A 114776-nucleotide genomic window follows, 5' to 3' on the forward strand; every position below is an offset into this window, starting at 1 on the left:
GGCACGGTGCGGCTCCAGCACCCTCTTGCGATGTCCACCCATCTTGCCAGGCGCTATCGAGCCGGTCGCCTGATGGCGCTGCAATAACTTCACCGCCGTTGAATTCGCAATACCGAACCGCTTGGCAGCTGACCGGCGGCTCTCGCCGCTCAAAACAGCCGCCACAACCCGCTCGCGCAGATCGTCGGAAAGAGGTCGAACCATCTGATGCTGGCCTCCAATCCAGCCAGCATCTTGAATCACAAATCCAACCGAGCGGGAATCCCTTCCGATTCAATCAAGCGGTGAAACGCTCTAGTCCGCCATGGTCTCCAGGCTCGCGAACCCTTGCGGCGCGTCGCCCTCGTCGAAGGGTGTCGTCACCTCGACGAATGTATCTGGGAAGAAGCCGTTGAAGCGTGTCCTGAGCGACAGCGAGTAGGCCCCTATATGGCCGATCTCGATCCAGTCGCCGGTGTCGACCGTTTCCGGCAGCCAGAATGGCCTGGACAGGATGTCGACGGAATCGCAGGTCGCGCCGCAGACCTTGAACGGCACGATGGTGTTTTCGTCGCCGTTGCGCGTGCGGATTGCGGGATCGGGGATGAAGCGCGCCGGCAACGTGATCTTGCCGGTCCACGAATCCGACAGCGACGCCCAGATGCCGTCATTGATGTAGAGCCGCTTTCCCTTGCGCAGCAGCACCCGCACGATCAGCGACAGGCAACGCGCTACGATCACGCGGCCGGGTTCCGCCACCAGCGGTATCTGGTCGAACTGATACTCTTTCAGGTCGCCGGCAAGCCGCGACATCAGCTGGCCGAGCGACGGCATCTCGACCAGCTTGCGGTTGGGATCGTGGCCGTATTCGGCCGGAAAGCCGCCGCCGACATCGAGCCCGGCGATATCGAAGGTCAGCCGGTTGCGCACCCAGTCGGCCGAGGCCAGCGCCCGTTCATAGGTGTCGGGATCCTCGATCTGGCTGCCGACGTGGAAGCAAAGACCTACCTTGTAGCCGGTGCGGTTGAGCCGCTCGGCAAGCTCGACCGCGTTGGCCGGGCCGGCGCCGAATTTCTTCGACAGTTCGTAAGCCGCGTGGCCCTTGGTCTGGATGCGCACGAAGACGGTGATGGCGCCCGGGTCGATATCGAGCGCCCGCACGACGCGCGTCAGCTTGGTGATCTCGTCCTCATGGTCGAGCGAGATCACCCGGATGCCGTATTTCTCGAGCGCCAGCTTGATGTCCGACTGCGCCTTGACCGGATGCATGTAGAGCATCTCGGCATCCGCCGAGACAGCACGCACGGCCGCGAACTCGCCCGGCGAAGCGACGTCGAATGTGCCGACGCCGGCTTCAACCAATGTCCTCAGCACAATCTGCTCGCCATTGGTCTTCACCGCATAAGCGGTCTTGCCGGGAAACATGCCCATGAACTGCAAGGCATCCGCCTTCAGCACCTGCGGGCGAAAGCAGTAGACCGGATCGTCCGGACGAAGCGCCAGTGCCGCCTCGCGGGCATTTTCGAATCGCTGCATTGACGAATCCTCAAGTCTGGAGCGCGCACAATTAATCCTAGCTAGCCGCCAAAGAAAACAGTTCTGTGTCTGGCCATCGCGCGCGGCCGGCGCAAGTCTTTGCCGACGCTAAACCAGCGGTCAGGATTCGGGTGGCTCTTGCTGTCGAACCCGATATCGGTTGGTGTTTGACGGGCTGAGATTGCGGTCAGCCCCCGGGAGGAACAAGACATGTCCACCATAGCCGGCGCCGCGCCGACGCGCGGACCGATGGCGCTCAGGGATTGGGCGCAGCTTCTCTTGCTCGGCGCAATCTGGGGCGGTTCGTTCTTCTTTGCCCGCATTGCCGTATCCGAGATCCATCCGCTGGCGCTGGTGCTGTTCCGCGTCGCCATCGCCGCGATCGCGCTTCAGCTCTATCTGGCGATTCGCGGTCCTTCCTTCCGTCTCGCCTTCCCGCATGCCGGCCTGTTCTTCCTGCTGGCGCTCACCAACAACGTCGTCCCCTTCTCGCTGATCTTCGCCGGCCAGACGCAACTCGGCGCCGGCGTCGCCTCGGTGCTCAACGCCACGACGCCGTTCTGGACACTGATCCTGGCCAACGCGCTCACCACCGACGAAAAGCTGTCCTGGAACAAGCTGGCCGGTATCGCGCTCGGTGTTGCCGGAACGGCGGTGATGATCGGCCCCGGCCTGCTTGCTGGGCTTGGCGGCCCGGTCTGGGCCAAGTTCGCGCTGATCGGCGCCTCGCTTTCCTACGCCGTCGCCCTGATGATCGCGCGCCGCTTCAAGGGCGTGCCCTCGCCGGTGATCGCCACCGGACAGCTGACCGCATCGACCATCATCATGATCCCTGTCGTGCTGATCGCTTACGGCCCGGCTGGGCTACTTGCCGCTTCTCCGTCGGTCTGGGCGGCCACGCTGGCGCTGGCGCTGCTTTCCACCGCCTTCGCCTACATCCTCTATTTCAATCTCGTCGCCTCGGCCGGCGCCACCAATGCCTCGCTGGTCACTTTGGTCGTGCCGGTCAGCGCGGTGCTGCTCGGCTTCCTCTTCCTCGGCGAGCGGCTGGCGGTGTTCGAGATCGGCGGCATGACGCTGATCGGACTCGGCCTCATCACCATCGACGGACGGCTCTTCGGCAAATGGTAGCGGTGTCATGCCACACCGCCGCCACAATTTATTCACAACCGCGGAGGCGGTTTTTGCCGAAGAGTTTCAACGGCTAACGGTAAATTCGAAGTCGCAAATTCCACAATCATGTCGCAATGCAGCACGTTTTCCGCTTGCCTGTGGCACAAATGACCCTAGACTCCTGTCATAGCTCTGAAAAGGAGGCTATGGCATGGGACTGACGAGGCCAATCAACGCTTTGATGATTTGTGCCGCATTCGCATTCATCGGTGCCCTTATCATAGGCGTTCTTCCCTGACCCGCCAAAGCCGGGAAGACCAAGCACCGAGGATAGTCCAAACAGTTCGAGAAGGCCGGGTTCGACCCGGCCTTTTCCTTTACAACTGACTCCCGTCGCCGCTCGCCTCAAGCCGCTGCCGAACCGGCCGCCTCTGCTTCATGCGAGCGGATGCCGATCATGTGGCAGACGGCGAAGACGAGGTCGGCGCGGTTCATCGTGTAGAAATGGAAGTCGCCGACGCCACGCTCGACCAAGTCGAGCACCTGCTCCGCCGCCACGGCCGAGGCCACGAGCGCATGTGTCTGCGGATCGTTCTCCAGCCCCTCGAAACGCTCGGCCAGCCATGCCGGCACCAGCGCGCCGCAGCGCGACGAGAAATTCGCGACCTGGGTGAAATTGTGCACCGGCAGGATGCCCGGCACGATCGGGATGTAGATGCCGGCGCGCCGCGCGCGCTCGACATAGCGTTCATAGAGATCGTTGTCGAAGAAGAACTGGGTGATCGCCCGCGTCGCGCCATTGTCGACCTTGCGCTTCAGCATGTCGATGTCGGTGGCGAAATCCGGACTTTCCGGATGCTTTTCCGGATAGGCCGAGACCGAGATATCGAAATCGCCGGCGCTCTTCAGCGCGCCGACCAGTTCGGCGCCGTTGGCGTAACCGTCCGGATGCGGGCGATAGATGGTCCCCACACCGGCCGCCGGATCGCCGCGCAGCGCCACGAAGCGCTTGACGCCCATGTCGGCGAATTCCTTGATGACGGCGTCGACCTGGTCTCGCGCCGCGTCGACGCAGGTCATATGCGCCGCTGGCGTCAGCGTCGTCTCGTTGAGGATGCGCTTGACCGTGCGCGCCGTGCGCTCGCGCGTCGAGCCGCCGGCGCCATAGGTCACCGAGACGAATTTCGGCTTGAGCGGCTCCAGCCGGGTGACCGTGTCCCACAGCCTTGCTTCCATCTCGTCGGTCTTCGGCGGGAAGAACTCGAACGACACCCTGACCTTGTCGCCGATGTCGGGGCGGCGGGAAAAGCGGAATTGGTTCATCAGGCTGTTTCCCTTACTGGCAAAGAATCGTTGGACGGGTCGGCGATCAGCAGGCGGCGGTCACGGCCGAGCCAGAGTTTGACGGTGAGCCTTGCTTCGTTGCCGCCGCGCGGCTCGAATTCCTGGCTGTCCTCGAGGTCGAGCCCGGCCTCCGCGAACCACTCCGAAATCTGGCGGTCGGAGAAACCAAGCCGCATATGCGCATGCTGGTCGCGCAGAAATTCGAGCGCGTGCGGCGCGAAGTCGACGACGATCAGCCGGCCGGACGGGCGCAGCAGCCGCGCCGCCTCGGCGATGGCGCGGGCCGGATCGTCGAGATAGTGCAGCACCTGGTGGATGGTGACGAGGTCGAAGGCGTTGCGCTCGACCGGCGGCGAGAAGATGTCGCCCTGGCGCACCTGCGCATTGGCGACGCCGGCCTTGTCGAGATTGGCGCGCGCGACCGTCAGCATCTCGCGCGACATGTCGATGCCGACGCCGCGCCGGTAGAGCGGCGCGAAGATTTCGAGCAGCCTGCCCGTGCCGGTGCCGAGGTCGAGCATCGACTGGAACGGCCGCTTGCCGACCAGCTTGAGCAGCGCCGCTTCCACCGCGCGGTCCGGGACGTGCAGCGAGCGGATGTGATCCCAGCTCGCGGCGTTCTCGGAGAAATACTCGGCGGCGCGGTCCTGCCGCTTGCGCTTGACCGATGCCAACCTTTCCAGATCGCGCACCACCTGCGGATCGGTTTCGCTGATGCCGGAAACCAGACGCTGCACGAAGTCGCGCGAATTGTCCGTATCGGTCAGCCTGAAAAAGGCCCAGGATCCTTCCTGGTAGCGACCGATCAGCCCGGCATCGAGCAGCAGCTTCAGATGGCGCGAGACGCGCGGCTGCGACTGCCCGAGGATCTCGGTGAGGTCGGAGACGGTAAGATCGCCGCGCGACAGCAGCACCAGAATGCGCAGCCGGCTGGATTCGGCGGCCGCCTTCAATGTATCTACCATTGTGTCGAGCGAGACATGCATGAGCGGGTTCTCGTTGAAAGATATAAAGATATGTTTATGTCGATTTTGAAACTCTGGCAAGCACCTATGTCGCTTCCGGACAAGAAAATGGCGCAGCCGTGATCCGCGCCGGGCGGGCGGCGCTCCAGAGGATGAAGAGGATGTTTGAGACGCGCGAAGGTGAAACGCTTCTTGCAACCGATCCGGCGCAACTGCGGCCGGACGGCCATGTCGTCTTTGTCGGCCGCATTGTTTCGCCCTGGGCGAGCCGCGAGGAGTGCCCCAGGAACATGCGTGCCGCCCGCGAATCCGGACGGGCCGCGACCGTCCTGATCGACGAGCCGTATCGCCCGGGGCTGCGCAACCTCGACCGCGCCAGCCACGTCGTCATCCTGTCCTGGCTCCAGCACGCGCCGCGGAATCTGATCGTGCAGAAACCGCGCCATGCGGCTGAACCGAAAGGCGTTTTCTCGCTGCGCTCCCCTGCCCGGCCGAACCCTGTCGGCCTGCATGTGGCAAAGCTCGTCGCGCTCGACATCGAGGCCGGCCGGGTCGAGATCGACGCCATCGACGTGCTGGACGGCACGCCGGTCATCGACATCAAGCCCTATTATGCTTCGACCGATGCCTTCCCCGAAGCGACTATTGCCGGACGCGACGAGAAATGAGCGCCCCCACCGGCCGCCGCCGCGCCATTGCCAAGGCGCTGACCGCGCTTTTGCCGCTCGCGCCCTATGCCGACATGGAAAAGATCCGCACAGAGGCCGGTTCCGTGCACATGAAGACCTTGCCTCCGACGATCGCGGTGTGGCTGGCAACCATCGCCCATATCCGCCATGCCCATACCGATTACGAAAAGCTGCTCGCCGAAGGCTACGATCGGGATTCGGCGCGTTTCTTCGTCATCGAGCAGACTAATGTGGTGCTCACCCGCTGGAGGGCGACGCGGCTGCTCGAGGAGGACGACGAGGACGAATGAGGCCAAGCAGCGCTGCCTGCGTGGCTCTACTGCATCCGCGACCGGACGCTAGCCTGCCTCGCCGGAACACTCGAGGAGGAATGAAATGAGCCAGGCCGCCGCCACGCCAGCCAAGCCGTTTCCCTTTCTCTCCGGACGCCATCTCGACCCGCATGCCTATCCCGACGGCGTTGCCTTCCTCGACGGGCAATATTTGCCGATGTCGCAGGCCAAGGTCTCGGTGCTGGACTGGGGCTTTCTGCATTCCGACGCCACCTACGACACGGTCCATGTCTGGGACGGCCGCTTCTTCCGCCTCGACCTGCATCTCGACCGCTTCTTCGGCGGGCTGGAGAAGCTGCGCATGACGACCCCGTTCGATCGCGACGGCGTTGCCGAAATCCTTCACAATTGCGTCGCGCTGTCGGGCCACCGCGCGGCTTACGTCGAGATGCTGTGCACACGCGGCGCCTCGCCGACCTTCAGCCGCGATCCGCGCCAGGCAATCAACCGCTTCATGGCTTTCGCCGTCCCGTTCGGCTCGGTTGCCAATGCCGGGCAATTGCGCAATGGCCTGCATGTCGCGATCAGCGACAAGGTGCGCATTCCGCCCGCCTCGATCGATCCCTCGATCAAGAACTACCATTGGCTCGATCTCGTCCGTGGCCTTTACGATGCCTATGACCGCGGCGCCGACACCGCGCTGATCCTCGACTTCAACGGCAATGTCGCCGAAGGCCCGGGCTTCAACGTCTTCTGTGTCAAGGATGGCAAGCTGTCGACGCCCGCGGTCGGCGTGCTGCCCGGCATCACGCGCCGCACCGTGTTCGACCTGTGCGCCGAGGCCGGCCTTTCGGCTTTGGCCGCCGATGTCAGCGTCGCCGCGCTCAAGGCGGCTGACGAGGTCTTCATCACCTCGACTGCTGGCGGCGTCATGCCGGTCACGACGATCGACGGCGCGCCTGTCGCCGACGGCAAGGTCGGTCCAATCACCGAGCGGCTGATGGCGCTCTATTGGAAAAGGCATGAGGATCCGGCCTGGTCGAGCGCGGTGCGCTATCCCTGATCTGCCCGGAACACTCGGCCATGCCGCCCTGCACGGCGTGGCCTCCCCCTCACCGATAGATCCACTGCTCCGGCACGCGCACGGAAATCTCTTCGCCGGCTCTTATGACGCCCGGCTTTTCGACCCAGGCGACAAGGCCGCGCTGCCGTTTCGCCTCCTTCGGGAAGAGCAGCGCGGTGGCGTCATGATCCGCGGCGCCGACATGCTCGGCGATCGATTTTCCTGCGAACCGACACGGCTTGTTCTGGCCGTCGACCTTGAGCGTCACCCCGCCCTTGAAGAACATCAGCGAGCCGGCCGGCAGCATCGAAAGATGCAGCACGCCTTCGACCAGAAGATTGGCCCCGATCCATTCCGGCCTGATCTGCTCGAGCCCCATGCGTTGCGCGACGATGGCGAGCTCGTCGGCGGCGACAAGCGACAATTGCCGCTCGTTGCGCATCTCGGTGCCGCGCGGATACCAGGGCTCGCGCCCGCCGGAACGCCGCGTCGTTCCGCCATGGAAGTCGCCGGCGATGCCATCGAAGCCGAGCTGCAGCTCCTCGACCGGCCTCGTCTCGAAATGATCGTGCGGAGCGGCATAGAGCGCCGCTGCCTTTGCGGCCAGCTTGCGGCCGGGCACGATGTCAGCGGCGGATTCGGCGGTGGGAAACAGTTCCGGCATCGGTTTCATTCCGTGGGTCGAACCGCCTTTTGCACTTCGATCGCCCATGCGGCAAGAGCGGTCTCGGCCATGGCGCGCAGGTCATCGGCCGGAGCGCCGTCACGAGCCTGGATCGACATTCCGTTCATGACGCCAGTCAGATATTTGGCCAGCCGTTCGACCGGCAGACCCGCAGGCAGCTCGCCGGCCTGACGCGCTTTGGCCAGCCGCGCCGCGATCGCAGCTTCGGCCGCCTTGCGATAGGCCTTGAGCTCATCTGCCACGCCCTGCGCCTGCGGCGATGTCGCCAGCGCGCCGCTGATGAACAGGCAACCGCCGGGCTTGTTCGGCCGCGTATAAGCTTGTGCCGCCCCCATCAGCAATAACCGGATCGCCTCCTCGGCAGTCACCGGCGCGCCTAGCGCATCCAGCGCAAAGCCGATCTCCCTCTCGTGGTATCGCGCCAGCGCGCGGCGGAACAGAGTCTCCTTGTCGGTGAAGGCGTTGTAGATCTGCGGCGGCGTCAGGCCCATGGCCTCGCGCAGCATGGCAAGCGAGGTCGCCTCATAGCCGTGTTCCCAGAACAAGAGCATCGCCGCGTCGAGCGCTGCCTCCGGGTCGAACGCGCGCGGCCTGCCGCCGCGTGATTTTTCAAGGTCTTCCATAGTGATCGATACGAAACCGGTTGACTCATCGCCTCCTGGTAACGTAACAATCAATACGTAACCTGACAAGCGAACCATCCGCAGCACGAAGGAGAACCAACATGCCGATCACCGTGACCGCGCCCGAGGGCGTGCTGACCGCAACCGGGGAACGCGAAATCCTGCCTCGCCTCAGTGCCGCCCTCATCGAAGCCTCCGGGGCCACCGGGAATTCATTCTTCACCGCAATCGTCGGCGGAACGGTTCATATCCTGCCGATTGATCGCATCTATGCCGACGGCGCCAACCGACCCGTCGTCATGGTGGAATTGAAGCTGCCGAATATCGGCCTGCCTACCAACGAGGCACGCGGGGCCTTCATCGCGGCCGCCACCAGGATCGTTGCCCAATATTGCGTGCCGGGCCACCAGCCGGAGAACACCTGGATCAACATCCTCAACGCCCCTGACGGCGGTTGGGGAATCGGTGGCCGGCAATATTCGGGCGAAGCGCTTGTCGCGGCGGCAATGGCCGCAGCGTAACGGCACCGGTTTGATCACGACATTCTTACCGGCTTTGACTTTCCTTCGTCTGCCGCGCCGTCTTAAACGCGAGGCAGACGAGAGGTTCGATCATGCAGGTAGGACAAGCTGTCGCCGCGCTGTGGCTGTTCTGGCTGGTTTCCTGGCTCCTTGCCGCATCCTGGGCCGATCCGGCGCAAAAGCGGGCGGATCTCAAGGCGGAGGTGAGATACCGGATACTTTGGGTGGCCGGTACGGCGCTGCTGTTCGTGCCGGCGCATGGCTATGTCGGCCGGATGCGGCTCTGGATGCCGACGCTCGTCGAGGCCTGGAGCTGCGTTGCCCTGATCGCTATCGGCATTGCCTTCGCCTGGTGGGCGCGGCTGCATCTCGGCCGCCTGTGGTCGGCCAACGTCACCGCCAAGGCTGATCACCGCGTCGTCGATACCGGCCCCTACGGCCTCGTCCGCCACCCGATCTATACCGGCCTGCTGCTGTCGATCCTCGCCACCATGGCGGTCAAGGGTACGCTCTGGGGCGTCGCCGGCGCCGCCCTGCTGCTCGTCGGCGTGGTCGTCAAGGCGAGGCTGGAAGAGAGCTTCCTGCGCAGCGAGCTCGGCCCGGCCTATGACGACTACGCCAGGCGCGTGCCGATGCTGGTGCCCTTCGCGCCGGCTTGAAGGATGCGTTGAAATTCAAAGCATGCGCAGCAGCGCGCCGCCGATCGAATAGCCGGCGCCGAAGGCACAGATCAGGCCGAAATCGCCGGCCTTCATGTCGGCATGGTTCTCCGACAGCGCCACGATTGCGCCGGCGCCCGCCGTGTTGCCGAGCCGCTCCAGCACCATCGGCGCGCGGTCGTGATCGACGTCGTGGCCGAACGACAATTTCAGGATCATCGCATTCATGCGCGCATTAGCCTGGTGCAGCCAGAAGCGGCGGATGCCCTGCGGTGTCAGCCCGTGCTCGGCCAGGAACTCGACGATGAACTTTTGGCCGGCGACGGTCACTTCCTTGAACACCTTGTTGCCGACCTGCTTGATGAGGTTGCCCTCCAGGTTGATCATGTAAGGATCGTCCTGGGCGGTGCGGGTGTGGTAGCCGAGATTGGTGCGAATGTTGTTCGACATCTGCGTCCAGGTGCGGGTGTCGAGCACCTCGAAACGGCCCGGTCGCTTCTCGCCCTGCGCCAGCCCCTCGACGACCATGGCCACCGAGGCGTCGCCGAAGATGAAATGCGTCTGCCGGTCGCGGAAGTTGAGATGGCCGGTGATGATTTCGGGCGTCGACACCAGGATGCGGTTGTGCGCTCCGGCCCTGACCAGGTTGACGGCGACATGCAGCGCGGCGGCCGCGGAAGAGCAGCCCAGCCCCATGTCGAAGCCGGCGCCCTTGGTGCCGAGCGCATCCTGCATCTCGATGGCGATGGCCGGATAGGGCCGCTGATGATGCGAGGCCGAGCAGATCACCAGATCGATGTCCGATCCATCGACCCCGGCATGGGCAAGCGCTTTCCTGGCCGAGGCGATGCCGAACTCCGCCTCCAGCGACAGCGCGTCGTCCGGCCGCGCCGCAATGCGCGGCGTCATGCGGGCTGGATCGAGAATGCCTTCGCGCTCGATGACATGGCGGCTCTTCACGCCCGAGGCATGCACGATGAAGTCGCTGTCCGATTTCTGCAGCAGCGCTTCGCCGGTTGCTGCGCGGCGCACATTCTCGGTGTCGACCCAGCTGTTGAAGCTGGCGACCAGCTCTTCATTGGTGATGACGGGTTCAGGGATTTCGGCGCCGATGCCGCTGATGATGACGCGATGCATGTCCAATCCGTCTAGAGCAATTCCAGGAAAGGTGGGAACCGGCTTTCCGTCCGGAATTGCGTTGAAGCAAATAGATAGAGCGTTTCAGCGTTTTCCTGAAACGCTCTAGGCCCGGCCGTAACGGGCTCTGATGTGGGCGCGGAAATGGCCCGGCGCAACCCTTGTCGCATTTGGCCGGTTTATGCCAGCTTAAATCGGCAACCCTTGCTGGCATCGCGGCGAAACGCTTTGTCGGAATAGCTCAGGCTCGCTTGGCGACGATGAAGATGCGCGGGAAGCGTAAGAGCACCTTGCCGTTCGCCGTCCTCGGATAGGCCTTGGCGATCCTGGCCGTGTAGCTGTCGAGAAACAGCTTCTTCTCATCCGCGTCGAGCGGATCGAGAAAGGGCTTCAGGCCCGTCGCCTTGACCCACTCGACGATCGCCTCGGCATCGGCCAGCGGATGGTTGTAGGCCGTGTGCCAGATGTCGAGCCGGTCGGCGAGCGGCGACAACAGATCGTAATAGAAGGACACCGGCGGCAGCGGCCCGCGCGCGGCGCCCTCGAGCTTGGCCGCGAATGGCACTTCCGCCGCGGTCTCGCGCATCAGCTGGTGCGAAGGCTCGCCAAGATTGTCGGGCATCTGCACGGCCAAGGCGCCGCCCGGCGCCAGCAGCCCCATCAATCGCTGAAACACCGCCGGATGCTCCGGCAGCCACTGGAAGACGGCGTTGGCGAAGATGACGTCGACCGGATGCTCGGGCTGCCATTTGGCGGCGTCCGCCAGCTCGAAATTGACGTTTGGCAGCCGCGCCCTCGCCTTCTCGATCATGTCGGGCGAAGTGTCGAAACCGCTGACCTGGGCATCCGGCCAGCGCTCGACCAGAAGCTCCGTCGAGTTGCCCGGACCGCAGCCGATATCGACGACGCGGCGCGGAAAACCGACTGGAACTTGCGCCACGAGATCACGCGCGGGCCGCGTGCGCTCGTCCTCGAACTTCAGATACTGGGCGGCGGACCAGTCGGCCATTTGAGAACCTCGCTCCTGTTCGCCGCCCTTTTGGACTGATGTTACCGCGTCAGCCGCTTGTGCGTCATGCGGTGCGGGGCTGCCGCTTCGGCGCCGAGGCGGCGCAGCTTGTCCTTCTCATATTCCTCGAAATTGCCTTCGAACCATTCGACATGCGCGTCGCCCTCGAAGGCGAGCATATGGGTGGCCATGCGGTCCAGGAACATGCGGTCGTGGCTGATGATGACGGCGCAGCCGGCATAGGCTTCGAGCGCGTCTTCCAGCGCGGCCAGCGTTTCGGTGTCGAGGTCGTTGGTCGGTTCGTCCAGCAGCAGCACATTGCCGCCGTTCTTCAGCATCTTGGCCAGATGCACGCGGTTGCGCTGGCCGCCGGACAGGTTGCCGACCTTCTGCTGCTGGTCGCCGCCGCGGAAGTTGAAGGACGAGCAATAGGCGCGGCTGTTGACTTCGTGCTTGCCGAGCTTGATGACCTCGGCGCCGCCGGAGATCTCTTCCCACACCGTCTTGTTCGGATCGAGCGCGTCGCGGCTCTGGTCGACATAGCCGAGCTTGACCGTCTCGCCGATGCGGATCGAACCGGCATCCGGCTTTTCCGCGCCAGTGAAGGTCTTGAACAGCGTCGTCTTGCCGGCGCCGTTCGGGCCGATGACGCCGACGATGCCGCCCGGCGGCAGCCTGAAGGACAGGTTCTCGATCAGGAGCTCGTCGCCGAAGCCCTTGTTGAGGCCCTCGACCTCGATGACGACATTGCCGAGGCGCTCGCTCGACGGGATGACGATCTGCGTGTCGGTCGGCTTGCGGTTCTGCGACTGCTCGACCAGTTCCTCATAGGCCTTGATGCGCGCCTTGGACTTGGTCTGGCGCGCCTTCGGCGAGGACTGGATCCATTCGCGCTCGCGCCAGATCGACTTCTGGCGCGCGTCGTCCTCGCGGCCTTCCTGGATCAGGCGCTTGGCCTTGGCGTCGAGATACTTCGTGTAGTTGCCCTCGTAGGGGATGCCGCGGCCGCGGTCGAGCTCGAGGATCCAGCCGGTGACGTTGTCGAGGAAGTAGCGGTCGTGGGTGATGATCAGCACCGAGCCCGGATAGTCGCGCAGGTGCTTTTCCAGCCACTGCGTGGTCTCGGCGTCGAGATGGTTGGTCGGTTCGTCGAGCAGCAGAAGGTCGGGCTGTTCGAGCAGGAGGCGGCACAGTGCCACGCGGCGGCGCTCGCCGCCTGACAGGTTCGTCACCTCGGAATCGGCCGGTGGGCACTGCAGCGCGTCCATCGCCATCTCGACCTGCTGTTCGAGGTCCCACAGGTTGAGGCGGTCCATCTCGTCCTGGAGCTTGGCGGACTCGTCCGCCGTCTCGTCGGAATAGTTCATCATCAGCTCGTTGTAGCGCTCGATGATGGCGGTCTTCCTGGCGACGCCGTCCATGACGTTTTCGCGCACGGTCTTGGAGTTGTCGAGCTGCGGCTCCTGCGCCAGGTAGCCGACGGTCGCGCCCTCGGCCAGCCACGCCTCGCCCTGGAACTCCTTGTCGAGCCCGGCCATGATGCGCAGGATCGTCGACTTGCCCGAGCCATTGGGGCCGAGAATGCCGATCTTGGCGTCCGGATAGAAGGACAGGTGAACGTTATCGAGCACCTTCTTGGTGCCATAGGCCTTCGACAGGCCGGACATGTGATAGATGAACTGGCGAGCCACGCGCGCTTTCCCTGGAAACTAGTGTCAAGGTGGATGGGGGTTGCGCGCTATGTAGGCGATGAAGCGCCGAACGGCAATCGCTTTCGGCGCCGCAGCCGTCAAACGCTTCGCATTCGCCGGTTTTGCGCCCTGACTCCGTCCACGGCTTTTCGCCGCGGCCGGCGATGGCATGAAATCAGTGGTTAACCATTCGTCTGCAAAACGCTAAATAGGTTGGGAAATCGTGGCCATGCCGCGGTTTCGGGAAAGATCGGATCGACGACGTGCTGAACGGTGTCCTGCTCCTTGCCGAAGCGGTTCTTTATTTCGGCGCCATGGTCACGCTTTTCCGCTTCCGGCGCCGCATCGGCCTTGGCGTGTTCATCTGCGCGCTCGGCGTCATGCACTTCCTCGAAACCTATCTGGCCAGCGTCTTCTATGTCGCGCTGCCGTTCGGGCTGGTGTCGCCGGGCTCCGCCGTGCTGTTCTCCGGCAAGCTCGTCATGCTGCTGCTGCTTTATATGAAGGAGGACGCGGCGACCGTCCGCCAGCCGATCTACGGCCTGCTGCTCGGCAACGCCCTGATGATCGGCCTGGTGCTGATCCTGCGCCTGCATGCGATAGCGCCGCTCCCGGATGGCCGTGTTCCCGATATTGCTTTCATCGACGAGATGGGCTGGCTGATGGTCTGGGGCACTTCGCTGCTCTTCATCGACGCCATCCTGATCATCCTGCTCTACGAGAAGCTCGGCGCTTATCTGCGCTCGAGGCCATTTGTCCGTATCCTCGCATCGGTCGCCTGCGTTCTCACCTTCGATCAGGCCGGTTTCTTCACCGCCTTGCATTTCGTCGCCGGCGCGCCGATCGAGGTCTTCTTCGGCGGCTGGTTCGCCAAGATGGGCGCGGCGCTCGCCTACAGCGGCATGCTCGTCGCCTATCTTAGATGGGTCGAGGACAACGATATCGCCGTGCCGCGCGGCCTCTCCGATATTTTCGATACCCTCACCTATCGCGAGCGCTATGAGGCACTGATCAAATATGTCGGCCGCGACGGCCTCACCGGACTCTTGCACCGCGGCAGCTTCGATGCCGACGGCGAGTCCGCCGTCTCCGCCGCCATCAGGATCGGCAAGCCGCTCAGCCTGCTCATCGTCGACGTCGACCATTTCAAGTCGATCAATGACCGCTTCGGCCACGCCGAGGGCGACAAGGTGCTGAAATCGGTGGCCGCTCTGCTGGCCGAGACGGTTGGCGGCAACGACCAGGTATTCCGCATCGGTGGCGAGGAATTCGCCGTTCTGACGCAACAGTCGCATGCGCCGGCCAGGCTTCTCGGCGAGACCATCAGGAACGCGACCAAGACCTCGGCGCATACCAGCCGCTTCAACATCACGGTGAGCGCCGGCGTCTCCACCGTCAGCGAGACGACGCAGTCTCTGGCCGACATCTTCGCGCTAGCCGACCAGCGCCTCTACAAGGCCAAATTGAGCGGCCGCGACCGCGTGGTCGGCGAACCCGGCAGCGAGGCGATCATCCTGCAGGCGGCCCCGAGAACCGCCTGACCAAATAACAACTGCCGCCTACTGGAACCCGATCGCGTCGACCGTGCCCTTCGGGCAACCGGCCTTGCCCGTCGGCGCCGACGCCATCAACAGATCGGCGAGCTTGCTGTCGGGCCCGATCGGCCCGGACAGGCCAAGCGTCAATTCGCCGATCAGACGCCTGCCGCTCGACGGATCGATCAGGCACGAGACGCGCACGCGGTCGCCGGCGCCGGCGCCGAAGGCCGCGTTGAAGGCGCCGCGGATCTGATCCGAGGTCAGCTGCTTGCCGATGTTTTTCGTGAAGAGGTCGCGCACCGCCGAGGCGTTCACCGCCCGCATCAGGTTGAGCGCGTCGGAGAAATACTCCTGCTGGCTCTTGCCGTAGCAGGTGCCGTGCTTGATCCATTCGTGCCGCTCCAGCTTGGAGGCCGTGCCCGGCATCACCTGGTCGAGCTCGGTGCGCGTGTTGGTGTCGAGGTCGACAGGCGGCAGGTCTCCCCAATGCGCCGGATTGTCGTTGGCCTTGTCGCTTGCCGACACCTGGCAATAGAAATTGCCGTTCGGCTGCGGCCACAGCCCGTGCAGCGTGAAGTGCGAAGCATCGAACTCGCTGGGGCTCTGGGCCTTGCATTCGGGCTTGCTTGCCTTGGTCTCGCAGAAAGACGGCTGCCAGCTCAGCGCAAAGACATATTCGGGTTTTCCGGAAGCCGACGGCTTGGTCTGGCCGGACGGCGCCGGCGTGGTCGCCGCATTGCCGCCGGTAACATGGCCGCAGCTGATCTTCACCCAGCGCCGCTCGGGATCAGCGCCTGGCACCTGGATGAGATAATGGGTGGGCTCGTCCTTGTTGCCGGCAAGAACCTCGTAGCTCTTGCCTGCCTCGGTCGAGATGTTGCCGGGGTTCTTGCCGTTCTTGATGGCCTGCGTCGCCGGACAGGCGCTGTCGGCCACGAACGTGCCGCTCAGCTTTACGTCGGCCTGCGCCGCGCCGGCGGCGGCCAGAACCAGCACCATCGATCCCCACAATGCCCAAACCCGCATTCCGCTCTCCCGGCGATCATTGATCCGTATTGGATTCGTCACACTAGAACAGGCGACGTGTCAGAATTGCGATCTTTTTCACGACGCGAAGAAAACAATCCCCAAATCTCACCGCTGCCAATCCGCGAAATCGCACGCTCCCCTCGCGGTCTCCGCGAGACGACGGGATTTCCAGCCTAGCATATCGTCAAACGCCTCATCCACTTGACGCCGGCAAAAGCCTCGCCCAACAGTCGCCGAGGGAGCGAGATATGCCATTCGACAAGCAGACCAGGCTGGCCTCTCCGACAGGGGCCGAGCTCAACCTCTATGTGAAAGAAGCCTCAGGAAAACCGCGCGCCGTGGTCCAGATCAACCACGGACTGGCCGAGCACGCGGCGCGCTATGCGCGCTTCGCCGATTTCCTGAGCGGGCACGGTTTCCATGTCTACGCCCATGACCATCGCGGCCATGGCACGACCAAGGCGCCAGAAGCGCCGCTCGGCAAGTTCGCGGATGTTGACGGCGTCGCCAAGGTGGTCGCCGATGTCGACGCCGTGCACGACCTGATCGCAAGAGAGCATCCGGGACTGCCGGTGATCGCTTTTGGACATTCGCTCGGCGCTTCGATCGCGCTGAACTTCGTGCTGCGCCACTCGCAACGCGTCCATGCCGCCGCGATCTGGAACGGCAATTTCTCGCAAGGGCTGCTCGGCCAGCTGGCGCTGCTGATCCTGGGATGGGAGCGGATGCGGCTGGGCTCCGATGTGCCGTCGCGCCTTCTGCCCAAGCTCACTTTCCAGGCCTGGGGCAAGGCGGTGCCCAACCACCGGACGTTGTTCGACTGGTTGTCGCGCGATCCGGTCGAGGTCGACAAATATGTCGCCGACCCGCTCTGCGGTTGGGACGCCTCGGTGTCGATGTGGCGCGACGTGGTCAACATGGCGCAGCACGCCGGCAAGGATTCCAGCTTCGCCGATGTGCGCCGCGATCTCCACTTCAACCTGATCGGTGGCGAGAAGGACCCGGCCTCGGACTACGGCAAGGCGGTCCACCATCTCGCCAAGCGTATGCGGGCGATGAGTTTTTCGAATCTGGTTTCAAAGGTTTACGCCGAGACCCGCCATGAAAGCCTGAACGAGATCAACCGCGACGCCGTCATGAACGATTTTGCCGCGTGGGCGGACAGCGTGCTGAAGTCGTGACCGGCTTGGCCTACAGCATGGGTCGTGACACGGCGGGTGCGTGTTGCTAGAGGCAGCGTTTCGTTAGAACACGGTGATCCATGGCCGAACCTCCGCTGAAAGGCATCCGCGTTATCGAACTTGCCCGCATCCTGGCCGGCCCCTGGGCCGGACAGCTGCTCGCCGATCTCGGCGCCGATGTCATCAAGGTCGAGAGCCCGGACGGCGGCGATGACACCCGCAAATGGGGTCCACCCTTCGTCATGGGCCATGACGGTGAGAACCTGTCCGCCGCCTATTACCATTCGTGCAATCGCGGCAAGCGCTCCATCGCCGTGGACTTCTCCAAGCCGGAGGGCGCCGACACGCTGCGCAAGCTTGTCGCCACCGCCGACGTGCTGATCGAGAACTTCAAGCTCGGCGGTTTGAAGAAATACGGCCTCGACTACGAAAGCCTGAAGGCGATCAATCCGCGCCTCGTCTACTGCTCGATCACAGGGTTTGGCCAGGACGGCCCTTACGCGCCACGCGCGGGCTATGACTTCATCATCCAGGCCATGGCCGGCATGATGTCGATCACCGGCGAGCCGGGCCGCGAGCCGCAGAAAGCCGGCGTCGCCATCTCGGACCTTTTCACCGGCCTCTATTCGGTGATCGCCATCCAGGCCGCACTTCGCCACGTCGAAAAGACCGGCGAAGGCCAGCACATCGACATGGCGCTGTTCGACAGCCAGATCTCGGCGCTCGGTAACCAGAACCTCAACTATCTGGTCTCCGGCAAGTCGCCGGTGCAGATGGGCAATGCGCATATGAACATCGCGCCCTACGAGGTGCTGCCGGTGCGCGACGGCCACATCATCCTGGCGGTCGGCAATGACGGCCAGTTCGGCAAGTTCTGCGCCGCGGTCGGCCTAGCCGACTTGCCGTCAAACCCCGACTTTGCCACAAACCCGGCGCGCGTCACCAACCGCGTAAAACTGCGCGAACGGATCATCGAGACGCTGGCGACGCTGGACCGCGACCCGCTGCTGGCGAAGCTGGAAGCGGCCAGCGTGCCCGCAAGTCCGATCAACACGATTGGCCAGATGTTCGCCGACCCGCAGACGATCGCGCGCGGCATGCGGCTCGACCTCGACGACGGCCATGGCAACCGCCTGCCTTCCGTGCGCGCGCCGATGGTCATGTCGGGCACGCCGCTGGTCTATGAGCGCCCCTCGCCGCGTCTCGGCGAGCACACGGACGAAATCCTTGCCGAACTGGAGAGAGCAAAATGAAGACCGGCGGACAACTGATCGTCGAGGCGCTCGAAGCGAACGGCACCGACCGCATCTTCTGCGTTCCGGGCGAATCCTATCTCGCGGTGCTCGACGCGCTGCATGACTCCTCGATTCGCACCATCGTCTGCCGCCAGGAAGGCGGCGCCGCGATGATGGCCGACTGCCAGGGCCGGCTGACCGGCAAACCCGGCATCTGCTTCGTCACCCGCGGCCCCGGCGCCACCAACGCCTCGGCCGGCGTTCATATCGCGATGCAGGATTCCGTGCCGATGATCCTGTTCATCGGCCAGGTCGCCAGCCATGCCAAGGAACGCGAGGCCTTTCAGGAGGTCGACTACAAGCGCTTCTTCGGCGATATCACCAAATGGGTGGTCGAGATCGACGATGCCGCGCGCATCCCTGAATTCGTCACCCGCGCCTTCGCCGTCGCGACCTCCGGCCGCCCTGGCCCGGTCGTCATCTCGCTGCCCGAGGACATGCTGACCAGCGAGGTCGAGGCGCCGCAAGCGCTGCCGCACACGCCGGTCGAAACTCGCCCAGGCGAAGCGGAGCTCGATGCGCTGCAAATGCTGCTCGCCAACGCCAGGCGGCCGTTCGTCATTCTGGGCGGCACGCGCTGGAACGAGGAGGCGGTGGCGCATATGCGCTCGATCGCCGAGACGTGGTCGCTGCCCGTCGGCTGCTCCTTCCGCCGCCAGATGCTGTTCGATCATCTGCATGCGAACTATGCCGGCGATGTCGGCATCGGCATCAACCCGAAGCTGGCGGAGCGGATCAAGCAGGCCGACGTCGTGCTTTTGCTCGGCGGCCGCCTGGGCGAGATGCCGTCTTCAGACTACACGCTGCTGAAAAGCCCCTACCCCGACCAGGCGCTGGTGCATGTCCATGCCGATGCCGGCGAGCTCGGCCGCGTCTATCGGCCAACGATTGCGATCAATGCTTCACCCGCCGCCTTCGTCGAGGCTTTCGCCAGGCGTAAGCCGGCCGCCAAGCCTTCCTGGGCGGCTGAGACGGAAAAGGCGCATGCCGCCTATCTGGAATGGTCGACGCCGCCGCAGACCGGCCCGGGCTCCGTCCAGATGGGTCCGATCATGGACTATCTAGGAAAGGTTCTGCCGGAGGATGCCATCCTCACCAACGGCGCCGGCAACTACGCCACCTGGGTGCATCGCTTCTACCGCACCCGCCGCTTCGGCACGCAGGCGGCACCCACTTCCGGCTCGATGGGCTACGGCACGCCCGCCGCGGTTGCCGCCAAGTCGCTATTCCCCGATCGCACGGTGGTCGCCTTCGCCGGCGACGGCTGCTTCCTGATGAACGGCCAGGAGTTCGCGACCGCTGTCCAGTACGATTTGCCGATCATCGTCATCGTCGTCAACAACGGCATCTACGGCACGATCCGCATGCATCAGGAGCGCGAATATCCGAGCCGCGTCGTCGCCACCACGCTCAAGAACCCGGACTTTGCAGCACTTGCCCGTTCCTATGGCGGCCATGGCGAGACGGTCGAGAAGACAGCCGACTTCGCGCCGGCCTTCGAGCGCGCGCGCGCCAGCGGCAAACCGGCGATCATCGAGATCAGGCTCGATCCCGAAGCGATCACGCCGACCCGCACGCTGACCCAGATCCGCGACAAGGCATAAGGCGAAAGGCAGTCTCCCGCCTTTCTACCTGCACGACAAAAGAGGCGGTGAACCGCCCCTTTTGCGTTTTTACATCGCCTTCTCGATCTGCCCGCGAATCTCGCCGTCCTTGTTCGCGGCGGTGTGGACGTTGACGTAGTACTTGCCGGCCTCGAGATCGGCCGCCTGTGCGTCGGTCAGCGTCGCCGACCCCTTCATCGGGCTCTTCAACTTCTTGAACGGGATCACGGGATCCGCATTCGCGCCCATATCCGCCGGGCCGTGGATATGAGCGGCCACGGCCGGTCCGCTGAGACCGGAATATTTGACGTTCCAGGTGAGCTTCTTCTTGGTTGTGTCATAGGTGAGTGTCGCGGTGCCCTTGCCCTTGGTCGTCACGGGCGGGCTCTGCTGGCTGCCGTCGAGTGTCGCCTTGAACTTCATCGTCTCGGCCATGGCTGGCGAAGCGAGAAGGAAGGCGGTCGAGACGGCTAAGGCCGAAAGCATCGGCACGGACAGGATGCGCATGAACAACCTCCGTTGATGACAGCATCCCGCGCGGCTCCCCGGCGCGCGGATGCGTCACTGAAACGGTTGGGCGGCACTTTGTATCCCGGCACACGGTTATTTTACCGCAGGCAACGAAAAAGGGGCGGTCGCCCGCCCCTTTCAATGTCAGCTGTGCAAGCTCGACGTTACTTGATCGCCTTGTCGGTGATCGCGGTCGTGTAGGCGCCGCTCGCCTCCTTGCTGATGATCTTCTGGTCGAGCAGCGCCTTGGCGGTGCGCTCATAGGCGGCCGGGATCAGCTTGCCGTCGGCATTGTCGACCAGCTTGGCCACTTCCTTCATCATGAACTTCTGATGGTTCTCGTCCTGGCCGCCGGCGTCCACGACGATGCCGGCCGCTTCGTCGGTGTTCTCGGTGGCGTATTTCCAGCCCTTCATCGAGGCGCGCACGAAGCGCACCATCTTGTCCTCGAAGGCCGGGTCCTTCAGCTTGTCCTCAAGCGTGTAGAGCCCATCCTCCAGAAGGTCGTTGCCCATGGCCGAGTAGTTGAACACGACCAGGTCTTCGGGCTTGTAGCCGGCGTCCAGCACCTGGCCGTATTCGTTGTAGGTCATCACCGAGATGCAGTCGGCCTGTTTCTGGATCAGCGGCTGCACGTCGAAGCTCTGCTTGAGCACGGTGACGCCGTCCGGGCCGCCTTCGGTCTTGAGACCGATCTTGTTCATCCAGGCGTAGAACGGATACTCGTTGCCGAAGAACCAGACGCCGAGCGTGTGGCCCTTGAAGTCGGCTTCCGTCTTGATCGGGCCGCCCTTCGGGCAGACCAGTTCCATGCCTGCCTTCTTGAACGGCTGGGCAATGTTGACGAGCATCACGCCCTTGTCGCGGGCCGCGAGCGCGCCGCCCATCCAGTCGACGATGACGTCGGCGCCGCCGCCGGCAATCACCTGCTCGGGCGCGATATCCGGGCCGCCCGGCTTGATGTCGACATCGAGGCCTTCGGCGTCATAGAAGCCCTTGGCCTTGGCGACATAGTAGCCGGCAAACTGGGCCTGCGTGACCCATTTCAATTGCAGTGTCAGCTTGTCGGCGGCCATCGCCTGGAAGGCGGCCAGCGACATCGCGCCGGCCAGAGCAGAAATCAGCAGTCTTTTCATCTTATTACCCTCTGAAGTTAGTACCCAAACCCACCACCCCTATCCACCTCGGACAGAGGGGTGCCAAAACGTGACGGCTCTCTCGATGAGAGCGACCACGCCATAAAAGACCGAACCCGCAAGTGCTGCAACTGCGATTTCGGCCCACACCATGTCGATGTTCATCCGCCCGACTTCCGTCGAGATGCGGAATCCCATGCCCACGACAGGGGTGCCGAAGAACTCCGCGACGATGGCGCCGATCAGCGCCAGCGTCGAGTTGATCTTCAGCGCATTGAAGATGAACGGCATTGCCGCCGGCAGCCTGAGCTTTAGCAAGGTCGGCCAATAGCCCGATGCGTAGGTGCGCATCAGGTCGCGCTCCATATGCCCGGAGGCGGCGAGCCCCGCGACCGTGTTCACCAGCATCGGGAAGAAGGTCATGATGATGACCACCGCGGCCTTGGACGGCCAGTCGAAGCCGAACCACATGACCATGATGGGTGCTACGCCGATGATCGGCAGCGCCGACACCATGTTACCGATCGGTAAGAGCCCGCGCCGCAGGAACGGCACGCGGTCGGCAAGGATGGCGACGGCGAAGCCGGCGAGATTGCCGACGATATAGCCGATGAGCACCGCCTTGAAGATCGTCTGCCGCACATCCGACCCCAGGATCGGCAGCGAGTTGGCGATGCGCGCGCCGATGGCGCTCGGCGGCGGCAGAAGGATGAAGGGAATGCCGGCGCCGCGCGTCACCGCTTCCCAGATGATCAGGATCCAGGCGCCGAAGATCGCCGGGATGATCAGGCGCAGCGCCGTCTTGGCCCAGCCCTGCGCCGGGCGCAGCGACGCGAGCAAGGCGACGCAACGCCAGGCAAGCAGCCAGGCCGCGGCAAGCAGCAGGAAATAGGGCGCCAGCGCCGTGCCCTCGAAGCCGGCTATGCCCTTGATCAAGAGCCAGGCCGCGGCATGGGCGCCGAGGAACAGCAGCACGGCTTCGGCGATCGGCGTGAGCCTCACCATCGAGACCAGTGCCGCGAGCAGCAGCAATCCGACGATCAGGTCTTTTGCGCCCATATAGGGATAGGCAACGGCGGCGGCGGGGTCTGCCAAAGCCGCGGCTTCCGGTTTCGACATCACGCCGAGGGCGAGGGCGACCAGGCAAAGAAGGATGGCGAGCAAAGCCTGCCACGAGGGCTTCAACCAGGTCATGCCGGCCTCCCGCCCATGGCGCGGTCGACCAGGCGTCCGGCAATTCCCACCACCATCACCAGCAGCGCCGCGACGATCGAGCCTGCGACCAAAGCCGACCAGATATCGATGGTCTGGCTGTAATAGGCGCCGGCGAGCAATTTCGCGCCGATGCCGGCGACGGCGCCCGTTGGCAGCTCGCCGACGATGGCGCCGACAAGGCTCGCCGCCACCGCCACCTTCATCGACGTGAACAGGAACGGCACCGACGCCGGCACGCGCAGCTTCCAGAAAGTCTGCGAGGGGCTGGCATTGTAGGTATGCATGAGATCGAGATGCATGAGCTCCGGCGAGCGCAGGCCCTTCACCATGCCGACGGCGACGGGGAAGAACGACAGATAGGTCGAGATCAGCGCCTTGGGGATCAGGCCGGTGATGCCGATCGCCGCCAGCACCACGATGATCATCGGCGCCACAGCCAGGATCGGAATGGTCTGCGACGCGATGATCCACGGCATCAGGCTGCGGTCGAGCGTCGCCACATGCACGATGCCGACGGCGATGACGATGCCGAGCGCGGTGCCGAAGGCAAAGCCGAGTAGCGTCGAGGACAGCGTTACCCAGGCGTTGTAGACCAGGCTGCGGTTCGAGGTGACGGATCGCAGGAAGGTGTTTTCGAAGAAATTCACCGCCACCTGGTGCGGCGCCGGCAGCGTCGGCTTCGGCTGCGACAGCGTCTTGCCAATGAACTCGACCGCGCCGGGTGTTTCGTTGGCCCGGCTGTCAATATCGCGCTGGAACGGCGCGTTGAGGATAACGGCGAAGATATACCAGAGCACGACCACACCGGCGAGGATCGTGGTGACCGGGATGATCTTGGAGCGGAAGCTATCCATGGGCGCCCCCTCCTCTCCCCACCGGGGAGAGGGTGGCCGGAGCGAAGCGAAGGCCGGGTGATTGCGCCGCGGCGATCGTTTCCTTCGTCATCCTGGGGCGGAGCAAGGAGCGAAGCGACGCGGCGCAGACCCCAGGATCCATGCCGTTACGTCGACGCTCCGCAGCGTTCCAGAATGGAGCTCTCTGCGTCTGGCGGTATCTAGCGGGCATTCTGCACCGCTTTGCCCCCTCGGCCGAGGTCGCGGCATGGATCCTAGGGTCTGCGCTCCGCTTCGCGTCGCTCCGCCCTAGGATGACGAAGGCGTGGCGGCCTAGTCCGCACTCATTCGCCATCCCCTCAATCATCATAGCTGTGCCCAGCCCTTAAGCCGTCGCGCACGCGCGCGGCGATCGCCAGAAATTCCGGCGTCTCGCGGATGTCGAGCGGCCGTTTTCTCGGCAGCGTTGATTCGATGATGTCGGTGACGCGGCCCGGTCGCGGCGACATCACCACGATGCGCGTCGACAGATAGACAGCCTCCGGGATCGAATGGGTGACGAAGCAGATCGTCTTGTTGGTTCTGTCCCACAGATCGAGCAGTTGTTCGTTCAGATGGTCGCGCACGATCTCGTCGAGTGCGCCGAACGGCTCGTCCATCAACAGCAGGTCCGCATCGAAGGCGAGCGCGCGCGCGATCGAGGCGCGCTGCTGCATGCCGCCGGAAAGCTGCCAGGGATACTTCTTCTCGAAGCCTGAGAGGTTGACCAGCGCCAGCGTGCGCTTGATGCGCTCCGCCTGCTCGGCCTGGCTCAGCCCTATGATCTCCAGCGGCAAGCCCACATTGCGCTCGATGGTGCGCCACGGGAACAAGGCCGCCGCCTGGAAGACATAGCCATAGGCGCGTTTCTCGCGCGCCTGCTCCGGCGACATGCCGTTGACGGAGATCGCCCCGGATGTCGCCTTCTCCAGATCGGCGATGACGCGCAGCAAGGTCGTCTTGCCACAGCCGGACGGGCCGATGAAGGAAACGAATTCGCCCTTGCCGATGGTCAGATCGACATTGGACAGCGCCTGCACCGGACCGTCATTGGTCTGGAAGGTGAGGCCGAGCTTGCTAGCCGAAACGACGGCTGGCGGCTGTTCGGTCATTGGCTGCAGCCTGCCTGTCGCGACCGCTGCCGCGACGTCCGCAATCCGGTTGATTTTTTGATAGCGTTGCTTTCCACTCGTCCTGTCCCACCCGATCGACGCTGCCCGGAGCCTTGCCGATGTCGCCTAAACCCACATGTCGTCTCGTTCGCCCCGAAAGCACCTATCAGGGCAAGCAGGGGCTGAGCTATTTCGCCGGCATCGCCGCCGAGACGGTCGGCTCCTCCGGCATCTGCATGCATCTTCTCACCATGCCGCCCGGCGCCCGCGCCAAGGCGCATAAGCATGAAAGCCACGAGACGGCCATCTATGTGCTCTCGGGCGAAGTCCACACCTGGTACGGCGACCGGCTCGAGCACCACATCGTCGTCAAAGCCGGCGACCTCTTCTACATTCCGGCCGGCGTTCCGCATCTGCCCGCCAATCTGAGCGGGGCGCCGTCCTCGGCGGTCATCGCCCGCACCGATCCCAACGAGCAGGAAAGCGTCGTTCTGCTGCCGGAACTGGATGCGCTGGTTGCCTAGGGCATTTTGCAGCCAAGCGGCATCGCTTGGCGTCGCACAAATGCGGCCGGAACGAACACCTCTCCCAGGAACCGACGGGATCGCCGTCATTTGCATCGCGCGACTTCGCCCATCACATTGCCGTCCCCGTCGGCCACCACCAGCTTCTTGGCATTCTTTGCGCTGCGCTTGATGGTGAACTTGGCCGGCGCCTGTCCATCTTCGCCCTCCGCCTCGCATTTTGCGGTCACCACCAGCGAGCCGTCGGCCTGCACCTGCTTGTCGCTGAAGGTGCAGGCGCTGGCGGCCGTGATCAGTTCCTTGCCGGTCACAAGCAGCATCTTGTCGGCGGCCACTTGCTGGCCGTTCCGGTTGATGCAGCCATATTTGTCGCCGTAAGGCTTGCTGAGGTCGATGCCCGCGGCAAGAGCCTGGCCGGCGGCCAGCATCGCGGCCGCCGCGATCGCAAGATGAAGAGCCCGCATGGTCAGACCCCGGTGGCCGGAATGCCGGTGCGCTCCACCTTGCGCGGCGCGGAGATCTCCTTCCAGGTCGACAGCGCCCGGTTGACCGCGGCGTTCGGCTCACGCGCGACGAACTCGCCATGGCCAACCTTGGCCTTCACCTCCGCTTCCTCGATCGAGCGCTCGCCGCGCGAGAAGACGAAGCGCGGCAGGCCGGTCACCTCGACGCCCTCGAAGACGTTGTAGTCGATCACCGACTGCTGCTTCTTGGCCGAGATGGTCTTCTTGCGCTTCGGATCCCAGACGACGATGTCGGCGTCGGCGCCTTCGACGATCGCTCCCTTCTTCGGGTACATGTTGAGGATCTTGGCGATGTTGGTCGAGGTCACGGCGACGAACTCGTTCATCGTCAGCCGGCCGGTGTTGACGCCTCTCGTCCACAGCACCGGCAAGCGATCCTCGAGCCCGCCGGTGCCGTTCGGGATCTTGGTGAAGTCGCCGACACCGTTGCGCTTCTGCTTGGTGGTGAAGGAGCAGTGGTCGGTCGCCACGACCTGCAGCGAGCCGGCCTGCAGGCCCGCCCACAGCGAATCCTGGTGCCACTTGCTGCGGAAGGGCGGGCTCATCACGCGGCGCGCGGCGTGGTCCCAGTCCTTGTTGAAATATTCCGTCTCGTCGAGCGTGAGGTGCTGGATCAACGGCTCGCCGAACACCCGCATGCCCTTCTGGCGGGCGCGGCGGATCGCTTCATGGCTCTGCTCGCAGGAGACATGCACGACATAAAGCGGCACGCCGGCCATGTCGGCGATCATGATGGCGCGGTTGGTCGCCTCGCCTTCGACTTCCGGCGGACGCGAATAGGCATGGCCTTCGGGGCCATTGTTGCCGGCGGCGCGCAGTTTTTGCGAAAGTGCCGCGACGACGTCGCCATTCTCGGCATGGACCAGCGGCAACGCGCCGAGATCGGCGCAGCGCTGGAACGACGAATACATCTCGTCGTCGTCGACCATCAGCGCGCCCTTATAGGCCATGAAATGCTTGAACGAGGTGATGCCCCGGTCGACGACCGTCGCCATCTCGTCGAACACCTGCTTGCCCCACCAGGTGATCGCCATGTGGAAGGAATAGTCGCAGGCCGCCTTCGAGGTCTTGTTGTCCCACATCTGCAGCGCTTCCAGCAGCGACTGCTGCGGCGCCGGCAGGCAGAAATCGACCACCATCGTCGTGCCGCCGGAAAGGGCGGCGCGCGTGCCGGATTCGAAATCGTCCGCCGAATAGGTGCCCATGAAAGGCATTTCGAGATGCGTGTGCGGATCGATGCCGCCCGGCATGACATAGCAGCCCGTGGCGTCGAACTCGTGGTCGCCATGCAGGTTCGAGCCGATGGCGACGATCTTGCCGTGCTGCATCAGCACGTCGGCCTTCCACGTGCGGTCGGCGGTGACGACGGTGCCGTTCCGGATGACTTTGGTCATTTTTCTTGTTCCCTTATGCCGTCGCGCTTCTTGTGAGCGCGCTTGTAGCCAAATTTTTCGATTTGCTGCTCGATGGCAGCAGCCTCACCATCAGTTCATTCCACGTTCTTCAACCCACGATATTTCGAGACTTACGAAAGAAGGCAAGCTGCAGGAGAGAAAACAAAATTATCGATATCAAAAAGAAATACAGAATAAAAAGCGGCATGGACGGATACGAAAATTCAAAATCTTGGTACAATATGTTCCAGTACACCAAATAAATGACCATACTCAGCACGGCGTTGGCAACAGCCGCGTAGACAAAATTAAATCTTCGAACGATATAGGCAAAGATGACACATCCTGGCACGCAATAGGGCGTCAACAGGATTAGTCCGGCAGTTTGCATACCAACGGCGTGCGGGCCAACGATTGAGCCCACAAAAAAGGACAGGATCAACAACAACGCCATCGTGGGTGCGATGATCCGGCTATTGGTCATTCGACGATTCCCGCCGTTTCGACCACCGCGTGGAACAAGACGTCAGCGCCCGCCCCTGCCCATTCCCTGGTGATTTCCTCGGCCTCGTTGTGGCTGAGCCCGTCGACGCAGGGGCACATCACCATGGCGGTCGGGGCGACGCGGTTGATCCAGCAGGCGTCATGGCCGGCGCCGGAGACGATGTTGCGGTGGGAATAACCCAGGCGGTCAGCCGCATCCCGCACAGCCTTGACGCAGTTCTTGTCGAAGGTGACCGGATCGAAATGGCCTACCTGCTCGATCTCGTATTTGATGTCGAGCGCGTCGCAGATCGTGTCGATGCCTTCGCGGATGCGGCCATCCATGGCGTCGAGCACTTCCTTTTCCGGCGAGCGGATGTCGATGGTGAAGACCGTGCGCCCGGCGATGATGTTGCGCGAGTTCGGATAGGCCTGCATATGGCCGACGGCGCCGACGGCGTCGGGCTGGTAGTCCATGGCGATCTCATGCACCAGCTCGATCACCCGCGCCATGCCGAGCCCGGCATTGCGGCGCTTCGGCATCGGCGTCGAACCGGTATGCGCCTCCTTGCCGGTCAGCGTCACCTGCAGCCATTTCAGGCCCTGTCCGTGGGTGACGACGCCGATGTCGATACCCTCGTCCTCCAGGATCGGCCCCTGCTCGATATGCAGCTCGAAGAACGCATGGATCTTGCGATCGCCGACCTTCTCGGTGCCCTTCCAGCCGATGCGCTCCAACTCCTCTCCGAACTTTTTACCGTCCTTGTCGACGTGCTGGTAGACATCAGCCTGGTCGAGCACGCCGGCGAACACACCGGACGCCATCATCGCCGGGGCGAAACGCGCGCCCTCTTCGTTGGTCCAGTTGGTGACAACGATCGGGTGCCTGGTCTTGATGCCGAGATCGTTGAGCGAGCGCACGACCTCGAGGCCGCCAAGCACGCCGAGCACGCCGTCATACTTGCCGCCGGTCGGCTGCGTGTCGAGATGGCTGCCGACATAGACGGGCGGCAGGCTGGGATCGGTGCCTTCGCGGCGGGCAAACATCGTGCCCATCTCGTCGAGGCCCATTTCGAGCCCCGCCGCCTCGCACCAGCGCTTGAACAGATGGCGGCCTTCGCCATCCTCGTCCGTCACGGTCTGGCGATTGTTGCCGCCGGCAATACCGGGGCCGATCTTCGCCATCTCCATGATGGAATCCCACAAGCGGTCTGAATTGATTCGCAGATTCTCGCCGGGTGCGGCCATTTTCGGTTCCCATTCACACCAGAGGTCTTGTCGCCTCTTGAGTGGTTTGCATCCTGACCGTATGGTCAGCTTTCAGACTACACAACCTGACCAAGCGGTCAACTAGAATCTTGGAGAACACATGAGCGAAACCACCCGTCCCATGCGTCGACAGGATATAAGGCGGGAGAATGAAAAAGCCATTCTGCTCGCCGCCGAAAAGGTGTTCGCGGAGGCAGGGTTCGGCGGCGCCACGATGCAGCTGATTGCCGACCTGGCGGGACTGCCGAAGGCAAATCTCCACTATTATTTCGCCACCAAGGAAGAACTCTACCGGTCCGTCGTCCAGAACATTTTCGAAATCTGGCTGCAGGCGGCCAATTGCTTCGACGCGGCGCGCGGCCCGGTGGACGGCATCAGCTCCTATATCGACGCCAAGATGGAGATATCGCGCCGCCATCCGGACGGCTCGAAAGTCTGGGCCTCGGAAGTGATGCACGGCGCGCCGGTGCTTCAGGACTATATGGAATCGACTTTGCGCGAATGGACCGACGGCCGCGTCGAGATCATCAGGCGCTGGATCGAGGAAGGCAAGATGGATCCGGTGGACCCGCGCCATCTGCTCTACATGCTCTGGGCCACGACCCAGCACTACGCCGATTTCGGCCACCAGATCGAGACGCTGAACGGCGGCAAGTCGCTCTCCGACCGGCAATGGCGGGAGGCCAAGGAAAACATCAAGCGGGTGATCCTGACGGGCATCGGCGCACAGCCTGCCTGATTGGGACCATTCTTGAGGTCGGCGCATGTCCGCCGACCTCGCCGCCCAGCCGCTTCACGGACACCCTCCCCTCGACGGAGAGGGATATCCGTGACCCGCTAGTCAGTCGATCGACCTCAGAACATCGCGAACATGGTCGATCAGTTCGTTGATCTGGCCCTTGGTGATGATCAGCGGCGGCGACAGCGCGATGATGTCGCCGGTGGTGCGGATCAGCGCGCCGCGCTCGAAGGCCTTGACGAAGGCCGAGAACGCCCGCTTGGTCGGGCTGCCGGCGATCGGCGCCAGCTCGATCGCGCCGATCAGGCCGATGTTGCGGATGTCGATGACGTGCGGCTCGCCCTTCAGCGAATGCAGCGCGTCTTCCCAGTAAGGCGCCAGCTCCTCGCCACGCGTCAGCAGGCCTTCTTCCTTGTAGGTGTCGAGCGTGCCGAGCGCCGCGGCGCAGGCGATCGGATTGCCCGAATAGGTGTAGCCGTGGAAGAACTCGATCATGTGCTCGGGGCCGGTCATGAAGGCGTCGTGGATCTCCTTCTTGACGAACACCGCGCCCATCGGGATGACGCCGTTGGACACGCCCTTGGCGGTGGTCATGATATCCGGCGTGACGCCGAAATAGTCGGCCGCGAACGGCGCGCCGAGGCGGCCGAAGCCGGTGATCACTTCATCGAAAATCAACAATATGCCGTGCTTCGTGCAGATTTCCCGAAGCTTCTGCAGATAGCCCTTCGGCGGCAGGATGACGCCGGTGGAGCCGGCGACCGGCTCGACGATGACGGCGGCGATGGTCGAGGCGTCATGCAGGGTAACGAGGCGCTCGAGCTCGTTGGCGAGCTCCGCGCCATGCTCCGGCACGCCCTTCGAGAAGGCGTTCTTCTCCGGCAGATGCGTGTGCGGCAGATGGTCGACGCCGCCGAGCAGCGTGCCGAACATCTTGCGGTTGGTGACGATGCCGCCAACCGAGATGCCGCCGAAATTGACGCCGTGATAGCCGCGCTCGCGGCCGATAAGGCGCGTGCGCGCGCCCTCGCCCCTGGCGCGGTGATAGGCGATCGCCATCTTCAGCGCCGTGTCGACCGATTCCGAACCCGAATTGGTGAAGAAGACGTGGTCCATGCCCTTCGGCGCGATGTCGACCAGGCGGTTCGCCAGCTCGAACACGATCGGGTGGCCCATCTGGAAGGCCGGCGCGTAGTCGAGCTCGGCGGCCTGATGCTGGATCGCCTCGGTGATCTTCGGCCGGCAGTGACCGGCGTTGACGCACCAGAGGCCGGCGGTCCCGTCGAGCACCTTGCGACCGTCGCTGGTGGTATAATGCATGTCCTTGGCGGACACGAACATGCGTGGCGCCTGCTTGAACTGCCGGTTTGCCGTGAACGGCATCCAGAATGCGCTGAGATCGTTCGGCGTGACTTTCAGCCGGTTGGACATGACCAAGACTTCCCCTTGTAACCTGTTTCGGTGCGGCCAACGCTTGGTCTTCGCTGCGTTTTCGTGCTACGCAAAATTTTGACCGGTTGGACAAACGTTAGCACCGCCTGTCGGCGGTCAGGGGATTACTAGCGGAAATGCCGCATAAAAAGCGCGCTCCACAGCCTGACGAAAAACTGGTCCAGAGAATTGGTCCAGACAGACCGTGCGAAGACGGCCGGCAAGGATGACCACCGCGATGGAAGGCTCAGCTCCCCGCCGCACCCGCATCCAGCAGGAAAAGCGCGAGCTCATCCTGGAAGCCGCGCTCGAAGTCTTCTCCGCCAACGGCTTTCGCGGCTCGACCATCGACCAGATCGCCGAAGCGGCCGGCATGTCGAAGCCCAACCTTCTCTATTACTTCCGCCGCAAGGAAGACATTCATGAGACGTTGATGCAGCGCCTGCTCGACACCTGGCTGGCGCCGCTGCGCGAGCTGGACGATATTGGCGATCCTCTGACCGAGCTTAGAAGCTATATCCGCAGAAAGCTCGAAATGGCGCGCGATTTCCCGCGCGAAAGCCGGCTGTTCGCCAACGAGATCCTGCAGGGCGCGCCACGCATCAAGCCGCTGCTGGAGGGCGAGCTCAAGTCGCTGGTCGACGAGAAGGCCGCCGTCATCAAGAGCTGGATGCGCGCCGGCAAGATCGCCCGCACAGATCCCTGGCATCTGATCTTCTCGATCTGGGCGACGACGCAGCATTACGCCGATTTCGACGTCCAGGTGCGCGCCGTGCTCGGCGCCGACCGCGGCGGCGACGGCCGCTTCGAGGACGCGGCGCGTTTTCTGGAGCAGTTGTTCCTGGATGGGTTGAAGCCGAAGGGCTGACCCTGCCCTGACCGCTCAGGCGCTGCGCCGCTCGGTTGGAAGGTCGTCGAGCAGCTTGCGCAATTTCGCGACCGAGTTCTGCTCGGCGAGCGGTGTGTAGACGATCAATCTCATGTCCGAGCCGTCGTCGATCGACAGGCTCATATGCTCGAACGTCATTCCGCCTGCGATTGGATGGCGCAGATGCTTCAGGCCGGACAGCCGGTGCACGACGTCGCGCTGCGGCCACCATTCGCGGAACTCCGGACTCGAGCGCATCATCAGCGCGATCAGCCGCTCGAAGTCCGGATCACCGGTATATTTCGCGCTCTCGGCGCGGAACGCGGCAAGGGTTGCGCGTGCCAACTGCTCCCAATCCACCAAAAGGTGCCGCCGGTGCGGATCGGTGAACACGCCATGGATGATGTTGCGGGCATCGCCGTCCAACAGGCCGTAATCGCCGAAAATCGCGACGGCCGCGTCATTCCAGGCCAGCACGTCCCAGCGCGGGCCAACGACATAGGCGGGCTGCAGGACCAGGCTCTGCAGCATGTGCAGCAAGGGTCCCTCGACCTTGCCCGCGACGATGCGCCGCCGCTCTGGCTGCTGGCGGCCGGCGAGCGTGAACAGATGCCGCTGCTCTGCGCCGTCGAGCCGCAACGCCTGGCAGAGCGCAGACAGCACCTCGACCGAAGGCCGCACATCCCTGCCCTGTTCCAGCCAAGTGTACCAGGTCGTGCCGACGCCGGCGATCATCGCCACTTCCTCGCGCCTTAAGCCCGGCGTGCGCCGCCGCGCGCCGCACGCGATGCCCGCGGCATCAGGCGAAAGCCTCTCGCGGCGCGAACGCAGGAAGGCGCCGAGTTCGCGCCGGCGGTGATCTTCGGGGGAATGGCTGACGGCATCCATGCGCCTATTATAGCAGTACCGATACCAGGATAAAGTTTGAACTGTTTGGGGCGTGCGCCGTGTCCCATCTTGGCGTTCAGAGCAGCGCAAGGAGGCTCTGAACATGGAACTCAAGGACAAAACCATTCTCGTCACCGGCTCGACCGACGGCGTCGGCCGCGTGGTCGCGGAAAGGCTCGGCGCCGCCGGCGCCCGCGTGCTGGTGCATGGTCGCGACGCAAGCCGCGGCAAGACGACGGTCGCTGCCATCGAGGCCAAGGGCGGCAAGGCGGAGTTTCTCGCCGCCGACCTCGCTTCGCTTGCTGAAGTGCATCGTCTCGCCGAAGCCGTGCGCGCGCGGACCAATCGGCTCGACGTCTTGATCAACAATGCCGGTGTCGGCACCGGCGGCCAGCGCGCCAAACGGCAGGTCAGCGCCGATGGCTACGAGCTGCGTTTCGCCGTCAACTATCTCGCCGGCTTCCTGCTGACGTCGGAACTCTTACCGCTGCTCAAGGCAGGCGCGCCGGCGCGTATCGTCAATGTCGCCTCGGCCGGCCAGCAGGCGATCGATTTCAACGACGTCATGCTGACGCATGGCTAGAGCGGCGTGCGCGCCTACTGCCAGAGCAAGCTGGCGCAGATCCTGTTCACCATCGATCTGGCGAATCAGCTTGGCGGCACCGGCGTCACAGTGAATGCGTTGCACCCGGCAAGCTATATGGACACCACCATGGTGCGGCAGGCCGGCGTCACGCCATGGAGCTCTGTCGAAACCGGCGCCGACGCCATCCTCAACCTGGCGACGTCGCCGGCGCTCGAAGGGCGCAGCGGCCTTTATTTCGACGGCCAGCGGGAATCGCGCGCCGACGCGCAGGCCTACAACGAAAAGGCCCGTCGCCAATTGCGGGCCTTGAGCCTCGAACTGACCGGCCATCCATCATCGACATCCAGGGAACAGCATTCATGACCATCGAACATTGCGTCATCATCGGCGGCTCTTCGGGCATCGGCCTCGCCACGGCCAGGCGCCTGGTCAGCCCCGCCATGAAAGTGACGATCACCGGCCGCAACGAAGAGAAGCTGAAGAGCGCCTGGAAGAGCCTCGACGGCACCGTCGACAAGGCCGCCTTCGACGCCACCAGGCCGGATGAAGTGCGGCAGTTTTTCGCCGAGCTCGGGCCGTTCGATCACCTGGTTCTGGCCGCCAGCGGCGGCAAGGGTCTGGGGCCGTTCGCGACGCTTGACCTTGCCGATATCGGCAGCGGCGTCGAGGAAAAGATCCGGCCGCAATTGTCCTGCCTGCAGGCCGCCCTGCCGACCTTGAACAAAGCCGGGTCGGTAACCTTCATCTCTGCAGTGTCGGCGCAGATCACGGCGCCCGGAGTCGCCGGCATCGGCGCCATCAACGGCATGCTCTTGACCGTTGCGCCGATCCTGGCGGTCGAGCTGAAGCCGCTGCGCGTCAACGTCGTGGCGCCCGGCGTCATCGACACGCCCTGGTGGGATTTCCTGCCGCACGAGCAGCGCCAGGCGGTGTTTGCCGAATATGCCGGCAAGACGCCGGTCGGCCGTATCGGCCGCGCCGAGGACGTCGCCGAGGCGATCGCCTTCCTGGTTTCCAACGGCTTCATGACCGGCCAGGTGCTGACCTGCGACGGCGGTCTGCGCTTTGCAGCCTGAGCCTCAACGAATCAACTGGCGATAAGGCCGGGCAGGAAGGCGAGCAGCATCAGCCCGGCAACGACCGCATACCAGACGACCAGGTGGATTGCCTTCGTCAGCCGGCGACCCACCTCGCGTGCCCGCTTTGGGTGAAGCGGATCGTAGATCACATCGACCGGCGCGCCGACATTCCTGGTCATTTTGTTGACCGGCAGCGGCGACTCGAAACGCCAGGTGCGACCGGAGCTGTCAGCGAATTCGATGATGGGATTGTCCGAATATTCGCCGGACTTGGCGATATCGACCACCTTGCCGGTGGCAAAGGCGCCGCGTCGCCCAAGTACGATGCCGCCATAGGTCTGTATGGCGACGAGCACCAGGAAGAAGAGGCTGCAGAGAAAACACCAGATCTGGATGTCGCTCGGATGCCCGCCAAGGGCTTCGGCAATCGCCCGGAACGGAGAAAGCGCCTGGTGGAAGGCTTCCGAAACGCGTGCCCAGAAACTTGTCCAGCTCTGCTCCATAGCCGCCCTACCCGCGCCAACCCGCTGATTTCATACAGGACAATCGCGACGGAGCGATTAACGCCGGGCTATCAATTGCCTCGAACCCGGCTGCCGGCAGTCAAAGATACTGCGCGATCAGCGCCAGGAAGCCTCCACCTAGCGCGACATTGCTGACGACGCCATTGATGCGAGACGTGCGATCCGCACCCTGGTGATCCCAGAAATTGTGGAACATCGGCGTCGCGACGATGAGGAACAGGATCAGGACCGCTGCTGCAGGCGCGGTCCACAGGCCGGTAATCACCAGCGCACCGGCGACGACCTGCAGCACGATGCCCAGCCATAGGGCAAGCGCGGCCTGCGGCACACCGCGCGCGGCCATCAACGAGGTCACCAGCTTTCGGTTCTGAATGTTGCGCAGGCCGGCGAAGACGAAAGCACCGCCCAGCAGCAGTCGAGCGACGACCAGAATCTCGTTCTGAAAATTCTCAAACATGTCATTGATCCCAAATGAAAAAGCGTGGGCCTCCGAGAGGCCCTCGCTTTCGCTGGTTAGATCAGGCGGCCCTGGCTGCCGGCATCGGATGAATGGCGTGGAACGGAATGCACAGCCGGTTCCAGGTGTTGATCATGCCGAGCGCGACCGAGAGCTTGACGAGTTCCTCTTCCGAGAAGTGCTCGAGCGCGCTGGCATAGAGTTCGTCCGATACGCCATTATCGGCGATCAGCGTCACGGCTTCGGTCCAGGCAAAGGCGGCGCGCTCCCGCTCGGAAAACAGCGGCGATTCCTTCCAGGCGGCGACGAGATAGAGCCGGGTTTCGGTCTCGCCGTCGCGCTTCGCCTCGCGGCTGTGCATCTCTACACAGTACGAGCATCCGTTGATCTGCGACGCCCTGAGCTTGATCAGATGCAGCAGTCTCACTTCCAGCCCACATTCGTCGACGGCTTTGTTGAGGGCCGACACCGCCTTCATGATCTCGGGCGCCTTGGCAAAAAACTGCAATCTCGGTTTCATCGTCTTGTCCTTCCAGGTTTTGGGTGGGTTGGAGGTGGGGTTCAGAACTGTTTGGGCGGAGCGGATTTTTGCGGCCGCTGGTGGCGCTCGACGAAGGCGCAGCTCGCGGCAAACGAGCGGGGATCGCCTTCCGCCGCGAACTCCGCCACGAGGTCGGACAGCTTGGTTTCAGCGAGCGCGGCCCGGTAGGCGCGCTCGGCCTTGAGCATCGCAGCATTGATGCCGCAGGGTTTGACATAGGCCGAGGCGTCGATCTTGACCGGGCCACGCTGGCGGATTTCGCCGCAACGAAACGCAGGCTCCCGTCCCTCGACGGCCAGCACGATATCGAGCAGTGTGATTTGTTCCGCGGCCCGCGCCAGCCGGTAGCCGCCCGCCGGCCCCGGCACCGATTCCAGGATGCGCGCCGCGGTGAGCTGGTTGAGATGTTTCAGCAGATAGCTCGGCGACAGCCCGAAGCACTCCGCGAGCGCCGCGCCCGGCATCGTGCTGTTGCCGTCGACGCTGGCCAGCGTCGCCGCGCAGTGAATGGCCGCCTCAACGCCCTCGCCCAGCTTCATCGTGCCGATCTCCAATTCATGGATATTTTTTATCATGGATACTTTTTATCTGCAATAGGAAAAGCGAAGGTCGCCGCTAATTCGCAACGGCCAGGAGTGTCAGGGGAAAGATCCAATGCTTTTCGACAGATGGGGCTTCGCAGGACTTGGGTTCCTCGCACCCCGCAAAGCGGGGGAGAGGTGGCCCGGCGAAGCCGGGACGGAGAGGGGGACACCCTCTGCGAAGTCAAGGCCGGTCAAGGACGAGGCTCAAGAAAGGTAAAGGTATCAGGGGCCTTGGCGCGATGTTCCGCCGCCGCGAAGGCCCCTCTCCGTCCCGGCTTCGCCGGGCCACCTCTCCCCACTCCGTGGGGCGAGGAACCCAAGCCTACTCCGCAGCCACCTTGGCCATCGGATTGTTGGGATGCGTCGTCCAGTTGGCGTAGATCGGCGACACCGGCTTGCCGGTTCGCTCGTCCATCGCGCCGGCCGCCAGCGGCTCCATCGTGATGCAGCCCTCGACCGGGCAGACATTGACGCAGAGATTGCAGCCGACGCATTCGGCCTCGATCACTTCGAAATGCCGGGCGCCGTTGACCATGCTGGTGATCGCCTGGTGCGAAGTGTCCTCGCAGGCGATGTGGCAGCGGCCGCATTTGATGCAGGCGTCCTGGTCGATACGCGCCTTGGCGACATAGTTGAGGTTGAGATACTGCCAGTCGGTGACGTTGGGCGTCGCGCGGCCGATGACGTCGGAGAGCGAGGCGTGGCCTTTCTCGTCCATCCAGTTTTCCAGCCCCGCGATCATCTCCTGCACGATCTTGAAACCGTAGGTCATGGCCGCCGTGCAGACCTGCACGTTGCCGGCGCCGAGCGCCATGAATTCGGCCGCGTCACGCCAGGTGGTGATGCCGCCGATGCCGGAGATCGGTAGGCCATGCGTTTCGGGATCGCGCGCGATCTCGGCCACCATGTTCATGGCGATCGGCTTCACCGCCGGGCCGCAATAGCCGCCATGCGAGCCCTTGCCGTCGATGGTCGGCTGCGGCGCGAAGCTGTCGAGGTCGACGCCGGTGATCGAGTTGATCGTGTTGATCAGCGACACCGCGTCCGTGCCGCCGGCCAGCGCCGCGCGCGCCGGCTTGCGCACGTCGGTGATGTTGGGCGTCAGCTTGGTGATGACCGGCATGCGGGTGTTCTGCTTGCACCAGCGCACCACCATCTCGATGTATTCGGGCACCTGGCCGACGGCCGCGCCCATGCCGCGTTCCGACATCCCATGCGGGCAGCCGAAATTCAGCTCGATGCCGTCGGCTTCCGTGTCCTCGACCACCGGCAGGATCGCCTTCCAGGCATCCTCGACGCAAGGAACCATCAGCGACACGACGATGGCGCGGTCGGGCCAGTCCTTCTTGACCTGCTTGATCTCGCGCAGATTGACCTGCAGGTCGCGGTCGGTGATCAACTCGATGTTGTTGAGGCCGAGCAGGCGGCGGTCGGCGCCCCAGATCGCGCCGTAGCGCGGGCCGTTGACGTTGACGACCGGCGGACCCTCTTCGCCCAGCGTCTTCCACACCACGCCGCCCCAGCCGGCCTTGAAGGCGCGGATGACGTTGTAGGCCTTGTCGGTCGGCGGCGCCGAGGCCAGCCAGAACGGGTTTGGCGATTTGATGCCGATGAAATTGTTGCGGATGTCTGCCATGCTCATGCCCTCCCGTTAGAGGTCAATGCCCGGTGGATGCTCTCGGCGGCGTCGCGCCCTTGCGCCACCGCCGAGACGGTGAGGTCGTCGCCGCCGAAAATGCAGTCGCCGCCGGCCCAGACTTTGGCCAGCGAGGTGCGGCCCTCGGCATCGACCTTGATGCGGCCGCCTTCGAGCTCGATCTGTTCCTCGCTGCCGTTGAGATGCGCCGGCACGAAGCTCTGGCCGATCGCCTTGAACACCTGGTCGGCGACGAGCGTGAGCCGTTCGCCGGTGCCGGCGAGCTTGTCGCCACTCATGGCGGTGTATTCGAGCTCGATTGCCGAAACCTTGCCGTTCTCGGCAATGACGCGCTTCGGCTGCAGCCAGTGGCGGATGGTGACGCCGTTGGCGGCGGCCAGATCCTGCTCGAAGCCGGAGGCGTTCATATGCTCCTGGCCACGGCGATAGCAGATCGTCACCTCTTCGGCGCCGAGCAGCTTCGACTGCACCGCGGCATCGACCGCCGTCATGCCACCGCCGATGACGACGACGCGCCGGCCGACCGGCAGGCTGGAAAGGTCGCTTGCCTGGCGAAGCTCCGCAATGAACTCGACCGCGTTGCTGACGCCATCCGCGTCCTCGCCGTCGGCGCGCAGGGCATTGACGCCGCCAAGCCCCATGCCGAGGAACACCGCGTCGTAGTTGCGCATCAGGTCGGCCAGTTGGAAGTCGCGGCCGAGCGCCTTGCCGTTCTGGATGTCGATGCCGCCGATCGCGGTGACATAGTCGACCTCGGCCTGGGCGAAATCGTCGACGCTCTTATAGGCGGCGATGCCATATTCGTTGAGGCCGCCGGCCTTCGGCCGCGCCTCCAGGATCGTGACCTCATGGCCATGGCGGGCAAGGCGATGCGCCGCCGCGAGCCCCGACGGCCCGGCGCCGACTACCGCGATGCTCTTCCCGGTCGCTTCGGCGCGCTTGTAGAACTGCTTGTCCTCGCTCATCGCGACATCGGTGGCGTAGCGCTGCAGCCGGCCGATCTGCACCGGCTTGCCCTCGGCCACCTCGCGCACGCAGACCTCTTCGCACAGCGTCTCGGTCGGGCAGACGCGGGCGCACATGCCGCCGAGGATGTTCTGGTCGAAGATCGTCTTGGCCGAGCCCAGCGGATTGCCGGTCGCGATCTGCCGGATGAACAGCGGGATGTCGATCGAGGTCGGGCACGCGTTCATGCACGGCGCGTCGTAGCAGAAATAGCAGCGATCGGATTCGACCAGCGCCTCATGATGGTCGAGCGGCGGGTGCAGGTCGGAAAAATTGCCGGCATATTGCTCGGAAGACAGCCGGCCGCCGGCAATGCCTTCGATGAAATGACCAGTCGCCATTCCAGTTCCCCTTGTTGTCGTTTTGGGGAAGGCTAGCACGTTTTATTTTTTTATCAATTGGTCAATTTTCTGCCAAGTCGCTGTAATGGCTGGATAAAACATGATCGGTTAAGTCATGTTATAACCACCGCAGCAGCACCAGAGGGCTCCACGCTTTCAGTCCTGGCAGGATGGATCGACCGGATCTCGTCCGCCACCAGGTCCTGCAGCCGCCACAGATTGCGGTCATGAATGCCGAATGTCTCGAGGTGGCTGACGGTGTTGTAGAGATATTCGGCGCCGGAGCCGACATGGCCGCACGCGCGTGCCAGTATCTGCGCTACCCTTTCCAGCGGCTGCCCGAGCGACGTGCCCTTGCCGGTCACGCCTACCCAGAAGCCCAACGCTCGCAACCGGCCCTGCGCCGCGTGCACCGGAACCCATCGCACCGAACTGACGCTTTCATGATCGTCGATTTCACGTCGCAGCAGTCTTTCGATCTGCGCCGGCTTTTCGCCATCGGGCAAACGGTAGATGACGCCGTCGCAGCGCCCGCCGCGTTCCAGCGCCATCATCAGCCCCGGCTGCGCGGCGCTGCCTCGCCAGCGCACCATGTCGAGGCAGAAGGAGCGATGCCAGCCAAAGGCCGAGGCGCGCCGTTGTTCGACCGATTCGAAGGCCGGCTTCCAGATCAGCGAGCCATAGGCGAACACCCAGAGCGGACCCTCGTCGGCTTCGCCGGCGAGACGCGCGGCGAGCCCGCTGAAATCGTCGTCGCCGAGCTGTGTCCACTCCCCGCTCGGACCTGGATCGATCTCCTCGCGATGGCAGAGCGCGACAAGCTCAGGCGTGAGCGACATTCGGCGCATGGAAAACAAGCCCCTCTTTGACGGCAGCAAAGTCGAAAAGCGCGGGCTGCGCAAGATCAGGGGTGGAGTGCCTTGCCGTCCAAGATTTTTGGCCCAGATGTCGGATTTCTGTCGCCGAGATCGTCCTAGGATGGATCGAACCGCGATCGCTGCCTGAACCGGTGAGGAGACCGACCATGCCGAATGCCCCAACGCCCTTCTTCTGGTACGAACTGATGACCACCGACCTCGACGCCGCCGAGGCCTTCTACACCGCCGTTGTCGGCTGGCGAGCCGAGCCCTTCGACAAAGCGCCGGGCATGCCCCGCTACATCGTCGTGAATTCCGCCATGCGCGGCGTCGGCGGGCTGATGACGATGCCGGAAGAGCCCGCCAAGATGGGCATGCCGCCAGCCTGGATCGGCTATATCTACACCAAGGATATCGACGCCTCGACGCAAGCGCTCAAGGACGCAGGCGGTGCGGTGCACCGTGCGCCCGACGATATTCCAGGCGTCGGCCGCTTCGCCGTCGTCGCCGACCCGCAAGGCGCGACCTTCATGTTCCTGCAGCCGAACCAGCCTGAACAGCCGCCGGTGCCGGCGACCACGCTCGGCCATGTCGGGTGGCATGAACTCTACACCACGGACTGGAAAGCGGCCTTCGATTTCTATTCCAGCCAGTTCGGCTGGGAGAGCGCTGGCGAGTTCGATATGGGCGAGATGGGTATCTACAAAACCTTCGGCGCCGGTCCCGAATCCGGCGGCGGCATTATGAACAAACCGCCGCAGATACCGGTACCGGTCTGGCAGTTCTATTTCAACGTCGACGCCATCGACGCCGCCGCCAAGCGCGTCACCGACAATGGCGGCAAGGTCATCATGGGTCCGATGGATGTGCCGAGCGGCCAGTGGATCATCCAGTGCCAGGACCCGCAAGGAGCGCATTTCGCCTTGCTGGCGCCGGTGCGCTAGAGCAATTCCAGGAAAAGTGCGTAGCGGTTTCCCGTCCGGAATTGCGTCAAAACAAAGAGATAGTGCGGTTCGGCGTTTCCGTGAAACGGTGAAACGCTCTAGCAGCGCTTACTGAATGGGCTGGCGTCGGATCACTCCGGCGTCAGCACCGCCACTTTGAGGTCGGCCTTCTTCGCGCCGCTGAACTGAACGGTGGCCGGACCGGCTGTCAGCTTGAAGCGCACGCTCTTGCGGATGCCCGGACAGGTCTTCACGCCGCTGAAAGCCGCCGATTTTACGGTCTTGCCATCCTGCACGACATCGATCCAGGCCTCGTCGGACAGGCTGAATTGAAGCTCGCCTTCAGGCGGCACGGTGACGCTGGCCGTCGCGCCGAACGTGCCGGCTGCGGGCGCGCGCCCCGGCGGCACCTCGAAGCTGATCGTGTCGACCGCCGCGAGCGAGAAATCCGCCGCTTGCCCGACCGTCAGATCAGCGCCGGACTGCGCGGCGGGCGCCGCCGGAAACAGGGCCTGCTCGCGTTCGACCGGCCATTTGAAGGCATCGCAACCGGTATCGGCGGCCATGGCGAAGCCGGTGCCTGCAAGGATTGCGAACAGGGTTATGACGATCTTTTTCATGGCAAAGGGGACTCGCGCGGTTTGATGTGTCCGCATACAGATACAACCATAAGGATAAATATGCAACCATCACGAGAAAAAATATGGCGAGTGAAACCGTTTTCGCTCACCGATTGTTGATGTCGGGCTATGGGAAGTGAATGGTCCATTGCCGGGCGATAATTTATGGCCTCAGGGCGGGAGTAAAATGGAGTTTTAGATGAAGCTTTTTGAAAGCCTTGCTCAGTATCGGCCGCAGGTGCTGGGCGTATTGCGCATCATGACCGCCCTGCAGTTCATCGAACATGGCTCGCAGAAGCTGTTCAACTTCCCGGTCAGCGCCGAGCCGCATGCCCTCACCGGGCTGACGACGGCTGCCGGCATTCTCGAATTCGCCGGCGGCATCCTTCTAGCGCTTGGCCTCTTCACCCGCCCGGTCGCCTTCCTTCTCGCCGGCGAAATGGCGATCGCCTATTTCATGGCGCACTTTCCGCGCGACTTCTTCCCGGCCAACAACGGCGGCGACGCAGCCATCCTGTTCTGCTTTGTCTTCCTCTATCTGTTCTTTGCCGGTTCGGGCGCCTTCGCGCTGGACAATCGCGAGAACGCCAGGGCCTGAAGGCAGGATGCGCGCCGCCGTCAGGCACGCATCCGCTCGAAATTGGCGTCGAAAAGCGGCGCCGCCTGGATACGCGCCGCATGACGCTTGCCGAGGATCTCGATCTCGAACCCGTGCGGCCTGTCGGCGATCTCCTTCGGCACGTAGCCCATCGCGACCGACGTCTTCGAATTGTGCGCAAAGCCGCCCGACGTGACCCAGCCGCGCACGACGCCGTCATGCCAGATCGCCTCGTCGCCGATCACGTCGGCATCGGTGGCATCGACGATGAAGCTGCGCAGTCGAAGCTTGCCGCCCTCTCTGCGCTCGGCAAGCGCTGCCTGCTTGCCGATGAAGTCCGCGTCCTTGCCATAGGCGACGAAACGGTCGAGCCCAGCCTCGACCGGCCCATAGATCGGCCGGTACTCGCGCGCCCATGAGCCGTAATTCTTTTCCAGCCTCAGCGCGTTGAGCGCGCGCGAGCCGAACAGGCCGATGCCGAATTCCTCGCCCGCGGTGACCAGCGCCTGGTAGGCGGCGCGCTGATATTCGGGCGCCACCCAGATCTCGTAGCCGAGGTCGCCGGTGTAGCTGACGCGGCCGACTAGGCACGGCGCCATACCGATATCCATCCTGGCCACAGCCATGAAGGGGAATGCGGCGTTGGAAACGTCGGCGCGGGTGAACTTGGCCAGAACTGCCCGCGCCCTCGGCCCGGCAATGGCAAGGCCTGTGAGCTTCTGACCCAGCGCCTCGATATGCACCGAGCCGTCGTTGGGCAGATGCGTCTCGAACCAGCGCATATGGTACTGCTCGGCGATGCCGGAGCCGGCGATGAACCACTCGCCGTCGTCGATATTGGCCAGCGTGAAATCGCCGATCAGTCTGCCGTCGTCCTTCAGCATCGGCGTCAGCGTCATACGCCCGCGCCTGGGCAGCTTGCAGGCAAGCATGCGGTCGAGCCAGGCGGCCGCCCCCTCGCCCGTCACCCTGTATTTGGCGAAGTTGGAAATCTCCGACAGGCCGACGCCGTTGCGCACGGTCGCCACTTCCTTGCCGACATGGTCGAAGTCTGTCGAGCGTCGCCAGGAGAACTCATCCTTGACGCCTTCCGGCGCGTACCACAGCGGCACCTCGAGCCCGTAGGAGACACCCCATTGCGCGCCCTTGGCCACAAGCGTGTCGTAGACCGGCGTCGTCTTGAGCTGACGCCCGGCCGGCAGTTCCTCGTTCGGGAAGCGGATCGAGAAGCGGCGCGAATAATTCTCGCGCACCTTGGCATTGGTGTAGGCCATCGTCGCCCAATCGCCGTAGCGCGCCACGTCCATCGCCCAGATGTCGGCGCCGGGATCGCCCTCGATCATCCAGTTGGAGAGCGCCAGCCCGACGCCGCCGCCCTGGCTGAAGCCGGCCATGACGCCACAGGCGACCCAGAAGCCCGGCAGGCCGCGCACCGGGCCGACCAGCGGATTGCCGTCCGGCGCGAAGGTGAAGGGGCCGTTGATGATCTGCTTGATGCCTGTGTTCTGGAAGGCCGGGAAATGCCGGAAGCCGACCTCCAGCGACGGCGCGATGCGGTCGATGTCCGGCTCCAGCAATTCATGGCCGAAATTCCACGGCGTCTGGAACTCGGACCAGACCTTGTTCGCCTTCTCATAGGTGCCCATCAGCATGCCGCCGCGCTCCTGGCGCAGATAAAGCTCGCCGTCGAAGTCGACCGCGTGGATGATCTCGGTGCCGGTCTTCTCGTTCCAGTCGGCGACCTCCGGCATGTCCTCGGTGATCAGATACATGTGCTCCATCGCGAGCACCGGCAGTTCGAGCCCGACCATGCGGCCGACCTCGCGCGCCCACAGGCCGCCGGCATTGACGACATGCTCGGCCACCACCTCGCCCTTGTTGGTGATGACGCGCCACAACCCGTCGGGACGGCGCACGATGTCCTCGACCTTGGTGAAGCGCTCGACCTCGGCGCCCAGTTTGCGCGCGGCCTTGGCATAGGCATGCGTCACGCCGGACGGGTCGAGATGGCCGTCCTCCTTGTTGCGCACCGCGCCGACGAATTGGCTGGAATCGATGAGCGGCATCAATTCCGCCGCTTCCTTCGCCGAGATCACCTCGAGGTCGATGCCGAGATAACGGCCTTTCGAGACCACGCCGCGCAGCCAGTCGAGCCGCGCCTCGGTTGCGGCCAGCAGCACGCCGCCGGTCAGATGCACGCCGGTCGCCTGCCCCGAAAGCTCCTCGATCTCCTTGTAGAGCGAGATCGTGTATTTCTGCAGCTTGGCCACGTTGGGATCGCCATTGATGGTGTGCATGCCGCCCGCCGCATGCCAGGTCGAGCCCGACGTCAACTCGTCGCGCTCCAAAAGCACGACGTCGGTCCAGCCATGGCGGGCAAGATGGAACAGCACCGAGCATCCGACGACACCGCCACCGATGACCACGACCTTTGCATGCGACTTCATGGGCTTTTTCTCGTAGGTTCAATGAGTTGAGAGATTGAAATGAATCAGATTGGGAAGCCGTTCCCTCACGGCTCGCCCTGCCCGATCGTTTCCTTGCGGCGTGCCATATAGGCTTCGAGCGCCTCGCGGACAGCCGGATCCATGACCGGCTCGACATATTCCTCCAGCGCTTTCTTCCACAGCCGCGTCGCGCGCGCCGTCGTGTCCAGCCCGCCGGCCTCCTGCCAGGCCTCGTAGTTCTGCCAGTTGGAGAGCATGGGCTGGTAGAAGGCGGTGGCGTAACGCTCCAGCGTGTGCGGCTCGCCGAAGAAATGGCCGCCGGTCGGCACCGCGCCCAGCGCCTCGACCGCCAACTCGCTCTCATCGACGACGATCGGCCGAAGGAACTCCATCATGTGCTGCATCATCTCGACATCGATGATGAGCTTTTCGAACGAGGCTGTCAGTCCACCCTCCTGCCAGCCGGCGGCATGGTAGACGAGATTGCCGTGGCCGAGCACCGCGCCCCACAGCGCCATCAGAGTCTCATAAGCGCCCTGCGCGTCCGCCGCATTCGAGGCCGAGCCCGGCGTCGTGCGGTACGGCAACTTATAGCGCCGCGCCAACTGCCCCGAGGCGATGTTGGCCTTGGTGTTTTCCGGCGTGCCGAAGGCCGGCGCGCCCGACTTCATGTCGACATTGGAGGTGAAGGCGCCGTACATCACCGGCGCGCCGGGACGTACCAGCTGCGTCAGCACGATGCCGAACAGCGCCTCGGCATTCTGCTGCGCCAGCGCTCCGGCAAGCGTAACCGGGCTCATCGCGCCCATCAGCGTGAACGGCGTCACCGCCACCGACTGGGCGTATTCGGCCATGGTCATCAGCCCTTCCGCCATCATCTCGTCGAAGCGGCGCGGCGAGTTGACCGAAATGATGGTGGTGATGCCGGGATCTTGGGCAATCTGCTCGAGCGTCAGCCCGCGCGCGATCGCCATCATCTCGATGCCGTCCAGCGCCCTGCCCCTGCCGATCGCCGAGACGTGGAAGCATTTGTCGGTCAGCGTCAGATTGGCGAAATAGGTGTCCATGTGCCTCGTGTTGGCCGGCAGCTCGATCGGCGCGCAGACCTGGTTGCCCAGCATGTGGATGCAGTTGAAATGCTGCGCCAGCCGCACAAGGTTCTGATAGTCGGGCATGTTGCCGGCGCGACGGCCTCGTTCCATGTCGTGCACATTGGGCGGCCCCGCCACCAGCGTGAAGTTGATGGTGTTGCCGCCGAGGTGGATGGCATGCGCCGGATTGCGCGGGGTCAGCGTGTAGTGGCTGCGCGTCGACTTCAGCGCCTCCTCGACCATGCCGCGATCGATACGCACATTCATCGTGGCGTGGTCGACCCTGGCACCGGCACGCTCGAACAGCGACAGCGCCCGCGTGCTCATCACCTCGATGCCGAAATTCTCCAGTATATGCATCGATGCCTGGTGGATGGCCTCGATCTGGTCGGCCGACAGCAGCGCCATCGGCGGATAGGGATTTTCCACCCGCCGCCGCGGCAGCTGCGGAATGGCGGCGGGTCCCCGGTTGCTCATGCGCTCGGCGCCGCGCTTGCGTCTTGGTTCGCTCATGCGCGCATCAGAGCGCCCTCATCATAAACCGGCTGTCAGGAATTCGTCGTTTGCCGGCGTGATTTTAGCCTAAGCGGCATTTTTCGAAATTGATGAAAAGAATGGCGACACAAATGGTCGTAATATCGACAATCGATTTTTCATTGCTCTCACGCCCGCGTTAAGGAAGGCGGCAAGACTCCTTTTATGATTTCGGCCTATTCGTCTTCCAATGCGTAGGTCGAGTTTTAGTAAAATTGTCACCGTCTCCGTGCTGCTGGCGCTTTCGGCCTGCGCGACGGCGCCCAGCCACATCAACAATGTCTGCGCCGTCTTCGACCAGAACGACGGCTGGTTCGACAACTGGCAGTCCGCCGCCGAACGCACCGAACAGAAATACGGCATTCCCGTTCCCGTGCTGATGGCGACGGTGCGCAAGGAATCCGGCTTCAAGAGCAATGCCCGCCCGCCGCGCACCAAGCTGCTCGGCTTCATCCCGTGGACGCATGTCTCGAGCGCCACCGGCTACTCGCAGGCGCTCGACGGCACCTGGTCGCAATATCAAAGCGAGACCGGCAACTGGACGGCGCGCCGCACCAAATTCTCCGACGCCGTCGACTTCGTCGGCTGGTACCATTCAAAGACCGCCGATACGTTCGGCGTTGCCCGCAACGACACCTACAATCTCTATCTGGCCTATTATCTCGGCTGGACCGCCTATGGCCGCGGCAATCGCGGCGACGCCGGTGTGCAGACCTATGCGCGCGCCACCGACAAGATGGCGCGCGATTATGAGGCGCAGCTACGGCAGTGTGGCAGTTGACACCCAGCCCGGCTTAGTGCCGCCTCGTCGTGTCCTTCGGCTTTTTAACACCGGTTTCGGAAGTCTCGTCGCGCACTTTGTTGCGACGGGCTCGCATTCCGGCCTGGTCCTGCTCCACGGCATCCCCGATCTGGTCGGCTTCCGCGCTGCCCGTTTTGCCACGCGGCCGGTCGGGCGCAGTTCCCGACAAACCCGGCCCCGCGCCGTGCACATCATCCGGCACGCCCTCATGCGCCGCATGCTCCTTGTCGAACCTGATGACCGGCTCCATCTTAGCCAGCACATCGTCCGCGAGCCAGCACAGGCTCATATGACCGTCGCCGAGATTTTTCACCGGCGGCACTTTCGTCTCACACAGATTGTCCGGCACCAGCTTCTTGTAGCCGCAACGCGTCTGGAACGGGCAGCCCGTCGGCGGGTTCATTGCCGACGGGATGTCGCCCTCGAGCACGATGTGCTTCTTGACCACGCTGGTGTCGGCGATCGGGATCGCCGACAGCAGCGCCTCGGTATAGGGGTGGTAGGGTGGCGAGAAGATCTGGTCCGTCGTGCCCTGTTCGACGATGTAGCCGAGATACATGACGACGACGCGGTCGGCGATGTAGCGCACCACCGACAGATCGTGGCTGATGAACAGCATCGTCGTCTTGTTCTTGCGCTGGATATCCATCAAGAGCTCGGTCACCGCCGCCTGCACCGAGACGTCGAGCGCCGAGACCGGCTCGTCGGCCACCACCACCTTGGCATCGCCGGCAAAGGCGCGCGCCACGCCGATACGCTGTTTCTGACCACCCGAAAGCTGGCGCGGCTTGCGGGTTTCGAACGCCCGCGGCAGCTTCACTAGGTCGAGCAGTTCCAGCATGCGCTGGCGCCGCTCGGCGACATTCTTGCCGACATTGAACTTTTCCAGCGTGCGGATGATCTGCGAGCCGACGGAATGGCTGGGGTTGAGCGTGTCGAACGGGTTCTGGAACACCATCTGGATCGACGACACCGTATCGACGCCACGGCTCTCGATGCCCGTCGACTGGATTTCCTTGTTGGCCAGCGTCACCGTGCCTGAGCTCGCGGTTTCGAGGCCCAGCAGCACCTTCGCCAGCGTCGACTTTCCGCAGCCGGATTCGCCGACAATCGCCACCGTTTCGGATTCGCGGGCGGTGAACGAGATCGTCTCGTTGGCCTTGACGACGCGGCCCTCGCTGGAGCCGAACACTTCGCTACCGCCGACCTTGTAGTATTTCTTCAGGTCCTGGATTTTCAGCACCGGCGCGCCGGGCTCGACCTTTTCGTTGACCTTCTTGGCGCCGGGCGGCAGCGCCTCCCAGTCGATCTCGTTGAAGCGCACGCAGCGCGAGAAATGCCCCTCATGGCCGTCGACCGGAACCATCGGGATTTCGGCGGCGTTGCAGACGCCCTCGACGAAATGGTGGCAGCGTGGCCCGAAATTGCAGCCCTTCGGCCGTTCATGCGGCAGCGGCAACTGGCCGGGGATGGAGATCAGCGGCCGCGAATTCTTGTCGGCGCCGGGCAGCGGGATCGAGCGGAACAGCCCTTGCGTATAGGGATGGCGCATCCGGTCGAAAACGTCCTTGATCTTGCCGGTCTCGACCGCCTCACCGGAATACATCACCGTGATCTTGTCGCAGGTCTCGAGGATGAGGCCGAGATTGTGCGACACGAAGATCATCGAGGTGCCGAACTTCTCGCCCAGCCCCTTGACCAGTTCGACGATGCCGGCCTCGACGGTGACGTCGAGCGCGGTGGTCGGCTCGTCGAGTAGAAGCAGCGCTGGCTTGGACAGCAGCGCCATGGCGATGACGATGCGCTGCTGCTGGCCGCCGGACAACTGGTGCGGATAAGACCGCATCATGCGCTCCGGATCGGGCAGCTTCACCGCGCGCACCATTTCCAGCGCCCTTGTGTAGGCCTCTTCCTTCGACACCTTGTCGTGGATCAGCGGCACTTCCATCAGCTGCTGGCCAATCTTCATCGCCGGATTGAGGCTCGCCATCGGCTCCTGGTAGATCATGGCGATCTTGTTGCCGCGAATGGCGCGCAACTCCTCCTCGGAGAGCTCGCCCATGTCCTTGCCCTGGAACTTGATCTTGCCGCCGACGATCTTCCCGATGTTGGAGAGGTCGCGCATGATGCCGAGTGAGACCGTCGACTTGCCGCAGCCGGACTCGCCCACGATGCCCATCGCCTCGCCGGGCATCACCGTGCAGGAAAAGTCCATCACCGCCGGAATCTCGCCCTTGCGCGTGAAGAAGGAGATCGACAGGTTCTCGATCTCGATGATCGGCCCACCGGTCGACCTGGCTGGATCTCGAACTGCCTCGTTCATGGGTCGCTCCAATCCTTGTTCTTCATCACGTGGGATCCGGGACCCCGCCGTCAATCCTTCATCGACTGTTCACGCAGCGAATCCGCCAAAAGGTTCAGCCCCAGCACGAACGACATCAGCGCGATCGTCGGCGGCAGCGCCGGGTGGATGAAGGAGCGCAAGAGGCGGCTGGCATCCTTGATCGCGGTGCCCCAGTCCGGGCTTTCCGGCGCGAGGCCCAGGCCGAAATAGCCAAGCGTGCCAAGCAGGATCGTCGTGTAGCCGATGCGCAGGCAGGCATCGACGATCAGCGGTCCGCGGGCATTGGGCAGGATCTCCCAAAGCATGATGTACCAGGGCGATTCACCGCGCGTCTGCGCCGCCGCCACATAGTCGCGCGTCTTGATGTCCATGGTCAGCCCGCGCACGATGCGGAACACGCCGGGGCTGGATGCGAAGACCACCGCCACGAAAATGTTGAGCTGGTTCGGATCGATGTGGACGATATGCAGCGGATCCTTGTCGAAAACCAGGCCGACATAGATCCAGCCACCAACGACGAGCGTGATACCGAGCAGGATATAGAGCCGGTCCGGCCGGTTCTTGAAACGCGTCCAGAACAGCACGCTGAAGAAGATGATCGGGAACAGGAAGAACAGCCCGGCCATTGCATAGGGGATCGGCGTGTCCATGATGCCCGGCGTCACCAGGAGGTAGAACAGAAGGATCACCGGGAAGGCCAGCACCAGATTGGCGAGAAACGACAGCAGCGTGTCGATCTTGCCGCCATAGTAGCCGGCCGGCAGGCCGAGCGTGATGCCGACCATCAGCGCGAAACCGGTGGCCGCAGGCGCGATGATCAGCACGATCTGGCTGCCATAGACCATGCGCGAGAACACGTCGCGGGCCAGTTTGTCGCCGCCGAAATAGTAGATGAGCTTGGACGTGGGCTCGATCGCGCCGGGCAGAGTGTCCTTCATCACCGACACCTGCGCCAGCGGATCGAAGGGCGAGATCGTTGAGGCGAAGATCGCGGTGAACAGCCAGAACAGGCAGATGAAGACGCCGGCAATGCCAACGCCGCTGTCGAAGAGCTGGCCGTAAAGGCCAAGCCGCTTCTTGTAGGTAAAGCTGGCACCCATCACCAGGATCAACGCGATCCACACCGGCCAGAAACGCCAGAGCACGCCGACAATGATGTCGAAGGCATTGATATACTCGGTCTGCATCGACCCTGCCCCTTATTGAACCCTGATGCGCGGATTGAGGAACGCGTAGCCGACATCGGAGATGAGCTGCGTGATCAAGACGATGAACACCGAAACCAGCGAGCAGCCGAGCAGCAGGTCGATGTCGTTGTTGCCGGCGGCCTCGACCAGCGTGTAGCCGAACCCCTGGTAGCGGAACATCACCTCGACGATGACGACACCGGTGAGCAGCCAGGGAAACTGCAGCATGATCACGGTGAACGGCGCGATCAGAGCGTTGCGCAGCGCATGCTTGACAACCACGCTGCCGAAGGAGAGGCCCTTGAGGCGGGCGGTGCGGATATATTGCTGCGTCATCACCTCCACCATCGAGGCGCGCGTCATGCGCGCGATGTAGCCGATGCCGTAGATTGCCAGCGTCATCACCGGCAGGGTGAAATTATAAAAGGTGAGGCCCTGGCTGGCGGATGCCGCCGAGCCGTTCAGCCAACCGAGCCAGGACGCGAAGATGACCGTGAAGATGACGCCCGACACATATTCGGGCGTCGCCGTCGAGGCGATCGAGGCGACAGACAGCGTGCGGTCGGTGCGCGAGCCCTCGCGCATGCCGGCAAGGATACCGATGAGCAGCGAGATCGGCACCATCAGCGCCAGCACCCAGAACATCAAAAGCCCCGTGGCGCCGAGCGCCGGGAAGAGCTTCGAGGCAACCGTCGTCTTGAATTTGGTCGAGCAACCGAAGTCGCCCTGCAGCACGCCGGAGAAGGTCGGCACGAGCGGGTCGTTGCAGAAAGAGAAGCGCTGCGCCGGCTTTCCTGTCGCCGGGTCGGTGATCGGCTGCTTGGGCAGGACTCCTAGCCACTGACCGTAGCGGACGAAGAAGTTCTGGCGGTAGCCATGGTTGACCAGCCAGCTTTCGAGCTGTTCGGCGGAGGTGTGCATCTCGGTCTGGCTGATCGCCAGCTTCTTCAGATTGGGACCGAGATTGATCAGGAAGAAGACGATCAAGGTCAGGCACAGCATCGTCAGCGCCATGGTGCCGAGGCGTCTCAGGATGAAAGAAAGCATGGCGGACCCCTGCCGATGGGTTGGGGGAGCCTGATTGGCCGCCTATCCCCGCCGCGATGCGGAGCAAGCCGGTAAAACAGACCTTCGAATGCGATCAACCCAGTTTATTGCATGACCCCGCTCGACGAGTCCGCAACTTTTTTGCTGCAGCGGCTCTCCGGTCCCGGGTCACGCGAGGAAGGGGACAAAGGGGCCGAACGCCCCTTTGTCCGTTCGCTGGGATCAGGCCTGTTCCAGCCAGACCTTGCCGTAGTCGTGCTCGTAGGTCGGGTGCATCTTGTAGTTCTGCACCGCCTTGGTCGAGTGGCTGTAGAGCTTGCGCCAGTACGGCTGGATGATGATGCCGGAATCCTGCAGGATCTGCTCGATGTCCTTCATCATCTCCTTGCGCTTGGCGGCGTCGGCGACGGCGAGCGCGGCGTTGAGCTTGGTATCCCAGTCGGGGTTCGACCAGGCGGTCTCGTTCCAGGCTTCACCGGTGCGGTAGCCGATCGCAAGAACCTGCACGCCGAGCGGCCGCATGTTCCAGTTGGTCATCGACAGCGGATATTTCGTCCAGTCGTTCCAGAAGGTCGAACCAGGCAGAACCGTGCGCTTCACCTTGATGCCGGCTTCGCGCAGCTGTGCGGCGATCGCGTCGCCGGTGTTCTTGTGCCAGTCCTCGTCGACCGTGATCAGCTCGTGCTCGAAATCGGCCTGGCCGGCTTCCGCCATCAAGGCCTTGGCCTTGGCGGCGTCGCGCTTGATCTTCGGCAGCTCGAAATATTCCGGATGGATCGGGCTGACGTGATGGTTCTCGGCCGGCGTGCCGGCATTGCCGTAACCGAGCTGCAGGACGACGGCGTTGTCGACGCCCAACTGCAGCGCCTGACGAACCTTCTGGTTGTCGTAGGGCTTGTTGTTGACATTGGTGCGGCACACGATGGTGGCAGCCGTCACGACCTCGGATTTCACCAGGTCCATCTTGTCGAGGATCGACACATAGTCGGCCGAGGTCTCGAAGTTGGTGTGCACTTCACCAGCCTCGAAGGCGCTGACCATGGCGCCCGGATCGGTGCCGTAGTCGATGAATTCGATGCCGTCGAGGAACACCTCGCCGTCCCACCACTTGTTGTCTTCACGGCGCTTGTAGACGACCTTCTGGCCAACGTCGTAGGAGACGAGCTCGAACGGGCCGGTGCCGATCGGGCAAGCTTTGAAATCGCCGCCCTTCTCGTCGAAGCTCTTGTGGACGATGAGGCCCGGATAATCGCACATGTTCGGGATCAGCGCGATGTCCGGCTTGCCGAGCTTCAGCTTGACGGTCATGTCGTCGACCTTGGTCACGGCGCTCTCGTCGAGCTTATCGTCCTTGACCAGCGTGCCGAGGCGGCCTGGCATTGAATTGCCTTCGGCCTTCTTGTCGGCCCAGCGCTTGAGATTGAAGATGACGTCGTCGGCGGTGAAGGCATCGCCGTTCGACCAGGTCACGCCCTTGCGCACATGCAACGTGTACTCGGTCGCATCATCGTTGACGTCCCAGCTTTCCAGCAGATAGGGGCGGAAAGTGTATTCGGTGGTGTACTTGACCAGCGGCTCGAGCGCCTGGCGCTCGGCATCGGCGATTTCCGACCAGTCGGCCTTGCGCGGATCCTTCGGATCCTTGACCCACTGCGCGACCTTCAGCGTGCCGCCCTTCTTGCCCTGCACGTCCTCGGCCCTTGCCGGGGTCGGATCGGCGAGACCGAGCAGGCCGTAAGCCATCGCCGTCGATGCGCCGAAGACGCTGGCCAGAGCCAGAAATTCGCGACGGTCGACATTGCCCGACTTGGCTTCTTCGGCTAGGGCCAGGATGTGATCCGGAACGCGGTCACCGTTACTTTTATAGATTGCCATGACTAACTCCCATTGTTGGCTTTCCGCCTTTTAACATTCCGCATCCAGACCGCGTTGTCAAAGACGGTTTGGGTTAGGAACATGTTAGGGAATGTGCATCTTTGGGTACAACCCGGTTCGCGCGATAGCGACAGTCTTGACGCAAATTTGCTAGCGCGGCGCGATTTCCCAGAAATTCGCCACGAGCGATCAATTCAATACATTTTATAGCGATAAGGGCGGCGAGGCCTCAGTATTCGCGTTCGTAGAAGACGCCGCCCTTTGCTTCGCCGGCGTCGTTGGCCTCGCCGCGCAGCTTCACGCCGCGGCCGACATTGAGGTCGATCGTCGCCTTGCCGGAGCCCGGTTTGTCGCCCTTCTGTATCGTCACATAGGTGCGGTCGTTGAGGTATTTGCCGGCCGAAACCGCTGTGCCGCCCTTCTCGTCCGTCGTCACGTCGAGATCGTCGACGCCGATGGCGTTTTGCAGGTTCTCGAGCAGCGAGGTCGAACCGCCGACGCCGGCCAGCTGCGCCGCCGCGCTCGCAAGCTGCGCAATCTGCAGCGGCGACAGCTTGGACATCGATTGACCGAAAATGAGCTGCGCCAGCACCTCGTCCTGGGGCAGCGCCGGCACGGAGGAGAACGTGAACTTCGGATTAGTCGCCTCGCCCGAGACGACGATGGTGACGGTCGCGCTGCTGGTCGTCGTCGCCGTCATGTTGAGGTAAGGTACCAGCGAGCCCTGGAACCCGATCGTGCCCTCGGTGAAGGTCAGCCGCTTGGCAAGGATGGTCAGCCGCCCGCGCTGCAGCGTGAAGGTGCCGATCGCATGAGGCGACGAGGCCGGACCCGTCAATTTCAGCGAGCCGCCAAGCTCGGCGTCGACGCCCCTGCCCTGGATGAAGATCTGGTTCGGCGCGTTGACCGTCACGTCGAGCGACAGGCCGCTGCCGCCATTGCCGCCGCCGCTGGTGATCGCAGGGCGCAGCGCCTTGTCCTGCGCCCGAACGGCGGCCGGCGCGTTTTTGTGCTTCACATCCAATTCCGAGAGCGAGGCCGGCAGCCTGTCCGGGACGGTGATGACCGTCCTTGCCAGATTGATGGTGCCGGCAACCACCGGCGCCGAAACCAGCGGTCCCTTGATGGTCAGGTCGCCGCCGAGATTGGCGGTCACCACCCGGCCGTCGGTATAGCGGCCATCGGTGAGCTTGATCGACAGATCGGCCGGGAAGCCCTGTGCCGGATTGATGCCGACCGTGCCGCTCGCCGACAGGCTGCCGCGCGTCGACAGCGTTCCGGTCAGGCGGTTGATCCTGGCGACGCCGCCGCCGATTGAAACGTCGGCCGCGATATCGTTGACCGCCAGGCCCGAACGAGCGTCGATCAGCCGTGCGCCTGAGGTGTTGACCGTTCCGCCGATCACAGGCGACGACGCCGGGCCGCGCACCTGCACGCTGACGTTGGCCGTTCCGGTGAGCCCCAGCCCCTGCGCGGCAAGTTTCGCGGCGAGGAAGGAGAACGGCACCTTGCCGTTGAAGTCGAGCACCAGGGCCGGCGTGCCCGCGGTCGTCACCGAACCGCCGCCCTTGAGACCGAGACCGGCGCCGTCGCTGATGTTGGCGTCGAAGGCAAGCTTGTTGCCGGCAAAGGTTCCCGACGACGACACGTTCATGCCGCCGAGCCCGGCGCCGCGCGTCTGCGACGTCTGCACGCCGGAAGCGTCGATGTTGAAGGCGACCGACGGGCTCGAAGGCTGGCCGGTCACCTTGACCGTGCCCGAGATCGAGCCGGCCGCGTCTAGCCCCTTCGAGAAACTGTTGGCGAGCGAGATCGGCACCCTGGCCAGATTGGCGTTGATGTCGATCGCCTGCGCGACCTTGCCCGTCACCGTCGCCGTGCCGCCGCCGAGGTTGAGCACCAGCCGGTCGAGCGTCGTCACACCGTTGGCGATGGTGACCGTCGAGGCCTGCGCGATCGCCGCCTTGATGCCCTGCACGGTCGCCTGACCCGATGCGAGCTCGATGGTCGTCGTGCCGTTGGCGACCTTGACGCGGCCGGCCGCCTTCGCCGGGATTTTCTTGACGGTGGCGCCGCCCGAGAAGCCGGTCCAGTCGCCGTCGCGCTTCAGATCGACATCGATGCCGGTGATGGCCGTGCCGCCAGAAGTCACACTCTCGGCGCGCACCGTGCCTTGAATGACGGGCGCCGCCATATAATTCGCGATCTGCGCGTCGATGGCGACATGCCTGGCGGAGAGATCGCCGCGCTTGATGGCCGAGGTGTTCGCCTTGACGACGACGTCTGCGCCGATGGCGGTCTTGGAGAAGGCGATCGTGCCGCGCACATTGCCTTCGGCCTTCTCCAGCGCGAGCGCAGCCAGCGGTCCGATATCGGGCAGGTCGAGGGAGATGGTGCCGACTGGCACGAAAGCGTCGTCGAGCGTCAGATCGCCGGAGATCCTGTTCGGGCCGAGCGACAGCAAAAGCCCGTTGATCGCGCGGCTGCCATTGGCCGTGGCGAGCACCGCGCTGCCTTGCAAATTCTGCCCGGCGACGTTGCCGGTGAGTTGCACATTGGCCGCCGGATTGGCGGCATCGGCCTTGCCGGTCGCCGTCAGCTTCAGCCCGGTGATCTCGCGCGCCGCCACCAGGAGCCGGTCGCTGTTCACCGTCATCGACAGGTCGGGCGCGGTGACTGGGCCCTGCGCATTCAGGGCAAAGGCGATGGCGCCCTTGGCATCCTTCGACAGCCCCGAAACGTCGCTCAACGCCCCCCTGACGGCGGCGGCAAGCTTGCCGTCGGCAAGGCTCGCCTGTCCGTCGGCGCTGAGCGCGCCCGAATTGAGCTTCAAGCCGTCGATACTGACACTGCCATTGGCGTCGCGCTTCAGCGCGGCGCTCAGCTGCGCGCTGTCGCCAAGCATGCCGCGCACCCCCGCCGGCAAGGCGGAAGAAGCAACATCGGCCGTCATATTGAGGTCGACGGCGCCATCGCCCAGCGACACCCGGCCGGCGACCTGGCTGTTGAGCGCATCGCTCTTGAGCGAGCCGCTGTTGACCGCGACCGCATCGGTCGTCAGGCGGCCATTGACCTTGGCAGTGACCTTGCCGGCAATCAGCGGCGCGATCATCGGATTGTCGAGGCCGATCCTGTCCACCGACACCGTGCCGGAAACCGGGCCTGCCCGCCCCTTGAGGTCGAAGGCGTCCGAATGCAGCGCCAGAGTGAGACCATCCACCTTGGCCTGGCTGGCGGCAATCGACGGCAGGATTGCCGACACATCCAGCCGTGCCTGCGAGCTTTCGCCTGCCATCTTTGCCGACAACGACTGGACCTCGATCCGGACCGGGCTCTCGGCGCTGCCGACCGTCAGCGGCAGGCTGGGTCCGGACGACGTAAGGTCGAGGGAGAAATCGCTGGCACCGTTGGGGTTGAGGGTGCCGGCGGCCTTGCCTGAAATCTTGTCGCCCGAAAGCGTGGCATGGTCCAGGGCCACGCCGCCCGCCATGGTGTAGCTGCCGGCGGCATCGAGATCGAGCGGCCCGAGCCCCGCCTGCCGGGTCTGGCTGGTCTCGGCGCCCGCCACCTTGGCGTTGAACTGAACGTCGGGATTGGACGATGGACCGGTGACACGCGCCATGCCCTCCAGCGTCCCGGCCCCGTCGAGGCCGGGCACGAAATCATTGGCGAGCGCCACCGGAAGGTTGGCGAGAATGGCCGTCAGGTCGAGGGTCTGACCGGCGCTGCCGGAAACCGTCGCCGAGCCGCCACCGAGATTGAGCGCGAGCTTCTCGATCGTCGTCACGCCATTGGCGATGGAAAGGCTGGAAGGCTCGGCGATGGCCGCCTTGATGCCGCGCACTGTCGCCTCGCCGGAAGCGATTTCCACGCTGGTCGTGCCGTTGGCGATCTTCACCCGGCCGGTGGCGGTGGCCGGAATGCCTGACGCCGTGGCGCCGCCGGTAAAATTGGTCCAGTCGCCGTCGCGCTTCAGATCGATGCCGATACCGCTGATGACCGTGCTGCCGGAAGTCACGCTGTCGGCCTTGATCGTACCCGAGATCGCCGGCCCTTTCAGGTAGTTGGCGATCAGCGCGTGGACGGTGATGGCCTTTGCCGCCAGATCGCCGCGCGCGATCGACTTGCTGGCCGCGTTGATGGTGACGATCGGTGCCTCGCCCTCCTTGGCAAAGGCGATCGTGCCGTCGATGTCGCCGGTGGCGGTCTGATCCGCCAGCGCGGCAAGCGGCCCGATATTGGGCACGGCAAGCGTCAGCGTGCCGAGCGGCAGGAACTTGTCGTCGAGCGCAAGATCGCCCGAAACCTTGTTGTCGCCGAGCGCCAGCGTCAGGCCCTTGATCGAGCGCTTGCCGTCGGCCGTGACCAGCGAGGCTGCGATGTCGAGCGCCTGCCCCTCCGCGCTGCCGGTCAGGGAGACGTCGGCCGACGGATTGGCGATGTCGGCCTTGCCCTTGGCCGAAAGCTTGATGTCCTTCACCGTGCGGCCGGCCGCCGTCAAACTGGCGCTGTCGGCCGAGACGGAGAAATCCGGCGCCCAGCGCGGGCCGGTCGCCGTCAGCGCGAAATTCACCCCGCCGGCAAGCGGCGTGCCGGCGAGCGACGACAGCGACGAGACATCGCCCAGCGTGCCTTTGACATCGGCCTGAATATCCGAGCCTTGCGCGCTGGCTGTGCCGCTGGCGCTGAGCGAGCCGGAGGTGAGTTCCAGCGAATTGGCGGCGAACGCGCCCTGCGGATCGCGGGTCGCGGTCGCCGAGAACTTCACCCGCTCTCCGAGCAGCGAGCTGATCTGCGGCGGTAATGCCTTGGAGACGGCGTCGGCATTCATCTTCAGCGTCATCGACAGATCGGCGAGCGACACGCCCGCCGTCAGCGCGGCATTGAGCGCGTCGCTGCGCAAAGTGCCTTTCTCGATGGTCACCGTCTCGCGGCTGATCGTGCCGGAAAGATCGGCGGAGAGCTTGCCGGTCACCATCGGCGCCAGCGTCGCCACATCGGTCTTCAGGCCAGCGGCCGCGAGCCTGATGCTGACCGGGCCGCTGCGGTTCTCGATATCGAAACCGTCGGAATGGATCTCGCCGGTGATGTTGTTGAGCTGCGTGCCGCCGACGGCGACCGAATTGAGCGTTGTCCCGATATCGACCGCCGGCGCCTTGCCATCGCCGAAGGCGCGCACGGTCGCCTTCTCGATCGCAACGAGGATCGGAACGGCGCTGTTGCCGACATCGATGGTGACCGGCTTGTCCTTGGCGGTGAGCTCGACGGCTAGGTCGCTGGCGCCCTTCGGATCGACATTGCCGGTCGCGGTGCCGTGCACCGAGTCGCTCTCTATCGTGGCCTGCTCGATATCGACCCCGCCCGAAATGGTCGCCGTTCCGGCGACATCGAAGCTCGTCTTGCCGGCAAACAGCGACTTGATCTTCTCCGGCAGGAAGCCTTCGAACTGGCCGTCGCCCTTGGCCTCGATGCGGTGGCCCTTGTTGGTGAGCTGGTGCCGGCCGGTCAGTTGGCTGATGATCTGGCCATCGACCATGAAGGTGCCGACGCCGCTCCAGTTGGCCAACGGCCCCGAACCGGTGACGACGATGTTGACGGGCGGCGCGTTCGGCAGCTTGAGCAGGTTGGCGATGATGCCGCCGGCCGGCTCCGACGCCTTGAGATCGAGGTCGAGCTTGTTGTCGGCCGGCGCAAAATGGATCTTGGCGTCGACATTGCCTTGCTTGCCGTCATGGCGGCTCACATTGAGTACGCTTTCGACCGCCAGCGGCGACGGATCGGCCTTGAGCGAGCCCTTGGCGGCGAGCTCGGCGGTGCCGCTGCCGGCAAGCTCCTGGCCCAGCGCGATCTCAGGCAGGTCGATCTGCCTGACATCGATCGACACCGGCAGGCTGGAAGAGCCACTTTGCGATGGCTGCTGGCTTGGCTGCGGCAGCCGCGCCAGCTCGATGCGCTCCGCGGCAAGGCGGTCGGCATTGAAATTCCGGGACAGCAACGCCGTCGGTGACCAGTCGAGCGCCACCTTGCGCGCCACCATCCATGGGCCGGCGCGGTCTTCCAGCACCACATGGTCGACCCTTAGCGCGCCCGACCAGATGCCTTCGATGCCGCTGACCGTCACCTTGCGGTCCTCGTTCGAAGCCATCTTCGAAATGAGGCTTGCGAGATTCTGTCGCCCGCCTTCGGTACCGGTGAGCACGACCAGCGCGCCGATCGCCATCACCAGCAGCAGGAGCAGCGTGTAAAGGCAGATGCGGAGGATGCGCCAAAAGATCTTCATCGTCAGAACGCCTGCCCGATGCCGGCATAGATGCCGAAATGCGGATCCCCCGGATCGCGGTTGAGCGGCACCGCAGCGTCAATGCGCAGCGGCCCGAACGGCGTGATGTAGCGCAGGCCGACGCCGGCGCCGACCTTCACATTCGAGAAATCAGGGAAGGATCTGGTCGAGACCGAGCCGGCATCGACGAACGGCACAATGCCTATCGTGTCGGTGACGCCGATGCGCATCTCGACCGAGGTTTCGAAGAAGGAGAGGCCGCCGATCGGCTGCCCGTTGATATCCTTCGGTCCGATGCCCTGATAGGAATAGCCGCGCACCGAGCCGCCGCCGCCGGAATAGAAGCGCCGGTCGGCCGGAACATCCTGCAGCCCGGTGCCGACGATCGAGCCGAGCGTGGCGCGTTCGGCCAGCACGAACCGGCTTGCCGTATCCAGCGACTGATAAGTGTAGCCCTCGCCCTTCAGCTTCAGAAAGGTCGCGCCGTTCAGTATGTCGTAGCTCGGCTCGGCATAGGCGAGGAAGCGAAAGCCTCTGGTCGGGTTCAGCTTGTTGTCGCGGCTGTCATAGACATATTGCAGCGGCACGCTGGCGATCAGATAGGTGTGCTTGCCGAAGGCGTCGGTGATCCTCGAGTAATCGAGGTCGAACTCGGCCGAGACCCGCTGCTTCTTGTCGAGGTCGTAGGAAACACCGACATCGCCCTTGACCGAGAAATGGTCATAGGCATCGGGGTGCTCGAACACCGTCTTGATGCCGGTGAAGAATTTCGAGGTCGGCCCGAGCACGCCCGGCTTCTCGAACATGACGCCGGCATTGTAGTTGAGCGCGGAGATGCTGTTGCTGCCGATGCCGCTGATCGAGCCGTCGATACGCAGCTTCTCGGCCTGGCCGAACAGGTTGCGGTGGCCCCAATAGCCTTCGAGTCCCAGGCCTTCGGTGTTGGATACGGTGCCGCCGATGCCGAAATAGCGCGGCTTGCGCTCGCTCACCTGGACATCGATCGGGATGTTGCCTTGTGCGTCGAGGCTGTCGCCTTCCTTGATGGTCACGCTGTTGAAGACTTCGAGCCCGAGCAGCCGGTCGCGTGCATCGTCGATTTCCTGCGGCGAATATTGCTTACCGCGCTGCAGGCCGGTCATGTATTCCGTGAAGCCGCGATCGACCTTCTCGGTGCCCTCGACCGTCGTGTCGCCATAGCCGGCGACCGGGCCGGCCGCCACCGTCAGCGTGACGTCCAGCGTCGAGCTGGCATGCTCGGCGACGATCTCGCGGCCCGTCACCTTGGCCAGCGGCCTGCCCTCGTCCTTCAGCGCCCGCACGATCAGGGCTTCGGCCTTGAGCACGGCGCCCGACCCGGCATCGCCGCCGGCGATCAGCCCGAAATCGGCGCTCGCCAGCCCGGCGGCATCGCCTTTCAGCCGGATGTTGCCCAGCGTGAATTTCGCCCCAGGCGCGACGCTGACGACGACCGGAATGGGCTGCGGCCCCTTGAACTCGGCATCCGGCGGCAAGTCGTCGATCGATTTACCGTCGATCGTGATGGCGACCACGCCCTCGTAACGGGCATCGGCATAGAGCGCGGCAACGAGTTGCTCGCGGTCGCCACGCGCCTTGGCCATCAGGCCGAGCGATCCGGACACCGGGTGGTCCTCGTCGTTTTTCAGTGCCGAGGCGTTTTCGAGCCTCTTGACCAGATCCTTGTCGGCTTCCGGCGCCTCGATGGTCACCGAATAGCGCAGCGGATCGACGATGTCGGCATCCTCGTCCTTGGACGAACCCCAAAGCTTGATGCCGAAAATCTCGAAAGCCGCCGCCGGGCGTGCGGTGCCAGCCAGCATTGCGGCGCAAAACAGCGCGAAAAGCAGGGCGCGCGGAAGCCCGCGCCCTGGCGCGAACCCTCCTGACATCTGCGTTTCATGCGCCGGCATTAAGACAACCTAGTCGACAAAACTAAAATTGGAATGAAGTTCCAAAACGTTCGTAAAGGGGCCACAATCCAATTGTCTGAAATAGTACGGGCTTGGAATTCACACCTTTTGCATTTTCGCAAGAAAGTGTGATCCGTCTCACAGAGGTTATGTCGAAATACCGGCCTTTGGCCGGCATGGGAACCGTTTGCGGGTGATAAACCTGCAGCGTTCCGGGCGTTGACAAGCCTGAGCGAAGCTTGATCATGCCTGGACGCTGGCAACGTCTGGAGGGTGATGTGGCAATGCGCGCGGGTCGTGGTCTCTCTTTCCTTCTTCTCATCTCTTTCGCCCTGGGCGGGGCGGCATTGGCGGCCGAAGCCCGGCGAATCGTAACAACCGATAACTCCGATTATTTCGGCTTCGACCTCCGGTCGGAGCAGAATGTCAGTCTCGACCAGTGCAAGACCACCTGTCTCGGCGATTCCGCCTGCCGCGCCTTCACCTACAACACCAAGGCGAAGTGGTGTTTTCTCAAATCCGACTATAACCAGTTGAAATCCTTCACCGGCGCCGTCGCCGGCAAGATCGCCAATGTCGATGGCGACCCCGACATCGGCGCGCCGCCGGCGCTGGCGTTTTTCCCGAACTGGATGGCCGACCAGGCCCAGCAGTTCCGCAACAAGCTGACCGATCCGGCCTATGACAAGCCGACGGAAGGGCTTGCCGCGCTGCAGGCCGCCGCCGGGCAGGCAGCACTCACCGGCGACCATCGCCTTGCCATGCAGAAATACCAGGCCGCGGTCTCGGTGCTGCCCGACGACGGCGCGCTATGGCTGGCGCTGGCGCGCGAGACGCTTGCCGTGGAGCCGGCTTCCAACACCGCCGAACCGTCGACCTTCCCGACAAACATCACTTCGGCCGCCTTCAACGCCTACAAGCTGGTCCGAACCACGAAGACCCGCGCCGAGGCGCTGGCGCTGCTTGGCGCCGGCCTCGACAAACGCGATCTCTACCGGCCCTCGCTGCAGGCCTACGAGGCAAGCCTTGCGCTGGTGAGCTCGCCGGCCGTCCAGGCCGACTATGCCGACCTCAAGGCGCGCAAGGGTTTCCGCGTCATCGAGCACACCGTCGATGCCGATTCCTCCTCGCCGCGCATCTGCGCCCAGTTTTCCGAGGAACTGGTCAAGACCGGCGTCGACTATGCGCAGTTCGTCACCGTCGACAATGCCGCGCCCAAGGCCGTCGAGGCCAAGGACAAGCAGATCTGCGTCGAGGGCCTGGAGCACGGCCAGCATTATGACGTGACCTTCCGCGCCGGCCTGCCGGCCGCGATCGGCGAGACGATCGCCGCGCCCGTCGTGCTCTCGATCTACGTTCAGGACCGCGCCCCGTCCGCCCGCTTCACCGGCGACAGCTTCGTGCTGCCGGCCGGGGCCCGCCGCGGCATTCCGGTCGTCACCGTCAACATGAACGCCGCCAAGATGACGCTTTACCGCATCGGCGATCGTTCGCTGGCGCAGCTTCTGTCCGGCTACCAGTTCCTGCATCAGCTCGACGGCTACGACATTTCCACCATTTCCGACCAGATGGGCGCGCCCGTCTGGTCCGGCACGCTCGACATCGCCAATGATCTCAACAAGGAAGTGACCACCTCTTTCCCGGTGGATGAGGCGATCCCGCAGCGCAAGCCCGGCGTCTATGTGCTGACCGCGCAGCCGGTCGACGACAAGAGCGACGACTATGGCTCGCGCGCTACGCAGTGGTTCGTCGTCTCCGACATCGGCCTTTCCACCTATACCGGCCAGGACGGCCTCAACGTCTTTGCCCGTTCGCTAGGCTCGGCCAAGCCGATTTCGGGCGCCGAACTGACGCTGCTGGCCAAGAACAACGAAATCCTCGGCACCGCGACCAGCGACGCCGAAGGCCACGCCGTCTTCAATCCCGGCCTGACCCGAGGTGAAAACGGCATGGTGCCGGCCGTGCTGATGGCCAAGCAGGGCGACAACGACTTCGTCTTCCTCGATATGGCCAAGGCCGGCTTCGATCTGTCGGATCGCGGCGTCGAGGGGCGTGCCTCGCCCGGCGCGCTCGACGTCTATGCCTGGACCGAGCGCGGCATCTACCGCGCCGGCGAGGACGTGCATGTCGCGGCGCTCGCCCGTGATGGCGCCGCCAAGGCGGTCGAGAACCTGCCGCTGACCTTCATCTTCACGCGCCCAGACGGCGTCGAGAACCGCCGCATCGTCAGCAATGGCGAGTCCGCCGGCGGTCATGCCGTCGACCTGCCGCTCGAGGCCAACGCCATGCGCGGCACCTGGACGGTGTCGATCTACACCGACCCCAAGCAGGCGGCCGTCGCCAGCCAGATGTTCCTGGTCGAGGATTTCGTGCCGGATCGCATCGAATTCGATCTGACCGCCGACAAGAAGGAGATCGCCCAAGGCGAAACCGCCACTGCCACCGTCGACGGCCGCTTCCTCTACGGCGCGCCGGCCGCCGGCCTGGCGCTCGAAGGCGAGATGACACTGTCGACCACGAGCACCTGGGACAGCTTCAAGGACTTCACCTTCGGCCTCGCCGACGAACAGTCGGCCGAGCCGACCGTGACGCCTTTCACCAACCTTCCGGTGGTCGGCGATGACGGCAAGGCGACCTTCCCGGTCACCATCGACCAGTTGCCGTCGACCACCAAGCTGGTCAACGCCAAGGTCACCGTGCGCATGCGCGAGGCCGGCGGCCGCGCCGTCGAGCGCTCGCTCGATATCGGCGTCCGCCCGCAGCGCGACGTGATCGGCATTCGCCCCGATTTCGCGGATGGTGAGGTGCCGCAGGGCGGAACCGCCAAGTTCAGCATCATCGCCGTCGATCCGAACGGCAAGCGCGAGGACCTCAAAGGCGCCCAGTGGTCGCTGGTCAAGGTGGAGCGCAATTATCAGTGGTATCGCAACAACAATTCCTGGAACTACGAGGCTGTGAACCTCACCAAGGCCGTCGCCAACGGCGCGGTCGACCTGAAAGCCGACGGCGAGGCAACGGTGTCGCTGCCCGTCGACTGGGGCCGCTACCGGCTCGAGGTCGAGACGGCCGATCCCGACGGTCCGGCCACCAGCTATGAGCTCGATGCCGGCTGGTATGTGGCCTCGACCACCACCGAGACGCCCGACGGCCTCGAGATCGCGCTCGACAAGGACACTTACGCCGCCGGCGAAGTCGCCAAGCTGAAGGTCTCGCCGCATTTTGCCGGCGAACTTCTGATAACCATCGGCGCAGAGAAGCTGTTGAAGACCGTCACCGCTTCGGTGCCGGCCGGCGGCAGCACCGTCGACATCCCTGTCGGCGACGACTGGGGCGCCGGCGCCTATGTCACGGCGACCTTGTTCCGGCCCGGCGACGCGCAGGAATCGCGCATGCCGGCCCGCGCCATCGGCGTCAAATGGCTTTCGGTCGATCCCGGCTCGAAGAAGCTGGCGGTCACGTTGACGCCGCCGAAAAAGACCTTGCCGCACCAGCAGCTGTCGATCCCGATCGCCGTCAACGGCGCCCGGGCCGGCAGCAACGCCTATGTCATGGTGGCGGCAGTCGATGTCGGCATCCTCAATCTCACCAACTACAAGGCTCCCGATCCGGAGGATTGGTTCTTCGGCCAACGCATGCTGGGTCTGGAGATTCGCGATCTCTACGGCCGCCTCATCGACGGCTCGCTCGGCACCACCGGCAAGATAAGGACCGGCGGCGACGGCGCCAACATGCAGGCGCAAGGCAGCCCGCCGACCGAAAAGCTGGTCGCCTTCTTCTCCGGCCCGGTCGAGCTCGACGCTAATGGCAAGGCGCGGGTCGATTTCGACATCCCGCAATTCAACGGCACCGTGCGCGTCATGGCTGTCGCCTGGACCAAGGAAGCCGTCGGCCACGCTCAGACCGACGTCATTGTACGCGACCCGGTGGTGATCACCGCCGGCCTGCCGCGCTTCCTGGCGCCGGGCGATGCGGCGACGATGCGCCTCGACATCGCCGACACCGATGGCCCGGCCGGCGACTATGCCCTGTCGGTCACCACGACCGGCGATCTTTCGACCGGCGGCAAGCCCCTGCCCGAGAAGCTGACGCTCGCCCAGGGCAAGCGCCAGTCGCTCACCTTCCCGCTGGTCGCGAAAACCGCGGGCGACGCCTCGATCACCGTCAAGCTTGCGCATGCCGACGGCACCGAGGTCGAGCAGACGCTTTACCTGCCGGTCCGCCCGGCGCAGCTTCCGGTCACCAACCGCATGGTGGTCGACCTGAAGCCGCATGGCGGCTCGCTGCGCGTCGACAAGGAGCTGCTCGCCGCAAGCGTGCTCGACGGTGCTTCGGTCAGCGTCGGCGTCTCGCAGTCGTCCGCGCTCGACGTGCCGTCGCTGCTGATGAGCCTCGACCGCTACCCCTATGGCTGCGCCGAGCAGACCACCAGCCGCGCCATGCCGCTGCTCTATGTCAACGACATGGCCAAGAGCATTGGCATGGAGAACGACCCGGACCTGCATGGCCGCATCCAGGACGCCATCTACAAGGTGCTCTCCTATCAGTCGTCCAGCGGCAGCTTCGGCCTCTGGGGTCCGGGCTCAGGCGATCTGTGGCTCGACGCTTATGTCAGCGAATTCCTGACCCGGGCGCGCGAGGAGAAATATGACGTTCCGGCGCTGGCCATGAACCAGGCGCTGAACAACCTGCAGAACTCGCTGGGCTACGACCAGAGCGTCCAGGATCGCGGCAGCGACATCGCTTACGCGCTCTATGTGCTCGCCCGCAACAAGAAGGCCTCGATCGGCGATCTGCGCTATTACGCCGACACGCAGCTCGAAGCCTTCTCCAGCCCGATGGCCGTCGCCCAGCTGGCGGCGAGCCTGGCGCTCTACGGCGACACGCAGCGTTCGGAATCGACCTTCCAGACGGCGCTCAGGCTGGCGCAGTCGGAAACCGACTACGACTGGTACCGCTCGGACTATGGCTCGCGGCTGCGTGACGGCGCGGCGATGCTGGCGCTGGCGGCGGAGTCGAAGCCGGTGCCAAGCATCATGCCGCAGCTGATCAAGCTGGTGGGCGTGGCACGCGCCGACGCCCGCTGGACGAGCACACAGGACGAATCCTGGATGCTGCTTGCCGCGCGGGCGCTGAAGGAAGGCAATGATTCCATCACGCTTTCCGTCAACGGCGCGCCGCATTCGGGCGGCTATTCCGACCAGGTCGGCGGCAGCGATCTCGCCGACAGCCCGCTCACCATCGCCAACACCGGCGCGACGCCGCTGCAGGCGGTGGTCACCGCGGTGGCAGCACCCGTCGACCCGCTGCCGGCCGGCGGCGACGGCTTCACCATCGATCGCACCTACTACAAGCTCGACGGCACCGAAGCCAACGTCACCGAGGCCAAGCAGAATGAGCGTTATGTGGTCGTGCTCAAGGTCTACGAGCAGAACAAGTGGCCCTCACGCCTGCTGATCACCGACCTGTTGCCGGCCGGCTTCGAGATCGACAATCCGAGCCTGGTCTCCAGCGCGCAATTGTCAAACTTCTCCTGGCTGGCGCAGACCGACGCCGCGCATCTGGAGTTCCGCGACGACCGCTTCGTCGCCGCCTTCAACCCGAATGAAGGCGACGGCGACCGCAACATCACCCTGGCCTATGTCGTGCGCGCCGTGACGCCAGGCACCTACGCCCACCCGGCGGCGACGGTGGAAGACATGTACCGGCCGCAATACTCGGCCCGCACCGCCACCGGCGTGATGGAGGTGAAAGCGGAATAGCGATGAACAGGTCGCCGGACTCTCCCTTCTCACCGTCTCTATACGGGGAGAAGGTGCCGGCAGGCGGATGAGGGGCAGCGCCATGCTCTCCGGAAGATTTCTCAGACGAACCGCCATCGCAGGCGCCTGCCTCGCTGGCTTCGCGGCGCTTTCGATAGGCGCGCTCTGGGAACTCGACCGCGCCTTCCCGCCGCCGCTTCCAGCAAAGCTGACGGTCTCCACCGAGGTCCAGGATCGCGACGGCCAGCTGCTGCGCGCCTTCGCCACGCCCGACGGCTACTGGCGGCTCGAAACCCGGCTCGACCAGGTCGACAAGCAGTTCGTCGAAATGCTCGTTACCTATGAGGACAAGCGCTTCTGGGATCACCGGGGCGTCGACGTCATGGCGCTTTGCCGCGCCGCCGGTCAGTTCGTCACCAGCGGCCATATCGTGTCCGGCGGCTCGACCTTGTCGATGCAGCTCGCCCGGCTCATCGAGCCGCGTGACAGCCGCAGCCTCGGCTCCAAGCTCAAGCAGATGCTGCGCGCCATCCAGATCGAGCGGCGGCTTTCGAAGCAGGAAATCCTCGAACGCTATCTGACGCTGGCGCCCTATGGCGGCAATCTCGAAGGCGTCCGTGCCGCCTCGCTCGCTTATTTCGGCAAGGAGCCGAAGCGGCTCACCGTCTCGGAAGCCGCCCTCCTCGTGGCGCTCCCGCAATTGCCGGAAAAGCGCCGGCCGGACCGCAACCTCGACATCGCCCATGCCGCACGCGACCGCGTGCTGACCCGCATGGTCTCGGCCGGCAAGCTCGGCGAACGCGAAGCCGCGCGCGCCGCGCTCGATGATGTTTCCGGCCTGCGCCGCAAGCTGCCGGCGCTGGCCGCGCATGCCTCCTACGCCATGCTGCCCAGGGCCGTGCCCGGCAAGCCGCTGCAGCTCACCATCCGCAAAAGCGTGCAGCAAGGGCTGGAGCAGGTGGCAAGGGATGCCGCCAGGAAGCTCGGGCCAAAGCTTTCCGTCGCCATGGTCATGGCCGACGCGCGCACCGGCGACATCCTCGGCGAAGTCGGCTCCGCCAATTTCTTCGACGCCAGCCGCTCCGGCTGGATCGACATGACAAAGGTGGTGCGCTCCCCTGGCTCGACGCTGAAGCCTTTCATCTACGGACTTGCCTTCGAGCAAGGACTGGTGGCGCAGGAGATGATCATCGAGGACAGCCCGGCCGATTTCGGCGGCTACCGTCCGAAGAATTTCGACATGGGTTACCAGGGCGACGTCTCGATCCGCCAGGCGCTGCAATTGTCGCTCAACGTGCCGGCGATCCGCGTGCTCGACGCGGTCGGTCCGGCGCGGCTGACGGCGCGCTTCCGCCAGGCCGGCGTCAACCCGATCCTGCCGGTCAACGAGGCGCCGGGTCTGGCGATCGGACTCGGCGGCGTCGGCGTGACCTTGCGCGACCTGGTGCAGCTCTATACGGGGCTCGCCAATGGCGGCAAGATGCACACGCTGCATGACGGCACCGAGCCGGCCAATGCCGAGCGCATCACAGCCACTATCCTCGACGATCAAGCGGCCTGGCAGATCAACGACATCCTCTCTGGCGTGAAGCCGCCGGAAGGCGCCATGCAGCGCGGCATCGCCTATAAGACCGGCACGTCCTACGGCTATCGCGATGCCTGGTCCGTCGGCTTCGACGGCCGCTATGTGCTGGGTGTGTGGGTCGGCCGCGCCGATGCCAGTCCCGTCCCTGGCCTGTCGGGCTACGTTTCGGCAGCCCCCATCCTGTTCGAAGGTTTCGTGCGTTCCGGCCTTGCCAGCGTGCCGCTGCCCGGCCGGCCGCCGGGCGTCTTCAATCCCAAGCGCGAGGAATTGCCGGTGACGCTCGCCCGCTTCGGCGCCGGCGCCGACGGACTGGTGCAGGCGACCGCAACCGAGCCGGCGCCGACCATCATCTTCCCGCCCAATGGCGCCCGCGTCGACCTCGGCACCAATTCGGCCAATGCCACCCCGCTGGTGCTGAAGCTGCAGGGCGGCCGCGCGCCGTTCCGCTGGCTCGCCAACGGCAAGCCGCTCGCCGGCATCGACCGCCGCCGCACGGCGACATGGCAGCCAGACGGCACCGGCTATTCGACGCTGACCGTGATCGACGCCGCCGGCCGCGCGGCGAGTGTGAAGGTTTTCGTTGAATAGGATGCGGCAAGCGTCGAAGCTGCCAATCTCCCCCCTTGAGGGGGAGATGCCCGGCAGGGCAGAGAGGGGGGCTTCGCGCCGACCTCTATTGGGAGCATTCTTCGCAGCGCTTGCGCTAGCAATCGCGAGCCCTCTCCCGGCTCACGCCGATCCCCTGCCCGCCGGCTTCGTCAGGCTGGCCGATGTCGACCCGACCATTCGCCAGGACATCCGCTACGCCGGCCCCGAAAACTTCCTGCACCGCAAGGCCGACGGCTATGACGCTCCCGTCTGCATCCTGACCACGCAAGCGGCGAAGGCTTTGTCGCGCGTCCAGAAAGCGATGACCGAAAAAGGCCTGACACTGATCGTCTTCGATTGTTATCGACCCGCGCGGGCCGTCACCGACATGGGCAAGTGGACACGGGAGGGCGGCCCTCCCGATCCCCAATGGTACCCGACGGTCGAGCGCGGCGATCTCATCGCCAAGGGTTATGTCGGCGAGTTGTCCAGCCATTCGCGCGGCTCGACGGTCGACCTCGCCATCGCCGGGGCCGGCAAGACAGGCCCCGTACCTCCGGCCTGTGGCGCGCCGGACGGCGGAACGCTCGATTTCGGCACCGGTTTCGACTGCTTCGATCCGATGAGCGAGACGGCGCACCGCCCTCTTCCCGCCGAAGCGGCGGCCAACCGCAAGATGCTGCTTGCCGCCATGCGCGCCGCCGGCTTCCGTAACTATGCTCGCGAATGGTGGCATTTCACCTTGGCAAAAGAGCCTTTTCCGAAACAGCGCTTCGATTTTCCAGTCACCGCCGATTAAGGCGTACCGGGCTTGTCCTGGCCCCGGTCGTTTCTAATTGGGTTGGCGGATAAAGAGCCGCGCGGCTGCCTGCTGAGGAAGTTATTTCCTCAATTACCCCAAGCTCGGCGAAAAATTGCTTCGAGGAGGTTAAAAAGGCAACATTCAATGCATCTAATTTCTATAAACTCGGTAGAGTTCGCAGCAGTTCAACGGAGGCGGAAATGACCAACCCTCATTTCAGGAAACTGCTCGGCGCGCTGGTCGCCACATCTGTCCAGTTCGGTACGCTCGGTTTCGCGTTCGCCGATACCACCATCTTAAACGTGTCCTACGACCCGACACGTGAGCTTTACAAGGCCTATGACGAGGCCTTCGCCGCGCACTGGAAAGCCGAGACCGGCGAGACGGTCACCATCCAGCAGTCCCATGGCGGATCCGGCGCCCAGGCCCGCGCCGTGATCGACGGCCTCGACGCCGATGTGGTGACGCTGGCGCTCGAGGGCGACATCAATGCCATTGTCTCAAAGTCGCAGAAGATCAACCCCGACTGGCGCAAGAAATTCGAAAACAACTCAGCGCCTTACACCTCGACTATCATCTTCCTGGTGCGCAAGGGCAATCCCAAGGGCATCAAGGACTGGGGCGATCTGGTGAAGGACGGCGTGCAGGTGATCACGCCGAACCCGAAAACCTCTGGCGGCGCGCGCTGGAACTATCTTGCGGCCTGGGCCTATGCCAACGCGCATGACGGCAATGACGAGGCCAAGACCAAGGAATTCGTCAGCAAGCTCTACGCCAATGCTCCGGTGCTCGACAGCGGTGCCCGCGGCTCGACCGTCACCTTCGCCCAGAAGGGCCTGGGCGACGTGCTGATCGGCTGGGAGAACGACGCCTATCTGGCGCTCGACGAATTCGGCGCCGACAATTTCGACATCGTCTACCCGCCGACCTCGATCCTCGCCGAGCCGCCGGTCGCCGTCGTCGACGCCAATGTCGACGCCAAGGGCACGCGCAAGGTGGCCGAAGCCTATCTTTCCTGGCTCTATTCGAAGGAAGGCCAGACCATCATCGCCAAGAACCATTATCGCCCCGCCAAGCCCGAACTGGTGCCGGCTGAGGACCTCGCCAAGCTGCCACAGATCAAGCTGGTCACCATCGACGACCCGCAATTCGGCGGCTGGAAGAAGGCGCAGCCTTACCATTTCGGCGACGGTGGTATATTCGACCAGATCTACAAGCCGGCGCAGTGAGAGGCCGGCCTCAAAAACCGGCGACTGCGATCTGGTTGAGTAAGAAGGGACGATCCAGAACAGCATGACCACAGCACCCGCTCACGCGGGGTGGCGATTCAGACAGCCGAGTGTCATTCCGGGTTTCGGACTGACGCTCGGCTTCTCGCTTGCCTACCTCACGCTCATCATCCTCATCCCGCTTTCGGGGCTCATTTGGCGCTCGGCAGCGCTCGGCTGGACCGATTTCTGGGCCTTGGCCACCGACCGGCGCACGCTCACGGCGCTCAAGATCAGCTTCGGCACCGCCTTCATCGCCGCCGCGGTCAACGTCGTCTTCGGCACTTTGGTCGCCTGGGTGCTGGTCCGCTACCGTTTCCCCGGCCGCCGGATCGTCGACGCCATGGTCGACCTGCCTTTCGCACTGCCCACCGCGGTCGCCGGCATCGCGCTCACCACGCTCTATGCTCCCAGCGGCTGGCTCGGCAAATTGCTGATGCCGCTCGGCATCAAGGTCGCCTACACGCCGCTCGGCATTGTCGTGGCCCTGGTCTTCATCGGCCTGCCCTTCGTCGTGCGCACCGTCCAGCCGATCATGGAGGAGTTGGACAAGGAGGTCGAGGAGGCCGCCGCCACGCTTGGCGCCAGCCGTTTCCAGATCATCACCCGCGTGCTCTTGCCAGGCCTGGCGCCTGCCATCGTCACCGGCTTCTCGCTCGCCTTCGCGCGCGGCGTCGGCGAGTACGGCTCGGTCATCTTCATCGCCGGCAACCTGCCCTACAAATCCGAGATCGCGCCGCTTTTGATCGTCATCCGGCTGGAGGAGTACAACTACCCTGCAGCAACCGCGATCGCCGCGATCATGCTGGGGTTGTCCTTCGCGATGCTCTTGGTCATCAACCTGGTGCAGACATGGAGCCGCAAGCGCTATGGCTGATCCCGAGATCAAATCCTACGAGCCACTGCATGAGAGTCGCTCGGCCGCGGTCACCGAAAGCCGGCCCGTCCGCATCGCGCTGACGATCGTCACACTGGTCTTTCTCGGCGTCTTCCTGCTGTTGCCGCTGATCATCGTGTTCAAGGAGGCCTTCGCCAAGGGGGTTGGCGCCTATTTCCAGTCCCTGGGCGATGCCGACACGCGCTCGGCCATCCGCCTGACGCTGCTGGTGGCGGCGGCCTCGGTGCCGCTCAATCTCGTCTTCGGCATTTCGGCCGCCTGGGCTATCGCCAAGTTCGAGTTCAAGGGCAAGGCGTTCCTGACCACGCTGATCGACCTGCCCTTCTCGGTCTCGCCGGTCATTTCCGGCCTGGTCTATGTGCTGCTGTTCGGGGCGCAAGGCTTGCTCGGCGCATGGCTGAAGGCGCATGGCATCCAGATCCTGTTCGCCGTGCCCGGCATCGTTCTGGCAACGATGTTCGTCACCTTCCCCTTCGTCGCCCGCGAGCTCATCCCGCTGATGCAGGAACAAGGCAATGGCGACGAGGAGGCAGCACTCTCGCTTGGCGCCAGCGGCTGGCAGGCCTTCTGGTACGTGACGCTGCCCAACATCAAATGGGGGCTGCTCTACGGCGTGCTGCTCTGCAACGCCCGCGCCATGGGGGAGTTCGGCGCGGTGTCGGTGGTGTCGGGCCACATACGCGGCCTCACCAACACCATGCCGCTACATGTCGAGATCCTCTACAATGAATACAACGCCGTCGGCGCCTTTGCGGTCGCTTCGCTGCTTGCCGGCCTGGCGCTGGTGACGTTGGTCTTGAAAACGCTTCTCGAGATGCGCTACGGCGCCGAACTGGCCGCGACGCGCGGGCACTGAGGAATATCTGTCGCCCGAAGCCCGGGGGCTTCGGGACAACGGCAGCGTCAACGAATTGAGGGATTTGTATGGAAGTTCGCGTCGTCAACGTGCGCAAGGAGTTTGAGCGGTTTCCGGCGCTCCACGACGTGTCGCTCGACATCCGGTCGGGCGAGCTGATCGCGCTGCTCGGGCCGTCCGGCTCCGGCAAGACGACGCTGCTGCGCCTGATCGCCGGCCTGGAGCGCCCGACCAAGGGCGCGATCTTCTTCGGCGAGGAGGATGCCTCGCAGAAGTCGATCCAGGAGCGCAATGTCGGCTTCGTCTTCCAGCATTATGCGCTGTTCCGCCACATGACGGTCGCCGACAACATCGGCTTCGGCCTGAAGGTCCGGCATGGTGCCGCGCGGCCGCCGGCGCAGGAAATTCGCCGCCGGGCGCTGGAACTGCTCGACCTCGTCCAGCTGTCGGGACTGGAAAAGCGCTATCCCGCCCAGCTTTCCGGCGGCCAGCGCCAGCGCGTGGCCTTGGCCCGCGCAATGGCGATCGAGCCGAAAGTGCTTTTGCTCGACGAGCCCTTCGGCGCGCTCGATGCCCAGGTCCGCCGCGAGCTGCGCCGCTGGCTGCGCGAGATCCATGACCGCACCGGCCACACGACCGTCTTCGTCACCCATGACCAGGAAGAGGCGCTGGAACTCGCCGACCGCGTCGTGGTCATGAGCCAGGGCCGCATCGAGCAGGTCGGCACCGCCGACGATATCTACGACACGCCGAACTCGCCCTTCGTCTACTCCTTCATCGGCGAGTCGAGCTCGCTGCCGGTCAAGGTCGAGAATGGCGAGGTCTGGATCGCCGACCGGCCGATCGGGCTCCAGGCGCCGCATGCGCCGTCCGGCGAGGCGGTTCTCCACTTCCGTCCGCACGATGTCGACCTGGTCGACGGCTGCAGCGGCTGTATCGCCGGCACGGTCGCCGCCAGCCGCCGCGTCGCTGGTACCAGGCGCGTCGAGCTCGAGGTCGGCGGCGAACGCCAGCGCGTCGAGATCGAGCTGCCGGTCGACCATCCCGCCGCGCAGAAGAGCCGAGTCGCCTTCAGGCCCAGGCGTTGGAAGCTTTTTCCGGCGGGCTGACTTTCCGACTTCGACAGCCAGCACTTCTCTGCCTTGAGCGCACCATGAATCTGTCTGAAAGATAATCCTATCAAACGGCTGTTTCGGCGTGAGATTTTCCAGTCGCCAGGCATCAGATCGGCCGGCATGTCTCGTGACGGTCACCCTCCGCCGCTATGCTTGTCGCCAAAGTCCCGCTTTGATTTTCTCTGGAGCGTTTCATGAAGCGTCTATTGCTCGGCATCGCGGCTGTTGCCGGTCTCGTCCTCGCATCCTCCCAAGCCTGGTCGGCCGATAAGCTCTTGAATGCATCCTATGACGTTGGCCGGGAGTTGTTCGCCGACATCAACAAGGCCTTCATCGCCAAGCATCCCGGCATCACCATCGACCAGTCGCATGCCGGCACCTCGGCGCAGGCGCGCGCCATCGCCGAGGGTCTTGCCGCCGATGTCGTCACCTTCAACCAGGTGACCGACGTCGACTTCCTGGTCAAGAAGGGTCTCGTCTCGGCCGACTGGCAGAAGGATTTCGCCGACAACGCCTCGCCCTTCTATTCGCTGCCGTCCTTCCTGGTGCGTGCCGGCAACCCCAAGCACATCAAGGACTGGAACGACCTGGTGCGCAACGACGTGCAGGTGATCTTCCCGAACCCGAAGACATCCGGCAATGCGCGCTACACCTATCTGGCGGCAACCGCCTACGCCAAGGAAGCCTTCAAGGGCGACGACGCCAAGGTGAAGGAGTTCATCACCAAGCTGTTCAACAACGTGCCGATCTTCGACACCGGCGGCCGCGCCGCCACCACCACCTTCGTGCAGCGCGAGATCGGCGATGTGCTGATCACCTTCGAGTCGGAGACGCGCGGCATCCGCAAGGAATATGGCGACGACAAATTCGAGCAGGTCACGCCTTCGGTCAGCCTGCTGGCCGAATTCCCGGTGGCGATCGTCGACAAGGTCGCCGACGAGCATGGCAGCCGCGATCTCGCCAAGTCCTATCTCGATTTCCTCTACACGCCGGAAGGCCAGGACATTGCCGCCAGCAATGGCATGCGGGTTCGCGATGCGACGGTCGCAGGCAAGTACAAAGCCGACTTTCCCGATGTGCGCCTGCTGACGGTGGAAGAGGTCTTCGGCGGTTGGGACAAGGTGCAGAAAGAGCATTTCGCCGCCGGCGGCTTGCTCGACCAGGCCTATGGCAGCCGCTAGCGGCTCAACCTGAAGGACGTCCGGAAGTAAAACGATGGGAGCCGGCTTTGCCGGCTTCCTTCATGAAAGCGGCCGGCATGAGTTCGCGGGGGGAAATCCTGCCCTCAACGTGAAAAACGTTACGAAGAATCAACGCGTTTGTGCCTAAGCTGCACCGGCAAATTGTTGGTCCAGAGAGTGTTCAACTGTCAAACTGTCATGATTTGCACACAAACAACCGCCAGATGCAGACGCATTGGGGTTTGATGAACTGAATCGGGCATGCTGACCAAAAAAGGCAAATACGGCCTCAAGGCCCTCGTGCATCTTTCCAGCCTGCCGGCCGGTCAGCTTGCTTTCGTCAACGACATCGCGGTCGCCAACAACATACCGAAGAAATTCCTGGATGCGATCCTCGGCGAGCTGCGCAATGCCGGTTTCGTCCAGAGCCGCAAGGGCAAGGAAGGCGGTTATCGCCTCGCCCGGCCCGCTTCCGAGATCAAGATCGGCCATGTCGTGCGCGTGCTAGACGGGCCGCTGGCGCCGATCCCTTGCGCCAGCCGCACGCAGTACCAGCGCTGCGAGGATTGCGACGAGGCAACCTGCCAGGTCCGCCACATGATGCTGGAAGTGCGTCAGGCGATCGCCGAGGTGCTGGACAACCGCAGCCTCGCCGCCATGCGCGACGCCGACAACGACGACTTCCCGGCAGAATTGACGTCTCAGATCTAGAGCGGGATAAGTGTGCTCGGCCTCGGCGACATCGCCGTTGCCCTCCGTCTGCGGTTGCGCCAGACGGGACGTCGCCTTTCCTGACTTATCGCCTTCGGTTGCCAGTCTGCCTTGGACGCAGTAAAGCGGCTGGAGGATGAAACAGGGCTCTGACGCATGAGGCTGCCTTGGCTTGGCAATTCCCGCAAGGCCAACCGGCAGCCAACGTCCAGCGACATCTTCCACACCGAGATCATTGCCGACGTGCCGGTGCCGGAGCGCGGTGAAGCCGTTCGCTTCTTCAGCCGCAAGGTCGTCCGCCCCGGCAAACTGCGCCGCTTCTCCAACCGCGACCTGCGCGAGAGCCTGCTGTCCTGCTTCTATCTCGGCGTCGCGGCGACGCTGCCGGTCCCCTGGTGGGAGCCGATTTGTGGCTGGGCGTCCGGGTTCAGGCGCAAGCGCCACTTTCGCAAGGAGTTCGCCCGCTACGATGTCGCGGTGAAGGCCGTGCTCGGCGATGCGGTCGACACGAAGAGCATGTTCGAAGCCCAGCTCGCCGCGCTTCACACCCGACGGCTGGTGCTTGCGGCGCATCTCGTGGCCGGCTGGCGCTGGTCGCCGGTGATCCGCCTGGAAGGCCTCGAAGGTCTGCGGGAGGCGCTGCGCAAAGGATGCGGCGCCATCATATGGTGCGACCAGTTCGCGGCACAGACGATCATAGGCAAGCGAGCCCTGCGGGAGGCCGGTGTCGATGCCCACCAGGTGAGCGCGCAGTATCACGGCTTCTCCCCGAGCCAATTCGGCTTTCGCGTCATCAACCCGCCGCTGGTCAAGGTCGAGAACCGTTTCCTCAAAAGCCGGATCGTCTTTGAACGCAGCGACACCTATCAGGTCACAACGCGCATCCAGAAACTGCTGAAGGCAAACGGTGTCGTGCTGATGACCAACACCGTCTATGCCGGCTCCGCCTTCGCCGAAGCCGCGATGGGCGAGCGTGGCTGGACCCACCTTGCCTCGGCGCCGGCAAACTTCGCGGCGCGGGCCGGCGCGGCGCTGTTTCACATGGCGACCATCGAGACTATCCCGTTTCGCCAGTACCGCGCGCTCGTCAGCGAGTTGAGCGCGGGCCTGCAAGTCCCCGCATCGCCGGTAAAGGACACGACGGCCAAGAACCTCGCCGTTCAGGCGGGATTTATCCTATCGAAGCGCGACCATATGCTGGAAACGCTCAAACTCTGTCCGGAACAGATGATGGCTTGGTCGAGCGCTACGCGGCTGACCGAGCGGCCGAGCGAAGCCGCGATCGGCAACGACGGCGCCTGAGCTTCAATTTTTTGGGGTCTGCTGGGCTTCATTGACCTTGGTCGAGAATCTCTTTCAGGATCCCCGCAACACTTTGCGTGCCATCGACCGTCACCGCCCTTTCGTCCGCGGCAGGTTCTTCCAGCGTGGCGAACTGGCTGTCGACCAGGCTTGCCGGCATGAAATGGCCCTTGCGATTGGCGACCCGCCGCCAGGCGGTTTCGCGATCGATCTTCAGATAGAGGAAGACGATGCCGGGACAGAAGCGGCTCAGCCGCTCGCGGTAGCCGCGCTTCAGCGCCGAGCAGGCCGCAACCGCTTTGCGTCCGCCGGCAACGGAGCTCGCGATACGCTCGCCTATGGCGTCGAGCCAGCCCTCGCGCAGCGCGTCCGTCAGCGGCTCGCCGCGCGCCATGCGCGCCACGTTCTGCGGCGGATGCAGCCGGTCTCCTTCGATGAAGTCGGCGCCCATCGCCTTGGCGAGCGCCTCGCCGACGGCCGTCTTACCGCAACCGGCAACACCCATCACGACGATGGCCGGCGCCACCCGAAGATCGTTCATGCAAGGCTCCGGGATCCGCGATCTTGCGCCCACCTATGCCTCATCCACGGTTAGCGGCTTGCCGGCGCGCGCCCGTAGAGCAGAAGCATAGCGACGATGACGACACCATAGATGATCTGCCGCCCCGCCTCCGGCATCTGCATCACCGAGAGGATGGATTGCAGGAGCGTGATCAGGATCACCCCCGCGACCGTGCCGAGATAAGAGCCCCGCCCGCCAAGGATCGACGTGCCGCCGAGCACGACGGCGGCGATCGACGGCAGCAGATAGGCATCGCCCATCGACTGCGCCGCCTTCGACGCGTAGCCGGCCAAAAGCACGCCGCCAAACGCCGACAGCCCGCCGGAGACGGCGAAGGCGATCAGCACGATGCGCCGCGTGTCGATGCCGGAAAGGTAGGCGGCGCGCTCGCGGTTGCCGATGCCGTAGACCGAGCGGCCGAAGCTGCTGCGGGTCAGCACGAACACCATCGCGGCGCCGATCAGCGCCCAGATGATGACGGCATTGGGGACGCCCGGAATGGTAAAACCGGTCGCTAGGTAGCGCATCGCCGCCGTCGCCGAATCCTGTGGCGAGAAGCCGCCCGTATAGACCACCATCAACCCTTGCGCGACGGCGTTGGTGGCTAAAGTAATGATCATGGAAGGAATGCGCAGATAGGCGACGCCGATGCCGTTGACGATGCCGATGGCGACGCCGCACAGCACGCCGAAGGGGATGGCCAAAGCGACACCGACCGGTCCATAGGCAGCCGCCGCGCAGGCCATCATGGCGCCGGCCGCGACCGCCCATGGCACGGAGAGGTCGATCTGGCCGAGCAGGATGACCAGCATCATGCCGGTGGCGATGACGCCGAGGAAGGACGCGACCTTCAACTGCTGCAGAAGATATTCCGGGGACAGGAAGCTGCGCGAATAGAGGCTGCCGAGGAAAAGCAGCAGCACGATGCAGGCGAAGGCGGTGACGACGGCCGGATCGGCGCGTCGCAGAAACTTGGGCATGCGGCCGGCGATGCCGCCGAGTGTCGTCTCGCTCACAGGAACCACTCCAGCCGGTTGCGCACCCGAAACAACGCGAAAGCGCCGAGGCTGACCGCGATCAACAGGATAACGCCCTGGAACAGCGGCTGCCAGAGCGGATCGAAGTCGAAGACGAACAAGAGGTCGCCGATGGTGCGGAAGGCGAGCGCGCCGAAGATCGCGCCGATGGCGCTGCCCTTGCCGCCGAACAGCGACACCCCGCCGAGCACGACGGCGGCGATCGAAAACAGCGTGTAGGCGTTGCCGCTCGCATAGGCCGCCTCGCCCGTATAGGTGAAGAAGGTCAAGAACAGGCCGCCGATGGCCGCAAGCAGGCCGGCAAGCGTGTAGGCCAGAAACTTGCCCCTGCGGATCGGCACGCCCGACATGTAGGCCGCCGTCTCCGAAGAGCCCGCCGCATAGGCGGCGCGACCGAGTTCAGAGCGGCTGAACGGCACCCAGACGACGAGCACGACGGCGAGCAGCGCCACGAGGCTCGCCGGCACCACGCCGAAGAAGCGCCCGGTCAGGAAATCCGCAAGGTCCTCGTTGACCGAGCCGCCGGGAACCGGACGCAACAGCAGCGCGAGACCGAAAAAGACGGCGCCCGTGGCGATGGTTGCCACGATCGGCTGCAGCCGGCCGTAGATCACGATGGCGCCGTTGACCGCGCCGCAGAGCAGCCCGGTGCCGAGCACCGCCAACACGCCAAACGCCGTCTCCAGACCGGTGCCGATCACCAGCCATGAAGCCATGCAGTTGGTGAGCGTGAAGATCATGCCGACCGACAGATCGATGCCGGCGGTGATCACCACCAGTGTCTGCGCCATGGCCACGAAGGCAAGCAGCACGCCCTTATTGGCGGCGGTCTGCACGACATTGGCGGTGAAGCCGGCCGGATGGTTGGCGCTGTAAATGGCGAACATGACGATGAAGATACCAAAGGCCAGAAGCGTTCCGCGCTGCTCGGCCAGCCAGTAGCGCCAGTCCTTCACGCCTTCCCTCCTAACCCTATGCGGGTGTCATCGCCGTGGATGTTGAGCGCGCTGGCGATCAGCGCGTGCTCGGTGATCCCGTCCCCGACCAGCTCGCGTTTGACCGCGCCGTCATAGAGCACCAGCACGCGGTCGCAGCAGCCGATCAGCTCGTCATAGTCGGTCGAATAAAACAGGATCGCGGCGCCCGCATCCGCCAGCTTGCGCATCAGCTGATAGAGTTCCTGCTTGGTGCCGACATCGATGCCGCGCGTCGGATCGTTGAGCAGGATGATGCGCGGCTGCCGCATCAGCCATTTGGCGATGACGACCTTCTGCTGATTGCCGCCGGAGAGCGCGCCGACAGGAATGTCGAGACCCGCCGTCTTGATGGCGAGCAGCCCGACCATGTCGTCGATCAGCCGCTGCTCGGCGGCACGGTCGATGATGCCCGCTTTCGACAATCTGTCGAGCGCCGCGAAGGACAGGTTCTCGCGCACCGTCATCGGCAGCATCAGCCCTTCGGTCTTGCGGTCCTCGGGGATCAGCGCCATGCCGATGCCGCCATGGCTGGCCGCGGTCGGGCTGGTGATCGAAACCGGCTTGCCATCGATCAGCACGTCACCGCGCAGGCCGCGCAGCACCCCGAAAAAGGCAAGCAGCAATTCGCGCTGCCCCTGCCCGTCGAGACCGCCCAGGCCCACGACTTCCCCTGCCCTGACGCTGAGCGAGATTTTGTCCAGCCGATCGGCCCAGGAGAGGTTGCGTGCTTCGAGTACCGGCGCGGCGGCCGGAGCGGAACCGGGTTTCGGCGGGAAGATATGGCTGTATTCGCGGCCGATCATCAGTTCGACCACCTCATTGTCGCTCTTCGAGCCGGCCGGGTAGCTTGCGACATTGCGGCCGTTGCGGAACACCGTGCAATGGTCTGCGAGTTCGGCGATCTCGTTCATGCGGTGCGAGATGTAGAGCAGCGCCAGTCCCTCCGAGCGCAACCGCTTCAACACTTCGAATACCTTGGCGACATCCGCCGCCGTCAGCGCCGAGGTCGCCTCGTCGAGGATCAGGATGCGCGGCTTGCGGGCCAATGCCTTGGCGATCTCCACCATCTGCCGGCGCGACAGCGGTAGATCCTTGACCAGGGCGCGCGGATGGATGTCGGAAGCGCCGGCGCGCGCCAGCGCTTGTTCCGCGATTCGCCGCTGCGCCCTGCGGTCGATCATGCCGAAGCGTTTCGGCGGATCGGAAATGACGATGTTGTCGGCGACGCTCAATTCGGGGATGAGCGACAATTCCTGGAAGATGCAAACGATGCCGGCCTGATTGGCCGCGGCCGGCGAGGCGAAATTCACCTCGCGCCCGTCGAGCGTCATCATGCCTTCGTCGGGCGCCACGACGCCCGCCATGACCTTGATCAGCGTCGACTTGCCGGCACCGTTCTCGCCGAGAATTGCGTGGATGCCGCCGGCGGTGACCGTCAGGTCGGCCTTTTCCAAGGCCCGCACGCCGCCATAGCGCTTGGATATGCCCTCCATGCGGAAGAGCGGAGCCGCGCCGTCCATCAACCCTCCCCGGCCGGTTTCGATTGGCATAGGAGACGGTGCCGCGGGCTCGCCGCGGCACCGTCGGTCAGACTACTTGTTTTCCTTGGTCTGGCCCATGATTTCCTGCGCGGTGAAATTGATGCCGCAGGTCGGGAAGGAATTGCCGACGAAGAAATTGTCGGACTGGTCGGGGAAGAAGTCCTGGCCGGCCTTGAAGTTCGGATCCTCCACGATGGCCAGCGGCAGCTTGACCGACTGCGGCACGACATTGCCTTCGAGCGCCGAGATCGCCGTCTTGATGGCGACCGCGACCTGGGCCGGGCCGGTGCCGGCGGACGAGCATTTCAGCCCGTCACCCGCATGCGCTGCGCAGAATTTGCGGAAACCGTTTTCCGTCTCGCCGCCGAACGGCACGAATGGATGCTTGGCGTCGATCATCGCCTGCACGATGCCGGTATCGCCGCCCTGTCCGGTGATGCCGTCGAACGGCCCGCTGGTGGCGATCGCATCGGCCGTGGCCTTCTGCGCCACACCGTCATCCCACTTGCCGACGACCTCGGTGACGGCCCACTTCTTGCCAGACCCGTCGAGCACCTCGTGGATGCCGTTATGGCGATCGGTGTCGACGGACGTGCCGGCGACGCCGCGCACCTCGAGCACCTTGCCGCCGTTCGGCACATGCGCGACCAGCCATTTGCCCCAGAGCTCGCCCAGGCCCTTCTGGTCGACATTGACGTTGATGGCGTCCTTGGTGTCGAGGATGTTGTCGAAGGCGACGAGCACGACGCCGGCTTCCTTGGCGCGCTTGATCACCGGCCCGAAGGCGGTCGGATTCTGCGCGTTGACGACGATTGCGTCGAAACCGGAATCGATGAAGTTGTTGATCGCCGAAATCTGCGCCGGCACATCCTCACCGGTCGAAACGACCTTGAATTCCTTGAGTTTCTTGGCGACGTCCGGCTGCGCCGCGTAGGCCTTGGCCGTCTGGATCATCTGGATGCGCCAGGTGTTGGCGATATAGCCGTTGGCGAGCGCGATGCGGTACGGACCGTCCTTCTTCGGAAACTGGAAAAACTGCGTGTCGGCAGCCCAGGGCGCGAAGCAGTCCGGCTCGGCCGCCGGTCCCTTGACCACTTCAGGTCCGGCGATCGCCGACGAACTCAGCATGACGAATGCAGTGGCGGCAACGACGCCGCCAACGAGTGACTTGATCATCGATATTCCTCCCAGTTGCAGTTCTGCTTGTCTTGTAATGAATTCCGGCGCTCCCGGCTGGCATCCTCCGCACAGCCGAACACCTCGACAGGACGGCCGCGTCGCCCTGATCCTCCCCTTCCCCTCACCTCTCCTGGCAGTTTAGGAAACTATCATATTATACATAATAAACAAGCGCGGACTGTTGCTTATGTATAATAAACAGCCTCCCAATCTTGCCGAATGTTGATTTTACAGACAAATGGTAGCGCTACCATGCAAGGGTGTAAAGCGGCGCCTTCGACATTTTTCCGTGTTCTTCAACGCGCGGTGCTCTCGCGCCGCATGAGCTCGAAACCGAGATCGACGATGCGCTGTTCCGGTGGGTTTCCGGCAATCGCTGCCAGCGCCATGGCGACGGCGCGGGTGCCGATTTCATAGCGGTGCGTACGCACGCTGGTGATCGAGGGAAACGACACATGCATCATGTCGAGATCGTTGAAGCCGACGATGCCGATCTGCTTCGGCACGTCGATCGACGCGCGATGGCACTCGAACAGGACGCCGAGCGCGATATCGTCATTGTTGCAGAAGACGCCGTCCAGCGTTGGCATCTTGGCCAGCGCGTCGCGGAACAGTTCGCGCCCGAGCGTCACGCTTGACGGCACCGGCGTCGTGGTGATCAGCCGCGGATCGAACAGACCGGCGGCCTCCATGGCGGCGCGATAGCCGGCAAGACGCCTCTGCGAACGCGGATCCATCCGCGCGCCGATGAAGCCGATCCTGCGGTAGCCGGCCTGCAGAAGATGCTCGGTGGCCGTCCTGCCGCCGTCGAGATGGGAAAAGCCGACCATCATGTCGACCGGGTCCGGCCCGGTCTCCATCACCTGCACCACCGGGCAGCCGGCATTCTCCAGCAGTCGCCGCGCTCTGGGCGTCTGGTCGATGCCGGCCACGATCAGCGCCGCCGGGCGTTGCGATCCGAAGACCTGCAGCAGCCGCTCTTCTTCCAGGCCGGAATAATGCGTGTTGCCGATCTGGATGCGGAATGGGCTGTCGGAAAGGCTGTCGTAGATGCCGCGCACCACCTCGGCGAAGACATTGTTGGTGAGCGAGGGCACCAGCACGCCGAAGACTTCGGCCCGCGCCGACGCAAGCGCGCGTGCGTTCGGGTCCGGAACATAGCCGAGTTCGTCGACCGCGGCCTGTATCTGCCGGCGAAGGTCTTCCGACACCCGGCCGGGCTCGCGCAACGCGCGCGATACCGTGATCGCGCCGACGCCGGCCTTGCGCGCCACGTCGGCAATGGTCGGGCGGCCGCCGCCACGACGGGAGCGCGGCTTGGTCAAAGGCGAACCTCGTGCAGCAAATACCGCCCGCTGCGCGCGTGCAATGCCATTGACCCTGGTGTCACCATCTCGCAGGCCTGTATCGCGTTCATTGGCCTTGGCGTCGCGCAGCCGCGATTTGTTGTCAAGCCGAAGCGTCTTCCTGGAAAAGCGCCGACGTAAGCCCGTCAGGCCGCGACGGCGTCGCTGCGTCTTGCCTTCCAGAACACCAGAACCATCGCCAGGATGTTGAGCAGGTTCCAGGCGATCCCGTTCAGGAAGGCGGCCGAATAGGAACCAGTGAGGTCATAGATCCAACCCGACATCCAACCACCGATAGCCATGCCGAAAATGGTCGCCATGATGACGATACCTACGCGTTGACCAGCCTCTTTGGCGGGCATGTATTCCCGCACGATGATCGCATAGCAAGGCACGATGCCGCCTTGCGAGAGCCCAAACACCAGCGAGACGGCGTAGAGCGAGGCGAGCCCGTCGAAGGGAATGTAAAAGAACAGCGACAGGCATTGCAGCACCGAACCGATCAGCAAGGTCCTCACCCCGCCGATCCGATCGGCGACGAAGCCGGAAGCGAGACGGCTGACGACGCCGGCGGCCATCATCATCGAAAGCATGTCGGCGCCATGCGCGACGCCATAGCCGAGGTCCATGCAATAGGCGACGATATGCACCTGCGGCATCGACATCGCTACGCAGCAGCCGAGACCGGCTATCACCAGCAGCATCTGAAGTGCCGCCGGCGACAATGCAATCGGCTGGACCAGGCGCGTGCCTGGCGAGCCTGCCACAACCACTGGAGCACGCCGGCGCAGCATCAGAACCAGCGGCACCATCGTCACCAGGCATGCGATGCCGATTCCCAGATAGGTGAAGCGCCAGCCCTCCGCCCTCATCAGCGGCGGTATGATCGCCGGCCAGACTGTTCCGGCGAGATAGCTGCCGGACGCGGCCGCAGCCACCGCAACGCCGCGCCGACGATTGAACCAGTGCGAGATGTCGGCGATCAGCGGTCCAAAAATCGCCGATGTCCCCAACCCGATCAGCAAGCCTTGAGCGAATGTGAATTGCAGGATTGAACTGGAAAGCGACGCCAGCAGGAAGCCGGCAGCCAGCGCCGTTGAGGAAACAAGCGCCGGGATCCAGTAACCGACACGATCGATGGCGCGCCCGACCAGCACATTGCCGGCCGCGAAGCCAACCATGGTCGCGGTGTAAGGCATCGAGGCCGCGGCGCGATCGACGCCGAACTCGGCCTGGACCGCCGGCAGAACGACGACCACCGCCCACATGCCGACGCCCCCTATGGTCGCCAACAACACCGAAATGGCCAACCTCGTCCAGGCATAACTGCTGTCTATGCCTGAGGGCGCTGCATTGCTGGAGATCGTCGTCAAGGCGTTCCTGTCCGCTGTTCTCGAAGTCGGCGGTTCGGCCTCCACTATCGGCGTATTTCCCGAACCGAGCAGCGCCACGACGGGCAATTCCGTGGCTCCAGAACCGGAACCCGCTCCACTTCATGGAGTTTTGCCTGAAGGAAGGAGTTCGCCATGACCGCCAGGAAAAAATGGTCGGCCGACGTGACCGAGCACAGCGACGCCATGGATCTCGAGGACCACGTCTTCGAATCCGACGACGCCAAGAAGATTGCCGCATCGTTGAAGCGCTCGGCCGAGCACAGCGACCGCCGCAAGGCGGAGCCGTTCCAATCTGCCATGTCGATGCTGAATTTCTACATCAACCGCGCCGGCAGGAACCTGCCTGACGAGCGCAGAGAGGTGCTGGAAAGGGCGAAGGACGAACTACGTGCCGCCTTCGGCCGAGAGAAGCAGGATTAGCTCTCTACCAGCGGCCGGAGCGGCCTCAACGAGATTGAATCACTTCGTCGGTATTGGCCAGCAGCTTGCGCACCGCATTGCGCGCCGCATCCGGCCGTTGCAGACGGATGCTCCTTTCGATCGCCTCATGCAGCTTCTGGGCATGGTGCAGATCGTCCAGCTCGCGCGTCGTATAGGTGAAAAGATGGTCGAAGGCGGATTCGATCAGCACGCCGAGCGGTACCAGCAGGTCGTTGCCGGAGGCCCTGAGGATGGCGAGGTGGAAGCGCGTGTCGGCGCGCGTCCGCTCCTGCAGGTTGGTGGCCTCGCCCATCTCGCGGCAAGCCTGGCTGATCTCGGCCATCTGCTCGTCGGTGCGCCGCATCGCCGCGAACGCCGTCGCTTCCGGCTCGATGATGTGGCGGAATTCCTGCACGGTCTTGAGGAAAACCTCGCGGTCCGGCGCCGTCGCGTACCAGGACAGCACGTCGCGATCGAGCAGGTTCCAGCGTTCCTTCGGTTCAACCCAGCTGCCGATCTTCGGCCGCGACGCCAGCAGGCTCTTTGCCATCAGCATCTTGATCGCCTCGCGCACCGCCGATCGGCTGACGTCGAAGGTCTCGGACCATTTCGCTTCGTTTGGCAGGATGGTGCCCGGCGGATAGTCGCCGCGCACGATCCGAAGGCCGATTTCGCTGGCTAGAGAGGTGTGCACGCTGGCGCCGGGAATGCGCGGCGCGTCGGCCCGCCGAACGCCGGCCGGACGCTCCGCGGCCGCCTTTTTCGTCGGCTTCTTTTCGTTGTTCGGCTTCGCGTCCCGCATGTGATCCAGAAAATCCGGTTTTCAGGGGCTGTCAAGCATGGCGAGCAAGCTTTGCCACAAGGCGCGAGGATGTGCACAGCTCAACAAGCATTTGAGGGCAGCTCACACGGTTTTGACGTATTTGCGCCAGCTGTGCTCGGGCCGGAAGCCGAGCATGTCGCGCGCCTTGCGGTTCGAAAGCAGCGTCTCGTATTCACCAAGCTCTGCCTTGACCGGCACGCCCGGATAAAAGCGCTTCAACAGTTCCGCGGTCGGCAGGTCCGATGACGTGTCGTCATTGGCTGCGTTGAACACCTGATACCCCAGCCCATCCTTCTCGATGGCGCGCAAGGTGATCTGGCCGAGATCACGCGCGTCGATGTAGCTCCAGGCGATGCGCTTGCGAAAACCCGGATCGGCGAACCATTTCGGGAACAGCGAATATTCATGCGGCTCGATGACGTTGCCGATGCGCAGCGCATAGATGTCGAAGCCGCTGCGCAGCGCGAAGGCGCGCGCCGTCTTCTCGTTGACGATCTTCGACAGCGCGTAAGAGTCCATCGGGTCGACATCGAAATCCTCATCGAGCGGAAAATGCGTCGGATTGCGCGGCTCGTTGGCGAAGACCAGGCCGTAGGTCGTCTCCGACGAGGCGATGATGACCTTGCGGATGCCGAGCTTCACCGCCGCTTCGATGACATTGTAGGTGCCCATCGCATTGATGCGGAACACCTCGTTGTCGGGCGTGATCATGATGCGCGGGATCGCCGCGAAATGCACCACGGCGTCGACCGGCTGGGCTCTCAGCGACGGGTCGAATTCGTGCAGGCCCATATAGCTCGACAGCGCGTTGAAGATCTGGCCGCTGTCGGTGATGTCGGTTATCAAAGTGCGCACCTTGGGATTGTCGAGCGGCTTGGTGTCGATGTTGAGCACCTGGCAGCCATGCTCGACCAGATACTGCACCACATGGCGGCCGGCCTTGCCACTGCCGCCGGTGAACATGATCCGCTTCGTCATTGCCGCTCGCTCCGCATCGCTTGGAAATAAGGTGTATTGTCAGACAATATTGCATTCCGCAACCATATGCGGCAAGAACGAGAGCGCAATTATCGATAATCCCCCGAACGGCACAGATCACAGGACAAACCCCATGCCCACGAACGCGGCGCGCGAAAAAATCGGCTTCATCGGCCTCGGCCTGATGGGACACGGCATTGCCAAGAACATCGTCGACAAGGGCTATCCGCTGACCTTTCTCGGCCGCAAGAACCGCAAGCCGGCGGAAGATCTCTTGGGACGCGGGGCACATGAAGCCGCGACATCCAAGGAAGTGGCGGCGGCTTCCGACATCGTCTTCATCTGCGTGACCGGCTCGCGCGAGGTTGAAGAGATCATCCGCGGCCCGGGCGGGCTGAAGGAAGGCTTGAAGAAGGGTGCGGTCGTCGTCGACTGCTCGACCTCCGATCCCGTGTCGACCGTGGCGCTGGCCGCCGAACTCAAGGCAATCGGCGTCGAATTGGTCGACGCGCCGCTCAGCCGCACGCCGAAGGAAGCCTGGGAAGGCACGCTCGATGCGATGGTCGGCGCGCCGGATGCGCTGTTCGCCCGGCTGAAGCCGGTGCTCGAGACCTGGGCCGGCCGCATCGTCCATATCGGCGATACCGGCGACGGCCATCGCATGAAGCTGCTCAACAACTTCATCTCGCTGGGCTATGCCGCGATCTATTCCGAAGCGCTCACGCTTGCCGAGAAGGTCGGCATCTCGCCGCAGCGTTTCGACAGCGTCATCCGCAATGGCCGCATGGATTGCGGCTTCTACCAGACCTTCATGCGCTGGACGCTGGAAGGCGACCGCGACGCGCATAAATTCACGATCGCCAACGCGTTCAAGGACCTGACCTATCTGGGTTCGATGGCGGGCGCCGCCGGCATCGCCAACCCGCTCGGCAACGCCACCAAGAATTCCTTCGCGACGGCGCACGCCGCCGGTCCCGCCGAGCAGTATGTGCCGATGCTCGCCACCCATATCGGCAAGCTCAACGGCGTCGACCTGATGCCCTCGAAGGACGGCGTGAAGCAGAAGATTTGAGAGCGGGACGCCCTGCTCAACCTCAAAAGCTGGCCTTGGAAGAAATCAGGGGCGCCTTGCGGGCGCCCCTTTTACATTTGGCTGTGGGTTACAGCTGTGGCCTACTTCTGGATGCAGGTGTCGGCCGTTTCCTTGGTGCATTCGTCGAGGCCGGTGAAGACCGGATCATCGACCTTCTTGCCGCCGATGAGGTCGAGCATCACCGAAGGGGCCTTATAGCCCATTTCGAACGGCCGCTGGCCGACCAGCGCGGTGACCAGGCCTTCCTTGGCGATCGCCACTTCGTCGCCGATCGTGTCGGCGGCGCCGATGACGAACTCGTTCTTGCCGATCTTGTCGGCCATCGGCTTGAACAGGTCGCGATAGGGCTGCGGGGCGCCGAACAGCGGCCAGCCGCCCATGATGCCGAAGGCGTCGAGCTTCGGATTGGCGGCGAGGATGTCGGTCATCGCCTGCACGCCCTTGGCGCCGTCGTCATTGGTGAAGACAGGGCAACCGGCGACTTCGGTCCAGCCGCCTTCGCCGGCAAGTGCTGCAAGGCCGTCCTTGCCCGACAGCGCATCGCGCATGCCTTGCGCGCGGCGCAGGATGTTGTCGGCGGCGGGATTGCCTTCGATGGTGCAGATCGTGCCGCCATTCGGCTTGGCCTTCTTGATGTATTCGCCGATCTTCTTGCCCATCGTGTAATTGTCGGTGCCGAGATACGTCTTGCGAAGAGCGGCGTCTTCCTTGGTCAAGTCGGCGTCGACAGTCATGATCGGGATCGACGGATTGGCGCTCTTGATCGTCTGCGCGATCAGCGGCGCGTTCGACGGCGAGATCGCCATCGCGGCCGTGTCGGGCTTGCTCAGCATGTCCTGTACGATCTGCGCTTCGCCGGCCTCGTCCGAGGTCGATGCCGGGCCGGTGTAGAAGCACTCATATTCCGAGCTGGCGTTTTCCTTGTTCCATTTCTCGCAGCCCTGATGGATGGCTTCGAAGAACGGATTGTCGAGACCTTTCACGACGATGACGAGCTGTTTCTTGGCCAAAGCCGGCCCGGCGCCCAACGCCATGGCGGCGACGGCGGCAAGCAAAAGTGTTTTCCTCATATCAGTCCTCCCTTGAAACAGACGGACACCGCGTGCCCGCCACACCGACCAGCCCGGATGCAAGAGAACACAGGGAGCGTCTGAGTAGCGCTCGTGTCCAGAGCCGGGCTGATAAGCATTTGCCGATCCGTAACCAGGTCAACGAACACTGGCTCTTCCGGATCCTTGACCTTCAAACCATTTGCCCCTTACGCCGTATACGCGCTCGACGGGCAAATTATTCCTCCGAGGCTAGCTAATATCGGCTTTTCGCCAACGTCAATTCCTATTTGTCCTACAAAACCGATTTTTCGTCGAGTCTCGAAATTAATCGTCTGACAATTGATTGACGCCTTTGCCGGCTTTTGCCTAAATGCATGGATCGCGCCGTTCGGGAGGAGATGGACGGGCGGGACGCAAGCGACGCCGGCGAGCCGGCAAACTGCTGCGTCGACAAATGGGGAGGCTTAAGGCTGGTGTCGGTTCTCGAACTCGCCAACATCTCGAAGCATTTCGGCGCCATCCAGGCGGTCAACGACGTGTCGTTCTCGCTGGAGGCCGGCGAGGTCGTCGGCCTGATGGGCGACAACGGCGCCGGCAAGTCGACGCTGGTCAAGATGATCGCCGGCAATTTCCACCCGAGCCATGGCACCATGCATCTGGAGGGCAAGGAGCTTGTCCTGCACAAGCCCGCCGATGCCCGCCAGCACGGCATCGAGATCGTCCACCAGGACCTTGCGCTCTGCAACAATCTGACGGCCGCGGCAAACGTCTATCTCGGCCGCGAGCTGCGCCGCGGCTTCGGCCCGTTCCGCATCCTCGATTATGGCGCGATGTACAAGCGCGCCGGCCAGCTCTTCGCCGAGCTGAAATCCGAAACGCGGCCGCGCGACCTGGTCAAGCAGATGTCGGGCGGCCAGCGCCAGGCGGTGGCGATCGCCCGCACCATGCTGTCGCAGGCCAAGATCGTGCTGATGGACGAGCCGACAGCGGCCATCTCGGTCCGGCAGGTCGCCGAAGTGCTGAATCTGATCCGGCATTTGCGCGACCAGGGCATTGCGGTGGTGCTGATCAGCCACCGCATGCCCGACGTGTTCGACGTCGCCGACCGCGTCATCGTCATGCGGCGTGGCCGCAAGGTGGCCGACAAGAAGATCGCCTCGAGCTCGCCCGAGGAAGTCACCGGGCTGATCACCGGCGCCATCGAACAGGTTGCGTAATTGCGTGGACCCGGCGTCCCGCCTCAAGAAAGGTCGATAATGGCAGTTACCCTTGACCAGACGATCGCGCAGAAGCAGCACTCCTTCCTGTCGCGGCTGTTCTCCAGCCAGACCTTCTGGGTGGTGATCGCGGTCATCCTCGCCTGCCTGTTCCTGTCCTTCGCCACCGATTCCTTCGCCACGTCGAAGAACCTCTTCAACATCACCCGCAACGTCACCTTCGTCGCCATCGTCGCGCTCGGCATGACCTTCGTCATCATCACCGGCGGCATCGATCTGTCGGTCGGTTCGGTGCTTTGCCTGTGCTCCATGGTGCTCGCCGTGACCATGCATGCCGGCTATTCGATCGAGATCGGCATCCTGGCCACCATCGTCACCGCGCTCGCCATCGGCGCCTTCAACGGCGTGCTCATCGCCTATCTCGGCTTCCCGCCATTCGTGGTCACGCTGGGCATGCTCTCGGTCGCCCGCAGCCTTGCCATGGTCGCTTCCAACAACACCGTTGTCTTCCAGTTCGGGCCGGACCACCAGAAGCTTCTGGCGCTGGGCGGCGGCGCCTGGGTCTTCGGCATTGCCAATCCGGTGCTGTATATGATCATCCTGGCGCTGATCACCGGCTTCGTCCTGCGCTGGACCAAGTTCGGCCGGCACATCTTCGCCATTGGCGGCAACGAGCACGCGGCGACGCTGACCGGCGTTCCCGTCAAGCAGATCAAGGTCGCCGTCTATATGATCTCGGCGCTGTCGGCCGGGCTTGCCGGCATCATCCAGACCGGCTGGCTCGGCGCCGTCACCACCAATCTCGGCAACGGCATGGAACTGCAGGTGATCGCGGCGACCGTCATCGGCGGCGCGGACCTCGCCGGCGGCGTCGGCACCGCCTTTGGCGCAATTGTCGGCGCCGCCCTCATCGAAGTGATCCGCAACAGCCTTGGCCTGCTCGGCATCAACGCCTTCTGGCAAGGCACCTTCATCGGCGGCGCGATCATCCTGGCGGTGCTGTTCGACCGTATCCGCAACTTCCGCCGCAGCGATTAGTACTGCTGGGTTCCTATCGCTCAGTCTGAAAATCCATCCAGGCGCTTTGAACCCGGGTTCCGCCGTGTCTGCTTGCCTTGACGCGGCCGTACCCCCGGTCGCACTATCCTTGGGCAGGCGAAGGGAGGCCAGTCGCCCGCGGGAGGAACGATACCCATGACGGACGCGATCAGGCTCTATTGGGGCCGGTTCGGACATGTCTCCGTGCTGAATGTCGCCAACGACTTCGTCACCCATGCCCATGGCGAGGCGCATCTCATCATCTGGCTGGAGGGCACGGCGGGCGAAATGACCATCGGCCGCGAGACGGTGCGGCTTGGACCGGGCACCGCGGCCGGCATCAATTCGTTCCAGCCGCACAGCCATGCGCTGTCGCATGACGGCAGGCCGGGCCTGTTCCTCGCCTTCTACATCGATCCCGATTGGGCGCGCCGGCGCCGCGACCTGCCTTCCTCGGCGCCGCTGTTCACGCAAGCCGCGATCACGCTGGAACCCTGGCTGCACCAGGCGGCGGCGAACCTGCTCGATCATCTCACCGACAATGAGAGCATCGACGACGTCGCCAATTACGAGATCGAACGTTTCATCGACAGCGTGCTCGACGCCGCGGACATATCCGCGCCGCGAATAGCCCGCGCGCGCATCAACACCATGCTCGATTTCCGCGTCCGCAAGGCGATCCAGCTGATGAAGGCCAATGTCTGCGAACGCATCTCCTTCGACGACGTCGCCCGCTCGGTCGGCCTGTCCCGGCCGCATTTCTTCGCGCTGTTCAAGGAACAGACCAACCTGACGCCCAACGTCTACTGGAACACGCTGCGCATGGAGGAGGCCGTGCGCCAACTGCAATGGTCCGAGGCGCCGCTGATCTCGGTCGCCTGCAATCTCGGCTTCACCACCCAGGGCAATTTCTCGCGCTTCTTCCGCGACCATGTCGGCGTACCGCCGACGCTCTACCGCGAAGCGGCGAGAGCCATGTCCTGAACGCCTTGCAGGCTGATTCGTCGCTGCTTTTTCCGACTGCTTGATACGCGCTCAAGACGCATTGATAAGCGCCGGCTCATCAGCCGCCCTAGCCTTCTTTCGATCTTTGCGAGGGAACAGTCCATGGCGAAAGTCACCATTTCCAGCGTCATCGACGCGCCGGTCGAAGAGGTCTGGGCGCGCATCCGCGACTTCAACGGTCTTCCGGGCTGGCATCCCCGCATGGTCGAAAGCCATATCGAGGACGGCAAGGACGCTGCCTCCATTGGCTGCGTGCGTAATTTCAAACTGGTCAGCGGCGCGACACTGCGCGAAAAACTGCTCGACTTCTCCGACGCGAATTTCCTGGTCAGCTATTCCATCCTCGAAACCCCACAGCCACTCACCAACCACAAGGCGACGCTGCAATTGCGGCGCGTCACCGACGGCAACCGCACCTATGCCGAATGGAGCGCAAGCTTCGATGCCGCGCCTGAGGACGCCGACAAGCTGGCCGAGGGCATGGGCGCCAATGTCTTCCAGGGCGGCTTCAACGCCCTGAAGAGCCATTTCGCTGGCAAGAACTGACGGGAGCGCGCCATGTCGCTTGCGCTGCAGACCTTTTCGAGCGTGAAAGACGCCAATGCCGCGCTGCAAGCTGCCGGGACGCGCTATCTCGGCGGCGGCACGCTTGTCGTCCGCGCCGCCAATGAAGGCGACGTTTCCGTTTCCAGCCTTGTCCGCGTCACCGATCCCGGCCTGTCGCGGATCGCTGTTTCCGGCGGCAAGGTGCGGCTAGGCGCTGCGGTCACCATGGCGGCGATCGCCCGCCACCCCGAGCTTGCGGCGCTCGCGCCGGCGGCGCGCGCGGTCGGCGGCCCGGCGATCCGCAACATGGCGACCGTCGGCGGCAATCTGTTCGCCCCTGCCCCTTACGGCGATTTCGCCGTGGCGCTGCTGGCGCTGGGTGCGACTGTCGTCACCGAAGACAGCGAAATGCCGATCGAGGCTTTTTTCGCAGCGCGCGACGGCAGCCGCGCGATCGTCACTGGGGCGAATGTCGCATTGCCCGGGACGGACTGCTTCCGCTTCCTGAAAGTGTCGCGCGTCAAGCCGAAGGGCGTCTCGGTGCTGAGCATCGCCGCGCTTCTGCAACGCGCGCCGGACGGGACGGTGACGTCGACGCGGATCGCAATGGGCTGCATGGCCGATCGGCCGATACGCGCTTTAGCCACGGAGAAGGCGCTGCTCGGCTGCAAGCTGACGCCGCGGGAAATCGCCCCGGCGCTCGCTGTCGCGGGCGAAGGCATCGCGCCGATCACCGATCCGATCGCCAGCGCCTGGTATCGCGCCGAGGTCCTGCCGGTCTATCTCGGCCGGTTGTTGTCGAATTAATCCGCGGGGGGACGCGCGTCTGTCCGGCCGATCCGGGCAGGCGCGCAGGGAGGAAGAATGGCAAAGGTCCCGGTTCAATTCACGCTCAACGGCTCGGAGAAAGCCGAGTTCGTCGAAAGCGGCACCACGCTGCTCCACGCCCTGCGCGACAAGATCGGCGACACCTCGCCGAAAGGCGGCTGCCACCAGGGCACCTGCGGCGCGTGCTCGGTCATTGTCGACGGCGAGCTGCGGCTGTCCTGCCTGACGCTCGCCGAGACCTGCAGCGACGCCGATATCAGAACGACCGCCGGCCTCGCCGAGGGCGGTGTGCTGCAGCCGCTGCAGCGCGCCTTCCTCGATGCCTTCGCCACCCAATGCGGTTTCTGCACGCCCGGCATGATCATGGCGGCCAAAGTGCTGCTCGACCGAACGCCGAACCCCAGCCGCGAGGACGTGGTCGAGGCGCTGTCCGGTAACATCTGCCGCTGCACCGGCTACGAGCCGATCATCCAGGCGGTGCTGACGGCGGCACGCGCCAACTCGCAGAACGCTGCCTGAGGGAACGAGCCATGGAACTGCGCAAGGATTACTTCGCCGATGTCCGCAAGGACGGCCTGCACGAGATCGGCCAGCCCCGTCCAAGGCTGGACTCGCCGGGCCATGTGACCGGCAAAACCGCCTATTTCGCCGACCGCAATTTTCCCGGCATGCTGCATCTGAAAATGGTGCGCAGCCCGCACCACCACGCCCGCATCCGCTCGATCGACACCTCGGAAGCGGAAAAACATCCCGGTGTTGTGCGCGTGCTCACCGCCAGGGACGTGCCGCACAATGTCTACACCATCCTGATCCTGATCCAGGTCGGCCCCGAGGACGAAACCGTGCTGGCCGACGGCAAGGTGCGCTGGAAGGGCGAGGCCGTGGTCGCGGTGTTGGCCGAGACCGAACGCGCGGCGCAGGAAGCCGCTGCCAAGGTCAAGGTCGACTATGAGGTGCTGCCGGCTGTCTTCGACATGGAAGGGGCGCTGAAGCCTGGCGCGCCTTTGGTCAACGAATATCACGGCCAGAACTACTACCACTATGACAGCGGCGAGTGCCGCAAGGTGCGCTTCGGCGATGTCGAGGCGGGCTTTGCCAGGGCCGACCATATCCTCGAGCAGAGTTATCAGTCCTCGCCGATCGAGCACGCGCCGACCGAGACCACCGGCTGCGTCGTGACGCCCGAAGGCAATGACCGCTTCACCTGCTACACCAACACGCAGGCGATGTTCTTCACCCTCGACAATGCCTCGATCATTCTGCAGATGCCTGGCTCGAAGCTGCATTTCGTGGGCGGCACGGTCGGCGGCGGCTTCGGTGGGAAGGTCGACGTCATCGTCGAGCCGATCGCCATCCTCAGCGCCAAGCTCACCGGGCGCCCGGTCTCCTTCATCTACAGCCGCGAGGAAGAGATGCAGATCTCGTCTCCGCGGGCTGCCGAAAAAGTCGTCATCAAGGATGGCGTCATGAAGGATGGCCGCATCGTCGCCCGCAAGGTGACCGGCTACACCGATGCCGGCGCCTATTCGCGCCACTCGCCCTATGGCGCGCAGAAGGGCGCGGCGCACTATCCCGGCCCCTACACGATCCCCAATGTCTGGATCGACACCTATTGCGTCTACACCAACCGCACCCCTTCGTCGGCCATGCGCGGCTTCGGCGTCACCATCGGCGACTTCGCGCTCGAAGTGCAGATGGACAAGCTGGCGCGGCTGATCGGCATGGATCCGCTCGAATTCCGCTTCATCAACGCCTATCGCGACGGCGACATGAAGGCGCATCGCCAGCGCACCGAGGGCGCCGCGCTGATCGAATGCATGCAGGAGGCCTCGCGCGCCGCCAACTGGCCGGTGGCGGAAAAATACATGGCCATGTCCTCCTACAGGAAGGGAGCCTGAGATGGCGATCCGGCGTGGACGCGGCGTTGCCGCGATCAACTATCCGACCGGCATGAACCTCGGCGGCGACCCGACCCAGGCGCTGGTCCATTCGACCCCGACCGGCAATTTCATGGTGACGCTCTCCAGCGTCGATCTCGGACAGGGCATGAAGCAGATCATGGCGCAGATCTGCGCCGAGACGATCGGCGTGCCGACCGACCGCGTCATCATCGACACCGCCGACACCGACACCGGCCCGCACTGCATGGGCACCTTCGCCTCGCGCGGCACGCACCGCGCCGGCAACGCCGTCATCCAGGCGGCCAAGGAAGCCCGTCAGGTGATGCTGGAAGTGGCGGCCGAGGAGCTGGAGGTGAACGCTTCCGACCTCGAAACCGATGGTGAGGGCAACATAAAGGTGAAGGGCGCACCGCAGAAATCGATCTCGATCTTCGATGTCGCGCTGTCGGCGCATTTCAAGCGCGGCCGCTCGATCTCGGGACGCGGCATGTTCCTGATCCCGCGCTCCTACCCGGAGAAAGAAACCGGCGCGATGAAGCCCTCGACCTGCTACGCCCATGCCTGCACGGTGGCCGAGGTCGAGGTCGACGACGAGACCGGCGAGGTGACGGTGCTCGCCGTCAAGAACGTCTTCGAGATCGGCCGCGCGCTGAACCCGAAGATGGTCGAGCAGCAGCTGGTCGGCGGCTCCTGGATGGGCATCAGCCACGCGCTCTACGAGACGACCGAGCCTTACTATCCCAACCGCGACCATGGCGGCACCGACTTCAACCAGTATCTGATGCCGGGGCCAGGCGATCTGGCCAAGACCGAGATCATCGTGCTGGAGCGCCCTTCCGCCGATGGCCCGTTCGGCGCCAAGGGTCCAGGCGAGATGTGCGCCAACCCGCAGATCCCGGCCGTCGCCAATGCGGTTTTCGACGCCGTCGGCGTGCGTATCGACACGCTGCCGATCACGCCCGAGCGCATCCTGCGCGCGCTGAGGGCGCAGGCCGCGAGCTGAGGGAAAGATGAGCAGCGCCAACGCCGTAGAAATCGCGGCTTCGCCGGAGGCGATAGCCGCGCGCCTTGCCGCCTCGCGGTATCTGGCCGACGACAGCCTTGCGACCGCGATCTTCCTGGCGATCCGGCTCGGCAAGCCGCTGCTGCTCGAAGGCGCGCCGGGCGTCGGCAAGACCGAAGCCGCCAAGGCGATCGCCGAGCTGCTTGGCCGCGAGCTGGTGCGCCTGCAATGCTATGAGGGCATAGACGCCGGGCATGCACTCTACGAGTGGAACTACCAGCGCCAGCTACTCGCCATCCGCCACGCCGGCGAGCACGAGATCGACATCTATGACGACCGCTTCCTGATCGCCCGGCCGTTGCTGCAGATGCTGCGGGCGCCGGAAGAGCGAGTGCTGCTGGTCGACGAGATCGACCGCTCGGACCATGAATTCGAGGCGCTGCTGCTGGAATTCCTCTCCGACTTCCAGATCAGCATTCCCGAGCGCGGCACGATCCGCGCGGCAACGCAGCCGATCGTCATCCTGACCTCCAATCGCACCCGCGAATTGGCAGAGGCGCTGCGCCGGCGCTGCGTCTACCACTGGATCGGCTATCCCGACGCCCAGCGCGAGGCCGAGATCATCATGCTGCGCTCTGGTGACGTCGCCGAGGCGATGGCGCGGGCAGTCGCGAACGCCGTGCAGGAAATCCGCGCGCGACCTCTGGCCAAGCCACCGGGCATCGCCGAAGCGGTCGAATGGGCGAACGCCGCGACCATCCTCGAAAAAGGCGGCAGCCCATGGCCGCAAGCCTTCCGCCGCGCCATCGGCGTGCTGATCAAGGACGAGGAGGATCTGTCCGCCATTGTGCCGGAGCTTGGGAGGATTGTTGAGGAGGCGTTGGGGTGAGCCGCGACCTCAACAATCCCTTCGCCCCGTTTACGGGGAGAAGGTGCCCCGAAGGGGCGGATGAGGGGTATCGCCAACCTTCGATATCGGCGAGCCTGCCGCCCGCCGCCGCGCCCTTCCTCGGCTTCGCCCGCCTGCTACGTCGCCACGCCTTCGCCATCGCCCCCGAACAGATCACCGGTTTCATGCAGGCGATCACCCTGCTCGGCCCGCGCTCCATCAACGACATCCGCGAGGCGGCACTCGCCACGCTCGCGCCCTCGCCCGATCGCCGTAGCGAATTCGAGGCACATTTCCGCGCTTATTTCTATGGCGATGCCAAGCCTTCGATCGAAGGCGAAGAGGACGACGAAACCCGCATCAAGGACGATCGCGGCACGCGCGAGGAAGAGGACCCCGCCCGGCGCCAAGAAAAAGGCGGCGAGCTATCGTCCGCGACCGAACAACTGAGCAGCCGCGATTTCCAGCGCGATGCCGACGGCCTTGGCCAGTTCCGCCGCAAACTCTCCGCCGCCCTGCCCGTTCGCCGTTCCTTTCGCACCGCGCGCACCCGCTCGCACGGCACGCTCGACCTCAGGCGCTCGCTCAGCGAAATCGTCAGCGCCGACGGCGATATTCCCTCGCCGTTGCTGCGTCGTCGGGAGGCCGTGCCGAGAAAGCTGCTCCTGCTCATCGATGTCTCCGGCTCGATGAAGCTGCACACGGCCGACTATCTCAAGCTGGCCCACGCGGCCGTGCAAGGCGCCGACCGTGCCGAAGTCTTTACCTTCGGCACGCGGCTCACCCGCATCACCTCGGCGCTGCGCATCCGCGACCGCGAGCAGGCGCTTGCCCGCGCCGCGGCGCTCGTCGACGATTGGGACGGCGGCACCCGCATGGGACCTACGCTGCTCGCCTTTCTCTCGGTGCCACATTTTTCCGCCTTCGCGCGCGGCGCCTGTCTCGTCATGCTGTCGGACGCGCTGGAACGCGGCGACCATGCCGACCTCGAAACCGCGATGCGCCGCCTCAGCGCCCGCGCCTCCCGTCTGTCGCTGGCGACGCCGCTCGCAGGCGATCCGCGCTTTCGGCCAGCGACGTCAGCGTTGCGTGCCATTCTGCCGGTCCTCGACGACCTGGTCGACGGCTCATCGCTGAAGGGCCTCACCGATTTCATCCTGTCGCTCGGCCGCCATGCGCCCGCGGCCGATTCCATCTGGAAAAGGGTATCGTGATGCAGAAAGCCATCGACGCGCATTTCCACATCTGGCGCCAGCAGGATCAGCCCTGGCTCGTCGGGCCGATGGTGCCGCGCATCTTCGGCCCCTACGAGCCGATCCGCCGCGACTATCCGATCACGGAATTCCTCGATGACCAGAAAGGCTCAGGCGTCGAGAAGGCCGTCTACGTGCAGACCAACTGGGCCAAGGAGGATTTCGAGAAGGAGGTCGCCTTCCTGCAGAAGACGGCGGAAGAAACCGGCTGGCCGCACGCCATCGTCGGCTATGCCGACATGACGCTCGACGACGTCCGCCCGCAGATCGACCGGCTGACGAAATACAAGCTGCTGCGCGGCGTGCGCATGCAACTCCACTGGCACGAGACGCCCGCCTTCCGCTTCGCCGCCTCGGCCGACCAGGTGATCGATCCGAAGGTCCGGAAGAACGTGGCGTGGCTGAAGGATTATGGCCTCTCCTTCGACCTCCAGCTCTTCCCCGCGCAGATGAAGGACGGGCTGACGCTGGTCGGCGAAAACCCGGAGACGAATTTCATCCTCACCCATGCCGGCATGCTGACCGGCATGGAGCCGGAAACCACCGATGCCTGGAAGGCCGGCCTGCGCACGCTGGCGGCAGCGCCCAATTTCTACGCCAAGCTGTCGGGGCTCGGCACTTTCGTCCACCGCAACGACCCGGAACTCATCGCCTACATCGTCGACACCGCGATCGAAATCCTCGGCAGCAACCGCCTGATGTTCGGTTCGAACTTCCCGATCGAAAAACTCTGGACCAGCCACGCCGAACTGATCAAGGCGCATCGCGCGGCGGTGGCGAAGCATGGCGTGAAGGCCGAGGCGGACATCTTCTGGAATACGGCGCAGAAGGTATACCGACCGGTATAAGCGCTCACTTCACCTCGAATTGCGGATCGACCGGTATCTGCATCGCCGTCACCAGATGATTGGTCTGGCCTGCAAGCCCGATGATCGAAACAAGCTCCCCATGCTGCGCGTCGGTCATGCCCTTGGCGCGTGCCGCGGCGGTGTGCGAGTGGACGCAGTAGGAACAGCCATTGGCGGTCGAGACCGCGATATAGATCATTTCCTTGGTCAGCGGATCGATGGCGCTGTCGGCGACCATCACCGCCTTGAGCTGCTCCCACACCCGCGTCAACGATGCCGGGTCGTTGGCCAGCCCGCGCCAGAAATTGTTGACGAAGTCGGATTTCCGCGTCGCGCGGATATCGTCGAACACCGCCTTCACCGCCGGGATTTTTTCGACCTCCGCATCGCTGAGCAGTTTTGTGGTGGCCATGGTGTCTTCCTTTCAGTCTTCTTTGATGCCAGAGGATTGAATCGGATGCTCAATAGCCTCCGGCAATCCATTCACTTGATTGCCACTTTCGCGTTTCTGCGTATTAGGCGTCGCCGCCAGGGTGTGTCGAGATTCAGGTCAGGCCTTGTCGAAAATGGCGGATTCCGAGAACCGGAGCGGAGCGTACTTTTCGTACGTGAGCACCGGAACCGCAGGAAGCCGCCGTTTGCAGACAGGTCTCACCTGAATATCGGCACACCCTAATGCACCGCCGCGTACATGATCTTCTCCTCCGTCGCCTCCGCCGGCGAGAACTCCTCGACGATGCGGCCCTGCCGGCAGACGAGGATGCGGTCGGACAGGTTCATGATCTCCGGCAGGTAGGACGAGATCACGACCACGGCGAGACCCTCGTCGGCCAGCCGGTTGATGATCTGGTGGATCTCGGCGATGGCGCCGACATCGACGCCGCGCGTCGGCTCGTCGAAGATGACGATGCGCGGCTGCTGCACCAGCCCCTTGCCGATCACCACCTTCTGCTGATTGCCGCCGGAGAGCTCGACCACGCGGGCATTGTCGTTGATCGCCTTGATGTTGAGCGTCTTCGTCCATTCGGCCGAAAGCTGCCGCATCTCCTGCTGATTGATCACCCACGCCTTCTCGCGACCGGCGGCAAGCAGCCCGCCGAACAGGTTTTCGGCAATGCCCATCGTCTCGAAAATGCCTTCGCTCTTGCGGTCCTCGGTGACGTAGACGATGCCGTCGGCGACCGCCTCACTCGGCACGAGATAGCGCACCGGCTTGTCGTCCAATTCGATCGCGCCGCCGCGCAAAAAGTCGCGCTTGTAGATGCCCGAGACGATCTTGAACGTCTCGGTGCGGCCGGACCCGATCAGCCCGAAGACACCGGTGATCTGGCCCTCGAAGATCGAGAAGGAATTGTTGCGCACGATGTTGCTCATCGAGATGTCCTGCACCGAGAGCACTTTCTTGCCCGCCTTGCGCAATTTCGCCTCGTCGCGCTGGCGGTAGATCTGCCCGGACAGCGAACGGCCGACCATCGCGGCGACGATCTTGTCACGGTCGAAAGCCGACGTGTCGTCGGTGATCACCAGCTCGCCATCGCGTAAAATGGTGATGCGGTCGGCGATCATCAGCGCTTCTTCCAGCGCATGGCTGATGAAGACGATCGAGACGCCCCTCGCCTTCAACCGGCGGATCAGCGCGAAGAAGTGGCGCTTCTCCTCCGGCGTCAGCGAAGCCGTCGGCTCGTCGAAGATGATGATCTCGGCATTGTGGTGGACGGCGCGCGCGATCTCGACCATCTGCCGCTTGGCGGCGCCAAGCGTGGCCACCATTGCGTTGGGATCGACCGGGAAGTTCAGCGACTGCAGGAATTGCTGCGCCGAGATGTAGGTGCCGCGCAGCCGGTTGAGGAATTTCTCGGTGCCGAGATAGAGGTTCTGCGCCACCGTCATCGACGGCACCAGGCTGGTCTCCTGGAACACCATGGCGATGCCGGCTTCAAGCGCTGCATGCGGCGAGGCATAAGCGGTTTCGACGCCTTTGTGAAACATCTTGCCGGAGGTTGCGTCAACGACGCCGGCGATGATCTTGGTCAGCGTCGACTTGCCGGCGCCGTTCTCGCCGAGCAGCGCGTGGACCTCGCCCTTGCGCAATTCGAAGCTGACATTTTTGACCGCCGGCACACCGCGATAATTCTTGGTGACGTTTTCCAGACGCACGATCGGTTCCATCAGAAACCTCCCGTACCGATTGCCAGCACGCAGCCGCCGCCCTTGGAAGCGATGAACAGGCGATCATCCCGCTCCGTCACGCTGCAGATGCCGTGGCACGTGCCGTTGGCGCGGCTGTGCAGGCTAAACTGCGGCTGCATGTCCCGGTCCAGCTTCACGACGAGCCCGTAGGAGCGGCTGGGTGACCACGGCTTGTGGATGCCCATGGTGCGGATGCCTCCGCATTGAAGCGGCTCGAGGAAGCTGCGGTTGGAGGCCAGCGCTGGCGCGATCCAGTAGGCCTGCGGCACCTGCTCGATCATATCCTGGCGATAATGCATTTCCTGCAGCACGAATTCGATCAGCCGGTTGCGCGGCGCAAAGAGCGTCAGCCACGCCCCGCCATCGCCAGCCGGCGACAAGCGCGACGGATAGCCGGGCAGATGCGTCAGTACGGTCGAACGGGTCCCGTTCGAGCCGTCGAAGCGGACAAGCTGGTGGCGCCAGCTTTCGCTCACCAGCACATCACTGCCCATCGGGTGAAGCCCATAGGGAAAGGCGATATCGCCGGCAGTCTTCTGGAAGCCAATCCCCCCAGGCCCACATCGCCACAGCGAGCCGGACGCGCCTTTCTTCATCAGGTCAGCCGCCCATTGCGACGGCGCATGCTCGGCGGATCCATTGGCCAGCCACAGCATGCCGTCATCCGCATAGGCAAGCGCTGTGATGCAGCGCACTTCGGCAGGTAACGAGACTTCCCTGCCGGCCATCAGCAACTTGCCGCTTTCCAGTCCAACAGTCAGGTCGCCCTGCGGCGACAACGCCAGCGCGGCGACGGGGGACTGAAAGGTCTCGACCAGGACCGGTTCGGAGCCGGCCGCAATCGCAAGGACGGCATTGCCGCTAGAGACGAGCAGCCGGCCGTCGGCGGTCAACAGATTGTCCGGTTCGGCCACTTCGGCGAAGGCCGGCAAGTCGTCCAGCCTTGTGTTCGGGCGGAACGCGCCGTCGAGCGGCGGGATGGTGACCTTGCCGCGAAAGACATCCAGGATTGGATCGAGGATCATGGTTTGCCTCCCCAATAGGAAGCGGGACTGGTCCAGTTCGGGTCGGCGCCGGCGATCTTGTAGCGCCCAATGCGGTTGTTGAGGATACCGCCGACGAACAGATAACCCTTGTGCTCGCGCATCGACGTGACCATCGGATGCGCGTTGCCCGAAAGGTCGCCGAGCGTCTCGACGATGCCGCCCTTCTCGTTGAATTTGACGACGCCGCCGGTGTTGATGTTGGGAAACAGCCATTCGTCCTGCGGCAGGCGCCGCGTCATGCGCTTGCGCATATCGGGGTGGCGCAGCGACAAGTCGAAGCTCGGCGTGCGCATGCCGAGCCAGGCCATCCAGTAATTGCCATCCGACGCGCGGTTGATGTTGTCGGGATAGCCCGGCATGTCGCGGATGACGCATTCGGCCGTGCCCGCCTTCGGCCCTTCCAGCCAGTAGCGGTGCACGCGGCAGGCCCAGCTCTCGGCGAAGAACAGCGACTTGCCGTCATGCGCCATGCAGACGCCGTTGGTGTAGCGGTAGCCGTCGAGCAGCGTATTCGTCGATCCGTCCTTCGGGTCGTAGACCAAAAGGCGGCCGGTGGCGCGGTTCTCGATCGAGTCCAGCGCCCAGTCATGCGCGTCATAACGCTTCGTGGAATCCGTGAAATAGATGCGGCCGTCGGGCGCGATGTCGCAATCGTTGGGATCGCGCAGCCGCGCATCGTCGACGATCGACGTCCACGACCGCGCCGTCTCCGCCGACAGCCGCTTCACGTCGCGCTCCGGCGAGACGGAATAGAGCCCCATCGCGCCGACGCAGCTGATCAGATTGCCAGCCTTGTCGAAGGCGAGCCCCAGCGGAAAGCCGCCGATATGGGCAAACACCTCGGAGCGCTTGTAGTCAGGCGCGAAGAAGCGGACGATCTCGCCATGGCGGGTGCCGCAATAGAGGTGATCGTCGCGGTCGAGGATGACGTCTTCCGGCCCCTCCAGCTCGCCGAGCCCGATATGGTCGGCTCCCGACAAGCGGTTGTCGAGCTCGTAAGGCGTGGCGGAACCTGGCGCGGCCGACTGTGTCTCGCCCATCTTGAGATAGACCGGCGCGACATAGACCTCGTTCAGCACCTTGTGGCGGTTTTTCAGCCAGCGGATATCGACGGTGACGGCCACGGCCAGCATGATGCCGAGCACCATCTGGTTGGTGCCGGTGCCGTAGCCCAGCCGGATGAGGCCGTTGGTCATGGTGAGCACGATGATGGCGCCCATCAGGCCCTTGACCACCGAGCCACGACCGCCGCCCAGGCTGACGCCGCCGACCACCGCCGCCGTCAGCGCCATGATTTCCAGATTGAGGCCGGTGCCCGGCCCGGCACCGCTCAAGCGGCAAGCGATGAGGAAGCCGCCGATCGAGGCGCAGAAGCCCGAAAAGACATAGGTCATGAACACGGTGCGGCGCACGCGGAGCCCGGCATTGTGCGCCGAGCGCCGCGAGCCGCCGACCGCCAGCACATGCCAGCCCGGCCGCGATCGCGTCAGTGCGACATGCGTGACGATGGCCAGGATAATGGCCAGCCAGACCGAGACCGACAGACCCCAGAACGTGCCGTCGCCGATGAAGTCGAGCACATCGGAGGAAGCCTGCGAAAGTTGCACGTCGGCGGCATAGGTGGTGACGAGGATATCGAACAGCGCTCGCCCGAAGATGAAGGTGACCAGCGTGGTGAGGAAGGCGCGCAGCCGCAGATACCCGACGAGGTAACCGTTGATGGCGCCGAAGACGAGCCCCGTGCAAAGCGCGGCGGCCAGCGCCAGCCATATCGACTGTTCGAGGATGAAGAAGACGTAGACGGCCGAGAAGCAGGACAGCGCGAAGATCGAGCCGACCGAAAGATCGATGCCGCCGCCCAGCATCACCACGGTCATGCCGATGACGACCAGCGAGAACTCGCCAAGCTGGCGTGTCGATTCCTGCAGCGATGTCAGCTTGAAGAAGCCCGGAATGATCGAGCCGAACACACCAAGCGTCGCCATCAGCGCCAGGAAGGGAATAGCGTTGTCGGTCCAGCGTTTGGTCAGAATCTCGCCGACCAGATGATCGGGCACGAGATTGTAGCGCCAGGCCTGGAGGCGTTCACGGAAGGTCATCGGCAGCTGCTGTCATTCAAAACGGGAAAGAAGTGGCCGAGCGAGCCGGCCACTTCGTGGATGCCTTTTTCGAAGGCGCGACTTATTTCGCTGCCGCTTCGGCCTGCAGCTCCTTCAGGTCCCAGCAGCTGTCGGGCTTGAGGTCGGCTTTGGTCGTCGCCTTCTCCAGCGTGTAGATGTAGGTGTGCGAGGTACCGGCCGGCTGGCCGCTCTGCAGCAGGAACTTGATGATGGCGTTCATGTCGCCGGACTGGCGGGCAAGATCGGTCATCACCACGGCGCCATAGGTGCCGTCGTTCAGCTTGTCGCAATCGGCCGCCTTCTCGCCGCCGCCGGTGGTGACCAGGAACACCTTGCCGTCGAGCTTGGCGTCGCGGATCGCGGCCGAGGCGCCGGTGGCGTCGCCGTCCCAGAAATCGATGATCGAGCAGACGTCGGGGTGCTGCTGCAGCATCGTCGTCGTCACGTTGCGCGAGGTGGTCGCGTCCCAATTCGAGTCAGGCTTGGCCACGACCTGGAAATCGGGATGCTTCTCCAGCACCTTCATGATGCCGGCATACTGGTAGAGGCTGGACGAGTTCGCCTGGTCGCCCTGCACCAGGCCGATCTTCTTGGACGAAGTCTCGCCGCAGCCCTTGATCGCCGCTTCCGCCTCGAGCTGGCCGAGCTTGTCCCAGTCGCTGCCGACGAAGGCGTCGGCCGGGAAGTTGGCCGGATTGTCGACCAGCAGCACATAGGTGCCGGCGGCCTGCGCCTTCTTCATCAGCTTCGAATAGGAGTTGAGGTCGGGCGCATGGATGATCAGCACGTCGGGCCTGGTGTCGGACGCGATGGCGTCGGTAATAGCCTGCGCGCCCGCATCGACCACCCAGTTCGGATCACGCGTCTCGAAGGTGCCACCCCAGGCCTCGACTTCCTTCTTTAGATAATGCGCCCAGCCCTGCGCCAGGTCGAAGCCCATCGCCAGCGGTACCAGCATGACGCGCTTGCCGTTGAGCGACTTGGCATAGGCGGCGGGGCCTGGATCGTCGGCGGCGAAAGTCGGCGCAACGAAGGCGGTAACGGCGAGCACCGCGGCGGCGGCCATCAAGGTTCTGAGTAGTCTCATGTCACATCCTCTGGTTCGGTTTTCATTGCCGGCCGATCGTCGCGATCGTTCCGGGTACCCGAGAGCGGATGGGCTGGCCCATCTGCTCTAAATGTCGCCTTGCTGCGCGGTCTGCTCGTCGCGCGGATTGATGATGCCGTCGACGATGATGGCGCCGAGCAGGATCGCCGCCTTGATCAGGTTCTGGTAGAGCAGCGGAATGTCGATGATGGTCATGGCGTTGAGCAGGATGCCGATCAGCGCTGCGCCGACCAGCACGTTGCGCACCCCGCCCCTGCCGCCCGAAAGCCCGATGCCGCCGATCACCGCCACCAGCACGATGTCGTAGAGCAGCGTCGAGTTGACGATGCGGGTGTTGATCGAATGCAGGCTGGCCGCCGTCAAAAGCCCGGCGATCAGGGCCACGAAAGCCGAGAGCACATAGCGCAGCACCAGCATGGGCCGAACCGGAACGCCGATGTTGCGGGCGGCGACCGGATTGTCGCCGGCGAAATAGATGTAGCGCCCCCATTTGGTGTAGCGCAGGAACAGGAAGAACAGGAAGGCAAGCCCGGCGAAGACGAAGACCTCGACCGGGATGTCGAGGAAGCGCAAGCCGCCGAGCAGCTCGACCCAGTGGCCTCCAGGCACGGGCACGGCGTCCTGCGTGATCAGTTGCGAGCGCACATAGCCGAACACGAACGAGCCGGTGGCCAAGGTCACGAAGATCGCCGGCACGTCGGCATAGGCAACGAGGAAGCCGTTGAGCAGGCCGATGGCTAAAACGCCTGCCAGCACATAGGCGAAGGCCAGTCCGTCCGAGGTGCCGGTGTTGAGCAGTTGCAGATACCAGGCGACCGACATCGCCATGATCGCCACGGCCGACAGGTCGATGCCGCGGCCGATGATGACGACGGCCATGCCCAGCGCCAGGATGCCCAGTACTGAGACCGAGCGGACGATGGCCACCAGATTGTCGGCGGTCAGGAAGCCTGGCAGGCCAAGGGCCGCGGCGGCGAACAAAAGGATGGCGATGGCAAAGACGATGCCTTCCTGATTAAGGCGCCTCCAGCTCGGCCAGCCGATCGCATTCATCGCTGTTGTCTTTCGCCCCTGCGGACAGGCTTTGGCCGGGCCTGCATCCCGGGACGAAAGCTAATCGGCTCACCGCAGGCTCGTCAAATGAATCCGCGTTCAACAGCCGCGCTTGCGCCGCTATTTGCCGAGTGGACGCATCGATTGCCGAAACTGGCGCAATGATCGGAAACTGCTCGGCTTTTGGCCGTTCTTTGCGCCGATCGCTCGGCTCGCGAACTCAAGCATTCGGCTGCGTTGGAGTCGACGGAATTTGCGTCCCCAAAGCGCGCCAGGCGCGATGCTATTTGTCCCTTAGGTGACCCGAAACCTCGGCGCCGGCGTTGGCCGGCAGGACCAGGAAACGCAGCGCCGCCGCGAGACCGAGCAGGCCGATCGCGACAAAGGTGATTCTGAAGTCGACAAGGTCCGGTACGGCTTCGTCCCTGACGATCTGCGAAAGGTTGAGGATCGCCGCCGCGATCGCGACCCCGAACAGCATCGAAATCTGCTGCAGCATCGAGGACAGCGTCGCCGCCGAGCTTCGTTGCTGCGCATCGATGTCGGCGAAGGCCAGCGTGTTGAGCGCCGTGAACTGCATCGAACGCGTCAGGCCGGCGACCAGCATCAGCGCCACCACCAATAGCTGCGGCGTCTGCGGCGAGATCGCGCCGCAGGCCATGATCGCCAGCGATGCGATCGCCCCGTTCACCACCATCACGGCGCGGAAGCCGAAGCGCCTGAGCGTCGGCGTCGTAACCGTCTTCATGCCGAGATTGCCGAGGAAGTAGGCGAGCACCAAAAGGCCGGCATCGACTGGCCGCAGGCCGAAGCCGACCTGGAACAGCAGCGGCAACAGGAAGGGCGTGGCGTTGATGGCGACGCGGAAGACAGTGCCCGCGGCAAGCGTCGAGATCGCGAAGGTCAGCACCTTGAAGGCCGAAAGGTCGAGCAGCGGATGCCGCGCCCGCAACAGGTGGCGCACGGCGAACCAGCCGATGACGATGCCAATGCCGATAGAGGCTACCGTCGGCAGCAAGCCGTCTTCGGGATGCGCCAGGCGTTCGAGCCCGTAAAGCATCACCGCAAGGCCGAGCGAGGTCAGGAAGAAGCCCGGCCAATCGAGTGGCTTCGCCTCGGAGTCGCGGTCGCCCGGCACGAAGCGGGCGACCAGCGCAAGCCCGGCCGCCCCTAGCGGCACGTTGATGAAGAAGTTCCAGTGCCACGAAAGATAGGTAGTGATGAAGCCGCCGAGCACCGGCCCGACCACCGGCGCGAACAGAGCCGGCCATGTGATCAGCGCCGTCGCGGCGATCAGCTCGGATTTCTCGGCATTGCGCAGCACCAGGATGCGGCCGACCGGCGTCATCAGCGCGCTGCCCAGGCCCTGCACGATGCGAGCGGCGACGAACTCAGTCAGGCTCTGCGAAAAGCCGCAGGCGACCGAGGCAAGCGTGAACAGCGCGATCGCGACGAGGAAGACGTTGCGCGCGCCGAACCGGTCCGCCAGCCAAGCGGACAGCGGTACGAACACCGCCATGGTCAGCATATAGGCGGTGATACCGATGCTCATCGCCACCGCCGGCACGCCGAAGGACTGGCCCATCTGCGGCAGCGATGTCGAGATGATCGTCGAGTCCAGCAATTGCATGAAGAAGGCGACAGCGACGATCAAGGCCACGCGTCGTGCCTGCCGCGCGGGATTTGCGGGCTGCGACACGGCTTCGTTGTCGGGGATGCTGGTCATGACGCGCTGGTTGAACAGCATAAGCCTGATCCAGTCCAGAGCTTATCCAACAAACTTCCGTGCGGGCTGATCGCCTGTTATGGATGGGCACGGGGTGGCCGAGGACAATGCATGAAGCCGATCTATATCGATTACCTCAATGCTCTCGACATCGAGGCTTTGGCCATGACCGATGCCGAGATCATCGGCGCCGTCGAGGCCGGGCTCGTCGCGCAAGGCAACGGCCAGACGGTGATCGAACCGCGCGTCCATCTTGAACCGGACCCCTCCTTCCACGGCCATTTCAACGTGCTGCGCGGCTACGTGGCGCCGCTCGACGCCGCCGGCGTCAAGATCGTCGGCGACTATGTCGACAACTACAAGCACCATCTGCCGTCGGAATTCGGCATTCTCAACCTCTTCGATCCACGCACCGGCACGCCGCGCGCCATCCTCGACGCCACCGTCATCACCGACATGCGCACCGGCGCCGTCACCGCCATCGGCGCCAAGCACCTGGCGAGGAAGAAATCGAAAGTGCTCGGCCATATCGGCGCGCGCGGCACCGCGTACTGGAACGTGCGGCTGCTCGACCACCTGTTCGACTTCGACGAGATCCGCGTCCATTCGCGCCGGCCGGAAAGCCGCGACGGTTTTGCCGCTGAATTGTCGACCGATCTCGGCAAGAAAGTCACCGCCGTCGCCGACTGGAAAAGCTGCGTCGGCGGCGCCGATATCGTCGTCGAGGCCTCGCGCCTCGACGAACCGCAGCCCTTGCTCAAGACCGAATGGATCAAGCCCGGCGCGCTGGTGGTGCCCTACGGCACGATGAGCGCGGTGGAGCTGTCGCTCACCGACATCATGGCGAAGATCGTCGTCGACGACTGGGGCCAGTGCAAAGGCGGCAAGTTCGGCTCGCTGCGCGCCCATGTCGAGGCCGGAAAGCTGAGCGAGGCGACGCTGCATGCCGAGCTCGGCCAGATCGCCGCTGGCCTCAAAGTCGGGCGGCAAAGCGATGACGAGACGATCCTGTTCTGGCATCGCGGCCTCTCGCTTTCCGACATCGCGCTCGGCAAGGCCATGCTGGCCAAGGCCGGCGAGAACGGCATCGGCCAGAGGCTGCGCTTCGCATGAGCCCGCTCGTTCTCACAGGGGCCGGCGTCAGCATCGAGGATGTGGCCGCCGTTGCGCGCAATGCGGCCAAGGTCGAGGTCACGCCCACAGTCATGGAGCACCTGGCCAAAGCGCGCAATGTGCTCGATGGAGCGGCCGCGGGCGGGCAGCAGATCTATGGATTGAACACCGGTCTCGGCGCCAATCTCGGCACGGCGGTGGAAGGCGATGTCGGCGCTTTCCAGCGCCAGCTTCTCGACGGACGCGGCGCGGCAGTCGGGGAAGCCTTGCCGATCCAGATCGTAAGAGCGGCGATGTTTGCCCGCGTCGCCATGCTTTCGGCAGGCGGTTCCGGCCTCTCGCCGCATGTCTTCACCGCACTCGTCGAAGCGCTCAATGCCGGCGTCCATCCAGTCATGCCCTCGCTCGGCTCGATTGGCGCTGGCGACCTCGTGATGATGGCGGCGATCGCACACACGCTGATCGGCGAAGGCGATGCCGATTACCAGGGTCGACGCATGCCTTCCGCCAAGGCGCTGATGATGGCGCGTCTTGCTCCTGTCAGCCTGGCACCGAAGGACGGGCTGTCGTTGATCAACGCCTCGGCTGTATCCGCGGGCACCGGCGCGCTGGCGATTGTGGACGCGCTGTCGACAATGGAGCAGCAGCAACAGGCCGGCGCGCTGACGATGGAAGCGCTTGGCGCGAACCGTACCATTCTCGACTCGCGCCTGCATGTCTCGCGCCCCGCGGCATGCCAGTTGTTGGCCGCCAAGGCGCTGCGCGAGCTGCTCGCTCGCGACCAGGAACCTGCACCGACCACCATTCAGGATCCACTGTCGATCCGCTGCATGCCCTCGATTCACGGCGCGCTGATCCAGGCGATCGATCATGCCAGGCTCGCGGTCGAGATCGAGCTCAACGCGGCCGCCGACAACCCGCTGGTGCTTGCAGAGGACGCGCTCGTGCTGTCGACCGGCAACTTCCACACGGCGTCGCTGGCGCTTGCTTTTGAGACGCTTGGCCTTGCAATCGCCCAGTGTGCGGCAGCCTGCGCCGCCCGCTTCATCCAATTGACCGGCTCAGGCCGCAATGGCCTGCCCAAATATCTGTCGCCGGTCGGCGGCGCCTCCGCCGGCTTCGTGCCGCTGCAGAAGACCGTGACGGCGATCCTGGCAGCGATCCGCCAAAAGGCCAACCCGGTGATGCTGGACTTCCTGCCGGTGTCCGAGGGCGTCGAGGATCACGCGACACAGACGCCGCTCGCCATCGCCAAATGCGCCGAAATGATCGCGCTGTGGCGGCGTCTGGTCGCCTTGGAGTTGATGGCGGCGGCCCAGGCCATCGACCTGCGCGAAGGTCTGGTGCTGGCGCCCGCGACCGGGGTAATCCATGCGGCCGTCCGCGCGCATGTCGCGGCGCTCAAGGAAGACAGGCCGCTTGGGGCCAACGCCAACGCGCTTTATGCCGCGCTCGCCGATGGCTCCTGGAGGGCCTAGGCCGCCGGCTCAAATCTTTCCGTCGACCTTCCTCATGAAAAGGGTGAGCTCGTCCGGATCCATGTGCACGATATGCCGGTCTTCCGGATAGGCGCCGCTGTTGACGTCGGCGACATACTCCGAGAACGCCGCGATGCGCTCTTGCTGCAGCCGGTCGTATTCGGCGGCGAAGTTGCGATAGACTTTTGAGTGGCGCGGCATGTGACCGCGATTGGTGCCGAGGATATCTTCGGCGAACAGGTATTGGGCATCGCAGCCCGTGCCCGCGCCCATCGACAGCATGATCAGCAGCGTGCGCTCGGAGATCGCCTTCGCCACTTCCACCGGCACCACTTCGATCTCGGCGCCGATCGCTCCGGCAGCCTCCAGCTGCTTGACCGCCTCGAACACCTGCATTGCGGTATCCGCGGTCTTGCCCACCGCCTTGAAACCGCCCGTCCAGGTGGCGCGCGACGGAATGAGGCCGACATGGCCGATAACGGGAATGGCATCGTCGGCCATGCGCTTGATCGTGGCATAGCCGGCGCTGCAATAGACGGCGTCGGCGCCGGCCTTGTAGAGCCGGAACGACCAGCGCACGAAATCGTCAGCCGTGCCGATCTCGAAAAAATTATCGCCCGGCATGGTGAAGAGGCTGGGCGCCGCATCACGGTATTGCGGATTGAGCACCAGCTCCGGCGGCACCGAGACGATGTCGATGCCGGCCCGCTCGGCGGCCTCGGCTTCTTCCAGCGTCAGCACACGCAGCATGGTCAATTGCCGCTTGCCCTTCATGGCGCGCAAATCGGCAACGGTCGGTCTCTTTCGGCTCATTGGTATATCCCTGTTTTTGTCTGTCTGACGGCTCTCAGCCGATATCGATCATCACCTTGCCGGCCTCGACCTTGACCGGGTAGGTCTTGAGATTGACGCAGACCGGCGCGCCCTTGGCCTGGCCGGTCTTGTAGTTGAAGCGGCCATTGTGCTTGGGGCATTCGATGATGTCGTCCATCACCAGCCCGTCGGCGAGATGCGCCTTTTCATGGGTGCAGAAGCCGTCGGTGGCGAAGAATTCGTCGTCCGGCGAACGGTAGATCGCGTAGCTGCGGCCGCCATGGTCGAAGCGGATCACATCCTCCTCGTCCACGTCGTCGACCGCGCACGCTTCGATCCAGTCCGCCATCGTCTGTCTCCGGCCATTTTTCTCTGAATTGCCGCGGCGCCTATTCGGCGGCCGCGGCCGTTATGTCGAGCTCGTGGAACTCGCCGCGATAGGGCTTGGCCGTCGGCGGCAATTCGCGCTTGAGATAATAGTCCTCGTATTTCAGCTGCCTCAGCAGCACCGGCCACACCTCGCGATAGGCATGCCACATCGACGGGTTCGGCACCGGCAGATCGTGCTTGATCAGCTCATGCAGCTTCGGCAGCGCATGATAGGGCACCATCGGGAACATGTGGTGCTCCACATGGTAGTTCATGTTCCAGTAGATGAACCGGCTGATCGGGTTCATGTAGACGGTGCGGGTGTTCAGCCGATGGTCGATGACGTTGTCGGCGAGCCCGATATGCTGCAGCAGGCCGGTCGTCACCATATGCCACGTGCCGTAGAGCCGCGGCAGGCCGATCAGCACCAACGGTATCCATGATTTCAGCGCGATCGCGACAGCGATCGTCGCGACGTATACCGCAATGTGCCAGCGGGCCGCGATCACCGCTTTGTGCTGCTCCATCTCCGGGAT

At 64.1% G+C, this 114776-nt stretch carries 98 protein-coding genes and 2 pseudogenes (1 of these 100 running past the window's edge); 43 read left to right on the top strand and 57 right to left on the bottom strand.

Features of this window, described 5'->3' with window-relative positions; all coding sequences use genetic code 11:
• Together DPM33_RS10195 and DPM33_RS10200 are read right to left on the bottom strand one after the other, a co-directional pair.
• Positions 1-222: pseudogene (locus DPM33_RS10195) on the bottom strand (helix-turn-helix domain-containing protein); the annotation flags it as partial.
• A 72-nt stretch (positions 223-294) separates the two neighbouring features.
• Positions 295-1515 (bottom strand): alanine racemase, encoded by a 1221-nt coding sequence (locus DPM33_RS10200; protein ID WP_112097311.1) that lies wholly within the window; start codon positions 1513-1515, stop codon positions 295-297.
• A gap of 210 nt (positions 1516-1725) precedes the next feature.
• Here DPM33_RS10200 and DPM33_RS10205 point away from each other — a divergent pair, with 210 nt between their 5' ends.
• Positions 1726-2646 (top strand): DMT family transporter, encoded by a 921-nt coding sequence (locus tag DPM33_RS10205; RefSeq protein ID WP_112097312.1) that lies wholly within the window; start codon positions 1726-1728, stop codon positions 2644-2646.
• 387 nt (positions 2647-3033) lie between these two features.
• On the opposite strand, the gene metF is transcribed toward DPM33_RS10205, so the two are convergent.
• On the bottom strand, positions 3034-3951 hold the full coding sequence (metF, locus tag DPM33_RS10210) for a methylenetetrahydrofolate reductase [NAD(P)H] (protein ID WP_112097313.1): 918 nt from the start codon (positions 3949-3951) through the stop codon (positions 3034-3036).
• The gene (locus DPM33_RS10215) at positions 3951-4958 is read right to left on the bottom strand and encodes an ArsR/SmtB family transcription factor (protein WP_112097314.1); all 1008 of its coding nucleotides are present in this window, start codon (positions 4956-4958) and stop codon (positions 3951-3953) included. The genes metF and DPM33_RS10215 overlap by 1 nt, the downstream gene beginning before the upstream one ends.
• Before the next feature lie 140 nt (positions 4959-5098).
• Between DPM33_RS10215 and tsaA the strand changes: the two genes are divergently transcribed.
• The 3 genes from tsaA to DPM33_RS10230 all read left to right on the top strand — a co-directional run bounded on the left by tsaA (position 5099) and on the right by DPM33_RS10230 (position 6961).
• On the top strand, positions 5099-5605 hold the full coding sequence (gene tsaA / locus DPM33_RS10220) for a tRNA (N6-threonylcarbamoyladenosine(37)-N6)-methyltransferase TrmO (protein ID WP_112097315.1): 507 nt from the start codon (positions 5099-5101) through the stop codon (positions 5603-5605).
• Positions 5602-5916 (top strand): DUF2293 domain-containing protein, encoded by a 315-nt coding sequence (locus DPM33_RS10225; protein ID WP_112097316.1) that lies wholly within the window; start codon positions 5602-5604, stop codon positions 5914-5916. The genes tsaA and DPM33_RS10225 overlap by 4 nt, the downstream gene beginning before the upstream one ends.
• An 85-nt stretch (positions 5917-6001) precedes the next feature.
• A complete protein-coding gene (locus DPM33_RS10230) occupies positions 6002-6961 on the top strand; it encodes a D-amino acid aminotransferase (protein ID WP_112097317.1) in 960 nt (319 codons plus the stop codon).
• Positions 6962-7010: 49 nt separating this feature from the next.
• Here the strand turns inward: DPM33_RS10230 and DPM33_RS10235 are convergent, their stop codons facing one another.
• Together DPM33_RS10235 and DPM33_RS10240 are read right to left on the bottom strand one after the other, a co-directional pair.
• A complete protein-coding gene (locus tag DPM33_RS10235; protein WP_112097692.1) occupies positions 7011-7625 on the bottom strand; it encodes an MOSC domain-containing protein in 615 nt (204 codons plus the stop codon).
• A 5-nt stretch (positions 7626-7630) separates the two neighbouring features.
• Positions 7631-8347: a TetR/AcrR family transcriptional regulator gene (locus DPM33_RS10240; RefSeq protein WP_245442099.1), complete on the bottom strand. Its 717-nt coding sequence runs from the start codon at positions 8345-8347 to the stop codon at positions 7631-7633.
• A gap of 23 nt (positions 8348-8370) precedes the next feature.
• On the opposite strand from DPM33_RS10240, the gene DPM33_RS10245 reads away from it, so the two are divergent.
• Positions 8371-8790, top strand: coding sequence for a tautomerase family protein (locus tag DPM33_RS10245; RefSeq protein WP_112097319.1), 420 nt, complete (start codon positions 8371-8373; stop codon positions 8788-8790).
• Between the two features lie 92 nt (positions 8791-8882).
• Complete coding sequence (locus DPM33_RS10250; protein ID WP_112097320.1) at positions 8883-9449, top strand: methyltransferase family protein; 567 nt, start codon at positions 8883-8885, stop codon at positions 9447-9449.
• 15 nt (positions 9450-9464) lie between these two features.
• Here DPM33_RS10250 and DPM33_RS10255 read toward each other — a convergent pair whose 3' ends face one another.
• From DPM33_RS10255 to ettA, 3 genes are all read right to left on the bottom strand, one after another.
• On the bottom strand, positions 9465-10586 hold the full coding sequence (locus DPM33_RS10255) for a beta-ketoacyl-ACP synthase III (protein ID WP_112097321.1): 1122 nt from the start codon (positions 10584-10586) through the stop codon (positions 9465-9467).
• Between the two features lie 241 nt (positions 10587-10827).
• Positions 10828-11595, bottom strand: a complete 768-nt coding sequence (gene tam / locus DPM33_RS10260; RefSeq protein WP_112097322.1) for a trans-aconitate 2-methyltransferase — start codon at positions 11593-11595, stop codon at positions 10828-10830.
• 41 nt (positions 11596-11636) lie between these two features.
• Positions 11637-13286 (bottom strand): energy-dependent translational throttle protein EttA, encoded by a 1650-nt coding sequence (gene ettA / locus DPM33_RS10265; RefSeq protein WP_112097323.1) that lies wholly within the window; start codon positions 13284-13286, stop codon positions 11637-11639.
• Between the two features lie 263 nt (positions 13287-13549).
• Between ettA and DPM33_RS10270 the strand changes: the two genes are divergently transcribed.
• The gene (locus DPM33_RS10270; protein WP_112097324.1) at positions 13550-14827 is read left to right on the top strand and encodes a GGDEF domain-containing protein; all 1278 of its coding nucleotides are present in this window, start codon (positions 13550-13552) and stop codon (positions 14825-14827) included.
• 18 nt (positions 14828-14845) lie between these two features.
• Here the strand turns inward: DPM33_RS10270 and DPM33_RS10275 are convergent, their stop codons facing one another.
• Positions 14846-15850 carry a ribonuclease T2 family protein gene (locus DPM33_RS10275; protein WP_112097325.1) on the bottom strand — a complete coding sequence of 335 codons (1005 nt, stop codon included), beginning with the start codon at positions 15848-15850 and terminating at the stop codon, positions 14846-14848.
• A gap of 251 nt (positions 15851-16101) precedes the next feature.
• Between DPM33_RS10275 and DPM33_RS10280 the strand changes: the two genes are divergently transcribed.
• From DPM33_RS10280 to DPM33_RS10290, 3 genes are all read left to right on the top strand, one after another.
• A complete protein-coding gene (locus tag DPM33_RS10280) occupies positions 16102-17034 on the top strand; it encodes an alpha/beta fold hydrolase (RefSeq protein ID WP_112097326.1) in 933 nt (310 codons plus the stop codon).
• A gap of 80 nt (positions 17035-17114) precedes the next feature.
• A complete protein-coding gene (locus DPM33_RS10285) occupies positions 17115-18287 on the top strand; it encodes a CaiB/BaiF CoA transferase family protein (RefSeq protein ID WP_112097327.1) in 1173 nt (390 codons plus the stop codon).
• Positions 18284-19933: a thiamine pyrophosphate-binding protein gene (locus tag DPM33_RS10290; protein WP_112097328.1), complete on the top strand. Its 1650-nt coding sequence runs from the start codon at positions 18284-18286 to the stop codon at positions 19931-19933. The genes DPM33_RS10285 and DPM33_RS10290 overlap by 4 nt, the downstream gene beginning before the upstream one ends.
• Before the next feature lie 69 nt (positions 19934-20002).
• On the opposite strand, the gene DPM33_RS10295 is transcribed toward DPM33_RS10290, so the two are convergent.
• From DPM33_RS10295 to DPM33_RS10320, 5 genes are all read right to left on the bottom strand, one after another.
• The gene (locus DPM33_RS10295) at positions 20003-20440 is read right to left on the bottom strand and encodes a CHRD domain-containing protein (RefSeq protein ID WP_112097329.1); all 438 of its coding nucleotides are present in this window, start codon (positions 20438-20440) and stop codon (positions 20003-20005) included.
• 167 nt (positions 20441-20607) lie between these two features.
• A complete protein-coding gene (locus tag DPM33_RS10300) occupies positions 20608-21579 on the bottom strand; it encodes an ABC transporter substrate-binding protein (RefSeq protein ID WP_112097330.1) in 972 nt (323 codons plus the stop codon).
• A 39-nt stretch (positions 21580-21618) separates the two neighbouring features.
• Positions 21619-22773, bottom strand: coding sequence for an ABC transporter permease (locus DPM33_RS10305; RefSeq protein ID WP_112097331.1), 1155 nt, complete (start codon positions 22771-22773; stop codon positions 21619-21621).
• The gene (locus tag DPM33_RS10310) at positions 22770-23648 is read right to left on the bottom strand and encodes an ABC transporter permease (protein ID WP_112097332.1); all 879 of its coding nucleotides are present in this window, start codon (positions 23646-23648) and stop codon (positions 22770-22772) included. Before DPM33_RS10310 ends, DPM33_RS10305 begins: the two co-directional genes overlap by 4 nt.
• A gap of 338 nt (positions 23649-23986) precedes the next feature.
• Positions 23987-24778, bottom strand: coding sequence for an ABC transporter ATP-binding protein (locus tag DPM33_RS10320; RefSeq protein ID WP_112097334.1), 792 nt, complete (start codon positions 24776-24778; stop codon positions 23987-23989).
• 119 nt (positions 24779-24897) lie between these two features.
• Here DPM33_RS10320 and DPM33_RS10325 point away from each other — a divergent pair, with 119 nt between their 5' ends.
• Positions 24898-25302, top strand: a complete 405-nt coding sequence (locus DPM33_RS10325; protein ID WP_112097335.1) for a cupin domain-containing protein — start codon at positions 24898-24900, stop codon at positions 25300-25302.
• An 86-nt stretch (positions 25303-25388) separates the two neighbouring features.
• Here DPM33_RS10325 and DPM33_RS10330 read toward each other — a convergent pair whose 3' ends face one another.
• The 4 genes from DPM33_RS10330 to DPM33_RS10345 all read right to left on the bottom strand — a co-directional run bounded on the left by DPM33_RS10330 (position 25389) and on the right by DPM33_RS10345 (position 28951).
• Positions 25389-25766, bottom strand: coding sequence for a hypothetical protein (locus tag DPM33_RS10330; protein WP_112097336.1), 378 nt, complete (start codon positions 25764-25766; stop codon positions 25389-25391).
• A gap of 2 nt (positions 25767-25768) precedes the next feature.
• Positions 25769-27220: a dihydropyrimidinase gene (gene hydA / locus DPM33_RS10335; protein ID WP_112097337.1), complete on the bottom strand. Its 1452-nt coding sequence runs from the start codon at positions 27218-27220 to the stop codon at positions 25769-25771.
• A 109-nt stretch (positions 27221-27329) separates the two neighbouring features.
• Positions 27330-27704 (bottom strand): hypothetical protein, encoded by a 375-nt coding sequence (locus tag DPM33_RS10340; RefSeq protein ID WP_112097338.1) that lies wholly within the window; start codon positions 27702-27704, stop codon positions 27330-27332.
• Positions 27701-28951: a Zn-dependent hydrolase gene (locus tag DPM33_RS10345; RefSeq protein WP_112097339.1), complete on the bottom strand. Its 1251-nt coding sequence runs from the start codon at positions 28949-28951 to the stop codon at positions 27701-27703. The genes DPM33_RS10340 and DPM33_RS10345 overlap by 4 nt, the downstream gene beginning before the upstream one ends.
• 121 nt (positions 28952-29072) lie before the next feature.
• Here DPM33_RS10345 and DPM33_RS10350 point away from each other — a divergent pair, with 121 nt between their 5' ends.
• Entirely contained in the window at positions 29073-29711 is a 639-nt protein-coding gene (locus tag DPM33_RS10350; RefSeq protein WP_112097340.1) for a TetR/AcrR family transcriptional regulator, read from the top strand.
• 102 nt (positions 29712-29813) lie between these two features.
• On the opposite strand, the gene aptA is transcribed toward DPM33_RS10350, so the two are convergent.
• Complete coding sequence (gene aptA, locus DPM33_RS10355) at positions 29814-31142, bottom strand: omega-aminotransferase AptA (RefSeq protein WP_112097341.1); 1329 nt, start codon at positions 31140-31142, stop codon at positions 29814-29816.
• A 238-nt stretch (positions 31143-31380) separates the two neighbouring features.
• Between aptA and DPM33_RS10360 the strand changes: the two genes are divergently transcribed.
• Positions 31381-32010 carry a TetR family transcriptional regulator C-terminal domain-containing protein gene (locus DPM33_RS10360; RefSeq protein ID WP_112097693.1) on the top strand — a complete coding sequence of 210 codons (630 nt, stop codon included), beginning with the start codon at positions 31381-31383 and terminating at the stop codon, positions 32008-32010.
• 15 nt (positions 32011-32025) lie between these two features.
• Here the strand turns inward: DPM33_RS10360 and DPM33_RS10365 are convergent, their stop codons facing one another.
• Entirely contained in the window at positions 32026-32898 is an 873-nt protein-coding gene (locus DPM33_RS10365) for a helix-turn-helix transcriptional regulator (RefSeq protein WP_112097342.1), read from the bottom strand.
• A gap of 103 nt (positions 32899-33001) precedes the next feature.
• On the opposite strand from DPM33_RS10365, the pseudogene DPM33_RS10370 reads away from it, so the two are divergent.
• Positions 33002-33847: pseudogene (locus DPM33_RS10370) on the top strand (SDR family NAD(P)-dependent oxidoreductase).
• Positions 33844-34560, top strand: coding sequence for an SDR family oxidoreductase (locus DPM33_RS10375; protein WP_112097343.1), 717 nt, complete (start codon positions 33844-33846; stop codon positions 34558-34560). The pseudogene DPM33_RS10370 and the gene DPM33_RS10375 overlap by 4 nt, the downstream one beginning before the upstream one ends.
• An 11-nt stretch (positions 34561-34571) precedes the next feature.
• Here the strand turns inward: DPM33_RS10375 and DPM33_RS10380 are convergent, their stop codons facing one another.
• From DPM33_RS10380 to DPM33_RS10410, 7 genes are all read right to left on the bottom strand, one after another.
• On the bottom strand, positions 34572-35066 hold the full coding sequence (locus DPM33_RS10380) for a DUF3592 domain-containing protein (protein ID WP_112097344.1): 495 nt from the start codon (positions 35064-35066) through the stop codon (positions 34572-34574).
• Between the two features lie 100 nt (positions 35067-35166).
• Positions 35167-35544, bottom strand: a complete 378-nt coding sequence (locus tag DPM33_RS10385; protein ID WP_112097345.1) for a DoxX family protein — start codon at positions 35542-35544, stop codon at positions 35167-35169.
• Between the two features lie 61 nt (positions 35545-35605).
• Positions 35606-36064 (bottom strand): carboxymuconolactone decarboxylase family protein, encoded by a 459-nt coding sequence (locus DPM33_RS10390; protein ID WP_112097346.1) that lies wholly within the window; start codon positions 36062-36064, stop codon positions 35606-35608.
• A 41-nt stretch (positions 36065-36105) separates the two neighbouring features.
• Positions 36106-36624, bottom strand: coding sequence for an RrF2 family transcriptional regulator (locus DPM33_RS10395; RefSeq protein WP_112097694.1), 519 nt, complete (start codon positions 36622-36624; stop codon positions 36106-36108).
• A 367-nt stretch (positions 36625-36991) separates the two neighbouring features.
• Positions 36992-38305: an NAD-dependent dihydropyrimidine dehydrogenase subunit PreA gene (gene preA / locus DPM33_RS10400; RefSeq protein ID WP_112097347.1), complete on the bottom strand. Its 1314-nt coding sequence runs from the start codon at positions 38303-38305 to the stop codon at positions 36992-36994.
• Between the two features lie 2 nt (positions 38306-38307).
• Complete coding sequence (locus DPM33_RS10405; protein WP_112097348.1) at positions 38308-39672, bottom strand: NAD(P)-dependent oxidoreductase; 1365 nt, start codon at positions 39670-39672, stop codon at positions 38308-38310.
• Between the two features lie 113 nt (positions 39673-39785).
• The gene (locus tag DPM33_RS10410) at positions 39786-40520 is read right to left on the bottom strand and encodes a gamma-glutamylcyclotransferase (RefSeq protein WP_112097349.1); all 735 of its coding nucleotides are present in this window, start codon (positions 40518-40520) and stop codon (positions 39786-39788) included.
• A 176-nt stretch (positions 40521-40696) separates the two neighbouring features.
• Between DPM33_RS10410 and DPM33_RS10415 the strand changes: the two genes are divergently transcribed.
• On the top strand, positions 40697-41473 hold the full coding sequence (locus DPM33_RS10415; protein WP_112097350.1) for a VOC family protein: 777 nt from the start codon (positions 40697-40699) through the stop codon (positions 41471-41473).
• A gap of 131 nt (positions 41474-41604) precedes the next feature.
• On the opposite strand, the gene DPM33_RS10425 is transcribed toward DPM33_RS10415, so the two are convergent.
• Positions 41605-42093, bottom strand: coding sequence for a hypothetical protein (locus tag DPM33_RS10425; protein ID WP_112097352.1), 489 nt, complete (start codon positions 42091-42093; stop codon positions 41605-41607).
• Positions 42094-42292: 199 nt separating this feature from the next.
• On the opposite strand from DPM33_RS10425, the gene DPM33_RS10430 reads away from it, so the two are divergent.
• The gene (locus tag DPM33_RS10430; RefSeq protein ID WP_112097353.1) at positions 42293-42691 is read left to right on the top strand and encodes a DoxX family protein; all 399 of its coding nucleotides are present in this window, start codon (positions 42293-42295) and stop codon (positions 42689-42691) included.
• Positions 42692-42711: 20 nt separating this feature from the next.
• Here DPM33_RS10430 and DPM33_RS10435 read toward each other — a convergent pair whose 3' ends face one another.
• Together DPM33_RS10435 and DPM33_RS10440 are read right to left on the bottom strand one after the other, a co-directional pair.
• A complete protein-coding gene (locus DPM33_RS10435; protein WP_112097354.1) occupies positions 42712-45138 on the bottom strand; it encodes a GcvT family protein in 2427 nt (808 codons plus the stop codon).
• Positions 45139-45203: 65 nt separating this feature from the next.
• On the bottom strand, positions 45204-46742 hold the full coding sequence (locus DPM33_RS10440; protein ID WP_112097355.1) for a trimethylamine methyltransferase family protein: 1539 nt from the start codon (positions 46740-46742) through the stop codon (positions 45204-45206).
• Positions 46743-46953: 211 nt separating this feature from the next.
• Between DPM33_RS10440 and DPM33_RS10445 the strand changes: the two genes are divergently transcribed.
• Positions 46954-47544, top strand: a complete 591-nt coding sequence (locus tag DPM33_RS10445) for a transglycosylase SLT domain-containing protein (protein ID WP_112097356.1) — start codon at positions 46954-46956, stop codon at positions 47542-47544.
• A 13-nt stretch (positions 47545-47557) separates the two neighbouring features.
• Here DPM33_RS10445 and DPM33_RS10450 read toward each other — a convergent pair whose 3' ends face one another.
• From DPM33_RS10450 to DPM33_RS10475, 6 genes are all read right to left on the bottom strand, one after another.
• Positions 47558-49888: a dipeptide ABC transporter ATP-binding protein gene (locus DPM33_RS10450; RefSeq protein ID WP_112097357.1), complete on the bottom strand. Its 2331-nt coding sequence runs from the start codon at positions 49886-49888 to the stop codon at positions 47558-47560.
• 50 nt (positions 49889-49938) lie between these two features.
• Positions 49939-51096 carry an ABC transporter permease gene (locus tag DPM33_RS10455; RefSeq protein ID WP_112097358.1) on the bottom strand — a complete coding sequence of 386 codons (1158 nt, stop codon included), beginning with the start codon at positions 51094-51096 and terminating at the stop codon, positions 49939-49941.
• Between the two features lie 12 nt (positions 51097-51108).
• Positions 51109-52143, bottom strand: coding sequence for an ABC transporter permease (locus tag DPM33_RS10460; protein ID WP_112097359.1), 1035 nt, complete (start codon positions 52141-52143; stop codon positions 51109-51111).
• 222 nt (positions 52144-52365) lie between these two features.
• Entirely contained in the window at positions 52366-54018 is a 1653-nt protein-coding gene (locus tag DPM33_RS10465) for an ABC transporter substrate-binding protein (RefSeq protein WP_112097360.1), read from the bottom strand.
• Positions 54019-54247: 229 nt separating this feature from the next.
• Complete coding sequence (locus DPM33_RS10470; protein WP_112097361.1) at positions 54248-60298, bottom strand: translocation/assembly module TamB domain-containing protein; 6051 nt, start codon at positions 60296-60298, stop codon at positions 54248-54250.
• 2 nt (positions 60299-60300) lie between these two features.
• Positions 60301-62229 (bottom strand): autotransporter assembly complex protein TamA, encoded by a 1929-nt coding sequence (locus DPM33_RS10475; protein ID WP_112097362.1) that lies wholly within the window; start codon positions 62227-62229, stop codon positions 60301-60303.
• A gap of 278 nt (positions 62230-62507) precedes the next feature.
• On the opposite strand from DPM33_RS10475, the gene DPM33_RS10480 reads away from it, so the two are divergent.
• From DPM33_RS10480 to DPM33_RS10525, 10 genes are all read left to right on the top strand, one after another.
• Positions 62508-67988: an alpha-2-macroglobulin family protein gene (locus tag DPM33_RS10480; RefSeq protein WP_112097363.1), complete on the top strand. Its 5481-nt coding sequence runs from the start codon at positions 62508-62510 to the stop codon at positions 67986-67988.
• 82 nt (positions 67989-68070) lie between these two features.
• Complete coding sequence (gene pbpC, locus DPM33_RS10485) at positions 68071-70161, top strand: penicillin-binding protein 1C (RefSeq protein ID WP_245442070.1); 2091 nt, start codon at positions 68071-68073, stop codon at positions 70159-70161.
• Between the two features lie 46 nt (positions 70162-70207).
• A complete protein-coding gene (locus tag DPM33_RS10490) occupies positions 70208-70960 on the top strand; it encodes a M15 family metallopeptidase (protein WP_112097365.1) in 753 nt (250 codons plus the stop codon).
• Positions 70961-71163: 203 nt separating this feature from the next.
• Positions 71164-72192, top strand: coding sequence for a sulfate ABC transporter substrate-binding protein (locus DPM33_RS10495; RefSeq protein ID WP_112097366.1), 1029 nt, complete (start codon positions 71164-71166; stop codon positions 72190-72192).
• Positions 72193-72256: 64 nt separating this feature from the next.
• Positions 72257-73108: a sulfate ABC transporter permease subunit CysT gene (gene cysT / locus DPM33_RS10500; protein ID WP_112097367.1), complete on the top strand. Its 852-nt coding sequence runs from the start codon at positions 72257-72259 to the stop codon at positions 73106-73108.
• Entirely contained in the window at positions 73101-73985 is an 885-nt protein-coding gene (cysW, locus tag DPM33_RS10505) for a sulfate ABC transporter permease subunit CysW (RefSeq protein WP_112097368.1), read from the top strand. Before cysT ends, cysW begins: the two co-directional genes overlap by 8 nt.
• A 68-nt stretch (positions 73986-74053) precedes the next feature.
• Positions 74054-75094: a sulfate/molybdate ABC transporter ATP-binding protein gene (locus tag DPM33_RS10510; RefSeq protein WP_112097369.1), complete on the top strand. Its 1041-nt coding sequence runs from the start codon at positions 74054-74056 to the stop codon at positions 75092-75094.
• 200 nt (positions 75095-75294) lie between these two features.
• A complete protein-coding gene (locus tag DPM33_RS10515) occupies positions 75295-76281 on the top strand; it encodes a sulfate ABC transporter substrate-binding protein (RefSeq protein WP_112097370.1) in 987 nt (328 codons plus the stop codon).
• 261 nt (positions 76282-76542) lie between these two features.
• Complete coding sequence (locus tag DPM33_RS10520) at positions 76543-76992, top strand: RrF2 family transcriptional regulator (protein WP_027167615.1); 450 nt, start codon at positions 76543-76545, stop codon at positions 76990-76992.
• A gap of 156 nt (positions 76993-77148) precedes the next feature.
• Positions 77149-78294 carry a hypothetical protein gene (locus DPM33_RS10525; protein WP_112097371.1) on the top strand — a complete coding sequence of 382 codons (1146 nt, stop codon included), beginning with the start codon at positions 77149-77151 and terminating at the stop codon, positions 78292-78294.
• Between the two features lie 28 nt (positions 78295-78322).
• Here the strand turns inward: DPM33_RS10525 and DPM33_RS10530 are convergent, their stop codons facing one another.
• From DPM33_RS10530 to DPM33_RS10560, 7 genes are all read right to left on the bottom strand, one after another.
• Positions 78323-78835 (bottom strand): gluconokinase, encoded by a 513-nt coding sequence (locus DPM33_RS10530; protein WP_245442071.1) that lies wholly within the window; start codon positions 78833-78835, stop codon positions 78323-78325.
• A gap of 50 nt (positions 78836-78885) precedes the next feature.
• Complete coding sequence (locus tag DPM33_RS10535) at positions 78886-79872, bottom strand: ABC transporter permease (RefSeq protein ID WP_112097372.1); 987 nt, start codon at positions 79870-79872, stop codon at positions 78886-78888.
• A complete protein-coding gene (locus DPM33_RS10540; protein WP_112097373.1) occupies positions 79869-80849 on the bottom strand; it encodes an ABC transporter permease in 981 nt (326 codons plus the stop codon). The genes DPM33_RS10535 and DPM33_RS10540 overlap by 4 nt, the downstream gene beginning before the upstream one ends.
• Entirely contained in the window at positions 80846-82390 is a 1545-nt protein-coding gene (locus DPM33_RS10545) for a sugar ABC transporter ATP-binding protein (RefSeq protein WP_112097374.1), read from the bottom strand. Before DPM33_RS10545 ends, DPM33_RS10540 begins: the two co-directional genes overlap by 4 nt.
• 72 nt (positions 82391-82462) lie before the next feature.
• The gene (locus DPM33_RS10550; protein ID WP_112097375.1) at positions 82463-83587 is read right to left on the bottom strand and encodes a sugar ABC transporter substrate-binding protein; all 1125 of its coding nucleotides are present in this window, start codon (positions 83585-83587) and stop codon (positions 82463-82465) included.
• 299 nt (positions 83588-83886) lie between these two features.
• Complete coding sequence (gene gntR, locus DPM33_RS10555; protein WP_112097376.1) at positions 83887-84915, bottom strand: HTH-type transcriptional regulator GntR; 1029 nt, start codon at positions 84913-84915, stop codon at positions 83887-83889.
• A 167-nt stretch (positions 84916-85082) separates the two neighbouring features.
• Positions 85083-86300 carry an MFS transporter gene (locus tag DPM33_RS10560; RefSeq protein ID WP_425373491.1) on the bottom strand — a complete coding sequence of 406 codons (1218 nt, stop codon included), beginning with the start codon at positions 86298-86300 and terminating at the stop codon, positions 85083-85085.
• 162 nt (positions 86301-86462) lie between these two features.
• On the opposite strand from DPM33_RS10560, the gene DPM33_RS10565 reads away from it, so the two are divergent.
• A complete protein-coding gene (locus DPM33_RS10565) occupies positions 86463-86750 on the top strand; it encodes a DUF3175 domain-containing protein (RefSeq protein WP_112097377.1) in 288 nt (95 codons plus the stop codon).
• A gap of 25 nt (positions 86751-86775) precedes the next feature.
• Here DPM33_RS10565 and DPM33_RS10570 read toward each other — a convergent pair whose 3' ends face one another.
• Both DPM33_RS10570 and DPM33_RS10575 read right to left on the bottom strand, forming a co-directional pair.
• Positions 86776-87552, bottom strand: coding sequence for a FadR/GntR family transcriptional regulator (locus tag DPM33_RS10570; RefSeq protein ID WP_112097378.1), 777 nt, complete (start codon positions 87550-87552; stop codon positions 86776-86778).
• Positions 87553-87654: 102 nt separating this feature from the next.
• On the bottom strand, positions 87655-88551 hold the full coding sequence (locus DPM33_RS10575; RefSeq protein WP_112097379.1) for an NAD-dependent epimerase/dehydratase family protein: 897 nt from the start codon (positions 88549-88551) through the stop codon (positions 87655-87657).
• Between the two features lie 133 nt (positions 88552-88684).
• On the opposite strand from DPM33_RS10575, the gene DPM33_RS10580 reads away from it, so the two are divergent.
• Positions 88685-89623: an NAD(P)-dependent oxidoreductase gene (locus DPM33_RS10580; protein ID WP_112097380.1), complete on the top strand. Its 939-nt coding sequence runs from the start codon at positions 88685-88687 to the stop codon at positions 89621-89623.
• A gap of 101 nt (positions 89624-89724) precedes the next feature.
• On the opposite strand, the gene DPM33_RS10585 is transcribed toward DPM33_RS10580, so the two are convergent.
• Positions 89725-90714: a sugar-binding protein gene (locus tag DPM33_RS10585; RefSeq protein WP_112097381.1), complete on the bottom strand. Its 990-nt coding sequence runs from the start codon at positions 90712-90714 to the stop codon at positions 89725-89727.
• Between the two features lie 455 nt (positions 90715-91169).
• Here DPM33_RS10585 and DPM33_RS10595 point away from each other — a divergent pair, with 455 nt between their 5' ends.
• From DPM33_RS10595 to DPM33_RS10645, 11 genes are all read left to right on the top strand, one after another.
• Positions 91170-91913, top strand: a complete 744-nt coding sequence (locus DPM33_RS10595) for an ATP-binding cassette domain-containing protein (RefSeq protein WP_112097697.1) — start codon at positions 91170-91172, stop codon at positions 91911-91913.
• Positions 91914-91952: 39 nt separating this feature from the next.
• On the top strand, positions 91953-92951 hold the full coding sequence (locus tag DPM33_RS10600; RefSeq protein WP_112097383.1) for an ABC transporter permease: 999 nt from the start codon (positions 91953-91955) through the stop codon (positions 92949-92951).
• Between the two features lie 156 nt (positions 92952-93107).
• Positions 93108-93935 (top strand): AraC family transcriptional regulator, encoded by an 828-nt coding sequence (locus DPM33_RS10605; protein ID WP_112097384.1) that lies wholly within the window; start codon positions 93108-93110, stop codon positions 93933-93935.
• 123 nt (positions 93936-94058) lie between these two features.
• Positions 94059-94502: an SRPBCC family protein gene (locus DPM33_RS10610; RefSeq protein ID WP_112097385.1), complete on the top strand. Its 444-nt coding sequence runs from the start codon at positions 94059-94061 to the stop codon at positions 94500-94502.
• Between the two features lie 12 nt (positions 94503-94514).
• Complete coding sequence (locus DPM33_RS10615) at positions 94515-95309, top strand: FAD binding domain-containing protein (protein WP_112097386.1); 795 nt, start codon at positions 94515-94517, stop codon at positions 95307-95309.
• 57 nt (positions 95310-95366) lie between these two features.
• Entirely contained in the window at positions 95367-95849 is a 483-nt protein-coding gene (locus tag DPM33_RS10620; RefSeq protein ID WP_112097387.1) for a (2Fe-2S)-binding protein, read from the top strand.
• 11 nt (positions 95850-95860) lie between these two features.
• The gene (locus tag DPM33_RS37395; protein ID WP_112097388.1) at positions 95861-97228 is read left to right on the top strand and encodes a xanthine dehydrogenase family protein molybdopterin-binding subunit; all 1368 of its coding nucleotides are present in this window, start codon (positions 95861-95863) and stop codon (positions 97226-97228) included.
• A gap of 1 nt (position 97229) precedes the next feature.
• On the top strand, positions 97230-98234 hold the full coding sequence (locus tag DPM33_RS37400) for a xanthine dehydrogenase family protein molybdopterin-binding subunit (RefSeq protein WP_112097389.1): 1005 nt from the start codon (positions 97230-97232) through the stop codon (positions 98232-98234).
• A 7-nt stretch (positions 98235-98241) separates the two neighbouring features.
• A complete protein-coding gene (locus DPM33_RS10635; protein WP_112097390.1) occupies positions 98242-99123 on the top strand; it encodes an AAA family ATPase in 882 nt (293 codons plus the stop codon).
• The gene (locus tag DPM33_RS10640) at positions 99120-100337 is read left to right on the top strand and encodes a vWA domain-containing protein (RefSeq protein WP_208648382.1); all 1218 of its coding nucleotides are present in this window, start codon (positions 99120-99122) and stop codon (positions 100335-100337) included. Before DPM33_RS10635 ends, DPM33_RS10640 begins: the two co-directional genes overlap by 4 nt.
• Positions 100337-101224, top strand: a complete 888-nt coding sequence (locus tag DPM33_RS10645) for an amidohydrolase family protein (protein ID WP_167449019.1) — start codon at positions 100337-100339, stop codon at positions 101222-101224. Before DPM33_RS10640 ends, DPM33_RS10645 begins: the two co-directional genes overlap by 1 nt.
• Positions 101225-101228: 4 nt before the next feature.
• On the opposite strand, the gene DPM33_RS10650 is transcribed toward DPM33_RS10645, so the two are convergent.
• The 7 genes from DPM33_RS10650 to DPM33_RS10680 form a co-directional block, all read right to left on the bottom strand.
• Positions 101229-101636: a carboxymuconolactone decarboxylase family protein gene (locus tag DPM33_RS10650; RefSeq protein WP_112097392.1), complete on the bottom strand. Its 408-nt coding sequence runs from the start codon at positions 101634-101636 to the stop codon at positions 101229-101231.
• A 260-nt stretch (positions 101637-101896) separates the two neighbouring features.
• On the bottom strand, positions 101897-103393 hold the full coding sequence (locus DPM33_RS10655) for a sugar ABC transporter ATP-binding protein (protein WP_112097393.1): 1497 nt from the start codon (positions 103391-103393) through the stop codon (positions 101897-101899).
• Entirely contained in the window at positions 103393-104439 is a 1047-nt protein-coding gene (locus tag DPM33_RS10660) for an SMP-30/gluconolactonase/LRE family protein (RefSeq protein WP_112097394.1), read from the bottom strand. The genes DPM33_RS10655 and DPM33_RS10660 overlap by 1 nt, the downstream gene beginning before the upstream one ends.
• Positions 104436-106559, bottom strand: a complete 2124-nt coding sequence (locus DPM33_RS10665; RefSeq protein WP_112097395.1) for an ABC transporter permease — start codon at positions 106557-106559, stop codon at positions 104436-104438. Before DPM33_RS10665 ends, DPM33_RS10660 begins: the two co-directional genes overlap by 4 nt.
• A gap of 82 nt (positions 106560-106641) precedes the next feature.
• Entirely contained in the window at positions 106642-107667 is a 1026-nt protein-coding gene (locus DPM33_RS10670; RefSeq protein ID WP_112097396.1) for a sugar ABC transporter substrate-binding protein, read from the bottom strand.
• 87 nt (positions 107668-107754) lie between these two features.
• A complete protein-coding gene (locus tag DPM33_RS10675) occupies positions 107755-108741 on the bottom strand; it encodes an ABC transporter permease (RefSeq protein WP_112097397.1) in 987 nt (328 codons plus the stop codon).
• Positions 108742-109024: 283 nt separating this feature from the next.
• Positions 109025-110467, bottom strand: a complete 1443-nt coding sequence (locus tag DPM33_RS10680) for a DHA2 family efflux MFS transporter permease subunit (RefSeq protein ID WP_112097699.1) — start codon at positions 110465-110467, stop codon at positions 109025-109027.
• A gap of 111 nt (positions 110468-110578) precedes the next feature.
• Here DPM33_RS10680 and DPM33_RS10685 point away from each other — a divergent pair, with 111 nt between their 5' ends.
• Both DPM33_RS10685 and DPM33_RS10690 read left to right on the top strand, forming a co-directional pair.
• On the top strand, positions 110579-111580 hold the full coding sequence (locus DPM33_RS10685; protein WP_112097398.1) for an ornithine cyclodeaminase family protein: 1002 nt from the start codon (positions 110579-110581) through the stop codon (positions 111578-111580).
• Positions 111577-113058 (top strand): HAL/PAL/TAL family ammonia-lyase, encoded by a 1482-nt coding sequence (locus tag DPM33_RS10690; protein ID WP_112097399.1) that lies wholly within the window; start codon positions 111577-111579, stop codon positions 113056-113058. The genes DPM33_RS10685 and DPM33_RS10690 overlap by 4 nt, the downstream gene beginning before the upstream one ends.
• Before the next feature lie 9 nt (positions 113059-113067).
• On the opposite strand, the gene DPM33_RS10695 is transcribed toward DPM33_RS10690, so the two are convergent.
• The 3 genes in view from DPM33_RS10695 to DPM33_RS10705 are tightly spaced (at most 40 nt apart) and all read right to left on the bottom strand, a layout consistent with a single transcriptional unit that may run on beyond the window.
• Positions 113068-113871, bottom strand: a complete 804-nt coding sequence (locus DPM33_RS10695; protein ID WP_112097400.1) for a 3-methyl-2-oxobutanoate hydroxymethyltransferase — start codon at positions 113869-113871, stop codon at positions 113068-113070.
• Positions 113872-113905: 34 nt separating this feature from the next.
• On the bottom strand, positions 113906-114220 hold the full coding sequence (locus tag DPM33_RS10700) for a MocE family 2Fe-2S type ferredoxin (protein ID WP_112097401.1): 315 nt from the start codon (positions 114218-114220) through the stop codon (positions 113906-113908).
• A 40-nt stretch (positions 114221-114260) separates the two neighbouring features.
• A protein-coding gene (locus tag DPM33_RS10705; RefSeq protein WP_112097402.1) for a fatty acid desaturase family protein crosses the window boundary here: on the bottom strand, positions 114261-114776 show its 3' portion. It continues 570 nt past the right edge of the window; only the last 516 of its 1086 coding nucleotides appear in the window; its start codon lies beyond the right edge, outside the window — the gene reads right to left on this strand; its stop codon occupies positions 114261-114263.

The sequence above is a fragment of the Mesorhizobium hawassense genome (assembly GCF_003289945.1).
Taxonomy (GTDB): Bacteria; Pseudomonadota; Alphaproteobacteria; order Rhizobiales; family Rhizobiaceae; genus Mesorhizobium; species Mesorhizobium hawassense.

What these genes read in the sequence shown, in the direction of transcription:
- DPM33_RS10570 (WP_112097378.1), bottom strand. Translation starts at nt 87,552, where the DNA reads ATGCGGGACGCGAAGCCGAACAACGAAAAGAAGCCGACGAAAAAGGCG.
- DPM33_RS10340 (WP_112097338.1), bottom strand. Translation starts at nt 27,704, where the DNA reads ATGACCAATAGCCGGATCATCGCACCCACGATGGCGTTGTTGTTGATC.
- DPM33_RS10250 (WP_112097320.1), top strand. Translation starts at nt 8,883, where the DNA reads ATGCAGGTAGGACAAGCTGTCGCCGCGCTGTGGCTGTTCTGGCTGGTT.
- DPM33_RS10325 (WP_112097335.1), top strand. Translation starts at nt 24,898, where the DNA reads ATGTCGCCTAAACCCACATGTCGTCTCGTTCGCCCCGAAAGCACCTAT.
- DPM33_RS10235 (WP_112097692.1), bottom strand. Translation starts at nt 7,625, where the DNA reads ATGCCGGAACTGTTTCCCACCGCCGAATCCGCCGCTGACATCGTGCCC.
- DPM33_RS10610 (WP_112097385.1), top strand. Translation starts at nt 94,059, where the DNA reads ATGGCGAAAGTCACCATTTCCAGCGTCATCGACGCGCCGGTCGAAGAG.
- DPM33_RS10685 (WP_112097398.1), top strand. Translation starts at nt 110,579, where the DNA reads ATGAAGCCGATCTATATCGATTACCTCAATGCTCTCGACATCGAGGCT.
- DPM33_RS10205 (WP_112097312.1), top strand. Translation starts at nt 1,726, where the DNA reads ATGTCCACCATAGCCGGCGCCGCGCCGACGCGCGGACCGATGGCGCTC.
- DPM33_RS10300 (WP_112097330.1), bottom strand. Translation starts at nt 21,579, where the DNA reads ATGAAAAGACTGCTGATTTCTGCTCTGGCCGGCGCGATGTCGCTGGCC.
- DPM33_RS10575 (WP_112097379.1), bottom strand. Translation starts at nt 88,551, where the DNA reads ATGACGAAGCGGATCATGTTCACCGGCGGCAGTGGCAAGGCCGGCCGC.
- DPM33_RS37395 (WP_112097388.1), top strand. Translation starts at nt 95,861, where the DNA reads ATGGAACTGCGCAAGGATTACTTCGCCGATGTCCGCAAGGACGGCCTG.
- DPM33_RS10275 (WP_112097325.1), bottom strand. Translation starts at nt 15,850, where the DNA reads ATGCGGGTTTGGGCATTGTGGGGATCGATGGTGCTGGTTCTGGCCGCC.
- DPM33_RS10290 (WP_112097328.1), top strand. Translation starts at nt 18,284, where the DNA reads ATGAAGACCGGCGGACAACTGATCGTCGAGGCGCTCGAAGCGAACGGC.
- DPM33_RS10690 (WP_112097399.1), top strand. Translation starts at nt 111,577, where the DNA reads ATGAGCCCGCTCGTTCTCACAGGGGCCGGCGTCAGCATCGAGGATGTG.
- DPM33_RS10510 (WP_112097369.1), top strand. Translation starts at nt 74,054, where the DNA reads ATGGAAGTTCGCGTCGTCAACGTGCGCAAGGAGTTTGAGCGGTTTCCG.
- cysT (WP_112097367.1), top strand. Translation starts at nt 72,257, where the DNA reads ATGACCACAGCACCCGCTCACGCGGGGTGGCGATTCAGACAGCCGAGT.
- DPM33_RS10585 (WP_112097381.1), bottom strand. Translation starts at nt 90,714, where the DNA reads ATGAGGAAAACACTTTTGCTTGCCGCCGTCGCCGCCATGGCGTTGGGC.
- tsaA (WP_112097315.1), top strand. Translation starts at nt 5,099, where the DNA reads ATGTTTGAGACGCGCGAAGGTGAAACGCTTCTTGCAACCGATCCGGCG.
- DPM33_RS10385 (WP_112097345.1), bottom strand. Translation starts at nt 35,544, where the DNA reads ATGTTTGAGAATTTTCAGAACGAGATTCTGGTCGTCGCTCGACTGCTG.
- DPM33_RS10430 (WP_112097353.1), top strand. Translation starts at nt 42,293, where the DNA reads ATGAAGCTTTTTGAAAGCCTTGCTCAGTATCGGCCGCAGGTGCTGGGC.
- DPM33_RS10320 (WP_112097334.1), bottom strand. Translation starts at nt 24,778, where the DNA reads ATGACCGAACAGCCGCCAGCCGTCGTTTCGGCTAGCAAGCTCGGCCTC.
- DPM33_RS10615 (WP_112097386.1), top strand. Translation starts at nt 94,515, where the DNA reads ATGTCGCTTGCGCTGCAGACCTTTTCGAGCGTGAAAGACGCCAATGCC.
- DPM33_RS10635 (WP_112097390.1), top strand. Translation starts at nt 98,242, where the DNA reads ATGAGCAGCGCCAACGCCGTAGAAATCGCGGCTTCGCCGGAGGCGATA.
- DPM33_RS10330 (WP_112097336.1), bottom strand. Translation starts at nt 25,766, where the DNA reads ATGCGGGCTCTTCATCTTGCGATCGCGGCGGCCGCGATGCTGGCCGCC.
- DPM33_RS10440 (WP_112097355.1), bottom strand. Translation starts at nt 46,742, where the DNA reads ATGAGCGAACCAAGACGCAAGCGCGGCGCCGAGCGCATGAGCAACCGG.
- DPM33_RS10545 (WP_112097374.1), bottom strand. Translation starts at nt 82,390, where the DNA reads ATGGACGGCGCGGCTCCGCTCTTCCGCATGGAGGGCATATCCAAGCGC.
- DPM33_RS10605 (WP_112097384.1), top strand. Translation starts at nt 93,108, where the DNA reads ATGACGGACGCGATCAGGCTCTATTGGGGCCGGTTCGGACATGTCTCC.
- DPM33_RS10245 (WP_112097319.1), top strand. Translation starts at nt 8,371, where the DNA reads ATGCCGATCACCGTGACCGCGCCCGAGGGCGTGCTGACCGCAACCGGG.
- tam (WP_112097322.1), bottom strand. Translation starts at nt 11,595, where the DNA reads ATGGCCGACTGGTCCGCCGCCCAGTATCTGAAGTTCGAGGACGAGCGC.
- DPM33_RS10395 (WP_112097694.1), bottom strand. Translation starts at nt 36,624, where the DNA reads ATGAAGCTGGGCGAGGGCGTTGAGGCGGCCATTCACTGCGCGGCGACG.
- DPM33_RS10465 (WP_112097360.1), bottom strand. Translation starts at nt 54,018, where the DNA reads ATGGCAATCTATAAAAGTAACGGTGACCGCGTTCCGGATCACATCCTG.
- DPM33_RS10425 (WP_112097352.1), bottom strand. Translation starts at nt 42,093, where the DNA reads ATGAAAAAGATCGTCATAACCCTGTTCGCAATCCTTGCAGGCACCGGC.
- DPM33_RS10285 (WP_112097327.1), top strand. Translation starts at nt 17,115, where the DNA reads ATGGCCGAACCTCCGCTGAAAGGCATCCGCGTTATCGAACTTGCCCGC.
- DPM33_RS10665 (WP_112097395.1), bottom strand. Translation starts at nt 106,559, where the DNA reads ATGACCTTCCGTGAACGCCTCCAGGCCTGGCGCTACAATCTCGTGCCC.
- DPM33_RS10520 (WP_027167615.1), top strand. Translation starts at nt 76,543, where the DNA reads ATGCTGACCAAAAAAGGCAAATACGGCCTCAAGGCCCTCGTGCATCTT.
- hydA (WP_112097337.1), bottom strand. Translation starts at nt 27,220, where the DNA reads ATGACCAAAGTCATCCGGAACGGCACCGTCGTCACCGCCGACCGCACG.
- DPM33_RS10255 (WP_112097321.1), bottom strand. Translation starts at nt 10,586, where the DNA reads ATGCATCGCGTCATCATCAGCGGCATCGGCGCCGAAATCCCTGAACCC.
- DPM33_RS10470 (WP_112097361.1), bottom strand. Translation starts at nt 60,298, where the DNA reads ATGAAGATCTTTTGGCGCATCCTCCGCATCTGCCTTTACACGCTGCTC.
- DPM33_RS10620 (WP_112097387.1), top strand. Translation starts at nt 95,367, where the DNA reads ATGGCAAAGGTCCCGGTTCAATTCACGCTCAACGGCTCGGAGAAAGCC.
- DPM33_RS10230 (WP_112097317.1), top strand. Translation starts at nt 6,002, where the DNA reads ATGAGCCAGGCCGCCGCCACGCCAGCCAAGCCGTTTCCCTTTCTCTCC.
- DPM33_RS10375 (WP_112097343.1), top strand. Translation starts at nt 33,844, where the DNA reads ATGACCATCGAACATTGCGTCATCATCGGCGGCTCTTCGGGCATCGGC.
- DPM33_RS10490 (WP_112097365.1), top strand. Translation starts at nt 70,208, where the DNA reads ATGCCCGGCAGGGCAGAGAGGGGGGCTTCGCGCCGACCTCTATTGGGA.
- pbpC (WP_245442070.1), top strand. Translation starts at nt 68,071, where the DNA reads ATGCTCTCCGGAAGATTTCTCAGACGAACCGCCATCGCAGGCGCCTGC.
- DPM33_RS10670 (WP_112097396.1), bottom strand. Translation starts at nt 107,667, where the DNA reads ATGAGACTACTCAGAACCTTGATGGCCGCCGCCGCGGTGCTCGCCGTT.
- DPM33_RS10515 (WP_112097370.1), top strand. Translation starts at nt 75,295, where the DNA reads ATGAAGCGTCTATTGCTCGGCATCGCGGCTGTTGCCGGTCTCGTCCTC.
- DPM33_RS10455 (WP_112097358.1), bottom strand. Translation starts at nt 51,096, where the DNA reads ATGCAGACCGAGTATATCAATGCCTTCGACATCATTGTCGGCGTGCTC.
- DPM33_RS10225 (WP_112097316.1), top strand. Translation starts at nt 5,602, where the DNA reads ATGAGCGCCCCCACCGGCCGCCGCCGCGCCATTGCCAAGGCGCTGACC.
- DPM33_RS10435 (WP_112097354.1), bottom strand. Translation starts at nt 45,138, where the DNA reads ATGAAGTCGCATGCAAAGGTCGTGGTCATCGGTGGCGGTGTCGTCGGA.
- DPM33_RS10280 (WP_112097326.1), top strand. Translation starts at nt 16,102, where the DNA reads ATGCCATTCGACAAGCAGACCAGGCTGGCCTCTCCGACAGGGGCCGAG.
- DPM33_RS10310 (WP_112097332.1), bottom strand. Translation starts at nt 23,648, where the DNA reads ATGGATAGCTTCCGCTCCAAGATCATCCCGGTCACCACGATCCTCGCC.
- DPM33_RS10695 (WP_112097400.1), bottom strand. Translation starts at nt 113,871, where the DNA reads ATGAGCCGAAAGAGACCGACCGTTGCCGATTTGCGCGCCATGAAGGGC.
- DPM33_RS10475 (WP_112097362.1), bottom strand. Translation starts at nt 62,229, where the DNA reads ATGCCGGCGCATGAAACGCAGATGTCAGGAGGGTTCGCGCCAGGGCGC.
- DPM33_RS10655 (WP_112097393.1), bottom strand. Translation starts at nt 103,393, where the DNA reads ATGGAACCGATCGTGCGTCTGGAAAACGTCACCAAGAATTATCGCGGT.
- DPM33_RS10200 (WP_112097311.1), bottom strand. Translation starts at nt 1,515, where the DNA reads ATGCAGCGATTCGAAAATGCCCGCGAGGCGGCACTGGCGCTTCGTCCG.
- DPM33_RS10415 (WP_112097350.1), top strand. Translation starts at nt 40,697, where the DNA reads ATGCCGAATGCCCCAACGCCCTTCTTCTGGTACGAACTGATGACCACC.
- DPM33_RS10565 (WP_112097377.1), top strand. Translation starts at nt 86,463, where the DNA reads ATGACCGCCAGGAAAAAATGGTCGGCCGACGTGACCGAGCACAGCGAC.
- DPM33_RS10450 (WP_112097357.1), bottom strand. Translation starts at nt 49,888, where the DNA reads ATGAACGAGGCAGTTCGAGATCCAGCCAGGTCGACCGGTGGGCCGATC.
- DPM33_RS10645 (WP_167449019.1), top strand. Translation starts at nt 100,337, where the DNA reads ATGCAGAAAGCCATCGACGCGCATTTCCACATCTGGCGCCAGCAGGAT.
- DPM33_RS10380 (WP_112097344.1), bottom strand. Translation starts at nt 35,066, where the DNA reads ATGGAGCAGAGCTGGACAAGTTTCTGGGCACGCGTTTCGGAAGCCTTC.
- DPM33_RS10530 (WP_245442071.1), bottom strand. Translation starts at nt 78,835, where the DNA reads ATGAACGATCTTCGGGTGGCGCCGGCCATCGTCGTGATGGGTGTTGCC.
- DPM33_RS10305 (WP_112097331.1), bottom strand. Translation starts at nt 22,773, where the DNA reads ATGACCTGGTTGAAGCCCTCGTGGCAGGCTTTGCTCGCCATCCTTCTT.
- DPM33_RS10365 (WP_112097342.1), bottom strand. Translation starts at nt 32,898, where the DNA reads ATGGATGCCGTCAGCCATTCCCCCGAAGATCACCGCCGGCGCGAACTC.
- preA (WP_112097347.1), bottom strand. Translation starts at nt 38,305, where the DNA reads ATGGCAGACATCCGCAACAATTTCATCGGCATCAAATCGCCAAACCCG.
- DPM33_RS10405 (WP_112097348.1), bottom strand. Translation starts at nt 39,672, where the DNA reads ATGGCGACTGGTCATTTCATCGAAGGCATTGCCGGCGGCCGGCTGTCT.
- DPM33_RS10525 (WP_112097371.1), top strand. Translation starts at nt 77,149, where the DNA reads ATGAGGCTGCCTTGGCTTGGCAATTCCCGCAAGGCCAACCGGCAGCCA.
- DPM33_RS10360 (WP_112097693.1), top strand. Translation starts at nt 31,381, where the DNA reads ATGGAAGGCTCAGCTCCCCGCCGCACCCGCATCCAGCAGGAAAAGCGC.
- DPM33_RS10650 (WP_112097392.1), bottom strand. Translation starts at nt 101,636, where the DNA reads ATGGCCACCACAAAACTGCTCAGCGATGCGGAGGTCGAAAAAATCCCG.
- metF (WP_112097313.1), bottom strand. Translation starts at nt 3,951, where the DNA reads ATGAACCAATTCCGCTTTTCCCGCCGCCCCGACATCGGCGACAAGGTC.
- DPM33_RS10580 (WP_112097380.1), top strand. Translation starts at nt 88,685, where the DNA reads ATGCCCACGAACGCGGCGCGCGAAAAAATCGGCTTCATCGGCCTCGGC.
- DPM33_RS10295 (WP_112097329.1), bottom strand. Translation starts at nt 20,440, where the DNA reads ATGCGCATCCTGTCCGTGCCGATGCTTTCGGCCTTAGCCGTCTCGACC.
- aptA (WP_112097341.1), bottom strand. Translation starts at nt 31,142, where the DNA reads ATGTCCAACCGGCTGAAAGTCACGCCGAACGATCTCAGCGCATTCTGG.
- cysW (WP_112097368.1), top strand. Translation starts at nt 73,101, where the DNA reads ATGGCTGATCCCGAGATCAAATCCTACGAGCCACTGCATGAGAGTCGC.
- DPM33_RS10215 (WP_112097314.1), bottom strand. Translation starts at nt 4,958, where the DNA reads ATGCATGTCTCGCTCGACACAATGGTAGATACATTGAAGGCGGCCGCC.
- DPM33_RS10345 (WP_112097339.1), bottom strand. Translation starts at nt 28,951, where the DNA reads ATGGCCGCACCCGGCGAGAATCTGCGAATCAATTCAGACCGCTTGTGG.
- DPM33_RS10445 (WP_112097356.1), top strand. Translation starts at nt 46,954, where the DNA reads ATGCGTAGGTCGAGTTTTAGTAAAATTGTCACCGTCTCCGTGCTGCTG.
- DPM33_RS37400 (WP_112097389.1), top strand. Translation starts at nt 97,230, where the DNA reads ATGGCGATCCGGCGTGGACGCGGCGTTGCCGCGATCAACTATCCGACC.
- DPM33_RS10550 (WP_112097375.1), bottom strand. Translation starts at nt 83,587, where the DNA reads ATGATCAAGTCACTCGTTGGCGGCGTCGTTGCCGCCACTGCATTCGTC.
- DPM33_RS10680 (WP_112097699.1), bottom strand. Translation starts at nt 110,467, where the DNA reads ATGACCAGCATCCCCGACAACGAAGCCGTGTCGCAGCCCGCAAATCCC.
- DPM33_RS10350 (WP_112097340.1), top strand. Translation starts at nt 29,073, where the DNA reads ATGAGCGAAACCACCCGTCCCATGCGTCGACAGGATATAAGGCGGGAG.
- DPM33_RS10675 (WP_112097397.1), bottom strand. Translation starts at nt 108,741, where the DNA reads ATGAATGCGATCGGCTGGCCGAGCTGGAGGCGCCTTAATCAGGAAGGC.
- DPM33_RS10460 (WP_112097359.1), bottom strand. Translation starts at nt 52,143, where the DNA reads ATGCTTTCTTTCATCCTGAGACGCCTCGGCACCATGGCGCTGACGATG.
- DPM33_RS10700 (WP_112097401.1), bottom strand. Translation starts at nt 114,220, where the DNA reads ATGGCGGACTGGATCGAAGCGTGCGCGGTCGACGACGTGGACGAGGAG.
- DPM33_RS10600 (WP_112097383.1), top strand. Translation starts at nt 91,953, where the DNA reads ATGGCAGTTACCCTTGACCAGACGATCGCGCAGAAGCAGCACTCCTTC.
- DPM33_RS10660 (WP_112097394.1), bottom strand. Translation starts at nt 104,439, where the DNA reads ATGATCCTCGATCCAATCCTGGATGTCTTTCGCGGCAAGGTCACCATC.
- DPM33_RS10240 (WP_245442099.1), bottom strand. Translation starts at nt 8,347, where the DNA reads ATGGTTCGCTTGTCAGGTTACGTATTGATTGTTACGTTACCAGGAGGC.
- DPM33_RS10390 (WP_112097346.1), bottom strand. Translation starts at nt 36,064, where the DNA reads ATGAAACCGAGATTGCAGTTTTTTGCCAAGGCGCCCGAGATCATGAAG.
- DPM33_RS10495 (WP_112097366.1), top strand. Translation starts at nt 71,164, where the DNA reads ATGACCAACCCTCATTTCAGGAAACTGCTCGGCGCGCTGGTCGCCACA.
- DPM33_RS10410 (WP_112097349.1), bottom strand. Translation starts at nt 40,520, where the DNA reads ATGCGCCGAATGTCGCTCACGCCTGAGCTTGTCGCGCTCTGCCATCGC.